The 115,343-nt window shown below is 67.6% G+C and carries 97 protein-coding genes and 3 tRNA genes (1 of these 100 running past the window's edge); 37 read left to right on the top strand and 63 right to left on the bottom strand.

Annotated elements, in window-relative coordinates; all coding sequences use genetic code 11:
• From atpD to argS, 19 genes are all read right to left on the bottom strand, one after another.
• Nucleotides 1–410: the beginning of a F0F1 ATP synthase subunit beta gene (atpD, locus tag DQ353_RS06255; protein WP_113761917.1), read on the bottom strand. It extends 1,048 nt beyond the left edge of the window; 410 of the gene's 1,458 nt are visible here — the first part of the coding sequence; it begins with the start codon at nt 408–410; its stop codon lies beyond the left edge, outside the window.
• A gap of 57 nt (nt 411–467) precedes the next feature.
• Nucleotides 468–1,361, bottom strand: coding sequence for a F0F1 ATP synthase subunit gamma (locus tag DQ353_RS06250; RefSeq protein ID WP_113761916.1), 894 nt, complete (start codon nt 1,359–1,361; stop codon nt 468–470).
• 78 nt (nt 1,362–1,439) lie between these two features.
• Nucleotides 1,440–3,077 (bottom strand): F0F1 ATP synthase subunit alpha, encoded by a 1,638-nt coding sequence (gene atpA / locus DQ353_RS06245; protein ID WP_113761915.1) that lies wholly within the window; start codon nt 3,075–3,077, stop codon nt 1,440–1,442.
• Nucleotides 3,078–3,198: 121 nt separating this feature from the next.
• Entirely contained in the window at nt 3,199–4,011 is an 813-nt protein-coding gene (locus DQ353_RS06240; protein ID WP_113761914.1) for a F0F1 ATP synthase subunit delta, read from the bottom strand.
• Nucleotides 4,011–4,565, bottom strand: a complete 555-nt coding sequence (locus DQ353_RS06235; protein ID WP_113761913.1) for a F0F1 ATP synthase subunit B — start codon at nt 4,563–4,565, stop codon at nt 4,011–4,013. Before DQ353_RS06235 ends, DQ353_RS06240 begins: the two co-directional genes overlap by 1 nt.
• 74 nt (nt 4,566–4,639) lie before the next feature.
• Nucleotides 4,640–4,855: an ATP synthase subunit C-like protein gene (locus tag DQ353_RS06230; RefSeq protein WP_071213157.1), complete on the bottom strand. Its 216-nt coding sequence runs from the start codon at nt 4,853–4,855 to the stop codon at nt 4,640–4,642.
• A 94-nt stretch (nt 4,856–4,949) separates the two neighbouring features.
• On the bottom strand, nt 4,950–5,756 hold the full coding sequence (atpB, locus tag DQ353_RS06225) for a F0F1 ATP synthase subunit A (protein ID WP_071213156.1): 807 nt from the start codon (nt 5,754–5,756) through the stop codon (nt 4,950–4,952).
• Between the two features lie 78 nt (nt 5,757–5,834).
• Nucleotides 5,835–6,083: a hypothetical protein gene (locus DQ353_RS06220; RefSeq protein ID WP_113761912.1), complete on the bottom strand. Its 249-nt coding sequence runs from the start codon at nt 6,081–6,083 to the stop codon at nt 5,835–5,837.
• Nucleotides 6,070–6,567 (bottom strand): hypothetical protein, encoded by a 498-nt coding sequence (locus DQ353_RS06215; protein ID WP_113761911.1) that lies wholly within the window; start codon nt 6,565–6,567, stop codon nt 6,070–6,072. Before DQ353_RS06215 ends, DQ353_RS06220 begins: the two co-directional genes overlap by 14 nt.
• A gap of 167 nt (nt 6,568–6,734) precedes the next feature.
• Nucleotides 6,735–7,853, bottom strand: coding sequence for an MraY family glycosyltransferase (locus tag DQ353_RS06210; RefSeq protein WP_113761910.1), 1,119 nt, complete (start codon nt 7,851–7,853; stop codon nt 6,735–6,737).
• Complete coding sequence (locus DQ353_RS06205; protein WP_113761909.1) at nt 7,850–8,836, bottom strand: L-threonylcarbamoyladenylate synthase; 987 nt, start codon at nt 8,834–8,836, stop codon at nt 7,850–7,852. Before DQ353_RS06205 ends, DQ353_RS06210 begins: the two co-directional genes overlap by 4 nt.
• Nucleotides 8,837–8,857: 21 nt before the next feature.
• On the bottom strand, nt 8,858–9,727 hold the full coding sequence (gene prmC / locus DQ353_RS06200) for a peptide chain release factor N(5)-glutamine methyltransferase (protein WP_113761908.1): 870 nt from the start codon (nt 9,725–9,727) through the stop codon (nt 8,858–8,860).
• A gap of 9 nt (nt 9,728–9,736) precedes the next feature.
• A complete protein-coding gene (prfA, locus tag DQ353_RS06195) occupies nt 9,737–10,819 on the bottom strand; it encodes a peptide chain release factor 1 (RefSeq protein ID WP_113761907.1) in 1,083 nt (360 codons plus the stop codon).
• Nucleotides 10,820–10,967: 148 nt separating this feature from the next.
• Nucleotides 10,968–13,229, bottom strand: a complete 2,262-nt coding sequence (rho, locus tag DQ353_RS06190) for a transcription termination factor Rho (RefSeq protein WP_113761906.1) — start codon at nt 13,227–13,229, stop codon at nt 10,968–10,970.
• Between the two features lie 345 nt (nt 13,230–13,574).
• On the bottom strand, nt 13,575–14,510 hold the full coding sequence (thrB, locus tag DQ353_RS06185; protein ID WP_113761905.1) for a homoserine kinase: 936 nt from the start codon (nt 14,508–14,510) through the stop codon (nt 13,575–13,577).
• Between the two features lie 35 nt (nt 14,511–14,545).
• Nucleotides 14,546–15,646 (bottom strand): threonine synthase, encoded by a 1,101-nt coding sequence (gene thrC, locus DQ353_RS06180; protein WP_113761904.1) that lies wholly within the window; start codon nt 15,644–15,646, stop codon nt 14,546–14,548.
• A complete protein-coding gene (locus tag DQ353_RS06175; RefSeq protein ID WP_113761903.1) occupies nt 15,647–16,933 on the bottom strand; it encodes a homoserine dehydrogenase in 1,287 nt (428 codons plus the stop codon). It lies immediately after the preceding gene.
• Nucleotides 16,934–16,937: 4 nt separating this feature from the next.
• Complete coding sequence (lysA, locus tag DQ353_RS06170) at nt 16,938–18,362, bottom strand: diaminopimelate decarboxylase (RefSeq protein WP_113761902.1); 1,425 nt, start codon at nt 18,360–18,362, stop codon at nt 16,938–16,940.
• An 11-nt stretch (nt 18,363–18,373) separates the two neighbouring features.
• The gene (argS, locus tag DQ353_RS06165) at nt 18,374–20,014 is read right to left on the bottom strand and encodes an arginine--tRNA ligase (RefSeq protein ID WP_113761901.1); all 1,641 of its coding nucleotides are present in this window, start codon (nt 20,012–20,014) and stop codon (nt 18,374–18,376) included.
• 195 nt (nt 20,015–20,209) lie between these two features.
• On the opposite strand from argS, the gene DQ353_RS06160 reads away from it, so the two are divergent.
• Nucleotides 20,210–20,285, top strand: a tRNA-Arg gene (locus tag DQ353_RS06160).
• A gap of 294 nt (nt 20,286–20,579) precedes the next feature.
• Here DQ353_RS06160 and DQ353_RS06155 read toward each other — a convergent pair.
• Nucleotides 20,580–21,257: a response regulator gene (locus DQ353_RS06155; RefSeq protein ID WP_113761900.1), complete on the bottom strand. Its 678-nt coding sequence runs from the start codon at nt 21,255–21,257 to the stop codon at nt 20,580–20,582.
• Entirely contained in the window at nt 21,242–22,618 is a 1,377-nt protein-coding gene (locus DQ353_RS06150) for a sensor histidine kinase (protein ID WP_113761899.1), read from the bottom strand. The genes DQ353_RS06155 and DQ353_RS06150 overlap by 16 nt, the downstream gene beginning before the upstream one ends.
• A 220-nt stretch (nt 22,619–22,838) precedes the next feature.
• Here DQ353_RS06150 and DQ353_RS06145 point away from each other — a divergent pair, with 220 nt between their 5' ends.
• The 3 genes from DQ353_RS06145 (at nt 22,839) to cls (ending at nt 27,159) form a co-directional block, all read left to right on the top strand.
• Entirely contained in the window at nt 22,839–23,423 is a 585-nt protein-coding gene (locus DQ353_RS06145; RefSeq protein ID WP_113761898.1) for a M15 family metallopeptidase, read from the top strand.
• 576 nt (nt 23,424–23,999) lie between these two features.
• The gene (locus tag DQ353_RS06135; RefSeq protein ID WP_113762013.1) at nt 24,000–25,466 is read left to right on the top strand and encodes a carboxylesterase/lipase family protein; all 1,467 of its coding nucleotides are present in this window, start codon (nt 24,000–24,002) and stop codon (nt 25,464–25,466) included.
• A gap of 184 nt (nt 25,467–25,650) precedes the next feature.
• Nucleotides 25,651–27,159: a cardiolipin synthase gene (cls, locus tag DQ353_RS06130; protein WP_113761896.1), complete on the top strand. Its 1,509-nt coding sequence runs from the start codon at nt 25,651–25,653 to the stop codon at nt 27,157–27,159.
• A 202-nt stretch (nt 27,160–27,361) separates the two neighbouring features.
• Here cls and DQ353_RS06125 read toward each other — a convergent pair whose 3' ends face one another.
• The 3 genes from DQ353_RS06125 to DQ353_RS06115 form a co-directional block, all read right to left on the bottom strand.
• Nucleotides 27,362–28,153 carry an ABC transporter ATP-binding protein gene (locus tag DQ353_RS06125; RefSeq protein WP_113761895.1) on the bottom strand — a complete coding sequence of 264 codons (792 nt, stop codon included), beginning with the start codon at nt 28,151–28,153 and terminating at the stop codon, nt 27,362–27,364.
• Nucleotides 28,146–29,072: an ABC transporter permease gene (locus DQ353_RS06120; RefSeq protein ID WP_113761894.1), complete on the bottom strand. Its 927-nt coding sequence runs from the start codon at nt 29,070–29,072 to the stop codon at nt 28,146–28,148. Before DQ353_RS06120 ends, DQ353_RS06125 begins: the two co-directional genes overlap by 8 nt.
• A gap of 96 nt (nt 29,073–29,168) precedes the next feature.
• Nucleotides 29,169–30,176 carry an ABC transporter substrate-binding protein gene (locus DQ353_RS06115; RefSeq protein ID WP_113761893.1) on the bottom strand — a complete coding sequence of 336 codons (1,008 nt, stop codon included), beginning with the start codon at nt 30,174–30,176 and terminating at the stop codon, nt 29,169–29,171.
• 416 nt (nt 30,177–30,592) lie between these two features.
• Here DQ353_RS06115 and hrpA point away from each other — a divergent pair, with 416 nt between their 5' ends.
• Complete coding sequence (gene hrpA / locus DQ353_RS06110; protein ID WP_113761892.1) at nt 30,593–34,603, top strand: ATP-dependent RNA helicase HrpA; 4,011 nt, start codon at nt 30,593–30,595, stop codon at nt 34,601–34,603.
• A gap of 153 nt (nt 34,604–34,756) precedes the next feature.
• Here the strand turns inward: hrpA and DQ353_RS06105 are convergent, their stop codons facing one another.
• The 3 genes from DQ353_RS06105 to DQ353_RS06095 all read right to left on the bottom strand — a co-directional run bounded on the left by DQ353_RS06105 (nt 34,757) and on the right by DQ353_RS06095 (nt 37,266).
• On the bottom strand, nt 34,757–35,185 hold the full coding sequence (locus DQ353_RS06105) for an HIT family protein (RefSeq protein WP_113761891.1): 429 nt from the start codon (nt 35,183–35,185) through the stop codon (nt 34,757–34,759).
• A complete protein-coding gene (locus tag DQ353_RS06100; RefSeq protein ID WP_502696379.1) occupies nt 35,182–36,342 on the bottom strand; it encodes an NAD(P)-dependent alcohol dehydrogenase in 1,161 nt (386 codons plus the stop codon). The genes DQ353_RS06105 and DQ353_RS06100 overlap by 4 nt, the downstream gene beginning before the upstream one ends.
• Nucleotides 36,343–36,408: 66 nt before the next feature.
• The gene (locus DQ353_RS06095; protein WP_113761890.1) at nt 36,409–37,266 is read right to left on the bottom strand and encodes a sulfurtransferase; all 858 of its coding nucleotides are present in this window, start codon (nt 37,264–37,266) and stop codon (nt 36,409–36,411) included.
• A gap of 240 nt (nt 37,267–37,506) precedes the next feature.
• Between DQ353_RS06095 and DQ353_RS06090 the strand changes: the two genes are divergently transcribed.
• Nucleotides 37,507–38,529, top strand: a complete 1,023-nt coding sequence (locus DQ353_RS06090; RefSeq protein ID WP_353616667.1) for a PLP-dependent cysteine synthase family protein — start codon at nt 37,507–37,509, stop codon at nt 38,527–38,529.
• A 35-nt stretch (nt 38,530–38,564) separates the two neighbouring features.
• On the opposite strand, the gene DQ353_RS06085 is transcribed toward DQ353_RS06090, so the two are convergent.
• Nucleotides 38,565–39,245, bottom strand: a complete 681-nt coding sequence (locus tag DQ353_RS06085) for an MBL fold metallo-hydrolase (RefSeq protein ID WP_113761889.1) — start codon at nt 39,243–39,245, stop codon at nt 38,565–38,567.
• Between the two features lie 226 nt (nt 39,246–39,471).
• On the opposite strand from DQ353_RS06085, the gene DQ353_RS06080 reads away from it, so the two are divergent.
• On the top strand, nt 39,472–39,909 hold the full coding sequence (locus DQ353_RS06080) for a Fur family transcriptional regulator (protein WP_113761888.1): 438 nt from the start codon (nt 39,472–39,474) through the stop codon (nt 39,907–39,909).
• 81 nt (nt 39,910–39,990) lie between these two features.
• Here the strand turns inward: DQ353_RS06080 and DQ353_RS06075 are convergent, their stop codons facing one another.
• The 6 genes from DQ353_RS06075 to DQ353_RS06050 form a co-directional block, all read right to left on the bottom strand.
• Nucleotides 39,991–40,494, bottom strand: a complete 504-nt coding sequence (locus tag DQ353_RS06075) for a cupin domain-containing protein (protein WP_113762010.1) — start codon at nt 40,492–40,494, stop codon at nt 39,991–39,993.
• 228 nt (nt 40,495–40,722) lie between these two features.
• The gene (locus DQ353_RS06070; protein ID WP_113761887.1) at nt 40,723–41,601 is read right to left on the bottom strand and encodes a metal ABC transporter permease; all 879 of its coding nucleotides are present in this window, start codon (nt 41,599–41,601) and stop codon (nt 40,723–40,725) included.
• 2 nt (nt 41,602–41,603) lie between these two features.
• The gene (locus tag DQ353_RS06065; protein WP_286166650.1) at nt 41,604–42,449 is read right to left on the bottom strand and encodes a metal ABC transporter ATP-binding protein; all 846 of its coding nucleotides are present in this window, start codon (nt 42,447–42,449) and stop codon (nt 41,604–41,606) included.
• Entirely contained in the window at nt 42,439–43,401 is a 963-nt protein-coding gene (locus DQ353_RS06060) for a metal ABC transporter solute-binding protein, Zn/Mn family (protein WP_113761886.1), read from the bottom strand. Before DQ353_RS06060 ends, DQ353_RS06065 begins: the two co-directional genes overlap by 11 nt.
• Nucleotides 43,402–43,472: 71 nt before the next feature.
• Entirely contained in the window at nt 43,473–44,540 is a 1,068-nt protein-coding gene (locus tag DQ353_RS06055; RefSeq protein WP_113761885.1) for a hemolysin family protein, read from the bottom strand.
• Complete coding sequence (locus tag DQ353_RS06050; RefSeq protein ID WP_286166649.1) at nt 44,537–45,889, bottom strand: hemolysin family protein; 1,353 nt, start codon at nt 45,887–45,889, stop codon at nt 44,537–44,539. The genes DQ353_RS06055 and DQ353_RS06050 overlap by 4 nt, the downstream gene beginning before the upstream one ends.
• Nucleotides 45,890–46,367: 478 nt before the next feature.
• On the opposite strand from DQ353_RS06050, the gene DQ353_RS06045 reads away from it, so the two are divergent.
• From DQ353_RS06045 to DQ353_RS22700, 3 genes are all read left to right on the top strand, one after another.
• Entirely contained in the window at nt 46,368–50,153 is a 3,786-nt protein-coding gene (locus DQ353_RS06045; RefSeq protein ID WP_113761884.1) for a multifunctional oxoglutarate decarboxylase/oxoglutarate dehydrogenase thiamine pyrophosphate-binding subunit/dihydrolipoyllysine-residue succinyltransferase subunit, read from the top strand.
• Between the two features lie 143 nt (nt 50,154–50,296).
• A complete protein-coding gene (locus tag DQ353_RS06040; protein ID WP_071213123.1) occupies nt 50,297–50,902 on the top strand; it encodes a GDSL-type esterase/lipase family protein in 606 nt (201 codons plus the stop codon).
• Nucleotides 50,903–51,006: 104 nt separating this feature from the next.
• Nucleotides 51,007–51,081 carry a 50S ribosomal protein bL37 gene (locus tag DQ353_RS22700; protein WP_372342882.1) on the top strand — a complete coding sequence of 25 codons (75 nt, stop codon included), beginning with the start codon at nt 51,007–51,009 and terminating at the stop codon, nt 51,079–51,081.
• Between the two features lie 156 nt (nt 51,082–51,237).
• On the opposite strand, the gene rsrA is transcribed toward DQ353_RS22700, so the two are convergent.
• Both rsrA and DQ353_RS06030 read right to left on the bottom strand, forming a co-directional pair.
• A complete protein-coding gene (gene rsrA, locus DQ353_RS06035) occupies nt 51,238–51,504 on the bottom strand; it encodes a mycothiol system anti-sigma-R factor (protein ID WP_071213122.1) in 267 nt (88 codons plus the stop codon).
• Nucleotides 51,504–52,157, bottom strand: coding sequence for a sigma-70 family RNA polymerase sigma factor (locus DQ353_RS06030; protein ID WP_181578273.1), 654 nt, complete (start codon nt 52,155–52,157; stop codon nt 51,504–51,506). Before DQ353_RS06030 ends, rsrA begins: the two co-directional genes overlap by 1 nt.
• A gap of 434 nt (nt 52,158–52,591) precedes the next feature.
• Between DQ353_RS06030 and aroA the strand changes: the two genes are divergently transcribed.
• The 6 genes from aroA to DQ353_RS06000 all read left to right on the top strand — a co-directional run bounded on the left by aroA (nt 52,592) and on the right by DQ353_RS06000 (nt 57,604).
• Nucleotides 52,592–53,917, top strand: a complete 1,326-nt coding sequence (gene aroA, locus DQ353_RS06025) for a 3-phosphoshikimate 1-carboxyvinyltransferase (RefSeq protein ID WP_286166648.1) — start codon at nt 52,592–52,594, stop codon at nt 53,915–53,917.
• 4 nt (nt 53,918–53,921) lie between these two features.
• Entirely contained in the window at nt 53,922–55,025 is a 1,104-nt protein-coding gene (rsgA, locus tag DQ353_RS06020) for a ribosome small subunit-dependent GTPase A (protein WP_113761881.1), read from the top strand.
• A 117-nt stretch (nt 55,026–55,142) separates the two neighbouring features.
• Nucleotides 55,143–55,943, top strand: a complete 801-nt coding sequence (gene hisN / locus DQ353_RS06015) for a histidinol-phosphatase (RefSeq protein ID WP_113761880.1) — start codon at nt 55,143–55,145, stop codon at nt 55,941–55,943.
• Nucleotides 55,943–56,584 carry a metal-dependent transcriptional regulator gene (locus DQ353_RS06010; protein WP_113761879.1) on the top strand — a complete coding sequence of 214 codons (642 nt, stop codon included), beginning with the start codon at nt 55,943–55,945 and terminating at the stop codon, nt 56,582–56,584. Before hisN ends, DQ353_RS06010 begins: the two co-directional genes overlap by 1 nt.
• A gap of 22 nt (nt 56,585–56,606) precedes the next feature.
• The gene (locus tag DQ353_RS06005; protein ID WP_286166646.1) at nt 56,607–57,167 is read left to right on the top strand and encodes a fluoride efflux transporter FluC; all 561 of its coding nucleotides are present in this window, start codon (nt 56,607–56,609) and stop codon (nt 57,165–57,167) included.
• Nucleotides 57,164–57,604 (top strand): fluoride efflux transporter FluC, encoded by a 441-nt coding sequence (locus tag DQ353_RS06000; RefSeq protein ID WP_113761878.1) that lies wholly within the window; start codon nt 57,164–57,166, stop codon nt 57,602–57,604. The genes DQ353_RS06005 and DQ353_RS06000 overlap by 4 nt, the downstream gene beginning before the upstream one ends.
• 82 nt (nt 57,605–57,686) lie before the next feature.
• Here the strand turns inward: DQ353_RS06000 and DQ353_RS21575 are convergent, their stop codons facing one another.
• Nucleotides 57,687–58,643 carry a YrdB family protein gene (locus DQ353_RS21575; RefSeq protein ID WP_181578272.1) on the bottom strand — a complete coding sequence of 319 codons (957 nt, stop codon included), beginning with the start codon at nt 58,641–58,643 and terminating at the stop codon, nt 57,687–57,689.
• 343 nt (nt 58,644–58,986) lie between these two features.
• On the opposite strand from DQ353_RS21575, the gene DQ353_RS21570 reads away from it, so the two are divergent.
• Nucleotides 58,987–59,334: a hypothetical protein gene (locus DQ353_RS21570; RefSeq protein ID WP_181578271.1), complete on the top strand. Its 348-nt coding sequence runs from the start codon at nt 58,987–58,989 to the stop codon at nt 59,332–59,334.
• 208 nt (nt 59,335–59,542) lie between these two features.
• Here DQ353_RS21570 and DQ353_RS05990 read toward each other — a convergent pair.
• The 4 genes from DQ353_RS05990 to DQ353_RS05975 all read right to left on the bottom strand — a co-directional run bounded on the left by DQ353_RS05990 (nt 59,543) and on the right by DQ353_RS05975 (nt 64,433).
• A tRNA-Met gene (locus DQ353_RS05990) sits at nt 59,543–59,616 on the bottom strand.
• A gap of 249 nt (nt 59,617–59,865) precedes the next feature.
• Nucleotides 59,866–59,939, bottom strand: a tRNA-Met gene (locus DQ353_RS05985).
• Between the two features lie 108 nt (nt 59,940–60,047).
• Nucleotides 60,048–62,963, bottom strand: coding sequence for a UPF0182 family membrane protein (locus DQ353_RS05980; protein WP_113761876.1), 2,916 nt, complete (start codon nt 62,961–62,963; stop codon nt 60,048–60,050).
• A 282-nt stretch (nt 62,964–63,245) separates the two neighbouring features.
• Nucleotides 63,246–64,433: a YlbL family protein gene (locus DQ353_RS05975; protein WP_113761875.1), complete on the bottom strand. Its 1,188-nt coding sequence runs from the start codon at nt 64,431–64,433 to the stop codon at nt 63,246–63,248.
• Between the two features lie 195 nt (nt 64,434–64,628).
• Between DQ353_RS05975 and DQ353_RS05970 the strand changes: the two genes are divergently transcribed.
• The gene (locus DQ353_RS05970; protein WP_113761874.1) at nt 64,629–66,101 is read left to right on the top strand and encodes a zinc-dependent metalloprotease; all 1,473 of its coding nucleotides are present in this window, start codon (nt 64,629–64,631) and stop codon (nt 66,099–66,101) included.
• A gap of 100 nt (nt 66,102–66,201) precedes the next feature.
• Here DQ353_RS05970 and DQ353_RS05965 read toward each other — a convergent pair whose 3' ends face one another.
• Entirely contained in the window at nt 66,202–66,909 is a 708-nt protein-coding gene (locus DQ353_RS05965; protein ID WP_181578269.1) for a M48 metallopeptidase family protein, read from the bottom strand.
• 221 nt (nt 66,910–67,130) lie between these two features.
• On the opposite strand from DQ353_RS05965, the gene DQ353_RS05960 reads away from it, so the two are divergent.
• Complete coding sequence (locus tag DQ353_RS05960) at nt 67,131–68,177, top strand: ThiF family adenylyltransferase (RefSeq protein WP_181578268.1); 1,047 nt, start codon at nt 67,131–67,133, stop codon at nt 68,175–68,177.
• Between the two features lie 60 nt (nt 68,178–68,237).
• Here DQ353_RS05960 and DQ353_RS05955 read toward each other — a convergent pair whose 3' ends face one another.
• Nucleotides 68,238–70,385, bottom strand: a complete 2,148-nt coding sequence (locus DQ353_RS05955; RefSeq protein ID WP_113761873.1) for an ATP-dependent DNA helicase UvrD2 — start codon at nt 70,383–70,385, stop codon at nt 68,238–68,240.
• A 3-nt stretch (nt 70,386–70,388) separates the two neighbouring features.
• Nucleotides 70,389–71,354, bottom strand: a complete 966-nt coding sequence (gene nudC, locus DQ353_RS05950) for an NAD(+) diphosphatase (RefSeq protein ID WP_113761872.1) — start codon at nt 71,352–71,354, stop codon at nt 70,389–70,391.
• Between the two features lie 210 nt (nt 71,355–71,564).
• Between nudC and DQ353_RS05945 the strand changes: the two genes are divergently transcribed.
• A complete protein-coding gene (locus tag DQ353_RS05945; RefSeq protein ID WP_286166642.1) occupies nt 71,565–73,031 on the top strand; it encodes a macrolide 2'-phosphotransferase in 1,467 nt (488 codons plus the stop codon).
• Nucleotides 73,032–73,141: 110 nt separating this feature from the next.
• Here the strand turns inward: DQ353_RS05945 and DQ353_RS05940 are convergent, their stop codons facing one another.
• The 3 genes from DQ353_RS05940 to DQ353_RS05930 are packed head-to-tail and all read right to left on the bottom strand — an operon-like array spanning nt 73,142 to nt 80,633.
• Nucleotides 73,142–76,687, bottom strand: a complete 3,546-nt coding sequence (locus DQ353_RS05940; protein ID WP_286166641.1) for an ATP-dependent helicase — start codon at nt 76,685–76,687, stop codon at nt 73,142–73,144.
• Nucleotides 76,684–80,181, bottom strand: coding sequence for an ATP-dependent helicase (locus DQ353_RS05935; RefSeq protein ID WP_286166639.1), 3,498 nt, complete (start codon nt 80,179–80,181; stop codon nt 76,684–76,686). The genes DQ353_RS05940 and DQ353_RS05935 overlap by 4 nt, the downstream gene beginning before the upstream one ends.
• Nucleotides 80,182–80,189: 8 nt before the next feature.
• A complete protein-coding gene (locus DQ353_RS05930; protein ID WP_353616664.1) occupies nt 80,190–80,633 on the bottom strand; it encodes an MGMT family protein in 444 nt (147 codons plus the stop codon).
• Between the two features lie 118 nt (nt 80,634–80,751).
• On the opposite strand from DQ353_RS05930, the gene DQ353_RS05925 reads away from it, so the two are divergent.
• The 8 genes from DQ353_RS05925 to DQ353_RS05895 all read left to right on the top strand — a co-directional run bounded on the left by DQ353_RS05925 (nt 80,752) and on the right by DQ353_RS05895 (nt 88,282).
• Nucleotides 80,752–81,432 (top strand): 3'-5' exonuclease, encoded by a 681-nt coding sequence (locus tag DQ353_RS05925; RefSeq protein ID WP_113761868.1) that lies wholly within the window; start codon nt 80,752–80,754, stop codon nt 81,430–81,432.
• Nucleotides 81,433–81,844: 412 nt separating this feature from the next.
• Nucleotides 81,845–82,837, top strand: coding sequence for a methionine ABC transporter ATP-binding protein (locus DQ353_RS05920; RefSeq protein WP_113761867.1), 993 nt, complete (start codon nt 81,845–81,847; stop codon nt 82,835–82,837).
• A gap of 3 nt (nt 82,838–82,840) precedes the next feature.
• Nucleotides 82,841–83,521 (top strand): methionine ABC transporter permease, encoded by a 681-nt coding sequence (locus DQ353_RS05915; protein WP_113761866.1) that lies wholly within the window; start codon nt 82,841–82,843, stop codon nt 83,519–83,521.
• A gap of 132 nt (nt 83,522–83,653) precedes the next feature.
• On the top strand, nt 83,654–84,505 hold the full coding sequence (locus tag DQ353_RS05910) for a MetQ/NlpA family ABC transporter substrate-binding protein (RefSeq protein ID WP_113761865.1): 852 nt from the start codon (nt 83,654–83,656) through the stop codon (nt 84,503–84,505).
• A gap of 261 nt (nt 84,506–84,766) precedes the next feature.
• A complete protein-coding gene (locus tag DQ353_RS22170) occupies nt 84,767–85,003 on the top strand; it encodes a hypothetical protein (RefSeq protein ID WP_286166638.1) in 237 nt (78 codons plus the stop codon).
• A gap of 193 nt (nt 85,004–85,196) precedes the next feature.
• A complete protein-coding gene (locus DQ353_RS22165; RefSeq protein WP_286166637.1) occupies nt 85,197–85,658 on the top strand; it encodes a MetQ/NlpA family ABC transporter substrate-binding protein in 462 nt (153 codons plus the stop codon).
• Between the two features lie 197 nt (nt 85,659–85,855).
• The gene (locus tag DQ353_RS05900) at nt 85,856–87,754 is read left to right on the top strand and encodes an HNH endonuclease signature motif containing protein (RefSeq protein WP_286166636.1); all 1,899 of its coding nucleotides are present in this window, start codon (nt 85,856–85,858) and stop codon (nt 87,752–87,754) included.
• Between the two features lie 105 nt (nt 87,755–87,859).
• Nucleotides 87,860–88,282 (top strand): GNAT family N-acetyltransferase, encoded by a 423-nt coding sequence (locus DQ353_RS05895; protein ID WP_113761864.1) that lies wholly within the window; start codon nt 87,860–87,862, stop codon nt 88,280–88,282.
• Nucleotides 88,283–88,482: 200 nt separating this feature from the next.
• On the opposite strand, the gene DQ353_RS05890 is transcribed toward DQ353_RS05895, so the two are convergent.
• From DQ353_RS05890 to hemE, 9 genes are all read right to left on the bottom strand, one after another.
• Nucleotides 88,483–90,009: an amino acid permease gene (locus DQ353_RS05890; RefSeq protein WP_113761863.1), complete on the bottom strand. Its 1,527-nt coding sequence runs from the start codon at nt 90,007–90,009 to the stop codon at nt 88,483–88,485.
• Nucleotides 90,010–90,389: 380 nt separating this feature from the next.
• Nucleotides 90,390–91,703, bottom strand: a complete 1,314-nt coding sequence (hemL, locus tag DQ353_RS05885) for a glutamate-1-semialdehyde 2,1-aminomutase (protein WP_113761862.1) — start codon at nt 91,701–91,703, stop codon at nt 90,390–90,392.
• Nucleotides 91,703–92,686 carry a porphobilinogen synthase gene (gene hemB, locus DQ353_RS05880; protein ID WP_113761861.1) on the bottom strand — a complete coding sequence of 328 codons (984 nt, stop codon included), beginning with the start codon at nt 92,684–92,686 and terminating at the stop codon, nt 91,703–91,705. The genes hemL and hemB overlap by 1 nt, the downstream gene beginning before the upstream one ends.
• Before the next feature lie 40 nt (nt 92,687–92,726).
• Complete coding sequence (locus tag DQ353_RS05875) at nt 92,727–93,632, bottom strand: uroporphyrinogen-III synthase (protein ID WP_113761860.1); 906 nt, start codon at nt 93,630–93,632, stop codon at nt 92,727–92,729.
• Between the two features lie 5 nt (nt 93,633–93,637).
• Nucleotides 93,638–94,612 (bottom strand): hydroxymethylbilane synthase, encoded by a 975-nt coding sequence (hemC, locus tag DQ353_RS05870; protein ID WP_113761859.1) that lies wholly within the window; start codon nt 94,610–94,612, stop codon nt 93,638–93,640.
• Nucleotides 94,609–95,814: a ferrochelatase gene (locus tag DQ353_RS05865; protein WP_113761858.1), complete on the bottom strand. Its 1,206-nt coding sequence runs from the start codon at nt 95,812–95,814 to the stop codon at nt 94,609–94,611. The genes hemC and DQ353_RS05865 overlap by 4 nt, the downstream gene beginning before the upstream one ends.
• On the bottom strand, nt 95,811–96,524 hold the full coding sequence (hemQ, locus tag DQ353_RS05860) for a hydrogen peroxide-dependent heme synthase (protein WP_502696378.1): 714 nt from the start codon (nt 96,522–96,524) through the stop codon (nt 95,811–95,813). The genes DQ353_RS05865 and hemQ overlap by 4 nt, the downstream gene beginning before the upstream one ends.
• Nucleotides 96,525–96,649: 125 nt before the next feature.
• Nucleotides 96,650–98,464, bottom strand: a complete 1,815-nt coding sequence (locus tag DQ353_RS05855; RefSeq protein ID WP_353616663.1) for a protoporphyrinogen/coproporphyrinogen oxidase — start codon at nt 98,462–98,464, stop codon at nt 96,650–96,652.
• 128 nt (nt 98,465–98,592) lie between these two features.
• The gene (hemE, locus tag DQ353_RS05850) at nt 98,593–99,663 is read right to left on the bottom strand and encodes a uroporphyrinogen decarboxylase (protein ID WP_113761857.1); all 1,071 of its coding nucleotides are present in this window, start codon (nt 99,661–99,663) and stop codon (nt 98,593–98,595) included.
• Between the two features lie 134 nt (nt 99,664–99,797).
• Here hemE and DQ353_RS05845 point away from each other — a divergent pair, with 134 nt between their 5' ends.
• Nucleotides 99,798–101,156: a glutamyl-tRNA reductase gene (locus DQ353_RS05845; protein ID WP_113762003.1), complete on the top strand. Its 1,359-nt coding sequence runs from the start codon at nt 99,798–99,800 to the stop codon at nt 101,154–101,156.
• Between the two features lie 180 nt (nt 101,157–101,336).
• Here the strand turns inward: DQ353_RS05845 and DQ353_RS05840 are convergent, their stop codons facing one another.
• Together DQ353_RS05840 and moeB are read right to left on the bottom strand one after the other, a co-directional pair.
• A complete protein-coding gene (locus DQ353_RS05840) occupies nt 101,337–102,401 on the bottom strand; it encodes an SH3 domain-containing protein (RefSeq protein WP_113761856.1) in 1,065 nt (354 codons plus the stop codon).
• 156 nt (nt 102,402–102,557) lie between these two features.
• Complete coding sequence (gene moeB, locus DQ353_RS05835) at nt 102,558–103,781, bottom strand: molybdopterin-synthase adenylyltransferase MoeB (protein ID WP_113762002.1); 1,224 nt, start codon at nt 103,779–103,781, stop codon at nt 102,558–102,560.
• Nucleotides 103,782–103,946: 165 nt separating this feature from the next.
• Between moeB and DQ353_RS05830 the strand changes: the two genes are divergently transcribed.
• Complete coding sequence (locus DQ353_RS05830) at nt 103,947–104,528, top strand: TetR/AcrR family transcriptional regulator (protein ID WP_113761855.1); 582 nt, start codon at nt 103,947–103,949, stop codon at nt 104,526–104,528.
• Between the two features lie 71 nt (nt 104,529–104,599).
• Nucleotides 104,600–104,821, top strand: coding sequence for a DUF3107 domain-containing protein (locus tag DQ353_RS05825; RefSeq protein ID WP_071213255.1), 222 nt, complete (start codon nt 104,600–104,602; stop codon nt 104,819–104,821).
• Nucleotides 104,822–104,895: 74 nt separating this feature from the next.
• Here the strand turns inward: DQ353_RS05825 and DQ353_RS05820 are convergent, their stop codons facing one another.
• Together DQ353_RS05820 and DQ353_RS05815 are read right to left on the bottom strand one after the other, a co-directional pair.
• Nucleotides 104,896–105,612, bottom strand: coding sequence for a 4a-hydroxytetrahydrobiopterin dehydratase (locus DQ353_RS05820; RefSeq protein ID WP_113761854.1), 717 nt, complete (start codon nt 105,610–105,612; stop codon nt 104,896–104,898).
• Nucleotides 105,613–105,652: 40 nt separating this feature from the next.
• Entirely contained in the window at nt 105,653–106,333 is a 681-nt protein-coding gene (locus DQ353_RS05815; protein ID WP_286166635.1) for a ferritin-like fold-containing protein, read from the bottom strand.
• A 76-nt stretch (nt 106,334–106,409) separates the two neighbouring features.
• Here DQ353_RS05815 and DQ353_RS05810 point away from each other — a divergent pair, with 76 nt between their 5' ends.
• The 6 genes from DQ353_RS05810 to DQ353_RS05790 all read left to right on the top strand — a co-directional run bounded on the left by DQ353_RS05810 (nt 106,410) and on the right by DQ353_RS05790 (nt 112,787).
• Nucleotides 106,410–107,861, top strand: a complete 1,452-nt coding sequence (locus DQ353_RS05810; RefSeq protein ID WP_286166634.1) for an RNB domain-containing ribonuclease — start codon at nt 106,410–106,412, stop codon at nt 107,859–107,861.
• 304 nt (nt 107,862–108,165) lie between these two features.
• The gene (locus DQ353_RS05805; RefSeq protein WP_286166633.1) at nt 108,166–109,830 is read left to right on the top strand and encodes a DEAD/DEAH box helicase; all 1,665 of its coding nucleotides are present in this window, start codon (nt 108,166–108,168) and stop codon (nt 109,828–109,830) included.
• A 19-nt stretch (nt 109,831–109,849) separates the two neighbouring features.
• Nucleotides 109,850–110,791 carry a DNA-methyltransferase gene (locus DQ353_RS05800; RefSeq protein ID WP_286166632.1) on the top strand — a complete coding sequence of 314 codons (942 nt, stop codon included), beginning with the start codon at nt 109,850–109,852 and terminating at the stop codon, nt 110,789–110,791.
• A 138-nt stretch (nt 110,792–110,929) separates the two neighbouring features.
• On the top strand, nt 110,930–111,097 hold the full coding sequence (locus DQ353_RS21565; protein ID WP_181578267.1) for a hypothetical protein: 168 nt from the start codon (nt 110,930–110,932) through the stop codon (nt 111,095–111,097).
• A gap of 96 nt (nt 111,098–111,193) precedes the next feature.
• Nucleotides 111,194–111,850, top strand: a complete 657-nt coding sequence (locus DQ353_RS21280) for a DUF6318 family protein (protein ID WP_146755209.1) — start codon at nt 111,194–111,196, stop codon at nt 111,848–111,850.
• A 445-nt stretch (nt 111,851–112,295) separates the two neighbouring features.
• Nucleotides 112,296–112,787 carry a hypothetical protein gene (locus DQ353_RS05790; RefSeq protein ID WP_113761850.1) on the top strand — a complete coding sequence of 164 codons (492 nt, stop codon included), beginning with the start codon at nt 112,296–112,298 and terminating at the stop codon, nt 112,785–112,787.
• A 482-nt stretch (nt 112,788–113,269) separates the two neighbouring features.
• On the opposite strand, the gene DQ353_RS21980 is transcribed toward DQ353_RS05790, so the two are convergent.
• The 3 genes from DQ353_RS21980 to DQ353_RS05780 form a co-directional block, all read right to left on the bottom strand.
• The gene (locus DQ353_RS21980) at nt 113,270–113,401 is read right to left on the bottom strand and encodes a putative transporter small subunit (RefSeq protein ID WP_220093978.1); all 132 of its coding nucleotides are present in this window, start codon (nt 113,399–113,401) and stop codon (nt 113,270–113,272) included.
• Between the two features lie 23 nt (nt 113,402–113,424).
• Entirely contained in the window at nt 113,425–115,107 is a 1,683-nt protein-coding gene (locus tag DQ353_RS05785; protein WP_113761849.1) for a sodium:solute symporter family protein, read from the bottom strand.
• 82 nt (nt 115,108–115,189) lie between these two features.
• The coding region (locus DQ353_RS05780; RefSeq protein WP_181578266.1) for a transposase at nt 115,190–115,343 on the bottom strand (154 nt) is incomplete at its 5' end.

Raw genomic sequence — 115,343 nt, 5'->3', positions numbered from 1 at the left:
GCGAAGCTCGGAGCCTTGCGGTGGATCGGCCAGCGCTCGGTGATTTCGAGTTCCGAGGCTTCCACGTCGAGGGGCTCGCCCAGGACGTTGAAGATGTGACCCTTGACGACATCGCCAACGGGTACGGAAATCGGGGCACCCGAGTCGACCACCGAGGTACCGCGGACAAGTCCGTCGGTTGCCTGCAGTGCGATAGCGCGAACCATTGAGTCACCGAGGTGCTGGCTGGTTTCGAAGGTGATGGTTTTGGTCTCGCCGTTGAGGGTAATCTCAGCGGAAAGAGCGTTGTAAATTGCAGGCAAGGAGTCGGCGGGGAATTCAACGTCGACAACCGGGCCGATAACGCGTGCGATACGACCGGTTGCACCGGTCGAAGCAGCGGTACCCTGCTCGTTAAGTTGGGCAGTCATCTCTCTCACTTCACTTGTGTAGATGGCGTGGATGTAAGTGTTGGTAGGAAAGTCCCGTTAGCCGTTCAGCGCGTCAGCGCCGGCAACAATTTCGGAAAGTTCCTGGGTAACCTCGGCCTGGCGGGCGTTGTTACGAAGACGCGTGTACTTCTTGATCAGTTCGTTGGCGTTGTCGCCAGCGGACTTCATGGCACGTTGGCGTGCTGCCAGCTCGGAAGCGGCTGCCTGCAACATGGCGTTGAAGATACGTGACTCGATGTAGCGCGGGAGCAGTGCGTCCAGCACCTGCTCCGGTTCCGGCTCGTATTCGTAGAGCGGCAGCAGCTCGTCGGCGGGAGTCTCGGACTCCTCCTCGACGACCTCAAGCGGCAGCAAACGAATGACCGTCGGCTCCTGAACGACCATCGACTTGAACTGGGTGAAAACAACGTGGATCTCGTCCACGCCACCAGCTTCAAACTCGTCGGCGAAGTCCTTCAGCAGGACCTCGCGCAGTTCGCGTGCGGTTTCAAACTCCGGAGCGTCGGTTCCACCGGTCCACACCTTCGCGTATTTCCGTCCACGGAAGTCGAAGTACGCCTGGCCCTTGCGGCCGACCAGATAGGTCTTGACGTCCTTGCCTTCTGAATGGAGCAGTTCAACGAGGTGCTCTGCCTGCTTCAAGACGCTGGCGGAGTAGGACCCGGCGAGTCCGCGGTCCGAAGTCATGACCAAGACCGCCGCGCGACGGATTGACTCCGGCTCGGTGGTCAGTGGGTGCTCGACCTCGGACTGTGACGCGACGGCAGTAACAGCACGGGTAATCGCATTGGCGTACGGCAGCGATGCCGAGACGCGCGCACGTGCCTTGCCAATACGGGAAGAGGCGATCAGTTCCATCGCCTTGAAGATCTTGCCCATCGACGTCGTCGATGCAATCTTCTGGCGGTAGACCCGAATCTGGGCTCCCATGTTTGTCCTTTCCTTATCCCTTTGCAGGGGTTGCCGCGCCACACGTGGTGACGCGGCAAACCCTACTCAAAGGTGATGTCAGCGCTTTTGCTTGACGATCTTTTCCTGGTCGACGGATCCCTCGGCCAAGGCGTCGAATTCTTCGCTGCCAGCGGCGACAAGCTTGTCGTCGCCCTGGCCAAAGAAGCCGGCCTTGAAGTCGATGATGTTCGACTTGAGCGTCTCGACCGTCTCGTCCTCGAGCTTGCCGGTTTCGGCAATCACGGTCAACGCATTGGCGCGGTGACGCAGGTGGGCGAGGAATTCGGTCTCGAAGCGGCGAACGTCTTCAACCGGGACATCGTCCAGGTAGCCGTTGGTGCCCATCCAGATGGAAACAACCTGGTCCTCGACCGCGAACGGTGCGTACTGGCCCTGCTTGAGCAGTTCCATCAAACGCGCGCCACGGGTCAGCTGCTGCTTGGAAGCGGCATCCAGGTCCGAGGCAAACATGGCGAAGGCCTGCATGTCGCGGTACTGGGCCAATTCCAGCTTCAACGTACCGGAAACCTTCTTCATGGCCTTGACCTGGGCCGAGCCACCCACGCGGGAAACCGAAACACCCACGTCGACGGCCGGACGCTGGTTGGCGTTGAAGAGGTCCGACTGCAGGAAGATCTGGCCATCGGTGATCGAGATGACGTTGGTCGGGATGAATGCCGAAACGTCGTTTGCCTTGGTCTCGATGATCGGCAGGCCGGTCATCGAACCGGCACCGAGCGCGTCGGAGAGCTTGGCACAACGCTCGAGCAGACGGGAGTGCAGGTAGAACACGTCACCCGGGTAGGCCTCGCGTCCTGGCGGACGGCGCAGCAACAGGGAAACGGCACGGTAGGCTTCGGCCTGCTTGGACAGATCATCAAAGACGATCAGAACGTGCTTGCCGTCGTACATCCACTGCTGGCCAATGGCCGAGCCTGCGTACGGTGCCAGGTACTTGAAACCGGCCGGGTCGGATGCCGGGGAGGCCACGATGGTCGTGTACTCCAAGGCGCCGTTGTCCGCAAGGGTCTGGCGCACTGCGGCAATGGTCGAAGCCTTCTGACCAATTGCCACGTAGATGCAGCGGACCTGCTTGTTGGTGTCACCCGAAGCCCAGTTGGCCTTCTGGTTGATGATGGCGTCCACGGCCAGGGCCGTCTTGCCGGTCTGGCGGTCACCAATGATCAGCTGGCGCTGGCCACGGCCGATCGGGATCATCGCGTCGATGGCCTTCATGCCGGTCTGCAGCGGTTCGTGAACCGACTTGCGCTGCGTGACGCCGGGTGCCTGGGTTTCCAGGGCACGACGGCCGGAGGCCGCGATCGGTCCCAGGTCATCGATCGGCTCGCCCAGTGGGTCGACCACGCGGCCCAGGAAGGCGTCGCCAACCGGAACCGAAAGGATCTCGCCGGTGCGCTCAACGCGCTGGCCTTCGGCAATGCCGGTGAAGTCGCCAAGGACAACAACACCGATATCGCGGGTATCAAGGTTCTGGGCCAGGCCCAGAGTGCCGTCTTCGAAGCGAAGCAACTCATTGGCCATGACGGAGGGAAGACCCTCCACCTTGGCGATGCCGTCACTTGCCGTGGTTACGCGGCCGACCTCGGTGCGCTCAGCTTTGCCCGGTTCGTAGGACGCTGCGAACTCATTCAAGGCATTGCGGACGTCGTCGGCGTTGATGGTCAATTCGGCCATCTGCAGTCCCTGCTCTCCTAAGTTGTGATTGCCGCGTTGGATCCTTGCGGCAACCGAAATTTGATTCAGTCTATGGTGACTGGCCTGCAAGGCAGGCCCCCCGTTGTGGTGGGGGGGCTGCCTAGCTTGCCAACTGGCGGCGAAGATCCGCGACGCGGGTGGCGATGGTTGCGTCAACAACCTCGTCACCCACCTTGATGCGGATGCCGCCAACTAGTGCCGGGTCGATCTCGACATTGATCTTCAAGTCCCGGCCGTAAAGGTTGTTCAGGCCTGCCTGCAGGCGCGCTGTTTGCTCGCTCGTGAGATCACGGGTGACGCTCACTTGGGCAATCCAGCGGTCCTGGCGTTTAGCCACCAATTCCACGAAGCGCTCCAGAAGTGCAACGGGCTTGAGCCCGCGCGGCGAAGCGACGGCCTGGCGGATCAGCAGTGCCGATGCGTCCGAGGCGTTCGGAACCAGCTTGAGCGCCAGGGCGCTCTTGGCTTCGTCCGGTGCCTTGGAATCATCGAGTGCACGCTGCAGATCATGACTGGACCCAACCACACGGATGAACGCGAAGAGGTCTTCTTCGAGCCTCTCCAGTCCCGCGGAACCGTCCTGACGTTCGGTCACCACGATGGCGACAGTTGCCGCCAGGGTTTCCAATGCATCGCCAATGTCTCGTGCCGAGCTCCAACGCGAGGATGCCAGAGACGCGACGGTGGCTTCGGCTTCCGCCGACACCTTCCCGTGCAACAGCTTGGCCACGAGGCCAGCCTTGTCCGAGGCCCCACGGGCCGGATCAGTCAGTGCGCGACGCAGGCCTGCGTTGCCATCCAGAACGTCAACCGTTCCAAATAGCTCGGCGGACAATTCCAAGGACGCGTGTGCAAGCTTGGTTTCCAACGACGCCAGCGCCGCGGACAGTGACTCGCTCGATACACCTGCCATTAGTTCGATGCACCTGCGTTCTGCTGGTTTTCCAGGTCTGCCAGGAACTTGTCGACCACGCGGGAAGCGCGGTCATCGTTCTCAAGAGCGTCGTCGACGATCTTGCTGGCCAAAGAAGTTGCCAGGGTTCCGACCTCGGCACGCAGCGAGGTAACCGCTGCGACGCGCTCGGATTCGATCTGGCGATGTGCCTGCTCGGTGATACGAGCGGACTCCTCGGCGGCCTTGGTCTTGAGCTCCGCGAGGATCTGTGCACCTTCTTCGCGCGCTTCCTCACGGATGCGGTTGGCTACGGTGCGTGCTTCCAGCAGCTGTGCCTTGTACTGCTCCAGGGTGGCGTTGGCTTCGGCCTGTGCGGCCTCTGCCTTCTCAAGTCCACCCTCGATGGCCGTGACACGGTCCTGGTAGGACTTCTCGAATGCCGGGGCAATGTACTTGACCACGATGAACAACAGGACAGCGAAGCCTGCGGCAGTGACAAGAATTTCCCACGGGTTCGGAAGCAGCGGGTTTGCGCCCGCACCTGCAGCGAGGATCAATTCGTTGCTGATCATTCTCACTCTTCCTTATCTCTTAAGTTCCAATTGCAATGGCGCCTGCGACAGTGGCAGGGCCACTACGAGGGGAACTAGGCGCCGACGACGAAGGCGAAGACCAAGCCCAGGATGGCAAGTGCTTCTGCAAGGGCGAAGCCCAGCATGGCGATGGGCTGCAGGATGCGCTGTGCTTCCGGCTGACGAGCTACGCCGTTGATGTAGGCAGCGAAGATCATGCCCACGCCAATGGCCGAGCCGATTGCAGCCAGGCCGTAGCCGATCATGTTAAGGGAGCCGTGGAGTTCCATTTCGTTCCTTTCAAGATACCGACACTTTGTCGGCAGGTTGTGAGGTCATTCCCTGTTGAAGGGGAAAACTATTTTTTGTTGGTGCGAGCCCGAACTAGTGGGCGTCTGCATCCAGGGCACCCTGGATGTAGATGGCGGTCAGCAGGGCGAAGACAAACGCCTGCAGGACCATGATCAGGAGTTCGAGGAAGTACATTGCCACCGAGCCTGCGATGACGGCAACGCCGATGGCGTTCATGGCCAGGGACTCCTGGACCATGATCAGGTGGCGTGCGCCGGTTGCTGCCAGCATCACGATCATGTGGCCGGCCAGCATGGTGGCCATCAGACGCAAGGAGTGGGTCAACGGGCGGACGATGAAGTTGGAAATGATTTCCAGCGGCACCATCAGCGGCATGATCCAGCCCGGGACGCCCGAGGGAACGACAGCCAGCTTGAAGTAGCGGATGCCGTGGTTCTTCACGCCGACAGCGATCCAGGTGCCATAGATGATGATGGCCATGGCGTACGCTGCACCGGCGTGGGAGAAGGACGGGAGCTGAAGGAACGGGATGGCCCCGAACAGGTTGTTCAGCAAGACGAAGAAGAAGGTCGCAAACAACAGCGGGACCCACTGGGCGAAGTTCTTTTCGCCGATGATGTCGCGGCCAATGCCGTTACGGACGAAGCCGTAGGCGCTTTCAGCCAGGAACTGTACCTTGCCTGGAACGAGCTTCGGATTCTTGATGGCCGACTTGAAGAACCACACGATCAAGATGATCGAGAGGATGATCATGACCATCTGCTTGCCGAAACCGGTCCCGTACTCGGCTAACCATGGCAGCACCTCGGGAAGGTGGGTGTCGGAAATCGACGGCGGGACATAAGGTTCAGTGGCCGTCGGAAGCGCAAACGCGGTCAACGCGCTGTCCTCTCTGCAGTTTCGGTCGTGGGGCAATATCGGTGATTCGGCGCAAGGCGCCGCCCACCGTGTGAAGTTCTATTGGTCGATCTCATCGTCTGGTGAAAACCCGCGGCGTCGATGCCGCAAATGGTGGCGAGCCAGAAACATTCCTGCGGTTGCGCCAAGCAGCGCACCGAGGAAAACAATCCAGCGGGTGTCCAGCAAAAGATCCAAACCCCAGCCTATCAAACCCCACGCGATGAGCCCGCCAACAATGTAGTTGACGTACTCGCGGACGCGGGGCTGTTTCGGCCCTTGAACGGAATTGGTTTCAGGGTTGTCCATGATCCCCTCCTGCGGAAGGGGAGGGCGATGGATCGTCGGAATTGAAAATGGGAAGTCGTGCCCGGGAGAAGGCTCGGATCTCGCCAAACTGCCACAGCACCAGGGAACCAAGGGCTCCCCACATGAAGTAGGGCGCAAGCACCCAATCGGGCAGCCCGGTGAAAAGCACCAGAAATCCCATTCCCAGGATCTTGGCGATGTACATGAACAAGAATGCCGGCAGCGCCCAGGTGCTGCGATAGCGCCCGGCCCATTCGGCGACAAGCAGGCTGACGCCGAAGAACACAACGATCAACGCGCAACCGAAGGCCAGGGAGCCGGCCTCGCGTGCGCCAAGGATCGGCCATGCGGCGAGGGAGGCAAGGGTGCCGACACCAACGGTGTAGGCAACACAGGTCTTCAGGATCCCCAGCCAGGGGGAACGCGGAGCCGACGATGCAACCAATGCACCGCTGGCCTTGGAACCGCGTTCCGGCTTGATCATGTATTTTCAGTTCCCTTGTATACAGAAGGGCCCGCTTGCTGCGGGCGCCTGCCTGGTATCGAGGCCTGCTGGGGGGATGTCACCGGTGAAGGCGACCCTTGAATTCTACACGAGATAGAACGGGGGCTCGACCCGGCTGCCGGAGGTCCTGCGCAAGCCGTGTGCCGCTAGTTTCTGCCGGGCGTCGGGGCCCTGCCCCGGGCGCGCTTGAGCAGTGGCCACCAGGTGACCAAGGTCACGAAAACAAAGGCCGCAACATAGAGGGGAATTGCGATTTCCCGGTTGGTCAGTGAGATGACCACGACGCCGGAAGCGACCAGGGACGCCCACAGGTAAAGGATGATGACCACGGCGCGGGGGCTGTGCCCCAGATCGACCAGGCGGTGGTGGATATGCCCGCGGTCAGCGCTGAAGGGTGACCTGCGATTGGCGGTTCGCCGGATCACCGAAAGCAGCAGGTCGACGTACGGCAGCACGATCACCGCCACCGGAAGTATCACCGGCATGAAGGCCGGGACATTGCGGAAACGGAAGGCATCCTCCCCCAGCACATCCCCGGTGACCGCCAGCGTGGCCACCGCAAAAAGCATCCCGATGGCCAACACCCCGGTCTCCCCCATGAAGATGGAGGCAGGCTGGAAATTGTGCGGCAGGAAGCCCAGCGTCGCCCCGAGCAGCACGGCACAAAGCAGGGCGGAGAAGTTGGCGTAGTCCTCGGCGCTGACGCGTGTGGCCAGCAGGTAGCTGTATACAAAGAAGGTCGCCGCACCAATGGCGGAGATGCCGGCAGCCAGTCCGTCCAAGCCGTCGACGAAGTTGATCGCGTTCATCGTGCCCACGATGATCAGCACAGTGACCACGATCTGCACTATCGGGGACTCGATTTGCAGGGAACCCACCGGCAGGGCCTTGAGCAGGATCCCGTGATTGACGATGACCAGGCCCACCGCGATCTGCCCGATGAGCTTGATCCACCAGCGCAGGTCCAACAGGTCGTCAAGCACCCCCATGACCAAGATGATCCCCAGGGCGATCATCACGCCCTGGACGGGTTCGGGCGACCGGAAGATCCCGGCAAAGAACGGAATTTGCGAGGCCACCAGGATCCCGAGGTAGAGGCCGCCGATGATGGCGACCCCGCCGAGCTTGGGGGTGGGCTTTTCGTGGAAGTCGCGGTCGCGCACCGGGGACTTGGGCATGAAGCGCACGCCCACGACACGGAGCACCGGGGTAAGCAGATACGAGGTCATGAAGGTGATCCCGATCAGCAAGAGATAGATTCTCATGACGAGCGGGCGGACTCCCCTGCCGCGTCCTCGCCCTGGGGTGGCGACTGCTTCGATGTCGCGTCCTGGGATGCACCGGGATCTGCCGGTGCTTCGGATTCGGCTGCCGGGGACGTCTCGGCCTGATCGGCATCGTGGTTGTCGGAGGCGTCGGCCGTTTCCTCGGGGACTCTGGCAACTTCCGCAGCGGTTTGGGTGGAGGCGTCGGTTGCCGCGGATGCGTCGACTTCACCGTCAGCGGATTCGGCTGCGTCGGGCGCTTCCGCGGTGCCGGCCTCGGGGGCCTCGGATTCGTTGGCGGTCGCCGGATCCGGCCGACCGTCGGCGTCCAGGAGCTCCGGGACGACCCCGCGCAGCAGCTCGAGCGACAGCGCTCCGGCGCGCACCACCCGCGGCGGGGTGAGCGTGCAATCGATGATGGTGGAACCCAGCGCGTCGCCGGAAACCGGGCGAGGCCCGGCTTCGAGGTACACCTCGACGGTTTCGCCGAGCTGGTCGAAGGCTGCTTCGGCGGTGTCCGCGGCGGGCCGGCCGGTGCGGTTGGCCGAGGAGACGGCCAGCGGGCCGGTGAGCTTGAGCAGGTCGCGGGCGATCTCGTCGTCGGGCACCCGAAGGGCCACGGTTCCCCGGGTCTCCCCCAAGTCCCAGGTCAGCGACGGCTGGGCATGCAGGATCAGGGTCAGCGCGCCGGGCCAGAACCGCGCCGCCAGCTCGCGGGCGAAGTCCGGGATGTCGGCGGCCAATCCGTCCAGCGTTGCGGCCTGCGGGATCAGCACCGGTGGCGGCATGCTGCGTCCGCGGCCCTTGGCGGCCAGCAGGGTGGCCACCGCCTGGGCGGAGAAGGCGTCGGCGGCAATGCCGTAGACGGTGTCGGTGGGCATCACGATGCACCGGTTTTCGGCCAGTGCGGCGCGTGCGGCCTCGAGTCCAGTCTCTAGTTCCTGGCTGTCGCGGGCATCAAAACGTGAAGTCACGTGATTCATTCTTCCATGTTTCGGTCTGTCCTAGCGGCGGATGCCGCTGGTGGCCCGGTCCCTGCCGGTCAGATCCAGGTGGGTCTCGATCTTCTTCCAGTGCCCGGAGGCGGCAAACATGGCCGCCATGGCCCCGGCCTGGACCTCTGCATGCTCCATGACGAAGAAGCCGCCGGGGCGCAGCAAGCGTGCGGCGGAGGCCTCGGCGGCCCGCGGCAGGACCATGCCGTCCTCCCCGCCACCGTACAGCGCCATGGCCGGGTCGTGGTCCCGGGCCTCGGGCTCGCGCGGGACCGCGTTGGCCGGGATGTAGGGCGGGTTGGACGCGACCACGTCGCAGGTGCCGTCGAGCTCGGGCAACGCGTCGGCCAGGTCCCCCTTGACCAGGTGCACGCCCAGCGGCTCGAGGTTCCGCGATGCGTAGCCGAACGCGTCGTCGGACAGCTCCACGGCATGCACGCGGGCGCCGGGCAGCTCGTGGGCCAGCGACCCGGCGATGGCCCCGGAGCCGGTGCCCAGGTCCACCAGCAGCGGGTGGACCAGGTCGGAGGCGAAGTCGATGGCCAACTGGACCACCGACTCGGTCTCGGGGCGCGGGACGAACACCCCCGGGCCCACCGCCAGGTCCAGGTAGCGGAAGTGGGCGAGCCCGGTGAGGTGCTGCAGCGGGATGCGGGTGGCGCGCTTGGAGACCAGGCGCGCGTACGCCTCGGCATCCCCGGCGGTGAAGCACTCCCCCATCATCACCATCGAGGCGAGCCTGCCACGGGAAATCCCCAGCACGTGCGCGGCCAACAGCTCGGCGTCCACCCGCGGCGAGGGGACTTTCGCCGCCTCGAGGACGGCGGCGGCATCGCCGAGCACCTGCGCCAGCGGCCTGCCGAAACCCGGTTCACTCACGTGCCGCGCCTAGCCCTTGTCCCCGCCGATGGCGTCAAGGCGCTGCTGCTCGTCCATCTCGATGCAGGAGTTGATCAGCGGTTCGAGCTCGCCGTTCATCACGTGGTCGAGGTTGTACGCCTTGTAGCCGGTGCGGTGGTCCGCGATCCGGTTTTCCGGGTAGTTGTAGGTGCGGATGCGCTCGGAGCGGTCCATGGTGCGCACCTGGGACTTGCGGATGTCGGAGTTCTCCGCGTCGATGATGGCCTGCTGGTGGGCCAGCAGGCGCGAACGCAGCACGCGCATCGCGGCCTCGCGGTTCTGGATCTGCGACTTCTCGTTCTGCATGGCCACCACGATGCCGGTGGGGATGTGGGTCAGGCGCACCGCGGAGTCGGTGGTGTTCACCGACTGGCCGCCGGGTCCCGAGGAGCGGTACACATCGACCTTCAGGTCGTTCGGGTGGATGTCCACCTCTTCGGGCTCGTCGACCTCGGGCAGGATCAGTACGCCGGCGGCGGAGGTGTGGATGCGGCCCTGGGACTCGGTCTGCGGCACGCGCTGGACGCGGTGCACCCCGCCCTCGAACTTCAGGTGCGCGTAGACGCCTTCGGCTGGATCGTTCGACTTGCCCTTGATCGCCATCTGGGCGTCCTTGTAGCCGCCGAGGTCCGACTCGTTGAAGGAAATCAGCTCGGTCTTCCAGCCCATGTTCTCGGCGTAGCGGGTGTACATGCGCAGCAGGTCCGCGGCGAAAAGTGCCGCCTCGTCGCCGCCTTCCCCGCCCTTGACCTCGAGGATCACGTCGCGTGCGTCGTTGGGGTCGCGCGGGATGAGCAGCCGGCGCAGCTTCTCCTCGAGCACGGGCAGCTTCACCTCGAGCTCGGCAACCTCGGCGGCGAAGTCCGGGTCCTCGTCGGCCATCTCGCGGGCAGCCTCCAGGTCCTCGGTGGCCTGCTTCCAGCGCTTGTGCGCCTCGACGATGCCGTTGAGTTCGGCCGAGCGGCGACCGAGCTTGCGGGCCATCGCCTGGTCCTGGTAGACGGCGGGATCCGAGAGCTGCGCCTGGAGGGCTGCGTGCTCATCGAGAAGGCCCTGTACGGACTCAAACATGTTTCAACTTCTTTCACTGCGACTGGTTCCCAGTGTAGGGAACGAAAGAGGATCTTGGGGGTGCGGATGCGGTGCCGGTGTTAACGACCAACGCCCAGCTTCACCGGCACCGGAAATCCGGGCACGGTGAAACTGGGCGTGTAGGCAGCTAGGCGTCGTTCTTGGAGCCCAGCGTGGTCTTGTTGATCAGCATCAGGAACTCGGCGTTCGAGGAGGTCTCGCGGATCTTGCCCGTGAGGGTCTCCAGCGCCTGCTGGGTGTCCAGGCCCGAGAGCACGCGGCGCAGGCGCCACATGATGCGAACCTCGTCCGGCGAGAGCAGCTTCTCCTCGCGGCGGGTGCCCGATTCGTTGACGTCGACGGCCGGGAAGATGCGCTTGTCCGCGAGCTTGCGGCTCAGGCGCAGCTCCATGTTGCCGGTGCCCTTGAACTCCTCGAAGATGACCTCGTCCATCTTGGACCCGGTCTCCACCAGCGCGGTGGCCAGGATGGTCAGCGAGCCGCCGTTCTCGATGTTGCGTGCGGCACCGAAGAAGCGCTTGGGCGGGTACAGCGCCGAGGAATCGACACCGCCGGAGAGGATGCGCCCGGAGGCCGGGGCGGCCAGGTTGTAGGCACGGCCCAGACGGGTCATCGAGTCCAGCAGGACCACGACGTCCATGCCCATTTCCACCAGGCGCTTGGCGCGCTCGATGGCCAGCTCGGCCACGGTGGTGTGGTCGTCCGCCGGGCGGTCGAAGGTCGAGGCGATGACCTCGCCCTTGACGGTGCGCTGCATGTCGGTGACTTCTTCGGGACGCTCGTCAACCAACACCATCATGAGGTGGACCTCTGGGTTGTTGATGGTGATGGCGTTCGCGATGGACTGCAGGATCAGCGTCTTGCCGGCCTTCGGCGGCGAGACGATCAGGCCGCGCTGGCCCTTGCCGATCGGGGCGACCAGGTCGATGACGCGCGGGCCGACCAGCTTCGGGTCGGTCTCCAGGCGCAGGCGCTCGGTCGGGTACAGCGGGGTCAGCTTGGAGAAGTCGACGCGATTGGTGTTCTCCTCCGGGGCCTTGCCGTTGATCGCGGTGAGCTTGACCAGTGCGTTGAACTTGGCGCGCGAGTTGGCGTTCTCGTTCTCGCGGGGGGCGCGGATGGCGCCAACCACTGCATCGCCCTTGCGCAGGTTGTACTTCTTGACCTGGTTCAGGGTGACGTAGACGTCCGACGGGCCGGCGAGGTAGCCGGAGGTGCGGATGAACGCGTAGTTGTCCAGCACGTCCAGGATGCCGGCCACCGGAAGCAGCACGTCCGAGTCGCTGAACTCGGTGTCATCGACATCGGGCTGGTTGCGGTTGCGGCCGCGGCGGTTGTTGCGGTCCGTACGGTCATTGCGATCGTTCCGGTCGTTGCCGCGATCCTGGCGGTCGTTGCCTCGATCCTGGCGGTCGTTCCGATCGCGGTTGCGGTCGCGGTTGCGCTCGTTGCGCTCGCGGTTGCGTTCGCGGCGGTTGGCGGCACGGTCCTCGGAGCCCTCGCGGACCCGGTCCTCGGAGCGGTCGGCCGACTTCGTGTCGTTGACGCGGTCGTTGGCGCGGTCGTTGGAGCGAACCTCGGCCGGCTTCTCCTCGTGGGCCTCGGCGTTGTCGCCGTGCTCGGAGGAATCGTTGTTGTTGCTCTCGCGGCGGTTGCGGTTGCGGTCGCGGCGGTTGCGGTTGCGCTCGTGGCGGTCGCCGCGCTCGTTGCGTGGCTCGTTGTTGTCCTGGTTCGACTCGGAGGAGTCGGTGGACTCGGCCGATGCCTGCTCGGGCGCAGCGGTTGCCTCGGCCGGAGCCTCGGCGGCTGCGGTTCCGGTCGATTCGGCCCGGCGGTTGCGGGTGTTGCGGCGCGGTGCGCGCTCTTCGCTGGCCGGTGCCTCGGTGGCCTTGACCTCGGGAGCCGGAGTCTCGGCGGCCTTCGGTTCGGTGGCGACCGGTGCGGTTTCCGCGGCCGCGGCCGCGGTTCCGGAGGAATCGGCGCGGCGGCTGCGGGTGCGGCGGGCCGGGGCTTCGGCCTTGGCCTCGGCGGCCGGGGCTGCGGCGGTCTCGGTTTCGGCGGGCTTGCTTGCCGTCTTGGCGGCGCTCTTGGCCGGGGCCTTCGCGGCAGCCTTGGCGGGTGCCTTCGACTCTGCCTTGGCGGGGGCCTCGGTCTTGGCGTCGGCCTTGGGCTCTGCCTTGGCCTTGGCGTCACGGTCGGCCACGGAACCGCCACGTTGGTGGTTCGAGATCGCGGTGACAAGATCGTTCTTGCGCATCCGCGAACCGCCGGTGATGCCCAGCTGGGACGCAAGCACCTGCAATTGTGCAAGTTTCAGGCCGGCAAGTCCGCCGCCCTTGGATGCGTTGTTTTCTTCCACGCCTGCAGTAAGGCTGGTGGTTTCGGTCACGAAGGTTCCTTCCCCCTCGTCGGGCGGATTTCATCAGAGAGATCCGCAGCTATTGACTACCCCTTGTTCCCGCGTCAGATGCGGGAAAAGGTTCGGCCGGGCACCGCCCCGCAAGAGCGGGGCATGTGCGTCGGTCGATCGTAAGACACACCAAGGGATCGAATCACCAACATGGTTGACGGTTTCAATCGGATGGTGTGGGTGTGCCTGCTCGCCTCGGCGAAAATGGTTTGTGATGATCGAATTCCCCAAGATCCGCCCGCCGCGGCGGGGGAAGGAATTGATGGCTGCACGAAACGCAATGAATCATCCACTGGAATCCGGATGTTTCTTTTCAGGCGGGTGCTAAAGCACTTCCACTCTAACACCCGTTGGGGGTACGGACTCAATCCGGACACGCCAAGTCGTTTCGCCGTGGCTTTCCGCGAATGCGGAAACGGCCGCGGCGGCCTCCTGCGCCTGGTCCTGCCCGGCGCACAACACCAGCACCGTGGGTCCGGCGCCGGAGACCACGGCCGCATGCCCCGCGGCCCGCAGCCGGGCAATCAGCGCGGCGCTGGGCTCCATGGCCGGCGCCCGGAAGCCCTGGTGCAGGAAGTCCTCGGTACCGACCAGCAGCACCGACGGGTCGTGGGCCAGGGCGTGGATGAGCAGGCCCACCCGTCCCCCGTTGGCGGCGGCCACCGCATGCGGCACGGTCGCCGGCAGCAGCCCGCGCGCCGTTGCGGTTGACAGTTCGACATCGGGAATCGCAATGACCGGGACGATGTCCTCGTGCAGCTTCCCTTGCACCGTGCCGAATCCGGCCTCGGTGCTCCAGGACAGCGTCAGCCCGCCGTAGACGGCCGGTGCGACGTTGTCCGGGTGCCCCTCCCAGCGCGAGGCGGCCTGGAAGACCTCGTCCAGTCCGACCTGAGACGCGGCGGGGAGCAGCGCGTTGGCGGCGGCAAGCGCGCTGACCATGGCCGCGGCGCTGGATCCCATGCCGCGGCCGTGCGGGATGTTGTTGGTCGCCTCGATGCGCAGGCCGGCCGGCTCGAAGCCCAGTTCCGCCCAGCGCTCCAGGATGGTCCGGGCGATCAGGTGGGTCTCGTCGGTGGGCAGCGTGTCGGCGCCCTCCCCGGTGACTTCCACGCTGACGCCGGGCTCGGCGAGGGTGTGCACCACCAGGGTGTCGTACACGCCCAGCGCCAGGCCCAGCACGTCGAAGCCGGGTCCCAGGTTCGCGCTCGTGGCCGGCACGTGGACGGCAATGGTTTGTCCGGCTTGGATCTGCGCCATCTTGTGCTTGTTTTCCCTACTCTGGATTGCTTGGCCTAGGCCAGGCCAAGGGCCGAGGCCACCGAGACAACGTCGAAGTCGACCTTGGTCGGGGTGACGGGCGATCCGTCGGCGGTCTTCAGGGCCCAGTCCGGGTCCTTCAGTCCGTGCCCGGTCACCGTGATCACGATGGTCTTGCCGCTCGGGACGTTGCCGGCGGCATGGTGCTTGATGATGCCGGCCACGCCCGCGGCGGAGCCCGGCTCCACGAAGACGCCCTCGCGGGAGGACAGCCAGCGGTGCGCGGCGAGGATCTCCTCGTCGGTCACCGAGTCGATGATTCCGCCGGATTCGTCGCGGGCCTCTTCGGCCTGCTTCCAGGATGCGGGGTTGCCGATGCGGATGGCGGTGGCGATGGTGTCCGGCTCGGTCACCGGGTGGCCCAGCACGATGGGGGCTGCGCCGGCTGCCTGGAAGCCCCACATGATGGGGGTCTTGGTGGATACCGGGGCCAGCACCTCGCCGGCCTGGTTGGTGTACTCGGAGCAGTACTCCTTGTAGCCCTTCCAGTAGGCGGTGATGTTGCCCGCGTTGCCCACCGGCAGCACGTGGTAGTCCGGGGCGTCGCCCAGGGAGTCGACGACCTCGAAGGCGCCGGTCTTCTGCCCCTCGATGCGGGCGGGGTTCACCGAGTTCACCAGGAACACCGGGTAGTTTTCGCTCAGCTTGCGGGCGACCTCGAGGCAGTTGTCGAAGTTGCCGTCGATCTGGATGATGTCGGCGCCGTGCGCGATCGCCTGGGACATCTTGCCCATGGAGATCTTGCCGTCCGGGACCAGCACCGCGCACTTGAGCCCGGCCTGGGTGGCGTAGGCGGCGGCGGAGGCGGAGGTGTTGCCCGTGGAGGCGCACACCACGGCCTTGGCGCCGGCGGCGACAGCGGCGGTCATCGCCATGGTCATCCCGCGGTCCTTGAAGGAGCCGGTCGGGTTCATGCCCTCGACCTTGAGGTAGACCTCGGAGCCGGTGAGCGCGCTCAGTGCGGGGGCGAACACCAAGGGCGTGCCGCCCTCGCCCAGGGTGATGACCCTGGTGCTTTCGTCAACGGGCAGGCGTTCGGCATATTCGCGGATGACTCCGCGCCACTGGTGGGCCACTTAGTTTCCTTCAACTCGCAGGACAGAGGTTACTTCTTGGACGGCGGCCAGCGCGGAGACGGCGGCCACGGTGGCGGCAAGCGCCGATTCGGTGGAGCGGTGGGTGACGATGCGCAGGTCGGCGACCCCGCCGTTGGTTTCCGGCTTCACGGTCTGGCGCAGCGTCTCGATGGAGACCCCGTGCCGGGCAAAGATCGCGGCGATGGCGGCCAGCACGCCGGGCTCGTCGGTGACGCGCAGCCCGATCCAGTAGCTGGTGGCGATGTCGGCGAAGTCCATGACCTGCACCTTTTGCTGCGCGGCGATGGCCGGCAGAGGGCCTCCGGAGACCACGCGGCGGGCCACCGCGACGGTGTCGCCCAGCACGGCCGAGGCGGTCGGGGCTCCCCCGGCGCCGGCGCCGTAGAACATCAGTTCCCCGGCGTTTTCGGCCTCGACGAAGACCGCGTTGAACGCGCCGTGGACGGCGGCCAGCGGGTGATTGCGGCGCAGCAGCGTCGGGTGCACGCGCACCCCGATGCCCTTGGCACCGCGTTCGGCGATGGCCAGCAGCTTGATGACCATGCCCGCGTCCTTGGCCGCCGCGACGTCGGCCGCGGTGACCTTGGTGATGCCCTCGCAGTGCACGTCTTCGAGCGAAAAGTCGGTGTGGAAGGCCAGCGAGGCGAGGATCGCTGCCTTGGCGGCGGCGTCGTGGCCCTCGACGTCGGCGGTCGGGTCGGCCTCGGCGTAGCCCAGGTCCTGGGCCTGGCCCAGCACGTCCTCGAACGCGGCACCGGTGGTGTCCATGGCGTCGAGGATGAAGTTGGTGGTGCCGTTGACGATGCCCATGACCTTGGTGATCCGGTCCCCGGAGAGGGAATCGGAGATCGGGCGCAGGATCGGGATGGCGCCGGCGACGGCTGCCTCGTAGCGCAGCTGGGCGCCGGATTCGAAGGCCAGCGCGTTCAGTTCCGCGCCTTGGGCCGCGAGCAGCGCCTTGTTGCCGGTGACCACCGAGGCACCGCGGGACAGCGCCCGGCGGATCAGGGAACCGGCCGGTTCCAGGCCGCCGAGCAGCTCGATGACGATGTCGGCGCCGTCGACCAGCGCCTCGGCGTCGGTGGTGAACAGGTCCGCGGGGAGATCCACGTCCCGCTTGGCGGCGGTGTTGCGCACGGCAATGCCCGCCAGTTCAAGGTTCGCGCCGGCACGGTCGGCCAGCACCGCCGCATCCTGTGTCAGGATGCGGGCAACCTGGGATCCCACGTTGCCGCAGCCCAGCAGGGCCACCTTCAATGTCTTCACGTTTTTACTTTGCTCCCAAGTCGCGGGCCAACAGGTCGGCTTCGGTTTCCCTGCGGATGATGGCGCGGGCCGCGCCGTTGCGCACCGCCACCACGGCGGGGCGTCCCAGGTAGTTGTAGTTGCTGGCCAATGCCCAGCAGTAGGCCCCGGTGCCGGGCACCGCGAGCAGGTCGCCTGCGGCAACATCCTCGGGCAGGTAAACATCCCGTACGACTATGTCACCGGATTCGCAGTGTTTGCCAACCACGCGGGAAACAATCGGGTCGCTTTCCGTCACACGGGAGGCGAGCACCGCGGTGTAGTCCGCGTCGTAGAGCACCGGGCGGGCGTTGTCGCTCATCCCGCCGTCCACCGAGACGTAGCGGCGCGGCACCAGGGTGCCGTCGGCGGTTTCCACCTGGACGGACTTGCGCACGCCGGCCTCGTAGAGGGTGAAGGTGGAGCTTCCGGCGATGGCGCGGCCCGGTTCGATGGAGATCCGCGGGACCGCCAGGCCCAGCTGGGCTGCGGTGTCGCCCACGACCTTGGCCATCGCGGCGGCCAGCACGGCCGGTGGGCTGGGGGTGTCGACCTCGGTGTAGGCGATGCCGTAGCCGCCGCCCAAATCCAGCTCGGGCAGCTCGACGCCGTGGTCCTTCTTGACCTGTGCCAGGAAGCCGAGCATCTTCTGCGCGGCCAGGGCGAAGCCCTCGGACTCGAAGATCTGCGAGCCGATGTGCGCGTGCAGGCCCAGCAGGTTCAGCTCCTGGTGCTCCAGCGCGAAGCGCACGGCGGCGGCGGCCGGGGAAACGTCGTCGCCCACCGGAATCATCGAGAGCCCGAATTTCTGGTCCTCGTGGGCGGTGGCGATGAATTCGTGGGTGCTGGCGTGCACGCCCGGGGTCAGGCGCAGCATCACGTTGGCGCGCTTGCCGGTTTCCCTGGCCAGGTCCGCGACGCGCTCGAGCTCGTCGAGCGAGTCCACGACGATGCGGCCCAGGTCCGCCTCCAGGGCGGTGCGGATCTCGGTGACGGACTTGTTGTTCCCGTGCAGCGAGAGGTTCGCGGCGGGCACGCCGGCAACCCGGGCCACGGCCATTTCCCCGCCGGAGCAGGTGTCCAGGCGCAGGCCCTCGGCGGTGACCCAGCGGGCAACCTCGATGCTCAAGAACGCCTTGCCGGCGTAGTAGACATCCACCCCGCCGCACAGGTCCTTGAACGCCTCATCGAAGGCCTGCTTGAAGCCGGAGGCGCGGGCCCGGAAGTCGTCCTCGTCCAGCACGAACAACGGGGTGCCGAACTCGCGGGCCAGCTCGGCGACGCCGATGCCCTGGACGGCCAGTTCGCCGTCCTCGGACCGGGCCACGCCGGCGGCCCACTCGATGGGGCGCAGCGCATTGGCGTCCTGCGGGAAGGACAACCAGGAAGGTGCAAGTGGTGAAATGGCCATGGGGAGGGTCCTTACATCTTTTCCGGTGCGGACACGCCCAACAGGTCAAGCCCGTTGGCCAGGACCTGGGTGGTGGCGTCGTTGAGCCAGAGGCGGGTGCGGTGGATGGGCTCGACGGTGCCCTCGCCCACGGGGGTCACGCGGCAGGCGGCGTACCAGGAGTGGTACGCGCCGGCGAGCAGCTCGATGTGGCGGGCCACGCGGTGCGGTTCGCGGTGCGTGGCTGCCTGGGCGACGACCGAGGGGAACTGCCCCAGGGCCGCGAGCAGGTCGTTCTCGGTTTCGTGGGTCAGCAGCGTGGCGTCGAAGTCGGTGCGCTCAACGCCCTTCTCCACGGCGTTGCGGCTGGCGGCCCGCGAACGGGCGTGGGCGTACTGCACGTAGAACACCGGGTTGTCGTTGGTGTTCTTCTTGAGCTGCTCCGGGTCGATGGTCATCGGCGAATCGGCCGGGTAGCGGCCCAGCGAGTAGCGCAGCGCGTCGGCGCCGAGCCAGTTGATCAAGTCGCGCAGCTCGATGATGTTGCCGGCGCGCTTGGACAGGCGGGCACCGTTCACGGAGATCAGCTGGCCGATCAGCACCTCGATGTTGACCTTGGGATCGTCCCCGGCGGCGGCCGCGATGGCCTTGAGGCGGTTGACGTAGCCGTGGTGGTCGGCGCCGAGCAGGTAGATCTTCTCGGTGAAGCCGCGGTCCTTCTTGGACAGGTAGTAGGCGGCGTCGGCGGCGAAGTAGGTCGGCTCCCCGTTGGCGCGGATCAGCACGCGGTCCTTGTCGTCGCCGAAGTCGGTGGTGCGCAGCCACACCGCGCCGTCGGTGTCGTCGATGTGGCCCTGCTCGCGCAGGCGCGCCACGGCGTCCTCGACCGCTCCGCCGGCGTGCAGTTCCTGCTCGGAGAAGAACACGTCGAACTCGACGCCGAAGTCGTTGAGGGTCTCCTTGATGTCGGCCATCTGCGCCACGTAGGCGGCTTGGCGGACGATCGGCAACGCCGCTTCGGCGGTCAGGTTGCGGATGTCCGGGTGCGCGTCGGCCACCGCATCGGCAAGTTCCTTGATGTACCCGCCCGGGTAGCCGCCCTCGGGCACGGGCAGCCCGTGCAGGCGGTTGTAGACGGACAGGGCAAAGATGTTCATCTGGTTGCCGGCGTCGTTGATGTAGTACTCGGAGGTGACGGTCGCGCCGCTGGCCTTGAGCACGCGGGCGATCGAGTCGCCCAGGGCCGCCCAGCGGGTGTGGCCGATGTGCAGCGGGCCGGTGGGGTTCGCGGAGACGAACTCCATGTTGATCTCGTGGCCGACCAGCGCCTCGTTGGTGCCGTAGGCGGCGCCGGCCTCGACGATTGAGCGGGCCAGTTCGCCGGCGGCGCCGGCCTCGAGGGTGATGTTCAAGAAGCCCGGTCCGGCGATCTCGACCTTGGCGACTCCGTCGGCATCGGCCAAGCGGGTGGCCAGGACCTGGGCGAAGTCGCGCGGGTTCATGCCGGCCTTCTTGCCCAGCTGCAGGGCGATGTTGGTGGCCCAGTCCCCGTGGTCGCGGCTCTTGGGTCGCTCCACTCGCACGCTCTCGGGTACGTCGACGGAAATCTGGCCGGCGGCGACGGCATCGCGGAGGCAAGCGGAAATGGCTGTGGAGAGTTCTTCAGGAGTCACCACTCAAGGATAACCGGGCGCGCGGGCCGCTGCCGCCGATGTGACGGAGCGACGTCGCACACATCAGGTGCTCATTTGGGCACCGCCGGAGTGGGGCGCGAAGCCCGATTTGTCATTCCCCGCCTGGCACCTGCTAAGCTCGTCTACGTTCCCAGCCGGAATTCGTTTTGCGAGCACGTTTCGCACTCCGGCATTGCCCTCGTAGCTCAGGGGATAGAGCGTCCGCCTCCGGAGCGGAAGGTCGAAGGTTCGAATCCTTTCGAGGGCACCACGAAAAGCTCCCGTTTGCCAGGTCATCCTGGTGGACGGGAGCTTTTTTCATGCCCGGGCCCGGTCCCGCGAGGCGGAAATGCGGACCGGAAGTTAAATTAAGCGGCCCCCGCGGTGACGGCGAATCTCCACGGGGGCCTAACCGCCGCTCCTTTGAGAAAAGGTGCATTGGCTACGGATGAGACTACAGCCAATGGTGCCGCGGCCGCCAATTGGCGGCACGTGTCTTGCCCCACAGGCCGCAACCGGCGCATGCAGAAAGCGGGCCCGACGCACATCGGGAACGCGCGCGGTGCTAGCGGCCGATGCCGTTCTCGTAGGAGTACACCACGATCTGCACCCTGTCGCGCAGGGCCAGCTTGCGCAGGATCGCCCCGATGTGGGTCTTGACCGTCGATTCGCTCAGGAACAGGCGCCCGGAGATCTCCTGGTTGGTCAGCCCCAGCGCCACGGCGTTGAAGACCTCCCGTTCCCGCTCGGTCAGCTCCAGGTAGGGCACCGGGACCGCCGGCACCGGGAGGGGCTCGTCGCGCAGCAGCGAGGCCAGGGACTGCGGGGCGATCACCGCGGAACCCCCGTGCACCGCACGGATCGATTCGCAGACGAACTCCGGGGTGCTGTCCTTGAGGAGGAACCCGCTGGCGCCGTGGCGGACCGCGGTGGCGGCGTGTTCGTCCCAGTCGAAGGTGGTGAGCATGATGACCTTCGGGGGCCTGCCGAAGCGCCCGGTGGTGTCCTCGAAGATCTTGCGGGTGGCTTCGACCCCGTCCATCGGCGACATCTGCACGTCCATCAGCACCACGTCCGGGCCGTGGGCGGCGATCTCCCCCAGCGCCTCGGTGCCGTCGGCGGCCTGGGCCACCACGGCCATGTCGGGCTGGGCGCCGATGATCACGGCCAGGCCGGAGCGGAAGAGCTGCTGGTCGTCGACCAGGGCCACGCGGATCTTGGGGTGGGTCAACGTCTCATCCATTCGGTGTTGATCGGGAAGGTCGCGGCGATCGTGAACAGGTCGGGGGCGCCGGCCACCCCGTCCCCGGTGTCGATGCTCAGGGTTCCGCAGAGGCTGGCCAGGCGCTGGCGCATGCCCGCGATCCCGGTACCGGTGCGCGTCGAGGCGGCGGAGGACTCAAAGTAGTTTGTCACGCTCAGCGTGTAACTGGTGGCACCCCAGTAGTGCCGCACGTAGATCGGGGTGGTGGAGCAGCCGTGGTGCAGCGCGTTGGCGAGCATCTCCTGGATGATCCGCCGGGTGGCCGGAACGATGTCCGCCGGCAACGGCACCGGCTCCCCCAGGGTTTCCTCGCTGACCTCGTACCCGGTGCCGCGCACGTTCTCCAGGATGGCGGAGATCTCCGAGGTCCGCGGGGCCAGCAACCCCATTTGCGCGGTCGCCAGCGCCAGGCTGCGCGTCGCCGGGTGCCCGGGGCGAGCGGCCGCCGTCCTTGCATCGGCAGGCGGAATTTGCGTCGGGCGGGTGTCCGCGGGCCTGGTTTCGGCCGTTTGCGAGAGCACCTGTCGCACCTCGCCCAGAGAGCGGCGGGCCGCGTCGGCAATGGTGCCGGTGGTCTCGCGGATGCGGGCGACGTCGTGGTCCGGGATGAAACGGATCGAGTCGGCCTGCGCGATGATCACGGCCAGGGAGTGGCCCACCACGTCGTGCACGTCGCGGGCCAGGGCCGCGTTCTCGGCCCGCAGCCGGGCGAGTTCCAGGGCGCTGTCGGCTTCCTCGCGGGCCTGGGCGGAGCCGCGTTCGGCGGTTTGCTTGCCGGCGAACAGCCGCACCAGCAACCCCAGCAGCCACGGCAGCGTCATCACCGAGGCAACCACCACGAAGATCGCGACGACCTGGTTGCGGGCGGGCCAGGCATTGGAATCCATGGCGGCAAAGAGCGGCCCGGAGACCCAGGAGCCGACGTGCGCGATGTAGAAGGTGCCCAGCACCGAGCCCACCGCGATCGAGGCCCCGGCCAGGAACACCCAGAGCCGGGTGCCGAAGCGGGCCACCATCCCCACCACGTACAGCGCGGCCAGCTGGGCGAGGTCGACGTCGAATCCGCCGAGCATCTGCAGCAGCGTGCCCACCCAGATGAGGGACAGCGCCACCCCGGGCAGCACCCGCGCGCAGCCGATGGCCACGGCCGCAGCCAGCACGAAGAGCACGATGTCCGCCAGGTAGCTGCCCGATATCTGCGCCATGAAGAGGAATTCGTGGCAGAGCACCACCAGCGCCAGGAACATGAACGCCGCCGTGACATCGGAGCGCCATCCCCACCGCCCGCGCCAGCGGATCGGTTCGTAGTCCGCTGCGGGTGCCTCCACCGGCGCGCTCACCGGGCGTCCTCCGGCGCGCTCAGGGAGCGGGCTCCCGCCGAGGCAGCTGCCGCCGGGCGACGGGAAACGCAATTGTGCATGGTCACTACGTTAGACGTCCCCGCGCGGCTGCGGGTCACCCGCAGGTACCGCACGGCTCGGACGCAGGTACCGCATCGCCGCGCAAAGGTTCGGCCCGCGGCCCGATGCGCACGGCCCCGGATCCGCGAAGACTGGTGTCATGATGAGTCTTCCCTCCCAGCTTCCGCCATCGCCGAGGGTCCGGGCCCTGCGCCTGGCCGCCGTTCTCACCGCGCTCGCCATGCTCACCGCCTCGGTCCTCGGGATCGCCTACGCCCTGAAACCCTCCGCGGAGCCGGCACCGGAAGCGGGGTTCGCTGCCGGGTCCGCGCTGCGGCACGGTTCTTCGTCCGCGGAAGGCAAAAGCCTCGGGGACACATACGGCAACGGCAAGATCCCGCTCGATGAACTGGTGCGCATCGGACCGGGCCGCTACCTGGCACCGGAGGCAGCGGCCGCGTTCACGTTGCTGGCAGCGGGGCTGCGCGAGGCAGGGTACGCGGTGAAGGTGAATTCGGCCTACCGGAGCCTGGCCGATCAGGAGGGCCTGGCCAAGCGCTACGGGTTGCTCTCCGAGGGCGGCACGGCCGCGGTGGGCACCAGTGAGCACGGGCTGGGCATCAGCGTGGACATGCCTCTTTCCGGGGAGGCACTGCGTTGGATGGAATCGCATGCCGCACGCCACGGATTCGGCAACACCGTGGCCGGCGAACCCTGGCACTGGACCTTTGTGGGGGCGCGCTAGGAGATCCACGACACCCGGTGCTCCAGGTACCCGGCGGCCCGTGCGGCGGAAACGCGCTTGATGAGCCCGATCGGCAGCGGCGCGTCGTGCGGCAGCTGGATCGCGCCTTGCCCGTGTCGTGGCCGGACAGTTCCCCGGCGAGCGCCTCACGGGAGCTCGGCGTGGTGTAGAGGTTGATGTGCTTGGCGAACACGGCGTAGGAGACAAGGATGGTGCCGTCCACGAATCCCGGCTGCCCCCATGTGATCTGCACCTGCGCCTGCGGCAGCGCTTGGGCCAGGGCCCGGTGCAGCTCCTTGACCCTGGCGATGGGTTCGGCCGGAACGTTCGCGAAGTGCTCCTCGGGCGTGGCGCCCCTGGTCTTGGCCATGGTGCTCCTTGCGGCGCGGGTTGCGGCGGACGGGCCTCGGCGTTCCTCGACCATGCAGCACCCGGGCGATGCCCGCCGGCCCCTGGCACCCATTGTGCCCCCTGGCCCGGGGCCGCCGCCGGAGAACCAACGCTCCCCTGCCATTGGAGCCCTCGCGCCGCTAATCTGGTTCATAGCGGTGGTGGCGCGAGAATGAGGTGGAATCCATGGGTGCCGGCAATGATCCGCACGGTCTCTCCCTGATCCGTGGCACACCCAGCGGCCCGGTGGAGGGAATGCAGGTCGGTGGCGTGCAACGGTTCCTGGGCATCCCCTATGCCGCAGCGCCCGTCGGGGTCAACCGCTTCGCCCTTCCCACGTTGCCGGAGCCGTGGACCGATCCCCTGCCCGCGACCGCCCACGGGCCCACCGCCTGGCAACTCCCGTACACCGGGGCCTTGGCCCGGCTGCTGCCCACGAAGGACATTCCCGGGGACGGGTGCCTGAACGTGAACGTGTACGCCCCGGACAAGCATTCCCCGGTGCCGCGCCCGGTGCTGGTGTGGATCCACGGCGGGTCGCTGCAGCACGGCGCCAACTCCCTGGAGGGCTACGACGGCACGGCCTTCGCGCGCGATGCGGTGGTCTTCGTCGCGGCCAACTATCGGCTGGGCGCCGAGGGGTTCTCGGTACTGGAGGATGCCCCGCTGAACCTGGGGCTGGCCGATGTCATTGCCGCCCTGGAGTGGGTCAAGGCCAACATCGCATCCTTCGGCGGGGACCCCGGACAGGTCACGGTCATGGGGCATTCGGCCGGCGGCTCCCTGGTGGCCGCGCTGCTGGCCCACCCCCGGGCGGCGTCGCTGGTCTCACGGGCCATCATCCAAAGTGCCCCGTTGTCGGCCCAGCCGGTGAACCGGGCCCGGCGGATGACGCAGAAGATCGCCACGGACCTGGGCATCGGGGCAACCCGGGAGGAATTCGCTGCCCGCACCCCGGCCGAACTGCTGGCCTCCCTCCAGCGGGTGTCCACCGGGGCCGGCCCGCTGGAGGGCGGGTCTTCCCATGCGCTGGCGATCGATGGGCAGCTTGTCCCCGAGGACCCCTTGGCGGCGATGCTCGCCGGTGCCGGGAAACAGGTCCCGCTGCTGATCGGCACCACCAGCGAGGAGGCCCGGCTGTGGCTGGTGCCTTCGGGCCGCGCGGAAAAGATCACCAAGGTCCACCTGGCCCTGGCCCGGCGCAAGGCCAGGATCCCGCACGCGGCGCAAAAGCTCTTCGCGCGCAACCGCCCCGGTGCGGGCCCGGGCGAGCTGCTCGGCGCACTGGCCACCGACAAGCTCCTGCGGGTGCCGATGTACAAGCTCGCCGATACCCGGCACTACGCCGGGGCGCAGACCCAGGTGTACGAGTTTGCGTGGCACAGCCCCGTGGAGGAGCTGGGCGCGGCGCACGGCACCGAGCTGCCCTTCGTCTTTGACAACCTGGCCACGGCCGATGCCATCGGGCTGGTGGGGACTGCGGCGCCGCAGTCGCTGGCCAGCGCCATGCACGAGGCGTGGGTGTGCTTTGCCACCATGGGCATCGCCGAGTGGCCGACCTGGGACATGCGCCGCCCGGTGAAGACCTTCAACGGGCTGGCCAACAAGGTGGTGCTCTCCCCGCGGGAGGACGAGGCCGATTCCCTGGGCTGAGGCCCCGATCCGGGTCTCCGGTGGCCCCGCCGCACGGTGCACCGGGGGCGTCTGTTCCGCCCTCCGAGCGCCACGCGCGGCCGATTCCGGGCCGGGGGGACGCCGATGGAACCGAGGATCGGCTAGCGTACCTAGTGGAACGCACGGTTCGGACACCCGGTTCGGATGCGGGAAAGTTGCAGACATGTTTACTGGTGCCTGGTGGTGGGCGACAGCGCTGGTGGCCATCGATTTGGCCATTCGCGTCCTGGCGATCATCTTCGTGCCGCGGAACCGGCGTCCGACCGCCGGGATGGCGTGGCTGCTGGCGATCTTCCTGATCCCCTACTTCGGGGTCATCGCCTTCCTGCTGATCGGCTCCCCCAAGCTGCCGCGCAAGCGCCGCGAGGTGCAAGACGAGATCAACACGTTCATGCGCGCCGTCAGCGCGGAGGAGCGCCTCGAGGACACCCATGGAAACAACCCGGCGTGGTTCAACTCGCTGGTCCGGATGAACGCCACCTACGGGGGCCTGCCGCTGCTGGCGGGCAATTCCGGGATGCTGCTGAGCGACTACGAGCAGACCATCCGGGCCATGGCCGACGCCGTCGACGGCGCCACCGCGTACGTGCACGTGCAGTTCTACATCCTGAGCGTCGATGCGACCACCGCCGGCTTCTTCGACGCGCTGGAGCGGGCCATCGCGCGCGGGGTGACGGTGAACGTGATGCTCGACCACTGGGCCTCTCGCGGCAAGAAGGACTACGCGGCCACCAAGGCCCGGCTGGATGCGATGGGCGCGAACTGGACCTTGATGCTCCCGCTGCAGCCGCTGCAGGGCAAGTTCCAGCGCCCCGACCTGCGCAACCACCGCAAGATCCTGGTCATCGACGGAACTGTGGGCTACATGGGCTCGCTGAACATGATCTCCCGGGACTACAACGTCAAGAAGAACATCAAGCGCGGGCTGAAGTGGAAGGAACTGGTCGTGGAGCTGCGCGGCCCGGGCGTCTCGACGCTGGACGCGGTGTTCATTTCCGACTGGTACTCCGAGACCGGCGAGGTCATCATCCAGGGCGTGCGCCGGGCCGAGCTGGTGTCCGGCGGCGAAAACCTCTCGCGGCTGAGCAGCGCGCTGATCGACCACCGTGCCGATGCCGGGACCATGCTCATCCAGGTGGTGCCCTCGGGCCCGGGGTTCGAGCGCGAGAACAACCTGCGGCTCTTCCTGGGGCTGATCCACGCGGCCCAGCGGCGCATCGTGATCACCTCCCCGTACTTCGTGCCCGACGAGTCGCTGCTGTATGCGATCAGCTCCGCGGTGGCCCGCGGGATCCCGGTGGACTTGTTCGTTTCCGAGATCGGCGACCAGGCGCTGGTCCACCACGCGCAACGGTCCTACTACGAGCAGCTGCTGCGCGCCGGGGTGAGCATCTTCCTTTATCCCGCCCCGTACATCCTGCACGCCAAGCACTTCACCATCGACGACGAGGTGGCGATGATCGGATCAAGCAACATGGATATGCGGTCCTTCAGCCTGAACATGGAAGTCTCGATGCTGGTGCGCGATGCCGAATTTGTGGCGCGGATGCGCGCGGTCGAGGACGAATACCGCGAGGTCAGCCGGTTGCTGACGCTTGAGGAATGGATGCGCCAGCCGCTGCGCTCCACGATTCTGGACAACCTGGCGCGGCTCACCTCCGCCTTGCAGTAGCCCCGGCACCCGGAGCCCTGCGCCCTGCCTCCACTGCCGGCGCACCGCCGGGGAGCCGGGGAACAGGCACCTCGGCATGATGCGCAACATGCCACCGCTGCGGGCCACCCGGGCACGCGGGACGAGGAAGGAGCCGCACTCCCCCTTCAGGGCGTGCGGCTCCTTCGTTGCCTGTGTCCAACCAAACCGGTGCGGCGGCCTGCTACTGCAGCATGGTCCGGTCGTCGAGCTGGGCACCCTTGATCTTCTCGAACTCGTGCAGCAGGTCTGGAACGGTCATCTTCGCCTTCTGCTCCGAGTCCAGGTCCAGGATGATCTGCCCGTCATGCATCATGATCAGCCGGCTGCCCAGGCGCAGGGCCTGTTCCATGTTGTGCGTGACCATCAAGGTGGTCAGCTTGTGGCGTTCGACGATTTCCTCGGTCAACCGGGCCACCAGGGCGGCACGCTGCGGGTCAAGGGCAGCGGTGTGCTCGTCGAGCAGCAGGATCTGGGGTCCGGAGAACGTGGCCATCAGCAGGCTCAGCGCCTGGCGCTGGCCGCCGGAAAGCAGCCCGACCTTGGCCTTGAGCCGGTTCTCCAGCCCGAGCTCCAGGGAACGCAGCTCCTCGACGAACTGCTCGCGCTTGCGCTTGTTCACCCCGGGGTTCAGCCCGCGGAACTTCCCCCGCCCCAGGGCCAGGGCCATGTTCTCCTCGATGGACATGTTCGGCGCGGTGCCGGCCATCGGATCCTGGAAGACCCGCCCGATGTACTTGGCGCGCGCGTGGTCCGGAAGCCGGGTGACTTCCTTGCCGCCGATGCGCACGGTCCCGGAGTCCGGCTGCAGCTTGCCGCCGACCATGTTCAGCACGGTCGACTTGCCCGCGCCGTTGGAGCCGATCACCGTGACAAACTCGCCCGAGGTCAGTTCCAGATTGATGTCGCGCAACGCCTTGCGCTCGTTGACGGTGCCCGGGAAGAAGGTCTTGTTCAGGTTGCTGATCTCAAGCATTGGTTCCCACCTCTTCCTTCACGCCGTTGGGCTGAACCGCCTTGCCGCGGATGCGGATGCGGTTGGCGAACTTTCCGAATCCCTTCCATTGCGGAAGGATCAGCGCAACGACCACCAGCACCGCGGAGATCAGCTTCATGTCGTTGACCTCCAGGCCGGCGTTCAGTGCCAGCTGGATGACCAGGCGGTAGACGACCGAGCCGAAGACGACGGCCAGGGCCGCGATCCAGATGAACTTCTGCCCGAAGATGGCCTGGCCAACGATGACCGAGGCCAACCCGATGAGGATCACGCCGATGCCCATGCCGATGTCGGCGAAGCCCTGGAACTGGGCGATGATGGCGCCGGCGAAGCCGACCAGGCCATTGGAAAGCGCCAGCCCAAGGATCTTCTGGTTGTCGGTGCTCACCCCGAAGGACCGGATCATTTCCTCGTTGTCGCCGGTGGCACGCATGGCCAGCCCGACATCGGTGCGCAGGAACCACACGATGATCGCCACGGCGACCAGGCAGCCGGCGAACATCAGGCCCACGGAGGTCCAGGTGCCCAGCAGCTGGTTTTCGCGCATGAAGGACAAGACCGTCTTCTCGCCCAACAGCGGGGTGTTGGCCTTGCCCATGATGCGCAGGTTGATCGAATACAGGGCGATCATGGTCAGGATGCCGGCCAACAGCCCATCGATCTTGCCCTTGGTGTGCAGCAGACCGGTGATGACACCGGCGAGGGCGCCGATGAAGAAGGCGAAGATCGTGGCAATGAACGGGTTGATGCCATTGACGATCGATATGGACGCGACTGCCGCGCCGGTGGTGAAGCTTCCGTCGACGGTCAGGTCGGGGAAGTCGAGTATGCGGAAGGTCAGGTAGACCCCGAGTGCCATGATCGCGTAGATCAGGCCTAGTTCAACCGCGGTGATCATGGGTGGATCCTTGCGTTTCGAGTGTTGGGCTAATGGCGGTGGCCGGTCGGAGTAGACCGACCGGCCACCGGGGTTTGGACCGTGTTGCGGTCGTGTTTACTTGTAGGTTTCCGCGGCTTCGGAGAGCAGGTCTGCCGGGAAGGTCAGGCCGATCTTCTCCGCCGCGGTGGTGTTCAGGTAGAGCTCGACCTTGGTGATGGTCTCAACCGGCATGGTTTCCGGCTTGGCCTCGCCCTTGAGCAGCTTCACTGCCATGGCTGCGGTCTGCTCGCCGAGCTTCTCGTAGTTCAGGCCGTAGGTGGCGGTCGCGCCGCGCTTGACGGACTCGCCGTCGGCGGAGATTACCGGGATCTTCTTGTCCTGAGCGGTCTGCAGCAGGCCTTCGAGCGCCGAAACCACGGCGTTGTCGGTCGGGACGTAGAACGCGTCGACGTCCAGGCCCGAGGCTGCCTGCTGGACCTCGGAGGAAGCCGAGATGGCCTTCTCCTCGATGGTCAGGCCCAATTCCGCTGCGGCATCCTTGGCCCACTGGACCTGGACGCCGGAGTTGACCTCGCCCGAGGAGTAGACGATGCCCACGGTCTTGGCGTCCGGCTTGATCTTCTTGAGCAGTTCGAGCTGTTCCTTGACCGGGTTCTTGTCCGAGGTGCCGGTGACGTTGGCGCCGGGTGCCTCGAGGCTGGAGACCAACTTGGCTTCCATCGGGTCGGTGACCGCGGAGAAGAGCACGGGGATCTTGGTGATCGACTGGGCGGCGGCCTGGGCCGTCGGGGTGGCGATGGCCAGGACCAGGTCCATGTCCTTGTCGGAAGCGAACTTGCCCACGATCGAGGTGTTGGTGGCCTGGTCGGCCTGGGCGTTGGCGAAGTCGTACTTGACCTTGTCGTCGCCCGAGTAGCCGGCGTCCGCCATGCCCTTCTTGAAGCCTGTGACCACGGCGTCAAGCGACGGGTGGGACACGTACTGGGCAATGCCGATCGTCACCGGGCCGGCGGCCTCGGAGGAGCCGGTGGCCTCGGGGGTGGTGGATCCACCGCATGCGGTGAGCACCAATGCGGTGGCAGCGACCCCGGCTGCGATCTGTACGGACTTGATGAATTTCATTGTGTTCCTTTCACGACGTGCGAGTGTCATTCCCGGTGCGCCGCCAAGGCCGCACAAGGGCGTTTTCAGGATTAGCCCAACCTCGGCCGATCGGCAGGAAGTTCTCCTCATGAATTCCCTTGATACTACATGTGAACCTACTCACATTTCTTCCATCTGGTATGAAATACAAGACAAACCATCGAACATTCATCTTGCCATCGTGCATCTTTCATGAAGAATTCCCGCAAATCAGACAATTGGTATCCCTGCGTCTCGAGAATCAGACGGTACCGTGGACAAAGCCGTGTTTTGACTCTTTCTACCCCCGGGAGCGGGCCCGCGGACCCGGCAATTGCGGCACCCCGCGCGCGCCGCGGGCACCGGGGCTGCGGCCGGAGGATTCGCGGGTGGCACTGGCATAGACTTGAGTCATCATGGCCCTGACGATTTCCTATCCCGAAGCCCTGCCCGTTTCCGCCCGACGCGACGACATCAAAAAAGCCATCAAGGACAACCAGGTGGTCATCGTCGCCGGCGAAACCGGCTCCGGCAAGACCACGCAGCTGCCCAAGATGCTCCTGGAGCTGGGTCTGGGCGAACGCGGCATGATCGGTCACACCCAGCCGCGCCGCCTGGCCGCCCGAACCGTGGCCGAACGCATCGCGGAGGAACTCGGCACCACCATCGGAGCCGAGGTCGGCTTCCACGTCCGCTTCACCGGCGAGGTCTCGCGCGCCACGAAGGTCAAGGTGATGACCGACGGCATCCTGCTGGCAGAGATCCAGCGCGACAAGCTGCTCAAGAAGTACAACGCGATCATCATCGACGAGGCCCACGAACGCAGCCTCAACATCGACTTCCTGCTGGGCTACCTGCGTCGGATCCTGCCCAAGCGCCCGGATTTGAAGATCGTCATCACTTCCGCCACCATTGATCCGCAGCGCTTCGCCGAGCACTTCGCCGCACCCGGCATCCAGGGCGAAGAGCCCGTTCCGGCACCCATCATCGAGGTCTCCGGGCGCACCTTCCCCGTCGAAACGCGCTACCGTCCGCTGAACCCTGCCGACGGAATGGACGAAGACGAGCTGGACCCCGACGCCCAGGTGGAGGACCGCGACCCGCTGGACGCGATCGCCGAGGCCGTGGACGAACTGGCCAAGGAGGCACCCGGGGACATCCTGATCTTCTTCCCCGGCGAGCGCGAGATCCGCGACGCCGCCGAGGTGCTGCGGGCCCGTGTGCAGACCAACAAGCGCCTGGCCGGCACCGAGATCCTGCCCCTGTTTGCCCGGCTCTCGCTGGCCGAACAGCACCAGGTGTTCAAGCCGGGGCGGAACCGGCGCATCGTGCTGGCCACCAACGTCGCGGAGACCTCGCTGACGGTGCCGGGCATCAAGTACGTCATCGACACCGGCACCGCCCGCATCTCGCGCTACTCGCACCGCACCAAGGTCCAGCGCCTGCCCATCGAACGGGTCTCGCAGGCCAGCGCCAACCAGCGCTCGGGCCGTTGCGGGCGGGTGTCCGACGGCATTGCCATCCGCCTGTACTCGCAGGAGGACTTCGAGACCCGCCCCGAGTTCACCGACCCGGAGATCCTGCGCACCAACCTGGCCGCGGTGATCCTGCAGATGAGCTCGATGGGCGTGGTGCGTACCGCGCACGACGTCGCGGACTTCCCCTTCGTCCAGCCGCCGGATGCCAAGTCGATCAACGACGGCGTGGCGCTGCTGCGCGAGCTCGGCGCCCTGGACACCGGCACCGAGGCCACCATCACCACCATCGGCAAGTCGCTGGCGCAGCTGCCGGTCGACGTGCGCCTGGGCCGGATGATCGTGGAGGCGGGGAACCGGGGATGCGCCAAGGAGGTCATGGTGCTCGCCGCCGCCTTGTCCATCCAGGACCCGCGCGAGCGCCCCAGCGAGGAAACCGGCAAGCGGGAACGCGCCGCGGAGATGCACAAGCGCTTCACCGACGCGAAGTCGGACTTCTCCTCGCTGCTGAACCTCTGGCGCTATCTGGCCGACAAGCAGAGGGAGCTCTCCTCCTCGGCCTTCCGCCGACTGTGCAAGAACGAATACATCAACTACCTGCGTGTGCGCGAATGGCAGGACCTGTTCACCCAGCTGCGCCAGCTCGCCAAGCCGCTGGGCATCACCATCTCCCCGGATCCGGTGGACGCCGCCGCCAACGAGGACGCCATCCACATCTCACTGCTCTCCGGGCTGCTGGGCCACGTGGGCTCCTGGGACGAACGCAAGCGCGAATACGTCGGCGCCCGCGGCACGCGCTTTTCGGTCTTCCCCGGCTCGGCGCTCTCGCGCAAGAACACCGAGTGGGTCATGGCCGCCGAGCTGGTGGAAACCTCCCGGCTCTGGGCCCGCACCGTGGCGCGCCTGGATCCCAAGTGGGTCGAGGAGGTCGCCGGGGAGCTGCTCAAGCGCAGCTACTCCGAGCCGCACTGGTCCCGGAACTCCGGAGCCGTCATGAGCTATGAGAAGCTCACGCTCTTCGGACTGACCATCGTGCCGCGGCGCCGCATCCAGTACTCGCGCGTTGACCCGGAGCTCTGCCGCGAGCTGTTCATCCGCCATGCGCTGGTGGAGGGCGATTGGAAGACCCACCACAAGTTCTTCGCCCGCAACCGCCGGGTGCTCGAGGACATCGAGGAGCTCGAGACCCGGATGCGCCGCCGCGATTTGCGCGTGAGCGACGAGGACCTCTTCGAGTTCTACGATGCGCGCCTGGGACCCGAGGTGCTCTCCGAACGGCACTTCGACAGGTGGTGGAAGGCCGCCCGGCACGAGGACCCGACGCTGCTGGACTTCAACCCGGAGGACATGCTGGCCGCCGATCCCACCGAGCTGGACACCGACGCCTACCCGCGCACCTGGCGCCACGGCACCCTGGACCTGGATTTGGTCTACGAGTACAACCCTGCCGCCCGCGCCGGGGAATCCGACGGCGTCTCGGTGCGCGTCCCGGTGCTCTTCCTGAACCAGCTGGACCCGGTGCGTTTCCGCTGGCTGATCCCGGGGCTGCGGGTCGAGCTGGTGACCGCGTTGATCAAGTCGCTGCCCAAGGCCATCCGGAAGAACTTCGTCCCCGCCCCCGACGTGGCCCGGACCGCCGTGGCCGCACTGGAGTCCGACTTCAACCCGGAGACCGACGACCTGGCTGCCTCCCTGGAGCTGGTGCTGCGCCGGCTCAAGGGCGTGGTGATTCCGCCCGGTTCCTGGAACTGGGACGCGCTGCCGCCGCACCTGCGCTTCACCTTCACCGTCATCGACGCCGAGGCGAAGATCCTGGACGAGTCCCAGGAGCTGGCCGTGCTGCAGCAGACGCTGGCCGCCGCCAACCGCTCGGCCCTGGCACGCTCGCTGGGCATCAAGCCCGGCGCCGCGCTGCCCTCCGCGGCCGCCTCCGGCAACGCATCGGGCCGGGCCCCGGGCGCTGCATCGGGCCAGACACGGGGCCCGGCAGAGAACACGAAGGGCCGCGGGCAGAAGTCCGCTTCACGGCCCGGCGGCGCGACGGCCGTGGCCACCACGGTGTGGGAACGCACCGGGCTGGGGGACTGGGACACCGGGCTCGGCCTGGCCGGGTCGATCACCGAAAAGGTCGTCACCGAGGTCGCCGGGCAACAGGTCACCGCCTATCCGGCGCTGCTGGATACGGGCACCGACGTGCGCCTGACGGTCTTCCGCAACCCGGCCGAGCAAATGGCCGCCCACCGCACCGGAGTCATCCGGCTGCTGCTGCTCAAGGTCCCCTCGCCCTCCCGGTACGTCCTTGACCACCTGAACAACACCGAAAAGCTGGTCTTCACGCAGAATCCGCACGGAAGCGTCGAGGCACTGATCCGCGACTGCACCATGGCCGCGGTGGACAAGCTGGTCCCGGCCGCCCTGCCCTTCACCAAGGCGGCGTTCGACGCCCTGTACGAGAAGGTGCGCGCGGAGCTGATCGACACGGTCTTCACCGTGACCGCGATCGTGGAGAAGGTGCTTTCCGGGACCCGGCGGATCCAGAAGGACATCAAGTCGGCGTCCTCGCTGGCGCTGGTCAACGCCTTGAACGACGTGAAGTCCCAGCTCGAGCAGCTGGTCTACCCGGGGTTCGTGGCCAAGACCGGCTACGCGCAGCTGGCCCAGCTGCCGCGCTACATCACCGCCATCGAGAAGCGGCTGGAAAAGCTCGGCACCGGGAACCTGGCGCGCGACAACGCCGCAACCCTGGACATCCAGTCGCTGGAGGACGAGTACGATGCCGCGCTCGGCCAGCTGGTCCCCGGGATGCGCACCCCGGCACAGCTGGCTGCGGTGAAGTGGATGCTGGAGGAATACCGGGTTTCGCTCTTTGCCCAGGAACTGGGCACCGCCTACTCGGTGTCCGCCAAGCGCATCCGCACGGCCATGCGCGAGGGGCTGGCCGCGGCCAGGTAGCCCTTGGATGGCAAACCGCGGACGACAAACCACGGAAGACAAAGGCTGCCCGGTTCAACCACGTGGTCGAACCGGGCAGCCTCGTCTGCGTTGCGGGTACCGGCCGCAGGAATCAGCACCGGGCACCGGTCCCCGGGTATCGGGCCTCAGGCCTCAGGCCTCGGGAACCAGGTCCCCGTGGCCGTCCTCGCGCAGCGCCGCCCGCAGCTTGGCCGCGTTGGCGTCCATCGTGGCAGGATCCGGGTCGGTGTCGGCCCGCGCCAAGTCGAAGTCGGCCAGCGAGTTGGTCGGCCACACGTGCACATGCAGGTGCGGGACCTCGAACCCGGCAATCATCAGCCCCGCACGCGCGGAGGCGAACGCGCGGACCTGGGCGCGGCCGATCTTGCCCGCCACATCGATCAGGTGTGTCATCAAATCGGCCGGGGCCTCGGTCCACTTGTCGAGTTCCACGCGCGGCACCACCAGGGTGTGACCGTGCGTGATCGGCCCGATGGTCAGGAACGCGACGCAGTGCTCGTCCTTCCAGATGAAGCGCCCGGGGATCTGGCCGTCGATGATCTTGGTAAACAGCGTGCTCATGCACCCTCCATGTGGTCGGTGCCGCGCAAGGTGGCGGCATCCAGGACAAACCTGTATTTCACGTCGGCGGCGACCATCCGGTCCCACGCCTCGTTGATGTGCTTCGCCCCGGTCAACTCGATCTCGCACGCCACCTGGTGTTCGGCGCAGAAGTCGAGCATTTCCTGGGTCTGCGCGATCGAGCCTATCAACGACCCGGTGTAGCTTAGCCGCTTGTGGACCAGCTCCCGGGTGTCGAACCCCGGCATCGGGCCATCGGGCAGCGAAAGCTGGACCAGTGCGCCGTCGCGGCGCAGGGCCTTGAGGTAGGGCCCCACGTCGTGCGGGGCCGAGACCGTGTCGATGAGAAGGTCCAGGGAGTCGCGGCTCCCCCGCATCGCGGCCGCATCCAGCGTGTCGATGACCGTGCGCGCGCCCAGGGCCAGCGCCGAGTCGTGCTTGGCGTTCCCGCGGGTCAGCACGGTGACCTGCGCGCCCATCGCGACGGCCAGCTTCACGGCCATGTGCCCCAGCCCGCCCAGGCCCAGGACCCCCACGCGGCTGCCGGGCCCCACGTTGTGGTGGCGCAGCGGCGAGTAGGTGGTGATCCCGGCGCACAGCAGCGGGGCGGCCGCGGCCGGATCCAGCGCCGCGGGGATCCGCAGCACGTAGCCGGCATCCACCACGATGCGCGTGGAGTAGCCGCCCTGGGTGTATTCGCCGGTGCGGGCGTCGTGCCCGCCGTAGGTCGCCACCGATTTGGTGCAGAACTGCTCCAGGCCGGCGCGGCATTCGGCGCATTCGCGGCAGGAATCCACCAGGCAGCCGACCCCCACCCGGGTGCCGACCTCCAGGTCCGTCACCGCGTCGCCGGCCTGCGAGACGATGCCGACCATTTCGTGCCCGAGGACCAGCGGCAGCCGCTTGGCGCCCCATTCCCCGCGCCCGGTGTGCACGTCGGAATGGCACAGCCCGCAGAATTCGATCTCGATGACCACGTCGCGCGGGCCCGGTTCGCGGCGGTGGATCAGCATCGGCACCACCGGCCCTCCGGCCCGTGCGATGCCCAGCGCCGGCACCGCCTCCGGGGCCATGGCCGCGGCCGGGCCCCGGGTGCGTTCGCGCTCGTGCAGCCTGGCGGCGGTGTCAAGGGGCGGGGGTTTCGGTCGACCAATCATGCTTCGAACCTACCTCTGCCCCGGGCCCGGAGCCAGCGGCCGCGCCTCACGCCGGGATCCGGCCGCTCACGGGGTGGGTCCGGTGGCGGCGGGCCGGGCGGCATCGGAACCGTATTGCGACCAGGACCCGGGGTACAGCGCGGCATGCACCCCGATGGTTTCCAGCGCGAGGACCTGGTGCGCGGCGGTGACACCCGAGCCGCAATAGGCCGCGACCTCGTGCGCCCCGGCGCCGGGCCGCACGCCAAGCTCCGCAAAGGCCGCGGCCAGCAGCTCCGGTGCCAGCAGGTGCCCGTCGGCGTCCAGGTTCTCGGTGGTGGGGCGGTTGCGTGCCCCGGGGATGTGCCCGGCACGCGGGTCGATCGGCTCGACCTCGCCCCGGTAGCGCTCCGCGGCGCGGGAATCGAGCAGGATCCCGTGTCCCGGGAACGCGGCGGCAGCATCGATGTCGATCACCGGCATGTGCCCCCAGCCCAGGCGGACGTTGCCCGGGGCCACGGTGTTGGTCCCGGTTTCCAGCACGTGCCCGGCGGCCTTCCAGCCCTGCAGTCCCCCGTCCAGCACCCGGACGTCGGCGGCGCCGGCGTGGCGCAGCAGCCACCAGCCGCGGGCCGCTGCCAACCCGCCGGTTCCGTCGTAGAGCACGACCGTCGAGTCCCCGTTGATGCCCCAGCGGCGGGCCGTGGCGGCAAGGTCGTGCGCCTCGGGAAGCGGGTGGCGGCCGGCCTGCGGGGTCGGAGTTGCCGAGAGCTCGGTTTCCATGTCGACGAAGAGCGCCCCGGGGACATGCCCGGCCTCGTAGTGGTCCCGGCCGTGTGCATCCCCCAGCGCCCAGCGCACATCCAGCAGCACGGTATCCGGATTGGACTCCAGCAGTGCGGCCAGCTCCCCGGCCTGGATCAATGTCTTTCGTTCCTCGCCCATGTGCGGCGGCGTCCCTTCACTCGCGACCTCGGCCCGCGGGCCCCTTGATGGGCTCCAGCCTAGTTCCCCGCCCGCCGTCCACCACCCGGCGCCCACTGCCCGCCGCGCGTCGGGCCTCGCGCCGCACTGCGGTTCGGTAGGCTTGCTCGGGTGGATACAACACCCCTGGTTTCGCTGCCCCGTCCCTCCTCCTCCCGCTCGTGGGTCGATGCGGCGGTGCGCACCATCGAGGCCGAGTCGATGCGCTCGGCCGACACCCACCTGCACAAGCTCGAGCTGCCCCGCGCGTGGGGCATCGAGATGTACCTGAAGGACGAGTCGACGCACCGCACCGGCAGCCTCAAACACCGGCTGGCGCGCTCCTTGTTCCTTTACGGCCTGGTCAACGGCTGGATCACCGAGGGAACCACGATCGTGGAGGCCTCTTCCGGCTCCACCGCGGTTTCCGAGGCGTACTACGCCAAGCTCCTGGGCCTGCCGTTCATCGCGGTGATGGCCGCGGGGACCTCCCCGGAGAAGATCGCGCTGATCGAGGCCACGGGAGGGACCTGCCACCTGGTCGATGACCCCTCGAGCGTGTATGCGGAGTCCGAGCGGCTGGCCGCGGCCACCGGCGGGCACTACATGGACCAGTTCACCTACGCCGAGCGGGCCACCGACTGGCGCGGGAACAACAACATCGCCGAGTCGATCTTCCAGCAGCTGGCCATGGAGGAGCACCCGGTGCCGTCCTGGATCGTGGTGGGCGCCGGAACCGGCGGCACCTCGGCAACCATCGGCCGCTACGCCCGCTACCACCGCCATTCCACGCGCCTGGCCGTCGCGGACCCCGAGGGCTCGGCGTTCCTGCCGGCCTGGCAGGCAGCGGTTTCCGGGGGCGACGCGGGTGCCGCCACCGGGACGGCCAGCCGCATCGAGGGCATCGGCCGGGCACGCCCGGAACCGAGCTTCGTGCCGGGGGTCATCGACTTCATGGCCACGGTGCCCGATGCCGCCTCGGTGGCGGCGATGCGCCACCTGCAGGACTTCGCGCACCTGTGCGCCGGGCCCTCGACCGGGACCAACCTCTGGCTGGCCTGGCAGGTCGTGGCGAACATGCTCGCCGCGGGCGAGAAGGGGTCGGTCGTCTCGCTGTTGTGCGACAACGGGGAGCGCTACGCGACCTCCTACTACGACGCCGGCTGGCTCAAGGCCGCCGGGCTGGACCCGGAACCCTACGCCGGCCGGATCGAACGCCTGCTGGAAACCGGCCGCTGGGAGTAGCCGCCCGGGACTCCGGGACTCCGGGGTTTCGCGGGTCAGCGCTCCCCCAGCACCACCGGGGTCCCGTTGGGGATCCTGCGGTAGCCCAACCCGTGCTCCGCGGCGACCCTGCCCAGGTGCCCGTCCACCAGGGACAGGCCACGGGCGTTGAGCAGCCCGTCGTGGATCGGGATGTTGTCCGCCGCGTTGACCATGGACAGGAACTCGATGGTCTCCCCGATCTTCGCCCACGGGGCATGGGCCGGAACCAGCAGCGTTTCCACCTCGATCCCCTCGGGCACCTGGTAGCTGTCGCCCGGGTGGTACAGCGTCCGGTCCACGAAGTAGCCGATGTTGGCCACGACCGGCAGCGAATGGTGGATCACCGCGTGCATCCCGCCGTGCGTGGAGATTTCCATCCCCGCGGCCTCGAAGTGCTCGCCCGGCCCGGTGCCGTGGATCCGCGCCGCGGCATCGGCGACCCCCGCCTCGGTGGCGGCGGCCAGCAAGGACGCGGCAAGGGCCGCCGGTCCGTGGAAGGCCAGCTGCTTCTCGCGCCCCATGGCCGCCACCACGGCGTCCAGGTCCAGGTGGTCGGCGTGCACGTGGGTGGCCAGGATGGCCTCGGCACCCTGGAGCGCAAGCTCCAGCGGTGAGAAGGTTCCCGGGTCGATGACCAGCGACCGTCCCCCGGAGCTGACGCGGATGCATGAATGGTTGAACTTGGTGATCTCCATGGCCCCAGCCTAGGCAGGGGGCGCGGGTGCTGCATAGGGGGCGGGCCCCCTGCCCGGCTCCTGCCCGTCCGCCCCGCGGTGCCGGGCGCGGAACCGCCCGCCGCGGGGGCCCGCTGGTAAACTCAAGGTGTCCGCCCGAGGCGTGCCCCTGACGCTGTTCTTCAGCCGGCCCCAAGGTGCGCAGCGTGTGGACGCAGTGCCGATCTTTCAAGGAGTGCTCCAACACATGACGAATCCTGCGACCACGCGGCGAGGAACCGAACAGCGGGTGACCAAGCAGCGCCTGGCAGTGAATGCCGCGCTGGGCCAGGTCGATGACTTCGTGACGGCACAGGAACTGCACCGCTGGCTGCTCGGCGAGGGCGACAAGGTCTCCCTCGCCACGGTCTATCGGCTATTGCTGTCCATGGCCGAGGACGGGTTGGTGGATGTGCTGCGCAACAACGAGGGCGAGGCCATGTATCGCCAGTGCGTCATCGAGCACCATCACCACCACCTGGTGTGCCGGACCTGCGGCAAGGCCGTCGAGGTCGAGGCCCCCGCGGTGGAAAAGTGGGCGGCCCGGGTCGCCGAGGAAAACGGCTTCACCGAACCCACCCACACCGTGGAGATCTACGGGCTCTGCCCGGCCTGCTCGGCAAGCCAGGCGGCCGGGACCAGCTAGACGGCCACCTGCCGTCCCGGCACCACCGGACTTTCCCCGCCGTCGCGCCGGTTCCAGCAAGCCGGGAAACCCGGATCCCGATCAGGCCTCCGGGGCGGCAAACGGGGAGGGACCGAGGATCTCGATGCCCCCGTTGCGCCGTGCCGATTCCATCACCCGGCCGAAATCGACTTCTCCGGTACCCGGATCGCCGTCTTGAAGCGGCACGCTGGCCTCCAGGTAGAACGCCTGGCAGACCCCGGGGGTGTGCAGGCACAGCACGCGCGTTCCGTCCTCGGTCACCTTGAACGCATGGGGCATCCCCCGCGGCGCCATCGCCAGGCCGCCGGCACCGATCCTCGATTCCCGGCCGTCCAGGTGCATCACGATCTCGCCGCTGAGCACGATCATCGTTTCGTCCGACTCCGGATGCGTGTGCAGGGGCGTGTCCTTGCCCTTCTGAAGCCGGTCCTCAAAGAGCAGGAAGGCACCGGCGGTCTGCTCCTCGGTGGCCTTCCAGATGTGCACCCCGCCGCCGAAGAACCAGCGCCGTTCCCCTTCCCCGGGCTGGCGGATGATGGCTTGCAATTCCTTGTTCGTGTCCACGGGACTCGCCTCGTTCACTGATGTGGCACCGGATCCGGAACCCGAATCCCACGACAAGACTGGGGCGATCCTGCCACGGAGTCAACCCCTCGTTTTCGGCCCCCCGGGCGGCTACCCCGTTACCGCTGGCACCGGATACGGCGAAGGCGTGCGCCCGGGCCCCGCAACGGGGAACCGGGCACACGCCTTCGCCTGGTGGTTCGACGGGCCGGCGGACCGACGCGGGCCTCAGGCGGCCACGGCCGCCATCTTCTCGGAGTGCCGCACCCGGTCCCGGCGCCAGGCGATGAGCCGGCACACCACATAGATGAGGAACGAGATCGTGGTGACGTAGGGGCTGATCGGCAGCGACCCGGCCAGCGCCAGCAGGATGCCGCCCACCACCGACGTCATGGCGAAGGCCACCGAGAGGCTGACGGTGAGCACGGGGTTGGAGGTCACCCGGATGGCCGCCGCGGCCGGGGTGATCAGCAGGGCCAGGACCAGCAGCGCGCCGACCACCTGGATCGACAGCGCCACGGCCAGCCCGAGCACCACCATGAACGCGACCGAGAGCCGGCCGGCGGGCACGCCGCGGGCCGCGGCCACGGCCGGGTCCACGGAAATGAAGGTCAGCGGGCGCCACATGGCCAGCAGCGCGACCATCACGATGAGGGAGCACACCGCCAGCAATCCCAGCTGGACCGTGTCCACGGCGACGATCTGCCCGGTGAGCAGGCCGAACTTGTTGGCGCTGCGGCCCTGGTAGAGCGCCAGGAACAAGATCCCCAGGCCCAGCCCGAAGGGCATCAGCACCCCGATGATGGAGTTGCGGTCCTTGGCGGCGGCGCCCATCAGGCCCAGCACCAGCGAGGCCAGCACCGATCCGATCAGGGAGCCGACGACCACGTTGGCCCCGATGAGCAGCGCAAACGCGGCCCCGGCGAAGGAGAGCTCGGCGATGCCGTGCACGGCGAAGGCCATGTCGCGGAGCATCACGAAGATGCCGATCATCCCGCCGACCAGGCCCAGCAGGGCCCCGGCGATCAGCGAATTGGACACCAGCGGCAGGATCTCCGCGTAGTCCTGGAAGCTGAAGACGGTGCTCCAGATCTCTGTCAGGTCCATGCTCAGGCTCCTTGGTGCGGGTGGGCGTGGTTCACGGTCTCGGGCATCCCGACCACCACGATGCGGCCGTTGGACTCGAAGACCTCGATGGGGCTGCCGTAGAGCTCGGAGAGCACCTCGCTTCTCATGACCTCCTCGGGGGTCCCGACGTGGAAGCGCCCGCCGGCCAGGTACAGCACCCGGTCGACGTATTGCAGGATCGGATTGATCTCGTGGGTCACGAAGACCACCGCCGCCCCGTGGTCGCAGGCCTGGCGGTGGATCAGCGAGGAGACCGCCTGCTGGTGGTGCAAATCCAGGGAGAGCAGCGGTTCGTCGCACAACAGCAGCCGCGGGTCGTCGGCCAGCGCCTGGGCCGCGCGCAGCCGCTGCTGCTCGCCGCCGGAGAGGACCCCGACGGGGCGGTCGGCGTAGGCGGTGGCCCCGACCAGTTCCAACAGCTCGTCCACGCGCTTGCGCATCTTCGCCCGGCCCAGCCGGATCCCCCACTTGTGTCCGTCGATGCCCAGGGCCACCAGGTCGCGGGCGCGCAGCGGGGTGTTGTCGTCGAAGGAGCGCTGCTGCGGGATGGTGCCGACCTGGCGGGAGCCGCGGGTCGCGGGCCGCCCGGCAACCTCGACGGTGCCGGAGGACAGTTCCTGCAGGCCCATCAGGGTGCGCAGCATGGTGGTCTTGCCGGACCCGTTGGGGCCCAGCACGGCCAGGAATTCGCCCGGGGCGATGTCCAGGTCCAGTCCGTCCCAGAGCAGGCGGTCGCCGAAGCGCAGCGACGCGCCGCGCAGGCGCACCACCGGTTCGGGTGCGGGGTTTACCGGGGTGCCCGGCACGGGGCTGGGGCTAGCGGCCAAGGGCCACCTCGAGTTGCTGCACGTTCGATTCCATCCAGGTGATGTAATCCTGCCCCTCGGGCAGGGTTTCGGTCAGGTCCAGCACCGGGACCCCGGCGGATACGGCCAGCGCGCCGACCTTCTCGGTCTGCGGCCCGGAGGTCTGGGTGTTCAGCGCCAGCACCGCGAACTCGTGCGATTCGAGCCCTTCGGCCAGCTTCTTGAGCAGCAGCGGAGGCACGTCCTCGCCGGCTTCCATCGCGGCACTGACGCCGGCGGGGGTTCCGTCGACCATCCCGGCATCGCTGAGCAGGTAGTAGGCCAGCGGTTCGGTCATCGCGAACTTCTTGCCTTCCGCGGTGGCCCGCAACGCGTCGATGCGCCCGGCCAGCTCATCGATGCGCTTGTCGAAGGCGTCGGCCGCGGCCGTGAAAGCCGCGGACTTGCCGGGCATGAGCTTGGAGTACTCGGCGGCCAGGCCGCGGGCCAGCGCTCCGACGGTGTGCACGTCGTACCAGACGTGTTCGTTGCCCTCCGCGTGGTCGTGCCCGGTGTGGTCCTGCGCTGCGGCTTCGGTCGCACCGGCGGCGTCGCCGTGCCCGGCCTGGAAGTCCGCCGCGTGGATCATCGCGCCGTCGGGCAGCGAAAGGCCCTGGGCCAGCGCGTCCATGAACGGGTCGTATCCCCCGCCGTTGGCGATGACGACATCGGCCTTGGAGACCGCAAGCTTGTCGCGCGCGGTGGCCTCGTAGGAGTGCGGGTCCTGGGAGGTCTTGTCCACGATCGCGCGCACGCTCACCGCCGACCCGCCTACCGCCCGGGCCACGTCGGCATACACCGAGGTCGATGCCACCACCTCGAGCACCGGGCCGGCACCGCCGGGTTGTGCGTCTTGGCCCGCCGGCGCGGTGGCGCAGGCGGAGAGCAACAGGAGGCAGGCGGCGGCCGCGAGGGCGCGAAGTGGTTTGTTCATGCGGTGCGTACGGGACCTTTCGGGGGGAAAACCAACAGACCCCAGACTATCTCAATTGCGAGTCATTCGCATTATTGGGCGCTGCGGTTTTCCCGGCGGATGCCGCGCTTTTGGTTCTGGTCGTCGATTTCGCCGACCAGCTGCTCCAGCACGTCCTCCAGGAACAGGATCCCCAGGGTGGCGCCGGTTTCGTCGACGACGCGGGCCAGGTGCTTGCCGTCGGCACGCATCTGCTCCATCGCATCCTCGATCTCCGCATCACCGGCCACCACGCCCATGGGGCGCAGCTCGATGTCGGTGACCGGTTCGCGGTACCGCTCGTCGGGCAGCGCCATGACGTCCTTCATGTGCCAGTAGCCCACGAATTCCCCGTCCCGGGCGATGACGATGCGCGAGAAGCCGGTCCGGCCCACGGTGCGCTCGAACTCCTGCACCGTGGTGCCCTGTTCCAGGGCGACGACCTGGTCGCGGCCGACCATGGTGGCGGCGGCGGTGAGGTCGGAGAACTCCAGCGCCTTGCGCAGCATGATCGCGTCGTCGGCCTCCAGCGTGCCGTAGCGCGCCGAGGAAGCGATGATCGAGGCCACCTCGGCGGCGGTGAATGCGGAGTTCACCTCGTTCTTGGGCTCGATCCCCATCAGGTGCAGGAAGCGGTTGGCGATCCAGTTCAGCGAAACCACGATCGGGTGCACGCCCACCGAGAGCCACAACAGCGGCCCGGCCAGCAACAGCACCGCCTTGTCGGCCATCGACACCGAGATGTTCTTCGGCACCATCTCGCCGAAGGTCACGTGCAGGAAGGTGACGATCAGCAGCGCCAGCAGGAACGCGATGGACCCGGCCAGCGCCTCGGTCAGGCCCAGGAACTGCAGCGGCACCACGAAGAGGTGGTGGATGGCCGGTTCGGCGACGTTCAGGATCAGCAGCGAGCACACGGTGATGCCCAGCTGGCAGACCGCGAGCATGATGGAGACCGACTCCATGGCCTTCAGCGCGCGGATCGCACGCTTGTCCCCCGCGTCGGCCAGCGGTTCGATCTGGGAGCGGCGGGCGGACATCACGGCGAATTCCGCCGCGACGAAGAACGCGTTGCCCAGCAACAGGACAATCAGCCAAAGCAGGCCGGAAAAGTCGTTCATGCCCGTCCCTCCGCCGCTTCGTCCGGGCTGGCGGCCGAGGACGCGCTGGACACCGTCGGCGGGCGCGGCACGAAGTGCAGTTCCGCGACGCGGCGCTTGTCCAGCGCGGTGACGGTGAACGCACCGCCCTCGGTGTCGACCTCGTCGCCGAGGAACGGGATCCGGCCCAGTTCGGCCATCACGAACCCGCCCACGGTTTCGTAGGCGGCATCGTCGGGGATCTCGACCTCGCCGATGAGCTCGTTGAGCTGGTCCGGGCGGAACATGCCCGGGATCATCCAGGAGCCGTCGGGCAGTTGGCGCACCTCGGGCCCCGCGGAGTCGTGCTCGTCGGCGACTTCGCCGACGATTTCCTCAATCAGGTCTTCCAAGGTGACCATTCCGGCTGTTCCGCCATATTCGTCAAGCACGATCGCCATCTGCAGGTTTGCGCCGCGCAGCTGCACCAACAACGTGTCCAGGTGCACGGTTTCCGGGACGAAGATCACCGGGGTCTTGTTCTCGCCGACCTCCTTGCCTGCCCGCTTGTCGCGCGGGATGGCAATGATGGTCTTGACGTGGCACACGCCCTTGATCTCGTCGGAGGAGCCGTCGGTGACGGGGAAGCGGGAGTACCCGGTCTTCTTCGCCAGCTCGATGACCTCCTGGACGTGGGCGGTGTGCTCGATGGTCTGCATCCGGGTGCGCGGGGTCATCACGTCGGCGGCCGAACGCTCGGAGAAGCGCACGGTGCGGTCAACGAAGAGCGCCGCGTCCTTGTCCAGGGTGCCCATTGCCGCGCTGCGGCGAACCAGCGAGACCAGCTCGGCCGGGGAACGCGCCCCGGAGATCTCTTCCTTGACCTCGAGCCCGAACAGGTGCAAGACCTTGTTGGAGAAGCCGTTGAGCAGGACGATGGCCGGCTTGAAGATGGCGGTGAAGATCAATTGCGGCCGGGCGAGCGCGCGGCCGATGTCGAAGGCCTTGGCGATGGCCAGGTTCTTCGGGACCAGTTCGCCGATGACCATCGACAGCAGCGTGGCCAGCAGCATCGCCACGACCAGGGACACCGGAACGGCGGAGTCCCCGAGCCCGAGGGCCAGCAGCGGGCCCTGGAGCAGCTTGCCCACCGAGGGTTCGATGACGTAGCCGGTCAGCAGCGTCGTCAGGGTGATGCCCAGCTGGCAGGAGGATAGTTGGGTGGAGAGGGACTTGAGGCAGTGCAGCAAGGCGATGGCCTTGGTGTCCCCCGCATCGACGGCTTCCTGCACGTTGGCCTGGTCGAGGGCGACGAGGGAAAATTCGACGGCGACGAAGAAACCGGTGCCCAGGATCAGCAGCAGGCCAACGGCCAGCAGCAACCATTCCATCTAGTGTTTCACCGCCCCGGCGGCGGGGACTCGGGTGGCGGAAAAGCCGAGGCCCGGAAATCTAGGGTGTGTGCGCCGGCAACAAGAAGGCTCCGATGGGGAGACCGAACTGGGCGAGCAATGACATGTGTGGCCGGCACCGCGTGATTTCACGACTGGCCGGCACAGAGAGTGGCTGTCCATAACAATGCCAGTGTATCTGAACCGCGACTTGAGGACATGCTCCGCGCCCCGGGCCGGGCACCGCCGCAAGCGGTCCCCCCGCGACCCGAATAATGCACCGGCGGCGCAGGGTGTGAGGCCGGTCGCTTGAATCGCCGCTCGACGCGCCACGCATGTGATAACCGGCTCATTGGTTCCCATCCGGCGGAGATTTGTCACTAGACTACTTAGCAGGTCTAGAACTATGCCCTCGTGACGGGTTTCCGCTCGAAGGCGCTTAGACAAACGGAAATACAGGGAGAAGAGGCGTAATACCGTGCCAGATCAATCGCACCACCGACTCACCGAAGAGTTCGGCGGGAACGAATGGCTAGTCGATGAGCTGTACCAACAGTTCCTCAAGGACAAGAACTCGGTAGACAAGAAATGGTGGGACATCTTCGCGTCCCTCAATTCGGACCAGGCCGCCGCACCCCCGGCAGCGGAGGTTCCGGTCGCGGCAACCCCGGCCCCGGCACCGGCTGCCCCTCCTGCCGCACCGCGCGCCGCAACACAGGCCCGCGTCGTTGACGTCACCGGGACCACCCCCAGCGCCTCCGCGGAATCCTCCACCGCAGGTTCCGCCGCTGCAGCCGCACCGCGCGTCCCGGCCGACCCGGCACCGGCCACCAAGTCCCAGCCGATCCCGGCGCAGCTGCCCAAGGGCACCGGCAGCTCGGCATCGGGCGAGGAAAAGCGCACCCAACTGCGCGGCCCGGCCAAGGCCATCGCCACCAACATGGAGCAGTCGCTGACCGTTCCGACGGCCACCACGGTGCGTGCGGTCCCGGCCAAGGCCCTGATCGACAACCGCGTGGTCATCAACAACCACCTCAAGCGCGCCCGTGGCGGAAAGATCTCCTTCACGCACATCATCGGCTTCGCCGTGATCCGTGCCCTGAAGCTCTTCCCCTCGCAGAACGTCACCTACGCCGAGATCGACGGCAAGCCGATGGCGATCCAGCCGGCCCACGTGAACTTCGGCATCGCCATCGACATGCCCAAGCCCGACGGCTCGCGCATGCTTGCGGTTCCCAACATCAAGGCAGCGGAAACCCTGTCCTTCTCCGAATTCTGGGAGACCTACGAAGGCCTGATCAAGCGCGCCCGCGCCAACAAGCTCACCGCCGACGACTACGCCGGCACCACGGTCTCGCTGACCAACCCCGGCGGCATCGGCACCGTGCACTCGGTGCCGCGCCTGTCCAAGGGCCAGGCCACCATCGTGGGCGTCGGCGCCCTCGAGTACCCGGCCGCCTTCCGCGGCGCCGCCGAGTCGACCGTTGCCCTGCAGGGCGTGGGCAAGGTCATCACGCTGACCTCGACCTACGACCACCGCGTCATCCAGGGCGCCGGCTCCGGCGAGTTCCTCAAGCTCGTCGAGTCGCTGCTGCTGGGCGAGCAGGGCTTCTACGACGAGATCTTCGAAGCGCTGCGCATCCCCTACGAGCCGGTCCGCTGGGCGGTCGACAACCAGGTCGACGTCGAGCTGCAGGTCAACAAGATCGCCCGCATCCAGCAGCTGATCCACTCCTACCGCGTGCGCGGCCACCTGATGGCCGACACCAACCCGCTCGAGTACGTCCAGCGCCGCCACCCGGACCTGGACATCCAGACCTACGGCCTGACGTTGTGGGACCTGGACCGCGAATGGGTCACCGGCGGCTTCGGCGGGGCCGACCGCCTGTTGCTGCGCGACATCCTCGGGGTGCTGCGCGACGCCTACTGCCGCACCATCGGCATCGAGTACATGCACATCCAGGATCCGGTGGAACGCAAGTGGTTCCAGGACGAACTGGAGCACCCGTACACCAAGCCGACCCGCGAAGAGCAGCTGCGCATCCTGGCCAAGCTGAACTCCGCGGAGGCCTTCGAGACCTTCCTGCAGACCAAGTTCGTCGGCCAGAAGCGCTTCTCCCTGGAGGGCGGCGAATCCCTGATTCCGCTGCTTGACGGCATCCTGTCCGACGCCGCCGACGCCGGCATGGAAGAGGTCGCCATCGGCATGGCCCACCGCGGCCGCCTGAACGTGCTGACCAACATCGCCGGCAAGACCTACGCACAGGTCTTCCGCGAATTCGAGGGCACCGCGACCCCGGGCTCGGTCCAGGGCTCGGGCGACGTGAAGTACCACCTGGGCACCGAGGGTTCCTTCACCTCGGACCAGGGCAACCAGACCAAGGTCTACCTGGCAGCCAACCCCTCGCACCTCGAAGCCGTGAACCCGGTCCTCGAGGGCATCGTGCGCGCCAAGCAGGACCGCGCCGGATCCAAGGACTTCAACGTCCTGCCGATCCTCGTGCACGGCGATGCAGCATTCGCGGGCCAGGGCGTGGTCGGCGAGACCCTGACGCTCTCCCAGCTCGAGGGCTACAAGACCGGCGGCACGATCCACGTGATCGTGAACAACCAGGTCGGCTTCACCACCGCCCCGACCGACTCGCGCTCCAGCGTGTACGCCACGGACGTGGCCAAGCAGGTCCAGGCACCGGTGTTCCACGTCAACGGCGACGAGCCGGAGTCCGTGGTCCACGTGGCCCAGCTGGCCTTCGCCTACCGCCAGCGCTTCAACAAGGACGTCGTCATCGACATGGTGTGCTACCGCCGCCGTGGCCACAACGAGGGCGACGACCCGTCGATGACCCAGCCGATGATGTACAACCTCATCGAGGCCAAGCGCTCGACCCGCAAGCTGTACACCGAGGCCCTCGTCGGCCGCGGCGACATCACGCAGGACGAGGCCGACCAGGCGTTGCGCGACTACCAGCAGCGGTTGGAGCGCGTCTTCGCCGAGACCCACGCGGCGCAGACCTCCCCGATCCCGGTGATCACCCCGGGCACCTCGGCCATCCACGATCTGGAGCTGCCCGCGGCCCAGCGCGAGGACGAGGCAGCCTCGATCGACGCCAAGGCCACGGCCATCACCGCCGAGACCCTGGCGCACATCGGCGCCGCCCACCTGGCCATCCCGGAGGACTTCACCGTCCACCCGAAACTCAAGGTGCTCCTGGAGCGCCGCGAGAAGATGAGCCGCGAGGGCGGGATCGACTGGGGCATGGCGGAAATCGCCGCCTTCGGCACCCTGTCCATGGAAGGCGTGCCGGTCCGCCTGGCGGGCCAGGACTCGCGACGCGGCACCTTCGTGCAGCGCCACGCGGTCTTCCACGACCGCCTCAACGGAGACGAGTGGTACCCGCTGCTGAACCTGGCCGAAGACCAGGCGAAGCTGTGGATCTACGACTCGCTGTTGAGCGAATACGCGGCCCTGGGCTTCGAATACGGTTACTCGGTCGAGCGCCCTGACGCCCTGGTGCTCTGGGAGGCCCAGTTCGGCGACTTCGTCAACGGCGCCCAGACCGTCATCGACGAGTTCATCTCCTCCGCCGAGCAGAAGTGGGGCCAGCGCTCCTCGCTGGTCATGATGCTTCCGCACGGCTACGAGGGACAGGGCCCGGACCACTCCTCGGCCCGCATCGAGCGCTTCTTGCAGATGTGCGCGGAGAACAACATGGTCGTGGCCCAGCCGTCCACCGGCGCCAACCACTTCCACCTGCTGCGCCGCCAGGCCTACGCCCGTCCGCGCAAGCCCTTGGTGATTTTCACCCCGAAGCAGCTGCTGCGCCTGAAGGCAGCGGCCTCGTCGGTGGAGGACTTCACCACGGGCACCTTCCAGGAGGTCATCCCCGACACGGCCAACCTGAACCCGGCCGACGTCGATCGCGTGCTGCTGGTTTCCGGGCGCCTGTACTACGATCTGGAAACGGCCCGCACCAAGGCCAACGACACCAAGACCGCAATCGTGCGCGTCGAGCAGCTCTACCCGCTGCCCGCCGAGGCGATCGCGGCCGAGGCGGCCAAGTACCCGAACGCCGAGCTCGTCTGGGCACAGGACGAGCCCGCCAACCAGGGTCCGTGGCCGTTCGTCGGCCTGAACCTGCCGGCCGAGCTGGGCAAGGCCGTGCGCCTGGTCTCGCGCAAGGCATCGGCGGCGACCTCCACCGGCACGCACAAGCGCCACGAGGACCAGCAGGCGCGCCTGATCACCGAGGCGTTCACCCGCTAGGGTCCGATGCCGGGCGGTCCGCACCCACGAGGTGATGTGACCGCGGAAATTGCCCTCGGGGCGGGACATCGACGGTGTCCCGCCCCGAGGTCGCTTAACCGACTGCTAATGTTGGTGCGTACGCGCCCTGAGAAAGGTCTTTCGTGGAATACCGCACTATTCGACTTACCGCCATCGGCGACGAGCTCCTGGCCGGTCACGGGGATCCGCGGGCACTGGGCTGGTACGGACGGGTGTTGGCACGCACCTCCAACACCGAGGTCCGCATCGAAAGCTACACGCTGGCCGCACCCGGGGAAGGCACCGAGGCCCTGAGCACCCGCTGGTTCGACGAGGCTTCCCGCCGCTTCGGCGAGAACGTCGACAACCGCCTGGTCATCGCGCTTTCGGACCGCGACCTGGACCTGGGCCTGTCCACCGCCCGCTCCCGGCTGAACCTGGCCAACATCCTGGACTCCGCCTCGCAGATGAGCATCAAGGCCCTGGTCGTGGGCCCGGCCCCCGGGCTTGACCCGGAACGCAATGCGCGCCTGGCCGAGCTCTCCCACGTCTACGCGGATGTGGCCACGCGCCGCAAGCACCACTACGTGGACACCTTCACCCCGCTGCAGAACCACGCCCAGTGGCGCAACGACCTCTCGGTCAACGGCGGGCTGCCCGGGCAGGCCGGCTACGGGCTGATGGCCTGGCTGGTGCTGCACCGCGGCTGGTACTCGTGGCTGGGGCTGCCCGAGCCCGGGGCCGGCTGACACGTTTTTCTCGCGGCGTACTTGTATTCTTGGGCCCGGCCGTGTGTTTATGACAGACTGGGGAAAGTCCAACTTGGGACCAGGAATTGCAAAGGAGTCCTCACATGAGCAAACGTTCACGTAAGCGTAAGGATCGCAAGCGCGGCGGAGCCAACCACGGCAAGCGCCCCAACACCTAGCCCGGACGCGGCGGTGTTCCGGCGGGCACAGACCGCAGGAACGCCTCACCCGGAAGACCAGAGGGCCGGAGCCCGTTGATCGTCAGCTGACGATGAAACGGACTCCGGCCCTCTTGCGTGCCTGGTGGCGGGCGTGGATTGATGTCGCCGACGTGTCTAGGCGTGGCCCGATTCGACGCGGATCTCGGAAATGCGGGTGATGATCTTCGACTTCAGCGTGTCCGGCGCGATCTCCTGGCAGCTGCGTCGCACGACGGAGCGGATGATGCACTCCAGGTCGTATTCCTCGGTGCACTCGGCACAGTGCTCCAAGTGGGCCTTGACCTCCGAGAGGTCCTGCAGCGACAATGCTCCGTCAAGGTACTCGTACAGACGCACGATCCGTTTGTCGTCGCAGTCTCCCAATGACTGGCAGTCCCCCATTATTTCTTCTCCGCTCCGGGCGTGGGTGCCCCTTGGGTCCTTTGTGCCACACCGATCCCGCGCTCATGCGCATAGTCGGCGAGCAATTCTCGCAATTGTTTTCGTCCCCGGTGCAACCGCGACATCACCGTGCCGATCGGCACACCGAGGATCTCCGCGGCATCCTTGTAGGGGAAGCCCTCGACGTCCACGAAGTACACCGCCAACCGGAACTCCTCGGCAATGGACTGCAGCGCGTTTTTCACGTCCGAGTCCGGCAGGTGGTCCAGGGCCTCGACCTCGGCCGAGCGCAGCCCTGCGGGCGTGTGCTCCGCGGCCTTGGCCATCTGCCAGTCCTCGACGGTGTCCGTCCCGGTGCGCAGCGGCTCGCGCTGTCGCTTGCGGTAGAGGTTGATGTAGGTGTTGGTCAGGATCCGGTACAGCCAGGCCTTCAGGTTGGTCCCGGGCTTGTACTGGTGGAAGGCCGAATACGCCTTGGTGTAGGCCTCCTGGACCAGGTCCTCGGCATCCGCGGGGTTGCGCGCCATGCGCATGGCCGCGGAATAGAGCTGGTCGACATATTGCAGTGCGTCGCGCTCGAAGCGCTCGCGGCGTTGTGCTTCGGTCTCATCGGCTACCGGTACAGTGTCGGTGCCCTGTATATTCTCGGTCATCACGGCCCAGTCTACGCGTAGCCGCGACGCACTCGGGGCCGGGGCTTCGAGCTGCAATACTCCCATATGTCCTCCGCCTCTTGCCTTGGAATCATTGTTCGACGATGGCGCAGCTGCCCGCGCCAGCGGTTGTTGCGCGTTGCGCGGTTCACGCCATACAGGAGGTAACACGCAAGCCCGCGACTCTATTCCACGCCCGGGCCCCGCCTGCGGCTAGAATTGGGGCCACGAGGGGACACCGATCGCCGGCCCACGGGCCCGGCCCCCAGCGGCACCGGCTCCAGGTGTTCCCCCTTCGCAGGTGGTTTTGCGCATCAGGCGCGAATCCACCGCCGGCGGCAACGGCGCCGCCACCGCCCATGACCCCCATTCCCGATCCCCATCCCCCGCCGCGGGCCAAATCCCGCGGCACACCCGAGACCCGGAGGCAGCCGTTGAGCACCCAAGACACCCTGGACACCGCGTGGGACGCCCCGCACCCAGAACTCCCCGTTGACGGAACCGTCATCGTTCCGGCGTCCAAGTCGTTGACCAACCGGTATCTTCTGCTCGCCGCCCTGGCCGACGGCCCCTCGCGCATCTCCAACGCGCTGGCCTCGCGCGACTCCGACCTGATGATCGGCGCCCTGCGTGCCCTGGGCACCGGCATCGAAACCCGCCAGGTGGCGGACGGAACCCTGGAGCTGCTCATCACCCCCATGGACCTGGGCACCGACATGGGTCGGGTCGACATCGACTGCGGGCTGGCCGGGACCGTCATGCGCTTCGTTCCCCCGCTGGCGGCCCTGGCCCGCGGTTCCTTCACCTTCGACGGCGACCCGCACGCCCGGCTGCGCCCCATGGCCCCGGTGCTCAACGCGCTGTCCGACCTCGGCGTCCCGCTGGCCGGGCACGGCGAACCGGGCCTGCTGCCTGCCACCGTCACCGGCACCGGGTCCCTGGCCGGGGGCCGGATCACGGTCGACGCCTCGGGTTCCTCGCAGTTCGTCAGCGCCCTGCTGCTGGTGGCGGCGCGCACCGAGCACGGCCTGGAAATCACCGCAGCCGCCGGCCGCATTGCCAGCCCCGACCACATCGAGATGACCGTGGCGACGCTGCGCGAGCTCGGCGTGGTGGTCACCCGCCCCGACGAGCGCAGCTGGAAGGTCGAGCCCGGGTCCATCAGCGCGTTCGAACGCACCATGGAACCGGATTTGTCCAACGCCGGTCCCTTCCTGGCCGCGGCCATGGTCACCGGCGGAACGGTCCGCGTCCCGCAGTGGCCCGCCTCCACCACCCAGGTCGGTGACCAGTGGCGCACCATCCTCACCCGCATGGGCGCAAGCATCACGCACCACGCGGACGGCACCTTGGAGCTCACCGGCCCGGCGGAGATCTCCGGCATCGACTATGCGGATGCCTCCGAGCTCGCCCCGACGCTGGCGGCCATCTGTGCCCTGGCCAGCGGCCCCTCCCGGCTCACCGGCATCGCGCACCTGCGCGGGCACGAGACCGACCGGCTTGCCGCGCTCGTGACCGAGATCAACAAGCTCGGCGGCAGCGCCACCGAGCTGGCGGACGGGCTGCTGATCGAACCGGCACCGCTGCACGGCGGGGCGTTCGCGACCTACGCCGACCACCGCATGGCAACCGCCGGGGCCATCATCGGCCTGGCCGTGCCCGGGGTGAAGGTCCTGGACATCGGAACCACCGCCAAGACCATGCCCGACTTCCCCGAACTTTGGACCACGCTGGCCGCCAGCGGAAAGGCCGCACACTAAGCACATGACACGCAGCACACGGGATTGGGACGAATCGGATGTCCGCATCCGCCCCAACAAAAAAGGCTCACGACCGCGCACCAAGGACCGCCCCGCCTACGAGGACGCGCTGATCGGACGCATCATCACGGTGGACCGCGGCCGCTACCGCGCAATCCTCGACGAGGACACCGAGCAGGAGCGGATCGTGATCGCCGCCCGCGCCCGCGAGCTGCGCCGCAACCCGGTGGTGCCCGGGGACTTCGTGGCACTGGTGGGAGACACCTCCGGGGAACCGGACACCCTGGCCCGCCTGGTGCGTATCCAGGACCGCTCCACCTTGCTGCGCCGCAGCGCGGATGACACCGATCCTGTCGAGCGCGTCGTGGTGGCCAACGTGGACCAGCTGGTGATCGTGGTGGCAGCGGCCAACCCGGAGCCGCGCACCGGGTTCATCGACCGGGCCATCGTCGCGGCCTTCGACGCGGGCATCGCTCCGCTGCTGTGCATCACCAAGGCCGATGTGCGCGACCCGGAGCCGTTCCTGGAAAACTACCGGCACCTGGACATCGACATCGTCGTCTCGCGCACCACCGACGAGTCCGCCACCGGCATCGACGCGCGGTCCGCCGACGGGCTTTCGGCCCGGCTGGCCGGAACCCCGGTGGAGGAGCTGCGCGAGATGCTCGCCTCCAAGGTCTCGGTGGTCATCGGGCACTCCGGCGTCGGCAAGTCCACGCTGGTCAACGCGCTCACCGGCGCCCAGCGGGCCACCGGCAACGTCAACGCCGTCACCGGGCGCGGGCGCCACACCTCCTCCTCGGCCCTGGCGCTGCGCATCGACGATGCCCCGGCCGGCTCATGGATCATCGACACCCCCGGCATCCGCTCCTTCGGGCTGGCCTTGGTGGACCCGGAGAACATCCTCAACGCCTTCGACGACCTGGTTCCGGTCGCCAACCGGTGCGCCCGCGGCTGCACGCACAAGGCCACCGAGCCCAAGTGCGCGCTGGATGCATGGGTGGCATCCGGCGAGGCCGGCCCGGTGGGCATCGCCCGGCTGGATTCCTACCGCCGGCTGCTGGGCCAGGACGAAACCACCGAGGCCAAGGAGCTCGGGGCACCCTGAGCATGCGCCGCCCGGGCGGGCCTCCGGGCCCGGCCATGCGGCCGTTCGCCGCTTTCACTGCTGCCCCCGGTGGCATCCTGCGAGGTTGGCGGGGCGCGGTGGGATAGGTTTAAGCACATGAACACCGATGTGATGACCTATAACGATGACCTGCGCCTGGCCCACGTCATCGCCGACTCGGTCGATGCCCTGACCCTCTCGCGCTTCAACGCCGTCGACCTGGTCGTGGAGACCAAGCCGGATTTGACCCCGGTCTCGGACGCCGACAAGGCGGCCGAGGAAGCCATCCGCTCACACATCTCCCGCGCCCGGCCCCGCGATGCGATCACCGGCGAGGAATTCGGCACCACCGGCAAGTCCAGCCGGCACTGGGTGATCGACCCGATCGACGGGACCAAGAACTTTGTGCGCGGAGTCCCGGTCTGGGCCACGCTGATCGCGCTGATCGACGACGGGGAGCCGGTGGTCGGCCTGGTATCCGCCCCCGCACTGAATCGCCGCTGGTGGGCCGCGAAGGACATGGGCGCCTACACCGGCCGCTCCATGGCGAGTGCCCACAAGCTGCAGGTGTCTTCGGTGGCCAAGCTCGAGGACGCCTCGATGTCCTACTCCTCGCTCACCGGGTGGAAGGAACGCGGGCAGCGCGAGAACTTCATCGAGTTGACCGACTCGCTGTGGCGCACCCGCGCCTACGGGGACTTCTGGTCCTACTGCATGGTCGCCGAGGGCGCCGTGGACCTGGCCGCCGAGCCGGAACTGAACCTCTACGACATGGCGGCCCTGGTGCCGATCGTGCGCGAGGCCGGAGGGCGCTTCACCTCGGTGGAGGGCGTTGATGGCTGCAACGGCGGCAACGCCGTGGCCAGCAACTCCCTGGTGCACGACGCCGCACTGGAAATCCTGAACGCCGGCCGCTAATGCATCCGGCACCGCTGACCAGCAGCGAGGAAAACTACCTCAAGGCGCTCTACGCGCTGACCGAATGGGAGAACGACCCGGTCACCACCGGGAACATCGCCGCGCAGCTGGGCGTGGCCCCGGCCTCTGCGACCTCGATGGTCTCCAAGCTGGCCGGCAAGGACCTTTTGGTCCACCCGCCCTACGGGGCCATCACGTTCACCGAGGCCGGACGCCTGGCCGCGCTGTCCGTGGTGCGCCGCCACCGGCTCATCGAGACCTTCCTGCTCAAGGAGCTCGGCTACGCCTGGGACGAGGTGCACGAGGAGGCCGAGCAGCTCGAGCACACCGTCTCCACCCGCTTCATCGAGGCGCTGGCCGCACGCCTGGGCCACCCGGCCGCCGACCCGCACGGGGACCCGATCCCCGGGCCCGACGGCGCCCTGGCGATCCCCCCGGCGATCAGGCTTGACCGCTTCCAACTGGCCGGCGCGGCCACCGCCGCTGTCGTGTCCCGGATCAGCGACGAGGATCCCGCGTTCCTGCGCCTGTGCACGGAACTTGGCATCTCCCCCGGGGCCACCATCAAACTGCCGCATCCGCGGATCAGCGACATCGACGCGACGATGCTGTGGGTGCTTCCCGTGCCCACCGGCGCCTAGGCGCCGGAACCGGGTGCCGGGAATGGACGAGCCGAAGACACCGGGCGGGCAGGGAACCCCGGGCAGCGCAAAGCCGTCCCGCGACGTGACCTCAAACGCCACGTCACCCACCATGTCCCGGCCAACGCCGGCACAGCAGATCACCGGCCGGAATCTCGCCGCAGTTGCGGTGGGAGGCCTGTGCGGTGCCGGCCTGCGTGTCGGCCTGGGCCTGTGGTTCCCCGACGGCCCAGGTTTCCCCGCCGCCACCTTGGCCATCAATGTCGCAGGCACCGCCGCCCTGGGCGCGCTGACCAGCTACTGGCAGGTGACCCATCGCGGGCCGGGATGGCTGCGCGCCGGCATCGGCACCGGCTTCCTGGGCGCCTTCACCACGTTTTCCGCCCTGGTCCTCTTCGCCCTCGGCGCGGCCCCGGGTGCCGCCGTGCTGGACCTGGCGATCTCGCTGGTGCTGTGCGTGGCGGCGGCCTGGGCTGCCATGGCCGTGGTTGAACGGGTGCTGGCCCGCAGGGCAAACGCGAACCCGGCACTCCCGGATGGCAGGCAGCATCCCGGTACCCCGGACGCGGGCGGGACCGCATGAACGCACTTGGCCCCGCCGGCTTCCTGCTCATTGCCCTGGCCGGGGCGTTCGGGGCCTTGCTGCGCTATCTGCTCGATGTCGTGCTCTCCGCCGCGCAGCACCGGCGTGGTGCCCCGGGCGCCCGGATCTTTCCGCTGGGCATCCTTCTGGCAAACACCCTGGCCTGCCTGCTGGTCGGCGCGGGCGCAGCGTGGGCCGCGCGACACGGATTCGCCTGGCACCCAGGAGGCCTGGATTCCTGGCCGGGACTGCTTGTCCTGGCCCTGGTCCTGGGCGTCGGCGGGGGGCTGAGCACCATGAGCACCTTCGTCGTGGCGGCCGTGTCCCTCTGGCGCTCCGGGGCCCGGGCGATGGCGGCGTCCTACACCGTGCTGACCATTGGCGCCGGACTGGCGGCCGGGCTTCTCGGCGGCCTGCTGGCGTCCCTGCTGCCCTAGCCACCACGCGGGGGGCCGCCCTTTCCCGCTGGCGGTTCGCACCGGCTCAGGCACCGCTGGGGGGGCGTCGTCGTGCGGAGTCCTAGCGCGCGGCGCGGCGCCCGGTGGCCTTCTTGCCGCCGGCCACGTGCTGGCCACGGACGGCTACGGTCAGCGCCAGGCTGACGGCTGTCAGCACGCCCATGCACACCGCCAGGATCGGTTGCCCGGCGATGGCCAGCAATCCTGCACCGGTGGCAAACAGCAAGTGTGCCAAGACCGCATGGTAGGGCTGGGGCAATCGCAGGCTCGCCTTGGGCGACATGAAAATGCCCCAGAAGACCAGCAACGGCACGACGGTGACGATGAGCGACATCGCGGGGCCCAGGGGCAGCGTCACCAGGCCCCAAATTCCCAGCGCACCGAGCAGTGCAACTTCGAGGACGAACGACACGACCATCAGTGCAACCACGATGCCACGGGGGGCGCCGCCCTGTGGCACTTCAGCAGCCTGGGCAGGCGCTGCACCGTCCCGGGCAACAGCCGTTGGCTGCTCCCCCGATGGTTGCTCGGCAGCCGGGGTTTCGGTTTTCGGCATTTCCCTGTCCGTTGCCGTGGTTTCCCGGTTCCGGGGAAGGACCGTGGCATCGGGTGCGGTCACGGTTGTGGCAACGCCCTCCGGTTCCGCCGCGGCTGCCTCCGGTTCCTGGGCCGGGCCTGGTACTGGCGTTGCGGCTGCCTCCGGTTCCTGGGCCGAGCCTGGTACTGGCGTTGCGGCGTCGTCCGAGGCGGCTGTGGTTGCCGGTTCCGGCGCAGCGGCCTTGGATTTCACCGGGGCCGGCTTGATCTCGGAGTCCTTGGCCTGCCGCGTGGCCGCAGCCGTGCGCGATGCCGCCTCGGTCGAGGACGATGCGTTGGCCTGCAACGGGCTCTTTGCCTGATCCTCGCCAGCTGCCGGATTCTTCACCGAATTTTCGATGGCCCCCGGCTGTGCCGTTTCATCCTGCTTCTTGCCTGTGGCGGGCCGGGCCGCCGGGGCCGCAGCCTGCTTGGTTGCCACACCCCCGGGCTTGCCCTGCGCGGGGGAGGTAACCGGACCTGGGGCGGCGGCCTTGGCACCCTGCTTTGGAGCATGACGCTTGGGGCCCGGGCCGCTCTTGGTCGAGGGCACGTTTGCCACCGGTGCGGGCGCCGGAGTCCTGTTGCCCTTCTCCGTCTGGGCGAGGGCAATCGGTCCGGGCTTGGGTGCCGGGAAGGTGCCGGGCGATGGCGTCTTTGCGGCCTGTGGTGCGGTGGCCGGGTTCCGGTAGCCAGGATTCGTCGCCGGGGCTGCCTTTTCCGGCTTTGGTTTGGCGGCAACGGGAGTTCCCGGTTTCGGGGGCTTCGCCACAAAGCCGGCAGGTTTGCCGACGGTTGCCGGGCTCGGCTTCGTTTTCGTCTCCACCGCGGGCGTCTGGGCCGTTGCGTTCGTCGAAGATGGCGACGTGGGTGCGGTGTTCACGGGAGAAACGGGCTTGGTGGTTCCAGCAGGTGGCGATGACTTCCCGGCCATCGGTCCGTTTGCCGCAGGAGCGGCCTTGGCAGGCGTTGGGCGCACGGTGTCGGAGGGAACGGCGTTCTTCGCCGGAACACCGTTTTTCGATGCTGGCTGCTTCGGCATGTTGGCTTTACCTCGTATGGACTCGACAATGCTCGACATGTGCCAAGCCGACAACTTACCGATCAAGTCTATGACCCCAGCCCGGATGTAGGGCAAAACATCAGGTCAGTTGGCATTTCACCGCTTTTCAAAGGCCCGGCGAAGCTCCCCGGACGATTGGCCGCCCCCGCACCCGCCCACGCCCGGTGGCATATCCGGCGCATACCCGCTTATGTCCCGCGGGCCGCGCCAGGGCCGGCCGTGTGCAGTTAAGACAAATGATCCGCGGCCCTGGAAAAGGACCGCGGATCATTTTTTTGTGGCGGGGACAGGATTTGAACCTGTGACCTCCGGGTTATGAGCCCGGCGAGCTACCGAACTGCTCCACCCCGCGTCGGTAAATACAACAGTACCAGCGCCCCTGCCCCACGCCTAATCGGCCCGTGGTTTCGTCGATCTTTCATGGTTTCCCGGCGAATGCCACCGAGAAGCACGCCAACCTCAATGGATTGCTGCATCGAAAGCCGACTTCAGCGAAATTTGCCAAGGTGACGCCGCCCACCTCCCCGGCAGGGCCCGCGGACCCTGGGCGCGGACAAGGAAAGACCCCGACCCGGTTTCCCCGGTCGGGGTCTTTCTTTCGTGGCGGGGACAGGATTTGAACCTGTGACCTCCGGGTTATGAGCCCGGCGAGCTACCGAACTGCTCCACCCCGCGGCGATATATCAATCATCGCGCACGGGGCCGGCCCGAAGCAAATCCTGGCGGTGTCGCCCTGCTCACATGTCGAGCGGGGCGACACCGGATTGCTCCGTTACCGGTGCCTTACGGAGCCGGGGACTCGGACGGTGCCGGGGCTTCCGACGGTGCAGGAGTCTCGGTGGAAGCCGGGGCGCCGGTCAACTTGTCCTGCGCTTCGGTGGCGCGTTCCAGTGCGTCTTGCAGCTTGGTCTGCTCCGCGCCGTACTTGGCGAAGTCACCCTCGGCCAGTGCGGCCTGTCCGGCCTTGATCGCGGCGTTGGCGTCGCCCAGGGCATCGGTTAGCTGCTGCTCGGCGGTCTGCGTGGACGGAGGGGTTCCGGGTTTCTCGCTGCCGCTGCCGGTTCCGGTTTCGCTGGTGACCGCGCCGCTGGTTCCCTGGAACACCTGGTCCAGGGCCTCGGCGAGCGTGTCCGCGAATCCGACCTTGTCACCGAAGGCAACAAGCACCTTGCGCAGGGTCGGATACGAGGTCTGGCCGGAGGACTGCACGTAGACCGGCTGGACGTAGAGGATGCCGCCGCCCACGGGTAGCGAGAGCAGGTTGCCGTTCTTCACTTCCGAGGCGCCCTGGCGCAGCAGGTTCAACGCCTGCGAGACCGTGGCGTTGGAGTCGAAGTTCTGCTGTGCCTGGCCGGGGCCGGGCACGGAGAGTTCACGCGGGATGGCCAGCAGCCGGAGCTTGCCGTAGCCCTCGGCCTTCACGCCGGCCTTGCTGCCGGCATCGGCCTCCGCAGCCAGGAAGCCGAACAGCACGTTGCGCTGCTGTCCTCCGGGAGCGGTCTGCGGGATGAACGTCGAGGTCAGCGAGAAGGCTTCCTTCTCCTGCTTCGGCATCTTCAGCGACAGGTAGTACGGGGGCTGCTTGATGCTCGCGTTGGACTGCGTCGGGTCACCGGGAACCGACCAAGCATCGTTGGCGTCATAGAAGCCACCGGGATCGGTCACGTGGTAGGTGGCCAAAAGCTCCCGCTGGACCTTGAACAGGTCCTCCGGGTAGCGCACGTGGCTCATCAGCTCCGCGGACATGTCCTTGTAGGACTTGATGTTCGTCGGGAAGACCTTCTGCCAGGCCTGCAGCAGCGGCTCCTCCGGTTCCCATGCGTAGAGGGTGACCGAACCGTCGTAGGCATCCACCGTGGCCTTGACCGAGTTGCGGATGTAGTTGATCTGCCCCGTCTGGGCCACCGCGCGGGTGCCGCCGGTCAGCGAGTCGGTGACCGCCGAATCCAGTGCCTGCTGCTTGGAGTACGGGTAGTTCTTCGAGGTGGTGTAGGCATCGACGATCCACTGCACACGCCCATCGACAATCGCCGGGTAGGCATTGGAATCGATGGTCAGGTACGGTGCGACCTTCTCGACGCGCTCCTTGGGGCTGCGGTCGTAGAGGATCTGCGACTCGGAGTTGATGGCGTCCGAGAGCAGAAGGTCCGTGGAGGCGAACTTCAGGGAGTAGACCAGGCGGTTGAAGAAGTTGCCCACCGAGGGCCCGCCGTCACCGGAGAAGGTGTTGCGGGTGTCCTCGCTGCCCGAACCCGAGGCCGGACGGTCCAACTCACGTGGGTCCCAGCCTTCCGGTCCGCCGACAATCGAGTAGTCAGGCGAGAGCTCACCGAAGTAGATGCGCGGTTCGTAGGTCTTGTCATTGCCCAGCACACCGGTGGTCGGGATGCCGGACAGCATGAAGTCCGGGCGGCCGCCGGCTGCCACGCGGTTGCCATAGGCGGCGACCACGCCGTAGCCGTGGGTGTAGGTGATGTGCTGGTTGACCCAGGTGTCCCCCGGGTCGACATTCAGCTCGCGCACGCCGATGACGGTGTCTTCGGTCTTGCCGTCGATGACGTAGCGGTCCACGTTCAAGGTATTGGTGAACTTGTAGTAGGTACGGAACTGCTGCAGCTGGTCAAACGCGGCGGAAACCAGGTTCGGGTCCAGCAGGCGGATGTTGGTGGTGGTCGCCGAGTCCTTGGCCAACGCGTTCTTCTGCGGGTTCAGCTGGACGTCGTAGTTGGTTTCCTCGACCGCATCCAGCCCGTAGGCCTGGCGCGTCATCTCGATGTTCTTCTGGATGAATTCGCGTTCCAGCGTCTTCTCCGAGGGGACGACCTGGTACTGCTGCACGATGAACGGGTAGATGCCCCCGGCGACGATGACCGTCACCAGCAGCATCGCGGTGCCGATGATCGGCAGGCGCCAGCGGCCCATGACGGCCCCGACGATGAAGGTCACCGCGACCAACACGGCGGCAATCGCCAGGATGGTCTTGGTCGGGATCACTGCGTGGACGTCGGTGTACAGGGCGCCGGCCACGCGGCCGTTTTGCGACAGCAGCGTCGAGTAGCGGTCGACCCAGAAGTTCACGGCCTGCAGCAGCAGGAAGCCCACGGCGAAGACCGCGATGTGGATGCGGGCGGGCTTGCCGATGACAACGCCGCCGCGCTCCTCGATGCGGATGCCTCCGTAGAGGTAGTGGGTCAACAGGCCGGCGATCCCGGCAATGAGCACCACGGAGATCAGGTACCCGGTCAGCAGGCCGATGAACGGCAGCGAGAACATGTAGAAGGCCAGGTCCATGCCGAACTGCGGATCGGTCTCACCGAAGTCGACCTGGTTGAAGAAGAGCAGCACTTCCTTCCACTGGGAGGTGACCGCGGTGGCGGCAAAGATGCCGATCACCACCGGCACGCCGATCATCAGCAGGCGGCGCATCGGCTCGAGCTGCGACTGGTACTTGGACATGTTGTCCTGGCGCTGCCCGTCCGGGGCGTAGACCGGCCGCGAACGGTAGGCCAGGCGCAGGGAGATCCAGGTTGCCGCGCCCATGAGGAGGAAGGCGACCACGAAGATCGCTGCCTTGGACAGGTACTCGGTCCAGAACACGCGTTCGAAGCCGAGCTGGTTGTACCACAGCACATCCGCGTAAACGCTGGAGACGAACACGAAAACGGCGACCAGGATGCCGATCACGATGATCGTGGGCATCAGCGGGGATGGGCGTCGCTGGTGCGGCTGCGGGTCGGGACGTCCTTCGGGACCCCGCGGGGGCCCTCCGAAGGGACTGCCGGTGCCAAAACTCAATTTATACCTCTACCGTTGGAACGATTGGCGCGCACAATACGCACCGGAAGTGTGTCTTTGTTCTCTATTCTGCCTTGCTTGGACGCCCGGCGGGGCACCCCAAAGGATGATGTCGCACAAATGTGAGCCGATTGTGATCCGGCCCCCGTTTTCGCCCCCATCCCCGCACGGGGGGAACCGCCGGTGCTAGCCGCAGCCGGGGAAGGATGCCGGGTCCTTGCCCGCACCGATCCCCTCGACCGCCGCGCGCGCCTCGGAGAGCGTGGCCACCTTGATGACATCGAGCCCCGCGGGGATCCTGCCCACCACGTCGGGGCAGTTCTCCGCCGGGGCCAAGAAGTACGCCGCTCCCTGGTCCCGGGCGCCGACGAGTTTCTGCGCGATGCCGCCGATCGGCTCGACCTTGCCGTCGGCGGTGATGGCGCCGGTCCCGGCAAAGTGCTTGCCCCCGGTCATCTCGCCCGGGGTGAGCTGGTCGACGATCGCCAGGGCAAACATCATCCCGGCGCTGGGCCCGCCGACGTTCTCCAGCCCGAAAGTGGCCTGCAGCGGGAAGTCGAAGCTGCCCGAGAGCAGGATTCCCAGCTGGCGCTGGCCTCCGGCTCCCTCGGTGGTGGACACCGTGACCGTCTGCGGCTTTCCGTCGCGCACGATCCCCAGCTCGCTGGGCTTCGCGCCGGCGGCATCGAGCTGCTTCTTGAGCGTTTCCAGGTCGGCGATCTTGTGTCCGTTGATGGTTTCGAGCCGGTCGGAGATCTTCAGCACGCCGGAATTCTGCTGGGTCGCGAATCCCACGACGCCCAGGTGGCTGGAGAAGGGGATCTCCAGCTCGTGTAGGGCGGCGGCGGTGGAGAGCTGCTGCGAGTCGTCCATCATCACGGTGTTCTGTTCGCTCTGCTCGGAGGTGGTGGTCCCCCGCGGCAGCACCATTTCCTCGGGCACCACGTCCTGGCGCGGATCGATCCAGCCCCACAGCACGTTGAAGAAAGGCAGCCGCGCCTGGCCCCCGCCCTGGACATACACCGTGGTCATGTCCAGCTCGCCGGAGGTCGGGTAGGTCGTCTTGCCGGTGATGCTCAGGAGTTTGGTCCCCTCGACGGACCCGACGGTGTTCAGTGCCGGGCCGGCGGATTCGACCACGAAGTGGGTCGGCAGCAGCGTCGCGGCCGCGATCAGCACCATCGTGATCCAGCCGGCAACCGCGCGGTTGCGCCGCATCCGTGCCGTCCCGGGGTCCGGTTCGGGCCACCGGCGCAGCAACGGGGAGTGGTCGGCGCCGTCCGGTCCAGGGTGCGTTCCTTCGGTCCCCCCGGCGTTCCGGCCGGCCCGGTCCCCGGCTCCTTCATGCACTGCTGGCACGATTCCCTCTTTCATGGCTGGTCTCTCGAACCCGCGGAGCGAGGCGTGCGCCGCGCGCCACGAGCAGCCTCAAGCCTACAAGCCCGTGCCGCTGCGGCCGCCTGCGGCACGGGTGCGGAGCGCGGCTTCACAGCAGTTTCCGATGTGCCCACAGCGAACTGCCAACCCGGATCTTGGGCCGATCCCCGGACCCGGGGGTACCGTTGAACCATGGCTGAGAATCCCCCTTCAAACCGACCCGACGACTCCGGCAACGACGACGAGAACCCGAAGGATCCGTTCTCCGAGATGTTCGGCTCGCTCTTTGGCGGCGCCGGCGGATTCGACCCGAAGAACCTTCCCGAGGGCCTGGGCGAGGCCATGGGCCTGTCCAACAACCCCGAGGCCATGGCGCAGATGATGGCGCAGGCCCAGGCCATGATGGCCGCCATGTCCCAGGGCGGCTCCGGTCCGGTGAACTGGAAGATGGCCACCGACGCGGCGCGCCAGGCCATCGCCAAGGACGACCCGTCGATTTCCGCCTCCCGCGCCGCCGCGGTGGCATCCGCCGCCCGGCTGGCCGAGATGTGGCTCGATGCCGCCACCGTGTTCGAGGCCGACGGCAGCGAGTGCCGCGCCTTCTCCCGCTCCGAGTGGGTCGAGAAGACCATGCCGGTGTGGAAGTCGCTGACCACACCGGTCGCCGAGTCCGTCGGCAAGGCCATCACCTCCGCACTGTCCGAGCAGATCCCCGAGCAGATGCGCCCCATGATGGGCGGGGCACAGGGCATGCTCCAGTCCCTGGGGGGAACCATGTTCGGCATGCAGCTGGGCACGGCCGTCGGCGGTCTGGCCAAGGACGTGCTGGGCGCCACCGACATCGGGCTTCCGCTGGCCGGCTCGACCCCCGCGCTGGTGCCGGCCAACCTCGCGGCGTTCGGCGAGGGCTTGGAGGTTCCCGAGCAGGAGATCCTGCTTTTTGCCGCGCTGCGCGAATGCGCCCACGCCCGCTTGTTCAACCGCGTGCCGTGGCTGCGCTCCACGGTGATTTCCGCCGTGGAGGCCTACGCCCGCGGCATCCACATCGACATGTCGCGCATCGAGGAAGCCGTGCGGGACATCGACCCGAGCAATCCCGAGTCCTTCCAGTCCCTGATGGGCGAGGGGCTCTTCATGCCCAAGCGCACCGACGCGCAGGAAACCGCGCTGGCCAAGCTCGAGCTGGTGCTTGCACTGATCGAGGGCTGGGTCGACGAGGTCGTCGCGGCCGCCGCGGTGAACCTGCCCCAGGCAACCCGGCTGCGCGAAACCATCCGGCGCCGCCGGGCCACCGGTGGACCGGCGGAAAACGCGTTCGCCTCGCTGGTGGGACTGGAATTGCGTCCGCGGCGCCTGCGCGAAGCGGCGGCCCTCTGGGCGCACCTTTTGACCGAGCGCGGCCAGGAGGGGCGCGACGCCGTGTGGGCGCACCCCGATCTGCTGCCGACCGAAGAGGACCTGGTGGACCCGACGGGATTCACTTCACGCCGGGAGTTGGCCGCGGCCGACATGGATGACATCGACGCCGCGCTGAGCAAGCTGCTCGACGGCGGGTTCGACGAGCCCGCGGCGGGCGGGGACGGCACCGGCGATCCCGACGGAACCGACAAGGGTCCAGAAGCGGACAACCCCACGGACCCCACGGACAGCTCCACGGACAAGTAGTCCGCCGGCGGTCGCTCCACCGGTTTTGGGCAAAGGGTGCCGGCGCTTTGAGCGCCGGCACCCTTTCGCGTTTCCCGGTGGAACCGGCCACCGGGTCGAATCAGCCGAACAACCGGTACGGATCCTCCGCTTCCCCGCCGCGGACACCCCCGTTGGAACCGTCCGGGGCTCCGGGGCCACCGAGCTCGTCCAGGTCCCCGAAATCGTCGAAATCGTCTTCCGCGTCCAACAGCTGTGCCGGTTGCGCCGCGGCATTCTTGGCCGTGTGGAAGCCGTGGCTGGCCCCGGACAGGAAGATGTTGGCATCGTGCACCCGCGGGTAGCGCGACAAGGCGGCCTTGAACCGCGGGCCGTGGCCGTCGCGCGGCTCCACCAGGTGGGCCAGTTCGTGGGCCAGCACGTAGTCCTGCACCCACTGCGGCATCGACCTGAGCCTGTCCGAGAGCCGGATCCGCCGGGTCAGGAGGCTGGCCGAACCCCAGCGCGAGTTCTGGTTCGAGACCCAGCGCACCGACGCCGGTGCGGCCAGGCGTCCGAAAAGCGCTGCATCCATGGCATGCGCCCGGGCCAGCAGCACGGCGTCGGGGTCCGCCCCGGTGCCGCGGACGACCTTGCGCATGACCTTCTTGACCATGTCCGCCACCAGCATGCGCTCGGCGTGCTCGGTGAGGCCCGCGGGCACGGAGACCACCATGGTGTCCTGCTTCCATGCCCCGGAGATCGTCTTCTTGCGCCGGGCCGAACGCACCACGCGAATGGGGGTGCCTGTCTCGTCCACGTATTCGATGGTGGATGGTTGGGTGCGCATGTTGGTGTCCTTTCCGCCGCGCATTTGCTGCCGTTTTCCTGTCGTCCGCGGCCCTTGCCCGGTGCAGCTGCGCCCGTGCCTGCGCCGCGGCCGCACCGCTTTCCCGCTCCGGGGTGTGGATAACCGCGGCGGCGTTCGCGGCCCGGTGCCACGATGGGTTCATGCAGGGCACCGGCCACGAGGATTCGCGCCGGGGCCGCCGTTCCCGAAGGAGCAACATCATGAGGATCAACCCGGGCTTGCAGGTACTCAGCCTAATGGAGGGCGTGGTGCAAATCGGCACCGGGCAGCGCGCCCGGTGGATAACCGGCCTGAGCGCGGCCGAAAAGCGGTTTGTGCTCTCCCTGTGCACCGACGGGCAAGGCCCTGCGGCACCCCCGGACCAGGCGAAGGAGCGGCCGAAGGAGCAGGTGCCCGATGCCACCCGGCGCAGCGAGATCCTGGCGATGCTGGCCCCGGTGCTGTTGGATACCCCCACCCGGAACTCGCCCGGCGCCCGGCCGGGATCCGGCCACGGACTCGGCGCGCGGCTGGTGCCCGATGTGCGGCAGTGGAGCGCTGCGTACCAGATGGACGCGGCCGAGGTGCTCGAACGCCGGGCCGGGGCCCGGGTCGCGCTGCAGGGATGCGGGAGGATGGGCCAGCTGTTGGCGCACATCCTGGCCGCGGCGGGCGTCGGTTCCCTGATGCTCAGCGACGCGGCGGCGATGGATGCCGGGGATCTGGGCGCCGGGACCACCGGCATCGGCAGCGTCGGCACCTCGCGGGCCCGCGCCACGGCCCGTGCGCTGGCGCCCCTGTACCCGCACCTGGTGGTGGCCGAGACCGGGCATCGGAGCCCGGATGCCCCTCCGCTGGACATGGCGGTGGTGATCTCCGGCGGCATGCTCCCGCCGTTGGGATCGCTGGCCACGGATGCCGCGGTGCTGCCGGTGCTGTTCACCGATTCGGGGATGAACCTCGGCCCGCTGTGCCTTCCGGGATTGACCATGTGCGAGCGCTGCGTGTGGGAACAGTGCGACCCGACGCTGCGGCTGCTCGCCGATGCCGGGGTGGGCGCGCGGGCCCCGGGGCTGCGCCCGGAGGCGTCGCTGGCCGCCGTCGCCGCGGGGATGGCCGCGATGCAGGTGCTGATGGTGCTGGACCGCATCAACATCCCCTCCGCCGCAGGCTCGATGCTCGTGTGCGACCTGCCCACCGGGTCCACCACCATGGTTCCGGCCAAGACCCGGCCGCACTGCAACTGCCTGGATTCGCTGGCCGCCTGAGCACACGCCGCCGTGCGAGGGCCGGATGGAAGTTCGCTCCGCCGGGCGCGTGGGTGCCGGTCAGTCCGGCGTTTCCCCGCCCAGGATCGCCAGCACCGCCTCGCCGTAGCGCTCCAGCTTGCCCTTGCCGACCCCCGAAACCCGGCCCAGGTCCGAGAGCCCGGAAGGCTTCGCCTCGGCGATCGCCATCAGCGTCGCATCGGTGAAGACCACGAAGGCCGGCAGCGAGTTGGCTTGGGCCACCGACAGCCGCCAGGCGCGCAGGGATTCGAACACGGCCTCGTCGTATCCGGCGGGGCAGTTCCCGCAGCGGCCCAGCTTCCGCTCGGTGGCGGAAGTCAGCAGCGTGCCGCAGACCCGGCACATCGGCGGGCCGGCCGGGGCCCGTCGCCGGCTGGCCCGCGGGGCCGAAGCCACCGAAGAGGTTCCCGCCGGGCGCAGCCCGTCCAGGAAGCGCGAGGGCCGCCGGTTGGCCCGTCCCCCGGGGGTGCGGGCCAGGGACCAGGACAGGCCCAGGTGCATGCGGGCGCGGGTGATGCCCACGTAGAGCAGCCGGCGTTCCTCGTCGTACCCGGCCTGGTCATCGGCGAAGGAGATCGGCATCAGGCCCTCGGAGAGACCGACCAGGAACACCGCGTCCCATTCCAGGCCCTTGGCCGCGTGCAGCGAGGCCAGCGTGACGCCCTGCAGCGTGGGCGCGTGCTGGCTGGCGGCGCGCTCCTCGAGCTCGGCGACGAAGAGCCCCAGGGTGAACGGGGTCTCGGCCCCGGCGCGCGCCTCGGCCATCTCGTCGGCGAGCGCCACCAGGGCGGAGAGCGACTCCCACTTCTCGCGCACCGCGCCGGAGGCGGCCGGGGCCGTGGCGCTGTAGCCCAGGGACACCAGGATGTCGCGGGTCAGCTTCGGGACCGAGTCGCCGTCGGCCTCGGTGGTGGCGTGGCGGGCGGCGGAGCGCAATTGCAGCATCGCGTCGCGGACCTCGCGCCGGGCGAAGAAGCGTTCCCCGCCGCGCAGCAGGTAGCCGACACCGGCGGCGGCCAGTGCCTGCTCGTAGGCGGCGGACTGGCCGTTGGTCCGGTACAGGATCGCGATTTCCGCAGCCGGTGTCCCGGCACTGATGAGCTTCTTGATGCGTGCGGCGATCTCCGCGGCCTCGGCCTCGTCGTCCTTCGCCTCGAAGAAGCTCGGTTCCGGGCCGTTCTCGCGCTGGGCGATCAGTTCCAGCGGCGTGGGCCAGGGGTGGTCGCGGTCCGGGACCCCGGGCTCGGGGCGGCGGGCGGCCAGCACCCGGTTGGCCAGGTGCACCACCTGCGGGGTGGAACGGTAGTCGCGCACCAGCCTGACCACCGGGGCGTGCTCGTAGCGCGCGGTGAAGTCCAAAAGGTGCCGCGGGGTGGCGCCGGTGAAGGAGTAGATGGTCTGGGAGGCGTCTCCCACCACGCACAGCTCGTCGCGCCCGCCGAGCCACAAATCCAGCAGGCGCTGCTGCAGCGGGGAAACGTCCTGGTACTCGTCGACCACGAAATGCCGGTATTGTTCGCGCACCGAGGCCGCGACCCGCTCGTCGTCCTCCAGGATCGCGACGGTGAGCAGCAAAACGTCCTCGAAGTCGATGTACTGCCGGTCGGTCTTCACGTCCTCGTAGGACTGGAAGATCCGCGCGACGGTGGTCGGGTCCAGCCCGCCGGGTTCACCTCGGTCGGCCACCGCGGCGGCGGCAACGTAGGACTCGGGGGTCAGCATCGAGACCTTCGCCCATTCGATCTCGCTGGCCAGGTCGCGCACCGTGGCGCGGTCGGCGTTGGTGCGCAGGCGGCGTGCCGCCTCGGTGATCAGTGGCGCCTTGTAGTCGACGATGTTGGGCAGGTTCCCGCCGATGGCCTGCGGCCAGAAGTATTGCAGCTGGCGCAGCGCGGCGGCGTGGAAGGTGCGGGTCTGCACGGCCCCGGCGCCCAGTTCCCGCAGCCGGGAGCGCATTTCCGCAGCGGCCCGGGCGGTGAAGGTCACCGCGAGCATGGAGGAGGGCTTGTACACCCCGGTGTGCACGCCGTAGGCGATGCGGTGGGTGATGGCGCGGGTCTTGCCGGTGCCGGCCCCGGCCAGCACGCACAGCGGTCCGCGCAGCGTCGTGGCGACCATGCGCTGTTCATCGTCAAGCCCGCCGAGGATCCGGTCCTCCAGGGCGCTGGTTCCGGTTGCTTCGCCCATGTCCTAGTTTTCCAGGCGTTCGGGTTCGGGCAGCACGCCGCCGAACCAGTGCTCGATCAGTGCGCTGGCGATCGAGGCGCCCGAGGGCACCGCGATGGCGCCGGAGCGGACCTCGGCGGCCAGCTGTTCACGGGTGAACCAACGCAGGTCGATGATTTCCACCCCGTCGGGCAAAAGCTCGGTGCCCACCGCGGTGGCGGTGAACCCGAGCATCAGCGAGCGCGGGAAGGGCCAGGGCTGCGAACCCATGTAGCGGGGGTTGTGCACGATGACCCCGGATTCCTCGGCGACCTCGCGGATGACCGCGGATTCCAGGGATTCCCCGGGCTCGACGAACCCGGCCAGGGTGGAGAAGCGGGTGCCGCCCCAGGCCTTGTTGGCGCCAAGCAGCAGCCGGTCGTCCTCGTCGGTGATGGCCACGATGACGGCAGGGTCGGTTCGCGGGAAGTGCTCGAGGTCTTCCGCGGGACAGTGCTTGACCCAGCCGGAGTCGCGCAAGTCCAGCTTCCCGCCGCAGCCCGGGCAGAAGTTCATCGTGTGGTTCCAGTTGGCGATGGCCACCGCTTCGACGAAGAGGCCGGCATCGCGCGCGCCCAGCCCGGCGGCGACATCGCGCAGGCCCAGCCACTGCTCCGGATGGGTGGCGGCCGTGCCCGCCGCGCCGTCGGCCGAGGCCGGGGCTTCTGCGAAGGAATGCAGCACGATTTCGGTGCTGCCGTCCGAGCCCAGGTAGATCTCGGTCCCGCCGGCCGGCACCTGCGTGCCTTGAAGCAGCACCAGTTCCCCGTCGAGGACCCGGGCGCGGCCACCGATCATCAAGAGGTACCGGGTTTCGGGATCCGCGCGCAGCCCATCGAGCCAGCCGGGCTGGATCCGTCGTTCGCAGCCGCGGTCGATGGCGGTGCGGGCCAGGGGCAGGACCCCTAGCTCGGGGTGGCTGGTCACGGGTTGCTGCACGGTATCGCTCATAGCATCAACCGTACTGACCTCCGCGCCCCAACGCATACTCCGGGGCCCCGGTTGTGGCTATCGGCGCATCCGCCGCGGCGCGGGTCCGGCCGCCGGGCCGGGCCGCGGGAGTGCGCGAAAGCCGGCGGCGGGCGGGGAATGGACGCAAATCATGCGACTCGCCGCCGCACGGCAGGACTCGAACAGCCCTCGCGGTCTACGGTGGAGGATGTGAAACGCTCTCCCATGGAACTCGCTGCCATCGCCACCGCTGCGGTCCCCGGCTTGGCGCCCACGGGCGTGGCCTCGTTGCCGGACGACGGCAATGATTTCGACTCGGTGCTCATCGTCGACGCCGCCAAGAATCGCTGGCGCGTGCGCTCCCCCCGCCACGAGGAAGCGTCCATGCGCCTGGAATCGGAACTGGCCGCGCTGCGCGCCTTCTCCGCCGGCATCCGCGCCTCGCTGCCCTTCCAGCTGCCTTCCGTCGCCGGAACCGTGAGGCAGGGTCCGCTGCGCACCTTCGTCTACAACCACCTGCCCGGCAAGCAGTTCTCCCTGGAGGACCTCGTGTCGCAGGGTTCGCGCTGCGCCCGGGACCTCGGCGCCGTGATGGCCGCGATCCACTCGATGCCGGCCTCCGCCATCGACCGCGCGGATCTGCCGTCCTACACCGCCGAACAGGTGCGCCAGCGCCGGCTCAACGAGCTCGACGCCGCGGCCACCACCGGCATGATTCCCTCGCGGCTGCTCCGGCGCTGGGAACACGCGCTGGAGGACGTGGCGCTGTGGCGCTTCAACGCCACCGTGATCCACGGGGACCTGCACGAGGACCAGCTCCTGGTCCAGGATGCCAAGGTCGTGGCGGTCACCGGCTGGACGGACCTGCAGGTCGGGGACCCGGCCGACGACTTCGCCTGGCTCGCGGCGGTGCACGAGCAGTCCTTCGCCGAGGCCGCCTTTGAAAGCTACGTCGCGGTGCGCGGGGACCGCGCCGATCCGCACATCATGCGCCGTGCCGCGCTGGCTGCCGAGTTCGCCCTGGCCCAGTGGCTGGTCAAGGCCATTGCCGGGGGCGACGCCGAGCGCATCGCCGAGGCCAAGGTCATGCTCGAGGAGCTCGACCACGACATCGCCGAGTACGGCGGCCAGCCCATCTCCGTGGTGGAGCCGCCGCGCGCGGCCCGCCCCGAGCCCGCGAACGCACCGCCCGAACCGCTTCCCTCCGCCGAACGCGTCACCGTCACCGGCATCGAAACCGCCGACGCCGCAGCATCCGACAGCGCAACATTCGACGACGGTCCCGCGGCAAACCCCGCCGAGCCGGAAACCTCCGCCATCCGGATCCTGCCGTCCCCCGTGAGCGCCGCGCCGGCCCCTCCGGCTTCCCCGCCGGTCCCGGCCGCCGCCCCGGTGCAGCCGGCCAGCGTCCCGGTGGCTTCCAGGGAACCCGTGCCCGGGCCCGTTGCCGCCACGGGACCCGGGGCTTCGGCACCCGTTGCCGCGAACTCCGATGGCCCGAAGGCACCCGTTGCCGCGGACCCGTCGGACCGCAAGGATGGCAAAGAAGACGGTCGCAAGGAACACCCGGACAGGGACGCGGCAGGAACGGACACGGAAGATGTCCCGGCATCCGGAGGGCCGGCAGCGGAACCCGAAACCTCCGCGATCCCGATCCAGAAGCTCAAAAAGCAGTAGCGGCAGCAGCCCGGCACCTTCCAAGGCGCCGGACTCCCCCGCGGCTTCGGCTTGACACATGGCAAGGCGCCGATCCCCGTGCGGGGTCGGCGCCTTGCCGTTTGCCGTGCCTAGCCCCCGGTGGCCGGGACCCGCCCCAGCTGGGCCATGGACGCGGTGATCAGCTCCTCGAGCTCGGCCTCGGAAGCCAGGTCGTGCGGCCTGATGGTGGTGCCGGTTCCCACGTAGTAGAACGCCGCGCGGACCTGGGAGGCATCGATGCCCCGCAAGCGCGCCCAGCCCAGCCGGTACACCGCCAGCTGCAGCGCCTTGATCCGCAGTTCCTCCCCGCGCGGCACCCGCCCGGTCTTCCAGTCCACCAGCAGCCAGGCCCCGTCGGGCTCCTTGAAGATCGCATCGATGCGCCCGCGCACCGACACCGGGCCGATCCGGGTCTCGATGGCTGCCTCCACGAACGCCGGCTGCCGGTTGGCCCACTCGGAGTCCAGGAACGCGCTCTTCATCTCCTCCAGGTCCAGTGCGTCGTCGATGTACGCGTCGGCGGCCTCCAGGTAGTCGCCCAGTTCCAGCATCCCGGTGGAGTCGAAGTACTCCTCCAGCCAGGCGTGGAAGGCGGTTCCGCGGCGGGCGGCGGTGCCCGGGCGGCGGGGCACCGGGCGGCGCAGCTCTGCCAGCACCTCGGCGGCATCGGTGGCCAGGTCCACGAAGACCGAGGCACGCACGTGCTTCGGGATCGCCGTGGTCCGCTCCTCGGCGGCTTCCCGGGCCTTGCGGGCCAGCAGCAGCTCCGCCTCGTGGAACCAGGCCTTGCCGGTCGGGGTCAACCAGGGTTCCTGCGTCGCGGGCTCTTCCCCGTTTGCTGCCCGATCCCCTTGCCCGTCGCCGGAACCGGCGCGGGATTCTTCCCTGGCCCGCGCTGCGGCTTCAAGCACCGCCGCGGCCGAGGCCTCCAGCTTCGCACGGCGGCCGGCCGGGCGGGGACGGACCACCCCGGCGCCGGAGACGACCGGGCCTTCGAGCGGGTCGTACGGCCAGCGGGCCTCCAGCGGCGCCTCGCGGAACGGGTTGGCCTCCGGGGCATCCTCGTCGGCCACCCACAAGGTGGTCGTCGCCGACGGTGCCTGCCCCTCGGCAAGGGGCAGCATATCCAGCAGGAAGCTGGAGGGTTCTGTCAGCTTGGTGCGCGTGCCGGTCCAGGCGGTCGCCGAGGCGATCAGCAGCGACTTGGCGCGGGTCAGTGCGACATAGGCCAGGCGCCGCTCCTCCAACTCGGCGTGCGCGAGCACCTCGGACTTGAACATCGCCTCGGCCTTGACCACGTCGAAGAGGGATTCCTGGTCGGTGTCCCATTGCGGCAGGTCGTGCTTGTCCCCGCGCAGCGGCCAGGGCAGCGCCGCGTCCCCGCTGGTCCAGCGCGAATCGTTGGCGCCGGGGAAGATCCCCTCGTTCATCCCGGTCACCGCAACCACGTCCCATTCCAGGCCCTTGGAGGCGTGGATGGTCAGCAGCTGCACCGCATCCGGGTTCAGTTCCCCGGGCACGATCGCCAGCCCGCCTTCCTTCTCGGCCGCGGCCTCCAGCCAGGTCAGGAACCCGGCCAGGTCCACCCGGGTCGAGGTGGACGCGTAGTCCTGGGCGATGTCGGCGAAGGCGTCCAGGTGGCGCCGGGCCTCGTGGATGCCGACCCCGGGCTTGGCCGCGACCTCGATGTCCAGGCCCATGGCGCGTTCGGTCTCGCGCAGCAGCGTCTCCAGGTCGTCGTCGATGAACCCGCGCAGGTAGCGCAGTTCGTCGCGCAACCTCCGCAGCCGGCCCAGCGCCTCGGCTCCCAGCGCGCGCCCGTCACCGGAGACCCAGTCGGGGTGCGGCAGGTAGTCCAGCGCCTCGATCAGGCTCGCGGCGTCGTTCAGCTCGGCCCGGGCCTCGCCGCGGGTGATTTCCTCGGCACTTTCGGGGGCGTCGAGGTTTTCGCGCCCGCCGTCCTTGAGCGCGAATTCGCGGCGTCGGGCCAGGAAACGCGACCAGTCGGCGAAGGCCATCAGGTCCGCCGGGCCGATGCGCCAGCGTGCCCCGGCCAGCAGCCGCAGCAGGTGGTCGGAGCGGTTCGGGTCCACCAGCACGTTGAGCGTGGCGACGATGTCGGCGACCTCGGGCATGCCCAGCAGCCCGCCCAGGCCCAGGATCTCGTACGGGATGCCCGCGTCCTCGAGCCCGCGGGCGATGGGCATCAGCGCCGAACGGGTGCGGCAGAGCACCGCCATCGTCGGGTTCCGGCCGTGCGCGGCGGCAAACGCGTGGCGTTCGGCACCGAAGCGGGCCGCCAGGGCGGCGGCCTCCTGGGAGCCGGTGGCGTAGCGGGCCAGTTCCACGACGCCGGTCCCGGCGAAGGCGCTGGGCTTGAGCGAGGGCACCGAGATGCCCAAGGGTGCGACCGAGTTCAGCTTCGCGGACACCGCGTTGGCGGCCGCCAGCACGTTGATCGAGTTGCGCCAGGCGGTGCTGAGGTAGGCCACCGAGGCCGGACGCAACCGACCGGGGTTGGTGGAGCTCTCTGCCGCGTCCGTGGAGCCGGGGCCCGCAGCGCCATCGAGGCGCGCCGGGAACTCGGTCGGGAAGCGGAAGAGCTGCCCGGCGCTGGCCCCGCGGAAACCGTAGATGGACTGGTTGGGGTCCCCGACGGCGGTCAGCGCATGCCCGTCGCCGAAGATGCAGGAAAAGAGCACCATCTGGGCGTGCGAGGTGTCCTGGAATTCGTCGAGCAGCACCACCTTGAACTTCGCCCGTTCGCTGTGCGCGGCCTCCGGTATTTCCCGGGCGATGCGCGCGGCCAGCGCCACCAGGTCCCCGTAGTCCAGGGCACCCCGGGCGGCCTTGGCCCGCGCGTAGTCCACCGCGAGCTCGGCGATGGTGGCGCGGGTGCGCAGCCTGTCCAACAGCTTGCGGGCATCGAGCGAGGGCGCGGCCTGCTTGTCCAACCGATAGGGCAGCGCCTCGAGCCGGCCAACCAGTTCGTCGATCCATTCCTTGGCGTACACCGGGTCCACCAGGTGCTCGGCGCATTCCCCGGCGAAGGTCACCACGGCGTCGATGAGCGTGTTCTTGGAGGAGGCCAGGTGCTCGTAGTCCCCCGCATAGCCCTCGACGACCGCGGCGGCGACCTGCCAGGCCTGGGCGGTGCCCAGCAGCGCGGTGTCGGATTCCACGCCGATGCGCAGCCCGTGTTCCTTCACCAGCGTGTTGGCGTAGGAGTGGTAGGTGGACACCGAGGGATCCAGCAGCCCCTCGTCGTCAAGCTCCAGCAGCCCGGAGCGGGCAAGCTTCTCCAGCTGCCCGCGGATGCGCTGGGCCAGCTCGCCTGCGGCCTTGCGCGTGAAGGTCACGCCGAGGATCTCCTCGGGGCGCACCTTCTGGTTGGCCACCAGCCAGATGACCCGGTCGGCCATGGTGGCGGTCTTGCCCGACCCGGCACCGGCGATGACCAGCAGCGGTTCCAGCGGGGAGGAGATGATCGCCGACTGCTCTTCCGTGGGCTGGTGCTGGCCCAGGATCCCGGCCAGTTCCTCGGGCGAATACACCCGCGTAGGTTCTCCGGTGTGGGTGTCGGTGCCCGGCACGGGCATGGCCCCGGCGTGGCCGGCTTCTTGGGTGTGGCTCATGGCTCGGTGACCTGCCTTCCTTCGGAACATAGTGGACAGATTCCCGGCAGCCGGCAATTGCTGCCGCTGCGCCCGCCGCGGGCCGGGTCGTGGCGCGAGAGGAAATCCGCGTCGCCCATCAATTGCGCGGCGGCCAGCACCATGGGTGTGGCCCAGTCCTCGGTGGTGATGGCCGGTTGGGCCTGTTCGCGCGGGGTCTTGGTACTGGTGCCCAGCTGCACCAGCGATGCGCCGGCGGGCACTGTCGTGAGCTCCTGCCCGGTCTTCCCGGCCAATGCCCCGTTGATGATGGCGGCCTGGTAGGCGCCCAGCTGCGGGTGGCGTTCGACGTCCTTGCCGCTGGGCTGGGATTTGCCGGTCTTCAGGTCCACGACCCACGGGTTGCCCGCCGCATCGGCCTCCACCCGGTCAACGACACCGCGCAGCAAGGCGGCACGCGGCGCCCGCGGATCGGTCGGTGTGTCCTGCACGTCCACGGCGTCCGTTGCATCGGGGCCGGACACCGCATCGGAGCCGGATCCGGACCCCGGCACAGCGCCGGCCCCGGGTGGGTGGATGAGAACCTCGAAGGGGATTTCCCGGCCGATGAGGCGCCGCTGCTCGGTGCGCATCATCACGTTGTACTGGGCCAGTTTCTTGAGCATCGACTCGGCCCGCTCGCGGTCCCGGGCGCCCTCCCAGTTCTGCGGCATTTCCAGCTCGCCCCAGCGTTCCTCGAGCACCTGCTGGTACTCCCCTCCGCCGGCCTCGGGGTGTTCCTCGGCGATCGAGTGGACCAAGGTGCCCAGGGAACGGGCGAAGTCGGTGGCGGCTTCTCCGCCGGCGGCCTGGACAAACCAGTTCAGCGGGGAGTTCATCACGGATTCGACCTTCGAGGGCGAGACCTTCACCGGTTCCCCGGGCGGAACCACCGGCCCGTGCGAGGTGGACTCGGCCAGCCCCCACCAGCTTGCCGGATGCGCCCCGCGGATCGGGTGCGGCGCGGCCACCAGGGCGCCGAGCACCGCGGTGGCGTCGCGGTGCAAAGGCCCGCGGGCCTCGTCCAGCGCCGTGGCCTCGGCGGCCTGGCGCAGCTCCGCCACCAGCGCGCTGAGCGTTCGTGGCCGGGGGACGAAGGCGGCGGCACGGCCCTGGACCGCACCGACGGGGTCCACAATGTCCAGGAAGGAAGAGGGTGCGGTGTCTTCGGAGGCCACCGCGATGGCGATGACCCTGTCCCGGGCGCGGGAGATCGCGTTGGCGAAGGTGCGCAGCTCGTCGGCCCGGGTCTCTCGGATCAGCGAGGCGATGTTGCGCACCCGCAGGATCTCGGGGCCGTGCTCGATGACGTCGCTCAGCTCGCCGCCGCCGAGCAGCTCGCCGCGCAGCTTGGTGTTGGGCCAGATGCCTTCCTGCATCCCGGGCACCAGCACCAGGTCCCATTCGCGCCCGGCGGCCGCCGCGGTGGTGAGCACCTGGACGGAGGCCGCGGACCCGCCGCGGCTGGCCAGGGTGTCCATGGGCAGTTCCTGGCCCAGCACGTGCTCGACGAACTGGCCGACGGAAGACCCTGGAAGCTGGTCCACGAAGCGTTCGGCGGACTGGAAGATCGCCAGCATCGCGTCCAGGTCGTGGTCCGCACGGGTGCCCAGGATGCCGCCGGCGAGCGCGGCCTGGCTCCATTTCTCCCCCATGCCGCTGGCGGCCCACAGCGCCCACAGCGCGGTTTCGGCATTCACGTTGCCACCGGCGAGCTCCTGGCGCAGCGCGCGGTGCATGCGGGCCAGACGCCGGGCACCGGCGGCTTCCCGTCCCATGGTTTCGAGCAGTTCCAGCTCGTCAAGCATCCCGGCGAGCAGCTCGGCGCTGGAGCGGTTCCCTCCCTGGGCGACCTCGTGGCGGCGCAACCCCTGGCGCAGCCGGCGCACATCCAGTGCCGAGGCGTTGGCGTAGCGGGACATCAACAGTTCCTGGAGCAGCAGCGGGTCGGCCGGTGCCCCGGGCGCCAGCGCCAGCGACATGAGATCCAGCAACGGGCGCACCGCGGGTTCCTCGCGCAGCGGGGTTTCGGCCGGCGGGGTGTTCACCGCGATTCCGGCCCCGGCGAGGTACTTGGCCATGGACCGGACCTGGGCCCCGTTGCGCAGGATCACCGCCATGGACTCCAGCGGGCGGTGGTTGATCAGGTGTTCCTCGAGCAGTCGCTGGGCCACCAGGCGTTCCTCGTGGATCGGCGAATCGACCAGCAGCACCTCCAGGCGTCCGGGTGCAGGGGTGCCCGGTTCGTCGTTTCCGGGGTCCTGCCCCCCGGGCTCGGTTCCTTCGGGTTCGGTTCCTTGGGCCGGTGCCCGGCCGGGCACCGGCTGTTGCCCGGTGGGCCCGGTGGCCCCCTGGACGACGGCGTCATCCTCCGCAGCGGTGGCTGTACCCGTGTCATCAGCGGTCGCCGAAGTGTCGGGTAACTCCAGTTTCCGTCCGGCGCCACCTGCGGCAACGGGGATGCGCCTGGCGACCTTGCCCCAGGCCGTGGCCAGTTCCGGGTTCAACCGGTAGGAGGTGCGCAGTTCCACGATGCGGGCCTGCGTGTCCCCTGTGCCCAGACGCGCCTCGAACTCGCCGAGCATGTCGGGACGGGCACCGCGGAAACCCTGCACCACGTTGTCCGGCACCGCGAAGGCCACCAGGTCCCGGCCCCGGGCGAGCAGCGAGAGCAGGTGGTGCTGCGCGGGGTTCGCTTCCTGCAGGTCATCGACCATCACCAGGTGCAGGCGCTCGTGTTCGGCTTCCAGGAACTCCGGATTCTCCTCCAGGATGTTTGCGGCGGCCGCCAGCAGCCCCGCCGGGTCGAACGCCTCGGCGCTGCCCAGATCCAGGAGGTCCCGGTATTCCTGGTAGAACCGTGCCGCGGCCACCCATTCGGGACGGCGCAGCGACTCCCCCAGGTCCTGCAGCGCACCGGCCTCCAGCCCATGCTCGGAGATGCGGTCGAAGAGTTCGCGCAACTCCTTGCGGAAGCCACGGGTGCCGATGGCTTCCCCCAGCGACTCGGGCCACTCCGGTCCCGGGGTGATCCCCAGGGCATGGCCCTCGAGCAGGTGCCCGATCAGCGTGTCCTGCTCCGGCCCCGAGAGCAGCCGCGGCGGCCGCTGCAGCGCCGGCAGCAGCCCGTCAAGCCGGGCCCTGCGGATCAGGTCGAACGCGTAGGCCGACCAGGTGCGCACAGCGGGCTCGGAGAACGTCTTCTCGGTGCCGGCGGACAGGTCGTCGCGCAACGTGGCCGCGGCGGCACGCGTGGGGGAAAGCACCAGCACGTGCTGCGGGTCGAGCCCGGCATCCAGGCGGTGAGTGAGCACGCGCAGCAGCGTGGTCGTCTTCCCGGTGCCCGGACCGCCCAGGACCAGCACCGGTCCGTGGCCGGGTGCCAGCTCCAGGAGTTCTTGCTGGGCCGGATCGGCGGCCGGGGAGGCACCGGGGGCAGTTGCCACGGTCTCCGGGGTGGATGCGAGGGTGTCCATGTGCTCCATCAGATCATTCGGGGGTGACGTTTTGGAATCGGCAGCGCTTCGGCCACCCGGTCTATGCGCGAATGGTCTTCCTCGGTTGGCACCCAGCGTGCACGTTTCATCTGCACCCGTTCCTCGGTGCACGGGGTCGCCTCCCGCGCCCAGTGCCCGGCCGCGACCGGATGCAGGGCCGCCGGCAGGGTTCCGTTGGAGCGGATGACCCTCCACCAGGTGACCGCCGATCCTCCGCGGCCCATCACCTTGCCCACCTGTCGCGGCCCACCGGAGCCCAGGAGTTCGGCGATGTCGCCGTAGGACAGGACCTTGCCCGCGGGGATCATGGCGACCACGGCGAACACCGCTTCGTCGTACTCCAGCCCCGCCTCGCCCGCAGCTCCGGCCTCCACCCGGGGATCCGTTTCTCCTCCGGCATCCGGAACCGGTGTCCGTTCTGACTGGTCCAAAGTTCTCTCCTCAACGCCGTGCCCATCCACACCCATTATCGGGGGTCGGGCCCGGTGATCATCCACAAGCGCGCTGCGGATCGCCAAAGTGTCTCCGGTTCCCGGTAGCGTTGATGCCATGACTTCCTGGCATACTCTCCCCCGCGCCGCATTCGACCTCGAAACCACCGGCCGCGACCCGCTCGATGCACGCATCGTCACCGCTTCCGTTGTCGTGGTCAACGGGCGCTCAGAAATCCTGCAGACCAGGGAATGGCTCGTCGACCCCGGCGTGGCCATCCCGGAAGAGGCCTCGGCCATCCACGGCATTTCCACCGCCAAGGCGCAGGCCGACGGGATGGATGCGGCCACCGCCGTCGCCGAAATCTCGGCGTTCCTGGCCGACTTGTTCCTCACCATGCCGGTCATGGCCTTCAATGCCGCCTACGACTTCACGGTGCTCGACCGCGAAGCCAAGCGCCACGGCCTGGCCCCGATCGCCCCGGCGCCGGTCATCGACCCCTACGTCCTGGACAAGCAGGTCGACAAGTACCGCCGCGGCAAGCGCAACCTTTCGGTGATGAGCGAGTTCTACGGCGTACAGCTGCTCAACGCCCACACCTCCGAGGCCGATGCCGCCGCCACCATCGGCATTGCCGACGCGCAGGCCGCGAAGTACCCCCAGCTCCGGGCCGACCCCGCCGAACTGCATGCGCAGCAGATCAAGTGGGCCGCGGAGCAAGCCGCAAGCCTCCAGGAATACTTCCGCCGCAAGAACCCCGATGCCGTTGTCGACGGGCAGTGGCCGGTCAAGTCCTAGCCAGGCACCGCACGCAACATTTCGAAGGGATCCCGGATGGGGTCCCTTCGGTGTTTCCGGGACGCCGCACCGCCCTGCGGGCATCTGGCCGCAGGGGAACCTCGACCAGGCATTTGCGGCGTCACGCCCGGAGGCAGCGGCGCAACATGGAGCAACATTTCCCCTCCGCTGGCACCAGGTGGGCCAGTTCACGCTACGCGTCGGTAACCCCGAGCCCCGTTTTGCGCATGCCACGCCATCGGATTATTCGAAAAAACCTCCGGCCACCCAAGGAAACAGCAGCCAAACCCGGTGCCGTCGAGAGCCGTTGCGAAGAAAGTCGAGAAACGGCCACGATTGCGCTGCAATCGTTCGACAGTGATTCAATGTCTGGTACCCCCTTTACTTTTTGATTGCTAAGGACATCCCCCTTTTGATCACAGTCACTGACCTGCGCAAGGTCTACCAGCAGGGCGACCGCACCGTCGTCGCCTTGGATGGCGTCTCCTTGCACGTCGATGCCGGCCAAATCCACGGCATCATCGGCCACTCCGGCGCCGGCAAGTCAACACTTGTCCGTTGCCTGACCTTGCTTGACCGCCCGACCTCCGGGTCCGTGGCCGTGAACAACCAGGAACTGGCCAATGTCTCCGACTCCGACCTGCGTACCGCACGCCGTCGCATCGGCATGGTCTTCCAGCACGCCAACCTGATGGACTCGCGCACCACCGCGCAGAACGTGGCCTTCCCGTTGGAACTCATCGGCACCCCCAAGGCAAAGATCGCCGAAAAGGTCAACGCACTGCTGGAATTGGTCGGACTGACCCAGTTCGCCGATGCGTACCCGGCCCAGCTTTCCGGAGGACAGCGCCAGCGCGTCGGCATTGCCCGCGCCCTGTCTTCGGATCCCGATGTGCTGCTGTGCGACGAACCCACCAGCGCGCTGGATCCCAAGACCACCGATGAGATCCTCGAACTCATCAAGTCCGTGCGTGACCGGCTGAACCTCACGGTGCTGATCATCACCCACGAAATGAACGTCGTGAAGCAGGCCTGCGATTCGGTGTCGCTGCTCGAAGCCGGACGCATCGTCGAACACGGTGCCATTGCCACGGTCGTGGCCGACCCGGCCGGTCGCCTTTCCCAGGCCCTGCTGCCGATGCCCGGCAAGCTTCCGGTGGATCTTCCCGCCGGCGTCGTGCTGGATCTGCTCTACTCCGGTTCCCAGGCCACCGAGCCGGTGATCTCGTCGATCGCCCGCACCTTCGATGTGGACGTGAACGTGCTTGCGGGTTCCGTCGAGAACCTGGGAGAACACCAGTTCGCGCACCTGCGCATCCAGCTTCCCGAGGGCTCGGACATCACCGCCATCACCAACCACCTGCTCGCCAACGGTGTTGCCGTGACGCCCAAGGAGGCCAAGTAGTCCATGGACTTCTTCAACGATCTAGTCACCAACCCCGGCATCACCAGGGCCATGTGGCCGGCGTTCCTCGAGACCCTGCAAATGACCGGGATCTCCGGCTTCTTCACGGTCCTGGTTGGACTGCCGCTGGGCGTCCTCCTGCTCAACACCGCCAAGGGCGGGTTGACCCCGATCCCCTGGCTGAACCTGGTGCTTTCGGGCGTCATCACCAACATCACCCGTTCCATCCCCTTCGCCATCCTGATGCTGTCGCTGATCCCGTTTGCCACCCTGCTCGTGGGCGTCTCACTGGGCCCGGTCGCTGCCTCGGTGTCGCTGACGATCGGCACCATCCCGTTCTTCGCGCGCTTGGTGGAATCCGCGCTGCGTGACGTCTCCACCGGGAAGATCGATGCGGCCCTCGTCATGGGCTCAACGAAGATGCAGGTCACGCGCAAGGTCCTGGTCCCCGAAGCACTGCCGGGCATCATCGCGGCAACCACCACGACCGTCGTCACGCTCATCGGCTACTCCGCGATGGCGGGACTTGTCGGCGGCGGCGGGTTGGGCCGTCTGGCCTACAACTACGGTTTCCAGCGCTATGACGGCACCGTGATGATCGTGACCATCGTGATCATGGTTCTCCTGGTCCAGCTGGTCCAGCTCCTGGGCGATTGGCTGGCCCGCCTGGTGGACCACCGCTAAACCGCCCGGGCCCTGCCCCGGAACCAAAGAATTCCGGCGGTTCATCCCGCCGGCGCGCAGCCAGTAGCCGCTAGCTGCGTTTGTTATCCGCTGTCGCCGACACCGGAACTTGATGAAAAGGAAGCGCATCACATGCGTAAGAAACTCGCACTTGCCCTGACAGGTGTCGCCACGCTGTTCGCACTGACGGCTTGCGGAGGCGGCACTGCCACCACCCCCAGCGCGGAAGCATCCCTCGACCCGGCCAACCCGACCGTCGTGAAGGTCGGTTCCAGCCCGATCCCGCATGCCCAGATCCTCCAGTACATCGATGAGAACCTGGCCAAGGATGCGGGCATCGACCTGGAAATCACCGAGATCGACGACTACCAGACGCCGAACATCGCGCTGGCCGACAAGACCCTGGATGCCAACTACTTCCAGACCGAGGCGTACCTCGCCGACCAGGTCAAGTCCAAGGGTTACAAGTTCGAGCACGGCGCGGGCATCCACGTCGAGCCGTTGACCGTCTTCTCCAAGAAGTTCAAGGACATCGCCGACGTCACCGAGGGTTCCGTTGTGCTGCTGAACAACGACCCGGTGAACCAGCTGCGCGGCCTGCGCGTCTTGGAGACCGCTGGCTTGCTCAAGGGCCTCGAGGACAGCGACTCGGCACTGACCCTTGAGGGCGACGATGCCAAGAACCCGAAGAAGCTGACCTTCAAGGAAGTCAACTCCGAGCAGGTTCCGAAGTTCTACGCCGAGGATCCGACCATCGGCCTGTCCATCATCAACGGCAACTACATCGCCCAGGCCAAGCTGGATCTGGACGAGGTCGTGGCCCAGGAATCGGCCGTCAACAACCCGAACGCCAACTTCCTCACCTGGCGTGAAGGCGAAAAGACCCCGGCCATCGCCAAGCTCGAAGAGCTTCTTCACTCCCCCGAAGTTGGAGACTACATCAAGAAGACCTGGACCGACGGAAGCGTCATCCCCGCCTTCTAATCCAGCACCGCCGGGCTGCCATCGGCTCGCCCGGCAATTTTTCCGTTAGCGCGGAGCACCGACGCGGTGCGTGGTCCAACCCGGATTTCCCGGTGGGGCCACGCACCGCGTTTTCGCTGGAAGGCGGAGCGGGCCCGCACCGATTGGCGGGCTTCTGGTTTTCCGGCCGCAGATCCCGCCACGGCCGCAGCCAATGGCCGCTAGCCGCAGTTGTTGCCCGATGACCGCTTCGTTGGTTTTGAAGACAAGGAAGCGCAGCCCATGCGCCAGAAACCCGCATTTGCCCCTACGGGCGCCGCCGCGCCGTTCGCCCCGACCGCCTGCCGCGGAGGCACGGCCACCGCACCCAACGCCCGGGTCACCCTGGACCCGGCCAATCCGGTCGTCGTCGCGGTCGGCGCCAGCGCCATCATGCACGCAATGATCCCGGAATTCGACGACGAACACCTGGCCCTGAATCCCGGCGTCGACCTGGAGACCACCGAAATCGACGACTAGCAGACCCCGGACATCGCCCTGAGCGACGACGCGATCGACGCCAACGACTTCCCGACCCCGGAGTACCCCAGGGCCCGGATCAAGGCCAAGGGTACAAGTTCGAGCATGGCGCGGGCATCCACCGGGAGCCGTTGACGGCGTCTCCAAGAAGTACAGGGACGCCGCATCGGTCGAGGATGGATCCGTCGTTGTCGTGGGCAACGATCCGGCAAACCAGCTGCGTGGCCAGCGCGTGATTGAGTCCGCCGGCCTGCTCTCGGGGTTGGCCGACGGCGACCCCGCCCTGGCCACCCAGGACGACGAGGCCAAGAACCCGGAGCATCTGAAGTTCGAGGACGTGAATCAGGAGCAGGTGCCGAAGTCCTATCAGATGGACCCCACGGTGGGTATTGCCGTGGTGAACGGCAACTACATTGTCCAGGCCAAGTTGAACACGGACGGGATCCTCGTCCAGGAACCGGCCAAGGACAACCCCGACTCCAACCTGATCGCATGGCGTGCCGGTGGGAAAACCGCTGTCATCGCCAAGCTCGACGAGTTGCCGCACTGCGACGAGGTGCGCAAGTACATCGGTACACCTGGACCGACGGAAGCGTCATCCCCGCATTCGAGGTTCGATCCTCCACTCCAGGCGGCGATCCCGCCCGGTCAGTGAACCCAATACTGCATCCCACCTTCCCACCCACCGCAGGCCTGGCGCCTCCTGCTTGTTGCCCGACACCGGCCCGCCCACGCGCTGCCTCTCCTCCATGCCCGCCGCCGACCACGCCCCCAGCCGAGTTCACCTGGCACTTTTCCACATTCCCGCCAGCCATCACCCACCCGCATTGCCCCGGGCGCATCATGGGAGACATGAGCACAACCACCGGCATCATTGATGCGGCGCTGACCGCACTCAACGGAGCGTTGGGAACCGGGGCCACCGGCCCAACCCCGGAGGCCGGCGCGCCCATCGACCCGTTGCGGACCCTCGCCGCCCTCGAACTCCTGCTGCGCCGCACCGTTGATTCCGTGGATCGTTCGATCGGCGACTCCCCGGTCCGCGCCGCGGCCTTTGCACGACTTTCCGAGCGCTTCGCCCACGCCGGCAGCCACGCGCAAATCGTCGCCGCGGGCTCTTGCGAGCGGACCGAGGTCAATACGTTGACCGACGGCGCGCTTGCCGGGCTCAACGCCGTGATGGCCGCCCCCGAGGTCTTTGCCCGCGGCGAGGCGCAGCTTCCCGTCGATGCCGTCAGCGCCGCCGACCGCAAGCCGCTGCACAAGGGAACCCCCGAGTTCCTCGAGTCCCAGTTCAATCTCGACTACTTCCAGGCCGAGCACCGCGTGAAATCCCACGAAAGGCTGCTGCCGCACCTTGACGCCGACGGACGTCTGGCACCGGCCCGGTACCCGCAGCTGGGCAGGATCCTGGTGTCGGGCGCGGCCGACCCGCGCACCATTGCCAGCGCCGCGGCCAAGCTCGCTGCACTCGAGCCCTCCATCGAAGCCCAACCGGATCCCGTCGATGTTCGCACCAAGCTCGAGGGCCTGGTCGCCGGCACCTTGGTCACCGCCGGACAGAAGACCGTGGAAAAGCTGATCAAGAAGGCATCCGTGGACCTTGACCGCAGTGTTCTTGACCGCGACGAGGCCAACATGGAGAGCAACCTCGGCCTGGACTTCAAGGGCAAACTGCCCACCGGCTATGTCTGGGAGTTGACCACCGATGCCGTGGGCCATGAGCTGCTGATGAGCTTGGCCGACGACCTGAACAACCCCCGCACCACTTCCGGCCAGCTCCCGTTCCCCGGCGTTCTTGGCGATGGCGAGGACCCCGGCGACGGCAACACCAAGGAGCACGCGCCCGATACCGCCGAAGCCGATGGCACAGTTTGCCCCGCGGACGACGCCGACTGCACCGGTTCCCCGGCAGACGTCGCGGATGCATCCACCGACGACGAGACGGCCACCACCGGTGTCCCATTCGCCGGATCCGGCATTCCCGGCACGCTCGGCACCCCCTTCGACGACGATTTCCCCCCCATCCCCGAATGGGCGGCAAACCCGGACACGCCCGTGGACCAACGCCCACGTGCCGGCTTCAACGACGTTGGCCGACCGCTTGCCACCACCCCCGAGGAAGCACCGCGCCCCGGGGAAACCGCCAAGGAAACAAACGCCAGGTTGCGCGCGCGCCGGCTGCACCAATTGGTGTTCGACGCCGTCACCAGGCTGGTTGACCCGCAAACGCCCGCGGACGTGTGGATGCCGATGTGCTCGCGCATCGACATCCTTGTGACGATCACCTACGAGGCCCTTGCCGGGATCACCGACGAACCCGGCTTCACCCAGCACGGCGAACTCATTTCCGCAGCCACCGCACGCCGGCTGGCCTGCAACGCAGGGATCCTGCCGCTGGTCATGGGCGGCAAGAGCCAGCCACTGGATCTGGGCAGGAAGGTTCGCTACTTCACCAAGGCGCAGAAGCGGGCCATCGCCGCCCGCGACCGCGGCTGTGCGAACCCGGGCTGTTCGATGCCGGTGCACCGCACCGAGGTCCACCACATCAAGTCGTTTTCCGAGGGCGGGAAGACCAACGTATCCAATGGGCTGCTCCTATGCATCCGCTGCCACACCGCCTACCACGCGGGCCATTTCGACATCGTCGTGATCGACCGAATCCCCCACGTGGTGCTCCCTGCATCGCGGGATCCGCTGCGATTACCCAGGCGTAATTGGGTTTTCCATCCGGAATCCGCAGCCGCCTGATTTTTCTCCATTCATCCCGTGGGTCAGCCTGGTCCGCTGTCCCACTCGCGGCCCCCGTCCGGCGCCTCCCCACTCTCATCTGCGCCGCGTGATAGAACTACGGGAATGGAGAACATCGAGTATTCACTCACGAAGCAGATCGAGACCGTCGAGCTGATCGGCCTGTACGACGCGGTCGGCTGGAGCGCCTACACGAACTTCCCCGAGACACTGCTGGCCGCGATCCAGGGGTCGCACACTGTAGCTGTTGCCCGTTCCGGCAACCAGCTGGTCGGTCTGGCCCGAAGCATTTCCGATGGCGCTTCGATCTGCTACCTGCAGGACATACTCGTCCACCCGGAGCACCACCGGGCAGGGATTGGCCGAGGGCTTGCCGAGCTGGTCTTCGCGCAGTGCCCGGGTGTGCGGCAGAAGGTCTTGTTGACCGACAACGAACCCGGGCAGAAGGCCTTCTACGAGTCCCTCGGCATGACACAGGCCAGCGAGTACCCCTCCGGTGAAATGCGTGCCTTCGTCAAATTCGACTAAATCTATCTCGACCACGTTGAATGCCGGTGCCCCAACCGATTTGGGTCCCGGTGCCCAACCGCACGGGCTGCCCGCGGATACGCAAAAGCGCCGATGCCTGCCGCCGAACCACAGAGACCTCTTGGCACGGGCGCTTGCCGCGTGTTGACCCTGGCAACTGGCTACCAAGACGTCCTGCCACGCACATCAACGATGAAGGACTACTTGTTGGCAAGCTCCGGCTCTGCGATCTTGGCCATCGCCGCCATCTGATCCGTGTACTTCTGGTTCAGGCGAGAGTGGCTGCGTCCGTAGCCGAAGTAGATCAGCACGCCGAGAACCAGCCACACCACGAAGTAGATCCACGTCTCGACGGCGAGGTTGAGCATCAGGTAGGTGCACAGCAGGGCGGAGACAATCGGGATGACCGGACCGAACGGGACCCGGAAGGCGGGCTTGAGGTCCGGGCGCTTGCGGCGCAGCACGATGATGCCCAGGCTGACCATCACGAAGGCCGACAGCGTTCCGATGTTGATCATTTCCTCGAGCACATCCACGCGGGTGAAGCCGGCCACCAGGGCGACCAGCGATCCGCAGATGATGGTGATGCGCACCGGGGTGCCGCGCTTGGCGCTGGTCTTGGACAGCGCGTGCGGCAGCAGCCCGTCGCGGCTGATGGCAAGCACGACTCGTGAGAGCCCCATGAGCAGCACCATGACCACCGTGGTCAGGCCGATGAGTGAGCCGACGGCAATGACCGAGGCTGCCCCTTCGTTGCCCACCAGCGAGAACGCGGTGGCCAGTGTCGGGGTTTCCACAGCTGCCAGGTCCTTGTAGGAGACCATGCCGGTCAGCGCGAACGAAACACCGACGTAGAGCAACGTGGTCAGGGCAAGGCCGGCGAAGATGCCGCGGGGCAGCGTCTTGTTCGGGTTCTTGACCTCTTCGGCGCTGGTGGCCACGACGTCGAAGCCGACGAACGCAAAGAAGACCAGTGCGGCGCCGGCAAGCACGCCCATCATGCCGTACTGGGCCGGTGCGGCGCCGGTGGCAAACGCGAACAGCGACTGCTTGAGCACCTCGGCGGTGCCGTCCCCCGTGGCCGGAACCGCTTCAGGGATGAACGGAGAGAAGTTCTCCGCCTTGATGTAGAACAGGCCGGCGACGATGACAAAGAGCACGACGGCGATCTTGATGATGGTGAACACACTCCCGACCGTGGCTGACAGCTTGGTGCCCATGACGAGCAGCAGCGTGAACAGCGCAACGATCAGCAATGGTCCCCAGCTCATGGTGACGATGCCTAGGTCAATGGTGGGTGAGAGGTGTACTCCCACGAGCTGGAAAACTTCGGTGAGGTAGATACCCCAATACTTGGCGATCACCGCTGCCGCGGTGAAGAGTTCGAGGATCAGGTTCCAACCGATGATCCACGCAATGAACTCGCCCATGGTGGCGTAGGAAAACACATACGCCGAGCCTGCGACGGGGATCGCCGTCGCGAATTCCGCGTAGCACATGATGGCCATGGCGCAGGTAAGCGCGGCGATCACGAATGACAGCGTGACTGCGGGGCCGGAGAAGTCTGCTGCTGCCCGCGCGCCCACGGAGAAGATTCCGGCACCCACCGATACGGCAACGCCCATGATCATCAGATCCCAGGTGTTCAGGGTCCGCTTGAGCTGGCGGCCGGGTTCCGCGGCGTCGGCCAGGAAACTCTCCACGGGTTTGGTACGAAAAAGGCTCACTGATTTCCTCGGCGGCAATGAAACGCGAAAACTAACCGGACAAGCCTAGCCGCGTTGCCCATGCGCCCTGGTGAACCGTTTACCCCCGGATGCGTCCCGGCGCCGGGAATCCTTGCACCTGCCCCCACACCCGAACTTGCCGACCAATCAATATCTGACGTGGCCTTTTATCGTCTCCCGCGTTGCCCAAACGCGTCGGCGCCGCTTTCCCCCACGGGTCTCGGACAGACAGATGCACCGGACGGAAAAGTGGTCTAGACCTCACCGAATTTCATCTTCGAGGCGGCGCGAGCCACCCAGACACATGAAAATACCCCCGAAAACTGCTGCATCAAGCGATTGACGCGGCAGCTTCCGGGGGTACCCACAACCCTGTGGGGCTAGACGACGGGAACAGCCGAAGCCGCTGCGCGAGCCGCGGCCGGGAGCGCGTCGAAGATCTTGTTCATCGCATCGTCGTCGTGGGCCGAGGAGAGGAACCAAGCCTCGAAGACGCTCGGCGGCAGGTAGACGCCCGACTCGAGCATCGAGTGGAAGAACGGCGCGTAGCGGTAGGCTTCCTGCGCTTGGGCCTGCGCGTAGTTGTGCACGCCGTGCTCCGAGGTGCCGAAGGCGACCGAGAACAGGTTCCCCGCCCGCTGGATCGAATGGTCGACGCCCGCGACGGCGAGCGCCCCGGCAAGTGCGCCCTGCAGCTCGAGGGACTTCGCGTCGATGTGCGCGTAGACCTCGGGGGTTGCATGGGTCAGCTGGGCGATGCCCGCTGCCATGGCAACCGGGTTGCCCGAGAGCGTGCCGGCCTGGTAGACCGGGCCCAGCGGCGCCAGGTGGTCCATGACCTCGGCGCGTCCACCCAGGGCCGCGGCGGGCAGGCCGCCGCCGATGACCTTGCCGAAGGTGTAGAGGTCCGGGGTCCAGCCCTCGGTGCGGCCGGTCAAGCCCCAGTACCCTGCGTCCGAGGCGCGGAACCCGGTGAGCACCTCGTCCAGGATCAGCAGCGCGCCGTTGGCGGTGGTGGTCTGCGCCAGGAACTTGTTGAAGCCCTCTTCCGGGGTCACGACGCCCATGTTGCACGGTGCCGATTCGGTGATGACCGCGGCGATGTTGGCGCCGTGCTCGGCGAATGCCGCGGTGATGGCCTCGCGGTCGTTGTACGGCAGCACCAGGGTCTCGGCTGCGGTGGCCGCGGTGACGCCGGCGGAGCCGGGCAGCGCCAGGGTGGCCAGGCCGGAGCCGGCGGCGGCCAACAAACCGTCGAGGTGGCCGTGGTAGCAGCCGGCGAACTTCACGATCAGGTCGCGTCCGGTGTAGCCGCGGGCCAGGCGCACCGCGGTCATGGTGGCCTCGGTGCCGGTGGAGACCATGCGCATGCGCTCCACGCCGCCGAAGCGGTCCATCACCAGGCGGGCCAGCTTGCCCTCGTCGGGCGTCGAGGCGCCGAAGGACAGGCCGCGGTCAACCGCCGCGTGCACGGCATCCTGGATGGCCGGGTGCGCGTGGCCCAGCAACGCCGGACCCCACGAGCAGACCAGGTCGACGTACGAGTTCCCGTCGGCGTCGGCCAAATAGGCACCCTTGGCACCGACCATGAACGGGGGCACCCCGCCGACCGAGCCGAAGGCGCGCACCGGGGAGTTCACCCCGCCGGGCATGAGCTTCCGGGCGGTGGCAAAGAGTTCAGCTGAGCTGGTCATCATTTTCCTTCTTTCAGCCACTGGGCGATTTCACTGGCCCAGTAGGTCAACACGGTGTCGGCGCCGGCGCGGCGGATGCCCAGCACGGATTCGAGGATCGCGGCGCGGCGGTCGATCCAGCCGTTGGCTGCGGCGGCCTCGATCATCGCGTACTCGCCGGAGATCTGGTAGGCGGAGACCGGCACCGGGGACATCGCGGCAACGTCGGCCAGCACGTCGAGGTAGCTCATGGCGGGCTTGACCATGACCATGTCGGCGCCCTCGGCCAGGTCGAGCTCGACCTCGATCATGGCCTCGCGGCGGTTGGCCGCATCCATCTGGTAGGTGCGGCGGTCCCCGGTCAGCTGGGAATCCACCGCTTCGCGGAACGGGCCGTAGAACGCCGAGGCATACTTGGCGGCGTAGGCAAGGATGGAAACGTCCTGGTGGCCGGCCTGATCCAGGGCCTGGCGGATGATCCCGACCTGGCCGTCCATCATGCCCGAGGGTGCGACGATGTGCGCACCGGCATTGGCCTGGGCCACTGCCAGCTGGCCATAGATCTCCAGGGTCGCGTCGTTGTCCACGTTGCCCCGCGCATCGAGCACGCCGCAGTGGCCGTGGTCGGTGAATTCATCCAGGCAGACATCGGACATGATGACCAGCTCGTCGCCGACCTCCGCGCGCACCGCCTCGATGCCCAGGTTCAGGATGCCGGCCGGGTCAAGGCCGGCGCTACCGGTGGCGTCGCGGGTTTCCGGGATGCCGAAGAGCATGATGCCGCCCAGTCCCAGCTCGACGGCCTCGGAGGCTGCTGCCTTGAGGCTGTCCATGGTGTGCTGCACGACCCCGGGCATCGAGGTGATCGGGTTGGGTTCGGTGAGCCCCTCGCGGACGAACGCGGGCAGGATCAGTTGTTGCGGGGCCAGGACCAGCTCGGCGGTGAGCCGGCGCATGGCGGGGGTGGTGCGCAGGCGGCGGGGCCTGCGGGCGGGGAATGACATTCTTCGCTCCTTGTGAAGCTGGTGTGGTGGTAGCCAAGTCTTAGGTGGCTGGATCGGTGGAGGCTGCAAGCGTGGAAGCCGGGTGGCGGGAGGTTGCAACGGCGGCTTCCCACGCGTCGGCAAGCCCCTCGGGGGTGGGCAGGGCAGCAATGCCCGCCGGTTCCATCCCGTGTTCGCGCAGCCGGGCGGCGGTGCTGTCCCCGATGGCGATCAGCGCTTGGCCCCCGGTCGGGTGCGCAGCGGGGTCCGGGAGCAGCGCCAGGAACTTGTCGACGATGCTCGGCGAGGAGAACATGACCGCATCGATCCCGGCCAGCGCGGCGGGAAGTTGTGAAACCTCCAGCAGGTAGCCGCCCTCGGGCAGCGCGGGCGTATGCCCGGTCCCCGGAGCATGCAGCGCACGTGCCGGATCCGCAGGGGCGGCCACGGTGTTGTAGGCGATGACGATGTCCGCCTCCCAGCCGTGCGCCGCGAATCCGTCGCGCAGCGTGGCCGAGGCGATGTCCGCCTGCGGGGCGAACACCCGGGCGGCCGAGGTGCGCAGATCCTGCCAGTCGGCGAGCATGCCGCGGGCCGAGTGGTCGGTGGCGGGCATGAAGTCGATGTGCGCGCCGAGGGCCCGCACGGCCTGCGCGGTGGCCTCGCCGACCACCGCGACCCGGGTGCCGGAGGGGATGCGCAATTCCACGCCCAACGCCGCGGCCCGGGAGCCCAGCGCGCTGAGCGTGTTGACGGACGTGAACACGCACCAGTCGTAGTGCCCGGAAAGCATCCGCCGCAGGTGCGCATCGAGTTCCGCGGTGTCGGCGGGCAGCTCGAAGTCGATGAGCCGGCACACGGCGGTGCGTGCGCCGCGTGCCGCGAGGACCTTCACGGTCGCCGCGGCACGGTCGGCGCTGCGCAGCAGCAGGGCGGTGCGCCCCGCCAACACCCCGGGATTCGGCATGGTTCCTACAGTCCCGCCAGCTCGGCCGCGCCCTCGCGCAGCAATTGCCCGGCCAACGCGACGCCCAGGGCGTAGGCGCCGTCGACCGTCAGCGTCGAGGTCCGCGCCGAACGGCGCATGGTGTCGGACCCGTCGACCTTGCAGGCCACCGAGTCGAGCACCAATTCGTCCCCGCGGACGGTGGCCAGGGCACCGATGGGCGCGGCGCAGCCGGCCTCGAGGCGAGCCAGCAGCGCGCGTTCGGCGGTGATGGCCAGGCGCGTGTCGCCGTCGTCCATGGTTTCCAGCGCGGCATCGACAGCCGCGTGGCCGCTGCCGCCGGTCCGGACCTCGACGGCCAGCGAGCCCTGCCCGGGTGCCGGGAGCATGATGTCCGGGTCCAGGTACTCGGTGATGTGCGCATCCAGGCCCAGACGCTCCAGGCCGGCGGCGGCCAGGACCACCGCGTCCAGGTCGCCCTGCGCGGTGCGCCCCACTCCCCCGTCGTCCTTTTGCACCGGCGAGCCGATGACCCGGCCCAGCCGGGTGCCGACGTTGCCGCGGATGTCCACGATCTTCAGGTCGGGCCGGAAGGCCAGCAGCTGCGCGGCGCGCCGAGGGGAACCGGTGCCCACGGTGGCGCCCTCGGGCAGCTCGGCCAGGAACAGCCCGTCGCGGGCGCACAGCGCGTCGCGCACATCCGCGCGCTTCGGGGTCGCGGCGATGACCAGGCCCGCCGGCTGCGTGGTGGGCAGGTCCTTCAGGGAGTGCACGGCCAAATCGCAGGTACCGTCGTACAGCGCCTGGCGCAGGGCTGCGGCGAACACGCCGGTGCCGCCGAGCTGCGAGAGCGGACCGGTGGTCACATCGCCCTCGGTCTTGACCAGCACGGTGTCGTAGTCGACGCCGGCCAGCCGGTTCAGCTCCACGGCCACGTGCCCGGTCTGGGTCGTGGCCAGCGCGGAACCGCGGGTGCCGATGGTGAAGCGCGAGACGCTCATGGTGCCGGCACCCCGACCTCCGAGTCGACGGCGGCGATGGTGGGCTTGACGGTGCCGTCGCGCATCACCTTGGCGCAGCAGTTGGGGCGGCAGACGTCGAACCACGGGCCGAGTTCGGCGACCGAGGCGCGGCCCGGCTTCAGCGCGGCACCGTCGGGTCCGGCCAGACGCTCGGAGACCAGGTCGACCATGCCGGAAACGAACTCGGCGTGGGTGCCGGGGGTCGGGGCGCGGTGGAAGGCCAGGCCGAGTTCGGCGCAGGTTTCCTTCGCCTCGGTGTCCAGGTCCCAGAGGACCTCCATGTGGTCCGAGACGAAGCCGATGGGCATCACCACGACCCCGGCGGTGCCGGCGGCTTTGTACTCGGTGAGCGCGTCGTTGATGTCCGGTTCCAGCCACGGCACGTGCGGGGCCCCGGAGCGGGACTGGAAGACCAGGGAGTGCTGAAGGCCGGCGGCCTCGGGCACCCCGGCCAGGATCGCGTCGGCCACCGCGAGGTGCTGGGCCGAGTACAGGTCGGTGTCCAGCTCCGCGACCAGGTCGCGCGGGCCGGCGGCCTGCGCGTCGGACGACGGGATCGAGTGCGTCACGAAGACGATCTTGATCTCCCCGCCGGGGTTCCCGGCCGCGGCCAGCTGCTCCCGGACCTCGGCCAGCGAATCGCGCAGCCCGCCCATGAACGGGGTGACGAATCCGGGGGTGTCGAAGTACTGGCGCACCTTGTCGACCTCGAGCTTTCCCTCCAGGCCGGTCTCGCGCAGGGCGACGCCCAGGTCCTCGCGGTATTGGCGGCAGGAGGAGTAGCCGGAGTACGCGCTGGTGGACAGCATCAGCACCCGGCGGTGGCCCGCGGCGTGGATCTGCTCAATGGTCTCGGCGACATAGGGCGCCCAGTTGCGGTTGCCCCAGTAGACCGGCACCTCGATGTCCCGGGCGGCGAGCTCGGCCTCGAGGGCCGCCTTCAGCGCCCGGTTCTGCGCGTTGATCGGGGACACCCCGCCGTTGGCGCGGTAGTGGGTGGCCACCTCCTCGAGGCGCTCGTCGGGGATGCCGCGGCCGGCGGTGACGTTGCGCAGGAACGGGATCACGTCCTCCTGCCCCTCCGGTCCGCCGAAGGAGGCCAGCAGGATCGCGTCGTACGCCTTGGGGGCCATCACCCCGTTGTCGTCGTACCCGGTGCGGGGATCGAAGCCCTGGCTCATCGCAGGACCTCGGCGACCTCGGCGGTGGAGATGCGGCGGCCGGTGTAGAACGGGGTTTCCTCGCGCACGTGGTTGCGGGCCTCGGTGTAGCGCAGGTGGCGCATCATGTCGACCAGGTCGATCATGTCCGGGGCCTCGAGGCAGATCTGCCATTCGAAGTCGGAAAAGGCGAAGGCCGCCACGGTGTTGGCCAGCACGCCGGGGAAGTCGCGGCCCAGGATGCCGTGGTCGCGCAGCATCTTGCCGCGCTCCTTCGGGTCAAGCAGGTACCAGTCGGTGGAGCGCACGAACGGGTAGACGGTCATCCAGGCCTCGGGGGCCACGCCGCGGGCGAAGGCCGGCGAGTGGTCCTTGGAGAACTCCGCCTCGCGGTGCACGGCCATGGTCGAGTAGACGATGGTGGTCTCGGCGAAGAGGTAGGAGCGGCGGATCTTGCGCACCGCGGCCTGCAGCGCCTCGGGGGTCGGGCCGTGCACCCAGGTCATCACGTCGGCGTCCTCGCGCATTGCCGAAACGTCGTAGGTGCCGCGCAGGGTCACGCCCTCGGCGGCCAGCTCGGCCACAAGCGCGTCGAACGCCTCGACGCCCTCGGACCGGTCCAGGTCCGAGTCGCGCTTGAAGACGGTCCACAGGGTGTAGTACATGGTCGCGTCGGCACCCGCCGCTTCGCGGTCGCGGATGACGGGTGAATTGGATTCCACTGCACTCATGGGTTGGTTCTCCTGCTTTCTTTGCGGTACTTCGCCTGCCGGCGAAGTGGTTCTCGTACGTGTTGTGAAAGTCTGGGGTGCTTCACCCGTCCGGCGCCGGTGCGGCGCCGGACGGGAAGGACGGGTCAGCTGGCGGTGATGCGCAGCCGCTTGCGGGTGTCGTTGACAACGGCTGCCAGCCCGGTGCCCGCCAGCCAGGCGCCGACCACTTCGAGGCCCGGGTGCGCGGAGGCGATCTCGCGGATCGCCGCCACCCTCCGGGCGTGCCCGGTGGTGGCGAAGGGCAGCGCGCCGGAATAGCGCACGACGTCGAAGCCCAGCACGTCCCCGGCGGTGATCGGTTGGCCCAGCAGCGCCGAGGCATCGACCAGGGCCGCGTTGCGCAGCGAGGCGTCGTCGGCGTTCACCAGCGCGGAGGCCACGTCGTTGAGCCGGCCGTAGGACAGGCGCAAGACGTGCGAGCCGGGGCCCGATTCGTCACCCAGCCACTGCCATTTGGCGGTCGCGTGGGTCAGCGCCTTGGCCCCGACGTTGTCCGCGGTGGGGGCGACCAGCAGGCCGGTCCCGCGCGGGGCGTCGTCGAGCTCCGGCTTGTCGATGACCAGGGTGACCAGGGAAATGCCGGCGCCGGCTGCCGGGCGGTGGGTGGCGAAGGCCGTGTCGATGCCGACCAGCAGGTCGACGGCGACCGTCCCGCCGGTGGCCACCACGACACGTTCGGCCAGCACCTCGCGGGGCGCGGGCGGGACCTCGGGGACGGGAGCCGCCTCGGCCGGGGGCTTGCCCGCCCGCCCGGGACGTACGTGCTTCGCGGCGGCCGGGGCCGGGGCGTCGGCCAGCAGAACGCGGAAGCCGGAGGTGCCCTCGCGGGGTTCGAGCGCCACCACGGCGCTGTTGGCGTGCAATTCGACGCCCGCGGACTTCAGGTCGGCCAGCAGGGCGGTGGTGAGCTGGTTCATGCCCCCGACCACCGAGGCGACGGCGGAACCGGCCGGGGCCGCGGCACGCATGGCCGCCACGGCCCGGGCCAGCGAGCCGTGCTTGAGCACCGCGGCACGCAGCCCGGGCGCAATGGCGTCAACGTCAAGGGTGTCGGGATCGGCGGAATACACGCCCGAGACCACGGGGGTCACCAGGTTTTCCAGCACCGCCGAGCCCATCCGGGAACGGACCAGCGCGCCGAGGGACATTTGGCCCCCGGTGATCTTCTTCGAGACCGGGGTGATCAGGTCGGCGGCGGCGCGCAGGGCCCCGGCACGTCCCACGGCGCTGCGCACCTCTTCGGCCCACGGATCCCCGGGGATGCCCAGGATGCCGGTGGCCGGCAGCGGCTGGGCGACCGACTCATGCCCGCGCTTCAAATACAGCCAGGCGCCCCCGGGTTCCGGGGTGACGATGTCATCGCCCAGGCCCAGTTCTCCCAGAAGGTCGGCGACGGCGGTGGATCGGGTGGCGAAGGATTCTGCGCCGGCATCGAGCCTGAGCCCGGCGACCTCGTGGACGCCCACGCAGCCGCCGAAGGCCGCCGAGGCTTCGTGGACCTGGACGCGGTGTCCGCTGATGGCCAGTTCGCGGGCGGCCACCAGCCCGGAGATGCCGCCGCCGATGACCACCGCGAGCGGGCCGCCGGGGCCGGGGGTTGCGGCTTCGGTGCCGCGGGCCCGGGCCAGCAGGCGCATGGCGTGGGCCGCGGCATTGGAGGCGACCGGGCTGCGCCGGGCCTTGGCCGGTGCCTTCTCGGCGGCAGCTGCCGCCGGTGTCGCCGTGCCAGGCGTTGCGGTATCCGCGGTGCCAGCGGCGTCGTCGGCCCTAGGTGTGTTGGTCACCGGCGCGGTCCCGGAAGTCCCCTCGTCGAGGTCCGCCGCGGCGCCCGGGACGCGCCGGGCAGTTCCGGCTTCATTGGCCGAGCCGCGGCGTGGCTGCTCTTCGACGTTTGGCACCATCAACTCTTTTCAGGGAAACGAATGTGTATCTTCGAAGGCGCCGGACACGATGCGCGGCGTCCGCGCGGCGCTGGGCCGTGCGGCCGGCGCACCGTGTCCTGCACCCGGTACTGCGTTCTTCTAGCTTAACGCCCAGCCACGGGGATCGAGTGGATGAGTTCAACCACACGCGTGAGGGTTTCCGGGTTGGTCTCCGGCGGCACGCCGTGGCCCAGGTTCGCCACGTGCGACACGGCAGTGTCACCTGCGGCGAGCACCTCGCGCACGTGGGCCTCGAGGATCTCCCAGGGGGCCGAAAGCAGCGCCGGGTCGATGTTGCCCTGCAGCGGGATGTCCCCGCCGAGGCGGCGGTTGGCCTCGTCCAGCGGCAGGCGGTAGTCCACGCCCATGACGTCGACGCCGACGTTGCGCATGGCGCCCAGCAGCTCGCCGGTGCCGGTGCCGAAGTGCACCAGCGGGACGCCGGTGTCGCGCACGTGGTCCAGGGCGCGGGCCGAGGCCGGGGCCACGTGGTTGGTGTAGTCGGCCAGCGAGAGCGATCCGGCCCAGGAGTCGAAGAGCTGTCCGGCGGAGGCGCCGGCCTCGATCTGGGCGCGCAGGAACGCGCCCGAGGCGTCGGCTGCCCAATTGGCCAGTTCTTCCCAGACGCCGGGCTCGGCGTGCATCATGGTGCGCGGGCCCATGTGGTCGCGGGACGGACGCCCCTCGACCATGTAGGCGGCGACGGTGAACGGGGCGCCGGCGAAGCCGATCAACGGGGTGTTGCCCAGCTGCTCGACGGTCATCGCGACGGCCTCGCGGATCGGGTCCAGCGAGGCGTCGGTCATCTTCGGCAGCGCACGCACGTCGGCGGCGGTGCGCACCGGGGTGCCGAGCACCGGGCCGACGCCCGGGACGATGTCGACGTCGATGCCCGCGAGCTTCAGCGGGATGACGATGTCGGAGAAGAAGATCCCGGCGTCCACGCCGTGCCGGCGCACCGGCTGCAAGGTGATTTCCGAGGCCATCTCGGGGCGCAGGCACGATTCGAGCATCTCGGTGCCCTCGCGCAGCTTGCGGTATTCGGGCAGCGAACGGCCTGCCTGGCGCATGAACCACACGGGTCTGCGGCTTGGCTTCTGGCCGCGGTAGGCGGTAATCAACGGGGAATTGGCGGTACGACCGTCCATCAGCGGGTGGTTCTGGCTCAACGTCATGCTATTGATTCTGCCAACATATCGGCCCGAACCGTAATCCACACGCCCCCAGCGAACGCACGCTGCATGGTTTTGGGCGACCTCGTCACACCCGATGCTCTACAACCAGTAGAAGCGCTATCATGGGAGGCACTGTGGTTTTACTATCTCTCGTTGCCTCTCATTCAGACATCGACCTCGAGACCGTGGCAAAGATCAGTGCCGACGCCTCCCAGGTCGCTTCCGTCGTGCTCGCTTCGGCCAGCCCTGTTGCCGGCGCCATCACCCTGGCCACCTGCAACCGCTACGAAATCTATTGCGAAGTGCCGCAATCAGGGGACGTACCTGCCGCGCGCTCGGAGGTGATCACCCAGATCGCCGCCAGCACCGGGCTTTCCGAGGCCACCATCTCCACCGCGCTGGTCTCCAAGACCGAGACCGAAGTCATCGAGCACCTCTTTTCCGTCGGCGCCGGACTCGATTCCGCCGTCATCGGGGAGCGCGAGATCGCCGGCCAGGTGCGCCGCGCCCTGAACGAGGCGCAGGCCGCCGGAACCGCCACCGGTTCCCTGGTCCGGCTCTTCCAGGCCGCCTCGCGGACCGCCAAGGACGTCGGCTCGCGGACCTCGCTGGGATCGCGCGGCCTCTCGGTCGTCTCCGTGGCGCTGGATTTGGCCACCGATCTGAGCCGCGAGCCGGACTGGGGCTCCAAGAACATCGTCATCTTCGGCACCGGCGCCTACGCCGGGGCCACCATGTCCCTTTTGCGCGAGCGCGCGGCCCACAATGTCTCGGTGTTCTCCGCCTCGGGCCGTTCCGAGGCTTTCGTCGCCACCCGCGGGGGCACCGCGCTGGACGAGTCCACGCTCGAGGCCGCCCTCGAGGCCGCCGATGTCATCATCGGGTGCAGTGGTTCCGACCACCGCCTGATGGCCGCCGACATCGCGACACTGGACCGCGGTTCCCGCCCGTTGATCGCCATCGACCTGGCCCTGACCCACGACTTCGACCCGGAGCTCGGCTCGCTGCGGAACGTGGAGCTGATCAACCTGGAGTCGGTGCGCATGGCCGCCCCCGAGGAGCAGGCGCAGTCGCTGCGCCAGGCCCGCGGCATCGTGCTCGACGCGGCCGAGGCCTTCGCCGCCGAACAGCGCGAGCGTGCCGCGGATGCAGCCATCGTGGCCCTGCGCCGGCACACCCAAAAGGTCCTGGAGGCCGAGGTCGAGAAGGTCCGCGCCCAGCACGGCTGCACAGCCGCTGCCGAGGAAGTCGAATTCGCGATGCGCCGGATGATGCGCCAGCTGCTGCACGTACCCACGGTCCGTGCCCGCGAGCTGGCCGCGGCCGGGCGTGCCGGGGATTACATCGACGCCCTGGAGACGCTGTACGGCCTTGAGGTCGAGATGCCGGTGGCACCCTCGATGAAGAAATCGGGCGCCTGCCCGGTGACCGGCATCCAGGGCACCGATGCCGGGAACCTCGCCGGGGCCGCTTCCATCCGGCAGGTCGGCTAGCCAACTCCGCCACACCGGTCGGGCCGGGCACCAGACACCATTCAAAGGGCACCGCGGGAAACTTCTTCCGGCGGTGCCCTTTGCCGTCCACGGCGTGCCCGTGCCGGCCCTGGACATCCCCTCATGTACAGGTCTCCCCCGTTCGGGGGGTCCGGGTGCCTCCTCAGGCAGCGGTGTCGATCAGGCCGGTCGCTTGCCGGCAATCAACTGGGCCGCCGACCGCTTCTGCGCGCTGCTGCACTTGCCGTGGTATCCGGTGTAGTAGGTGCTGCCGTTGGCCAGGCGTCCGCTGCGCTTGGCGCCCATCGAATCGGACATGCAATCGGCCAGGTGCTCGATCCCGTATCCGTCACGGCGCGGGTTGATCTTCTCCGCATGGCGAACCAGCTTCGAGAAGCCCTTGGGGTACGCCTTGAACTGCATGATGTGCGCGCATTCATGCAGGGCCACGGCCTTGACCGGTGCCGCGTTCGGGTCCGGGTGGCCCACCCGGCTCAGGGTGATGCTCCGTGGACCGGACTGCGCGTAGTACTCGTTCTTGCGGTGGCTCACGCGCACGGTGGTCCGCGGGCAGTACCTGGAGATGTTCTTGGACACCGTCTTGGCCCATGCCGCGTCCGGGTACGTCCGGGTGCCCGGGCCCACGGTCTTGCCCGGCGAAGCCTTCTTCACGTGCTTCAGCGCGACCCAGCCGGTCTTTCCCTGGAACTGGACCCGGACCCGGGAACGCGACTTGTTCCGGGCGTTGTCCACGGTGCCGAGGGTGTGGTCCCGCCCGATGGTCGCAAGCTTCTTGCCGCCGTTGGCCTTCGAGCGCAGGACGGTCGAGTGCTTGGCGGTGTACTTGGCCACGACCAGGCGCTTGAGCTGGGTGGACCTGACCCAGCCGGTGCGACCCAGGAACCTGATCTGGGTGTAGCCCGTCGAGGTCTTCCCGGTGCCCCACACCTTGTACCCCCTGGTGGCCGACCCCAGCCGGGCACCCTTGCCCTTGCCGCTGCGCGGCTTGATGGTGGCGGTGGTGATGTAGTGCGGCTTTGAAGCGCCGACGGTGCTGGATCCGGCCAGCACGATCGGCTGGATGGATGCGTCCACTTGCATCGCCGTTGTCGGAGCAGCGGCCGGGGCCGCCAGTGGTTTCTCGAGGATGGTGGCCGTGCCCGGCCCTTCGTCGGCCGACGGTGCGGAGAGCAGGCCCTGCGTGAGGACCAATGCCCCAACGAGCGCAAACAGGAATGTTTTCATGTGGTGCCTTAAACCTCAGTGCCCTCCCCAACGAGCAACACTTCAGTGTGAACACTCACAGGGTAGTGGAACCCCGGGCGCACTTGGGCCACCACGACACGGCCAAATCGCCTTGGGAAATCCGCCGATCCACCGCTGACAAGCTGGTTCAATGCATTAGTAGGCAGGCGTGCGCGGATCGACATCACTGATCCAATCCAGGATTCCGCCCGCAACATGACGCACCCGCGCGTAGTCCCGGTCCAGCAGGAAGCGCAGCACCTCCCCGGAACGGCCCCCGGACTTGCAATGCAGGATGACTTCCCGGTCCCTGGGCAACTCGATTTCCCCGCCCAGGATCGCCCCGCGCGGGGCGAGGATCGCCCCGGGGATCGAGGCGATTTCGGCCTCGCCCGGCTCCCTGACATCGACCAGCAGGAAATCTTCCTTCCCCTCGGTGCGCAGGGCGAGCAGGCGCGCCAGCTCCCTGGCATCGATGCTGTGCGCGGCCATCTGTGCGAGCCCCTGTGCATCCAGCGCCGGGGCCGAGCAGAAGTCGTCGTAGCTCTCCAGCAGGCCGGTGATCGGCGGGACGTCGGGATCGGGCAGCAGGGTCACCTCGCGCCAGGTCATGTCCAGCGAGTCCAGGATGAGCAGCCGACCCAACAGCGAGCGGCCGACCCCGGTGATCAGCTTGATGGCCTCGGCCACCATCACCGAGCCGATCTGCGAGCACAGCACCCCGAAGACCCCGCCCTCGGCGCAGGAGGGCACGGTGCCCGCCGGCGGCGGGGTCGGATACAGGTCGCGGTAGTTCGGGCCGTGGGCGTCCCAGAAGACGGATACCTGGCCGTCGAAGCGCAGGATCGACCCCCAGACGTACGGGATGCCGGCGAGCGCGGCCGCATCGTTGACCAGGTAGCGGGTGGCGAAGTTGTCTGTCCCGTCCAGGACCAGGTCGTATTCGCCGAAGAGCTCCACCGCGTTGGAGGCATCCAGCCGGTGGTTGTGCACCCGCACGGTGACCAGCGGGTTCAGTTCCTTGATGCGCGCAGCCGCGGATTCGGTCTTCGGTTGGCCCACGGTGAGGGTGGAGTGGATGACCTGGCGCTGCAGGTTGCCCAGGTCCACCTCGTCGTCGTCGATGATGCCCAGGGTCCCGACCCCGGCCGCAGCCAGGTAGAGCAGCGCGGGGGCACCCAGCCCGCCGGCGCCGATGACCAGCACCCGGGCATTCCTCAGCCGGCGCTGCCCCGTCATCCCGATCTCCGGGATGATGATCTGGCGCGAGTAGCGCAGCAATTCCTCCGGCAGCAGTTCGTCCCCGGGCGGCACGAGGGCCGGCAGCCGGCCGGCGGCGGCGTTCTCGTAACGGGCGGCGGGGTTGTTGCGCTGGTTCATGTATTCACCATAATGCTTGTGCGGCGCGTTGGCGCCGGTCCGGCATCCGTCGTTACCCAAGAGTAGACTTGTGCGGAATGTCGCCCGTTTTCCATTCGGGCGGCGAGCTTTCGCGAAAGGGCCGATGTGACTACTCCCCCAAGCCGCGGCGGCCGGACGCAACGGATGCCGCGCGAGGCCCGTCGCCGCCAGCTGCTCAACGCGGCCCACCAGGTCTTTGTGGCCCACGGCTTCCATGGGGCCTCGATGGACGAGATCGCCGAGGTCGCCGAGGTGTCCAAGCCGGTGCTGTACCAGCACTTCCCGGGCAAGCGGGAGCTGTATGTCGCGCTGCTCGATGCGCACATGGATGAGTTCAGCTCGTTGCTGCAGCAGGCCATCAACTCCACCACCGACAACAAGTTGCGGGTGGGCGCCACGATTCGCGCCTACTACGAGTACATCTCCAGGGATTCGCAGGCGTTTCGGCTGATCTTCGAATCCGACCTGCTCAACGACGAGTTGATCGGCGGGCGCATCGAGGCGTTCAATGCGAAGTTTGCCGGCCGCATCGCCGACGTGGTGGCCGAGGACACCAGGCTTCCCCCGGCACAGGCCCTGCTGATGGGCCGGGCCATGGCCGGGATGGCCCAGGTCTCGGCACGCTACTGGGTGGATATGGCCGATGAGGTGTCCATGGAAGAGGCCAGCAATCTGGTCTCGCGTTTAGCTTGGCGCGGAATCGGTCGATTCCCCAAGGAATCCTGACGTAAATTCGACACTAGATGTTGGTCGGCGCCACCGGGCTCCGGCACATGCAACAAACCAGGAAGGCCACCATGGACGTTCGCATTGGAATTCAGAATGTTGCCCGCGAGATCGTGATCGAGTCCGCCGAGGATGCCGAGGAGTTGGCCAAGCGCGTTTCCGACGCACTGGCAGCAGGCGGGGAACTTCGCCTCACCGACTCCAAGGGCCGCCTCATGCTGGTGCCCGTCGCGGGCATCGCGTATGTCGAGATCGGTGTCGAGGAAGCACGCCGCGTGGGCTTCGCCCACTAGGCACTTTAGTCACCAGGCAGGTGGGGGAGGACCGGGCAACCGTCCCTCCCCCACTTGTTTAACCCGCCGTGCGGCTACTGGAACGCCGGAGGTTCGTCCCGCTGCTCGGTGTTCAGGCCCACCCGGTTGCCGTCGGCGTCCGTGTAGATGTTCAGGGCCGGTGCGTGGGTCCGGTCCCCGGCACCTGCGTGCGGCTCCAGTGCCTCCTGGAGCGCTTCGAGCCCGGAATGGGACATGAACTTCTCGACGTGGATGCGGTTGGCGCTTGGCGTTGCCGTGCCCTCGAGCCGGATCCGCGGGTTGCGTCCCTCGGGATCCACCAGGAACCCGTCGCGTCCCTTGCGGTAGCCCATGACACCGATCCAGAAGTCCTCCAGTTTGGCCGGATCCTGCGTCTCGATGCCGAGGTTGACGTCTTGGTGGCGATGGGGCACCGCGACGGCGCCCGAGTCGGTGGCGGCGAATTCCAGCAGCGATGCCAGGGCCACATCGCGCAGGGTGATCTCGTCGCCGACGTCGCGGGAGGTTGTACGCAGGAAGATGGTGCTCGCCCGCCAGTCGACATCGGGGTGGTGGCCTTGGTGCTCGGCGGCCTCGGCCACCAGTGCCAGGAAATCGACGGCTTCCCGGGAATCCGGGAACGTCCAGGCGCAGACCAGCGCTCCCTCCCGTTTCCTCCACGACGGCAGTTCCTTCAGCGCCCTGGCGATCTCGTAGTCGGTCAGGACGCGGGTGGGTGAGTCCTTGTCAAGGCCCATGGTGGTGGTTCTCGTTTCTTGTGGTGCTGTCATTGGTCGGTGTTTGCCCCGGTGCAACCCCGGGCGGGCAGGCTCAGGCGGTCATGCCCAGCTGGCGCATGCGCCGCGAGTGGTTCTCCACCAGCTGGGCAAAGAGCCGCGTCATTTCCTGTCCGCGGCCGTCGGGGCCCTCAAGCTGCAGGGCGCCCCAGTAGTCGTATTTCTCGCCGATCTCCCTGGCCTGGGTCAGCGCCTCGCCCAGCAGCCGCCGGCCCCAGAGCGCCAGGCGCGAGGCCCGCTCGGGCCGGTCGGTGATGGCCAGCTGCAGCCGCTCGCGCAACCATTCGGTGTTCGCCTGCGAGGTCTTGACCTCGTGCACCAAGGTGCGCACCTCCGGTTCCAGTCCGGAGGCAATCAGCGCGTAGAAATCGGCGGCGACCCCGTCGATCACATAGACCTTGGTCAGGGACTCGTACCAGTCCCCCGGCTTGGTCCGCCGATGCATTTCGTCCAGCGAGGCCATGAACGGCTCGATGACCTCCTGCGGGTCCAGTCCGCGCTCGGCAATGCGCTCGCGCACCATTTCGAAGTGCTCGAACTCCTTCACGGCGAAGCGGCCCAGGGTTTCACGGTCGACCAGGGTCGGCGACAGGCGCGCATCGGAGGACAGGTGTTCGAAGGCCGTGAGTTCCTGGTAGGCGATCAGCCCCATCAGGGCCAGCTCCGCGTCGTCGGCGGCGGCCGTCGAACCATAGGTCAAGGGTGTTTTGGTCATGGGTTCAGCGTACTCGGGGCCCAACACGCGCCGCACGTCGATGCCACGGCACCGGCCTGGTGGTTATGCTGGCGTTGTGAGCCACCAATACATCGCATTGACCCCCGAGGCCCGAAGCACCGCATTGGCCCAGGCCCTCAAGGCCCTGGAAACGGAGTTCGAGGTTCGTTCCGAATTCCCGGCCGAGGTGCTGGAGGAAGCCGAGCGCGCCATCGCGGACTTCGAGCTGCCGCCCATCGACAAGCGCGAGATCGAGCTGGTCACCATCGACCCGGCCAGCTCCACCGACCTGGACCAGGCCCTGCACCTGTCGCGCAGCGGCGACGGGTACCTGGTGCACTACGCGGTCGCCGATGTGCCCGGCTTCGTGGCCCTGGGCGGCATCCTCGATGTGGAGACCCGGCTGCGCGGCCAGACCGTGTACCTGCCGCACCGACGAATCTCGCTGCACCCCGAATCCATCAGCGAGGACGCCGGTTCGCTGCTGCCGAACCAGGACCGCAGCGCCTACCTGTGGACCTTCGCCCTCGATGCCGAAGGCGCTGTCACCGACACCGGCCTGCAGCGGGCCGTCGTCCGCAGCCGCGAGAAGCTCAGCTACGTCGGCGTGCAGGAGTCCCTCGACGCGGGCACGGCAACCGAGATGCTGCAGTTGCTGCGCGAGATCGGGCTCAAGCGCATCGGGCTGGAACGGGCCCGCGGAGGGGCCTCCCTGCGCATCCCCTCCCAGGAGGTCGAATGCATCGATGGCACCTACAAGATCGTCTCCGACGCCCCGCTGCCGGTGGAGGACTGGAACGCGCAGATCTCACTGATGACAGGCATGGAGGCGGCCCGCATCATGCTCGAGGCCAAGGTCGGGCTGCTGCGCACCATGCCCGCCCCTGCCCAGAAGGACATCAACGTCTTCCGGCTCCAGGCCAAGGCGCTGGGCACCACCTGGGAGCCGACCCAGCCCTATGGCGAGTTCCTGCGCTCGCTGGACCTGGCCGATCCGCGGCAGCTTGCCCTGATGCACCGGGCCACCAGCCTGTTTCGCGGGGCCACCTACACCGTGATCGACGGCGAACTGCCCCCGGACACCGTCCAGGCCGCCATCGCCGCTCCCTACGCGCACACCACGGCCCCGTTGCGCCGGCTGGTGGACCGCTTCGCGCTGCTGGTCTGCTCCTACGCGGTCACCGGCCAGGAAGTGCCCCGGGGACTGCGCGAGGTTCTGCCCACCCTGCCGGGTCTGATGAACGACTCGAACCGCGTCGTGAACAAGATCGAACGCGCTGCCATCGACACCGTGGAGGCCGCCACGCTGGCCCACCGCGTGGGCGAACGCTTCCGCGCGGTGACGCTGACCGGATCCGAGGAATCCTCCAACGGCAACCACCGCTCGCTGGGGACCCTGCAACTGGAATCCCCCGCCGTGATGGCTTCGTTCGAGGGCAGCGCGCAGGCCGGGGTGCACGTCGAGGTGGAACTGGTACATGCCGACCCGGCCAGCCGCAAGGTGCTCTTCCGCATCGTGGGCGCCTAGCTTCGCGGCCAAGGCCCGCCCATGCGGTCGGGGCGGGCAATACCGTAATTTCATCGGGTCCACGATATGCTTGAACGGTATACAAGGATGCCCGGTCGCGTACCTTGAAAAGAATTCATGCGGGATTACCCAGCGACTTCCGCGCCCCACGTGGTCAGATCCACTTGACCGCTAGCTAAGCCTGCGATCGGCTCCGCTGGAAGCACCCCGATAGTGGTGGACCTCCGACCCCTCTTCCCCGGCAATCACGGGGACGGTCGTCGAGCACCTCTGTCCTAAAGTGCCTAAACGAATGAGACCCCCTGTGTTGAATACAGAACACCAGCTCACCGCCGATTCGGCGTCTGAGGCAGTGGACATCGAAGAAACCCTGTCCACCGATGAAACCCCGCACGAAATCCCGCAGCTGACCTTCGCCGATTTCGGCGTGCGCGCCGACATCGTCGAGTCCCTGACGGACGCCGGGATCATCCATCCCTTCCCCATCCAGTCGATGACCCTCCCGGTTGCACTGGGCGGGCACGACATCATCGGCCAGGCCAAGACCGGCACCGGCAAGACCTTCGGCTTCGGCATTCCCGCGCTGCAGCGCGTGATCGGCCCCGATGACGAGGGCTACGACAAGCTCCCGGCCCCCGGCGCGCCGCAGGCCCTGATCGTTGCACCGACCCGCGAACTCGCGGTCCAGGTCGCCACCGACATCGCCAAGGCAGCCACCAAGCGCAACGCCCGCATCGCCACGATCTACGGCGGACGTGCCTACGAACCGCAGATCGAGCAGCTGAACAACGGCGTCGAGATCGTCGTCGGCACCCCCGGCCGCCTGATCGACCTGCACCGCCAGCGCCACCTGAACCTGAAGAACGTGCGCATCGTGATCCTCGACGAGGCCGACGAGATGCTTGACCTGGGCTTCCTGCCCGACGTCGAGACGCTGCTGGCAGCGACCCCGGCGATCCGCCAGACCATGCTCTTCTCGGCCACCATGCCCGGCCCCGTCATCGCGATGGCCCGCCGCTACATGACCAAGCCGACGCACATCCGCGCCGCGGACCCGGACGACGACTCGATCACCAAGAAGGACATCCGCCAGGTCGTCTACCGCGCCCACCAGCTGGACAAGGACGAGGTCGTCGCCCGCATCCTGCAGGCCGAGGGCCGCGGCCGGACCATCATCTTCACCAAGACCAAGCGTTCGGCGGCCAAGCTGACCGACGAGCTGATCGATCGCGGGTTCGCCGCCGGCGCCATGCACGGCGACCTGGGCCAGGGTGCCCGCGAGCAGGCGCTGCGCGCCTTCCGCAACAACAAGGTCGACGTCCTGGTCGCCACCGACGTCGCGGCCCGCGGCATCGACGTGGACGACGTCACCCACGTGATCAACCTGCAGTGCCCGGAAGACGAGAAGACCTACTTGCACCGCGTGGGCCGCACCGGCCGCGCCGGCAACAAGGGCACCGCCGTCACCTTCGTGGACTGGGAAGACGTCCCGCGCTGGGGCCTGATCAACAAGGCCCTGGGCCTGAACGTCACCGACCCGGTGGAAACCTATTCCTCCTCCCCACACCTCTACGCGGACCTGAACATCCCGGCCGGCACCAAGGGCCGGTTGCCGCGCCACGCGCGCAAGCTCGAGGGCCTGGCCGGCGAGAAGCTCGAGGACCTGGGCGAGACCGGCAAGAAGAACGCCCCGCGTTCCGGCGGCCGTTCCTCCGAGGGCGGACGACGCGGAGAGCGCTCGGACCGTCCGGAACGCAGCAACAGCGCTGAACGCGGCGGACGCCACGGCCATTCCCGCGGCCGTTCGGACCGCCCGGCCCGCGAGGGCGAGCGCCACCGCGAAACGGCCGTCGCCGCCGATGCCGGGGAGCAGTCCGCTGCCGCCGCCGATCGCCCGGCCCGCACCCGCAGCCGCACCCGCACCCGCCGCAGCGACGGCGAAGTCGTGACCAACAACGACGCCGAGTAGATTGACGCCCAGCCACTAGATGACGTTGACCAGCATTCCCGACGGGCCCATCGCCGATCCCACCCAGGAGACCGATGGGCCCGCCGCTGCATCCCCAGCCACTGCCTGGGATCCCGCGGGGCCCAACCTGATAGTCCATGCGGAAAACGCTGCGTTCCTACCGACGCTTCCAGACGAATCATTCACCTTGATCTACGTCGATCCCCCGTTCAACACCGGGCGTACGCAAAAGCGCCAGGTCACCACGGCGGTCCGCGCGGCCGCCGGCGAGGGCGACCGGGTCGGCTTCCAGGGCCGGAGCTACTCCACCCTGCGCGGGGACCTGCACAGCTACGACGACGCCTTCGACGACTACTGGTCTTTCCTGGAACCGCGCCTGCGCGAGGCCTGGCGGCTGCTGGCCGACGATGGCACCTTGTACGTGCACCTGGACTACCGCGAGGTGCACTACGCCAAGGTCATGCTTGATGCGATCTTCGGCCGGGAGTCGTTCCTGAACGAGATCATCTGGGCCTACGACTACGGGGCACGTGCCAAGTCCCGCTGGCCGGCCAAGCACGACAACATCCTGGTGTACGTGAAGAACCCGAAGACCTACCACTTCGATTCGGCGGAGGTCGACCGTGAGCCATACATGGCCCCCGGGCTGGTCACCGCCGAGAAGCGCGAGCGCGGAAAGCTGCCCACCGATGTCTGGTGGCACACCATCGTCTCGCCCACGGGCAAGGAAAAGACCGGTTACCCGACGCAGAAGCCCGAGGGCATCCTGCGCAGGATCATCAACGCGAGCTCGCGCGAGGGCGACTGGGTGCTTGACTTCTTCGCCGGCTCCGGCACCACCGGGGCCGTGTCCCAGGCGCTGGGCCGCCGCTTCGTCTGCGTGGACGAGAACCCGCAATCCATTGCGGTCATGACCAAGCGCATCCCGAAGGCCACGATCCTGGACACGTTCCAAGACTGAGCACCCGCGCGCAGGCTGCAACTGGTCGCCGGTCGGGAGACCGACATGTTCACCACTTGGATCTGCCGCTCCACTGAACCCCAAGCTGTCTCGAATCCCCGAGACGACTGGGGTTCAGTGTTTTCAGGAGTGATCGTCATGACCGATATGGATTCCCGTGCCCAGCTTGCGGCAATGCTTGCCGAACAAGCCCTCCAAGGTGCAACCAAACTCAAGCCCGGATCATGGGAGTCGGTGCAGGCGTTGTCCACGCTGTCCATCGCACAGAGCCTGCTGACCATGAACCAGCAACAGCAGAAGCCCTGACGGCTGGCCGGGCCCTGTGGACAAACCCTCCCAATGGTCTTGGAACGGGGTTAGGATGTCTGCTAATTGACTCCAACCGAATCGTAGGCCGCTGGCATGTTTGCGAAAACCAGAAAAGTCATCGTTGTCTTGAGTTCGGGTGCGCTCCTGCTGGCAGCGGCAGGATGCGGCGGTAACGCCGACCCAGTCGAGCCCACCGGCACGTCACCGACACCAACAACACTTGCAAGCAGTTCTCCCCCGACGTCGTCGCCCAGCCCGACCGCAAAACCCACTCCCACGCCGGTTCCGGCCAGCTCCAACGGGCCCGCAAAGAACTGGCCGGTCCCCAAGATGCCGGAAGCCGCAAAGAAGAAATCAGAGGTTGGCATTAAGGCATTTGCCGAGTACTACTACGCGCTCATTGAGTACACGATCCAAACAAACGATACGAAACCAATCAAACAAGTGACAAAACGTACTTGTGTCGAGTGTGGCAGCACCTACATCGATCCATTCGACAACAACAAGAAAGCTGGTTCTTGGCTTGCCGGAGCCAACATCAAGGCCGTGATCACCAAAACCATATTGCAACCGGATCAGGGTATTGCCTTGTACACCACAACCCAAGGTGAGATGTCTCTTTATATGAGCGATGGAACACTGCAGGGCGTATTTCCGGCAACGCCCACGCCCGCACCCATGATGATGCTGCTTAGATTTGAGAAGGGCTGGCTTGTTGAAAGCATGGAGTACTTGGATGAGAAATCATAGAAATCCATTTATGTTCGCCAGCCTTTTGGCAGTCGCACTGGTGGCACAACCATTCGTGGCCCCGTCGCCCGCTGTCGCCACAAAGGTTTGCACCAGCATGGAACGCATGGGCAACAGCTACATCGAAGTACGCGTGAAATGTCCAGAAGAAAGTGTCGAGAACTCCGCAAAGTTCGTGAACAATCCGAGGAAATCCAAGATCCTATCCAACGGGCCGAAACTTCGGTACGACGTACAGTACTTCAGCGAATGCACTCCCGATCTGTCACTCAGGCTCTCCTGCGAAGCCATCGCCGACCCGACATGTCCCGACGGTGGATACCGAGTAATTCGGACAATCCGCGCAATTAACGGACCAAGAAAGGGGCAAACGATATCGACAACGCAGTACTGCCAAACGGAGCCACCAACAACGATTCCCGGCGCGGAAGATGACATCGCCAAGGTGAGCCTCAGCGACTTCCGGAAGCTGCCGATCTTGGCTTCGAGCATCGTCAGCCAGCCCAAGAACTTCTCGCTGCGCAACGGACACGCCCACATGTACGCCGAATCCGAACTCCAGAACTTCAACATCACGCTGTTCGACCAGGATGTCCGGGTGCGGGCGATCCCCGTTTCCTACCTGTGGACATACGGCGACGGAACCTCGCGGACATTCCCATTCCCCGGCGGCCCCGTGGCCGAGCGCGGCTTCGACGAACCCACCAGCACCAGCCACGTCTACCAGGACACCGGCGACTTCAGGGTCGGCCTGACCACCCGGTTCCGCGGGGAGTACTCGACCGAGGGCGGCCCCTGGACCCCGATCCCGGGCGTCGCCAACGTGCCCAGCGAACAGGTCACGATGAGCGTGTGGCGGACCAAGAAAATCCTGGTAGCGGAGAACTGCACCAACGACCCGCATGCACCGGGCTGCGCGTCCCTGTTCGACAGGTAGCGCCCGAAGGGCCCCCTGAGCTGCCACACGGCGAACGGATCATCCGGCCATTCACACTTTAGTCATCATCTGTGCCAGCGCCATGTATAGACGGACATAGGCATACGTGGCTGGCGAGCGGACGCCCCGCGACCGGCCGGCTATGGTGCCGCCCCGACACGAAGTGGAAGTCTCCGTCCCGGGCACGAAGCGCCGAGCGACCATAAACATCCCTCCCAATCATTCGGCAATGGCGTTACGAAGAGCGTGTGCAGGTCGGCGAAGATCTTTATGGCCTAGAACTGCTATCAAAAACGGTGACGCTCCGAATATCACCTCATTCTTTGAGAAGAAGATTGACGATCGTCGCACACCTCCCAATAACCTCTGACGATGCGTAGTCGGCGATGAAGAAGCCCCGGAGCCCTTCCAACACGGGAAGAACACCGGGGCTTCAGCTACCGACATTGCGGTGTGGTCCCTACGGACCAACCGACCAGTGCCTAAACCAGGCTTCGACCCTCGGCGCGGGCCTGCTTCCATTCACGGAAGAATGCACGAGTGATCACGAAGAGGGTTCCGGCAACGACGACCGGCCAAATCAGGACGTATACGGTCAACCAAAAGATTTCCATTGTTGTCTCCTGCTTCCTTTTCTCTACTTGCTGGTGGCTACGGGGTTGGTATCGCGCTTGATCGTCTCGATGGGGTCGAAGTCACCAACGCGATCCTTGATCGTACTGAAGTCGAAGTTCTGCTTCGAGCGCACCGACATCGCGTAACAGATGATGGTCGAAACAGCATAGGCAACCAGTGATCCGCTGAGTACCGCGTACTCGTGCAGTGCACCCATTGCGAACGGCGTAGCCACGACCATGGCCACGATTCCCACAATGCGGGCTATCTTCAACCCGAAGAAGCCAAAGGTCATCAGGCCAAGGACGACGCCGACACCGACGATGCCGAGGGCATCCACCGCATATCCGGTGAATCCCGACATCGAGATCCATTCGAAGCGCACCGGCAAGAACAACGCCAGCGCCGCCAGGGTCGAGATGGTAAAGGCCTTGTTGGTGACCTTCTTCCAGTAGAAGCTTGCGATGACCGGGAAAACCAACGCTCCCCAGAGTGCACCTACGAACACCAACAGGTCCAGGATGTTCATTTGGCCGCTGGCGAAGAAGAGACCCGCAGCGGTGGCAAGGATCATTGTGATGCGTCCGACCAGCAACATGGTCTTCGGCTTGACGTTCTTCTTGCCAACCGTCTGGCCGTAAAGGTCCGTCATGGCGATGGAGGAGAGCGCTGCCAAGTCCGAGTCCGCCGTGGACGACAACGACCCAAGGATCATGATGAAGAAGACGCACAGCAGGACGGGGCCGAGGTACGTGACAGCCAACTGCGGAATCAGGTTGTTCGTATCCCCGTCCAGCGGGGTGATGCCTGCATACAGGGCAATGACACCGAGCATGCCGAATCCGATCACCGTGGCGCCATAGCCAATGGTCGCCGTAATGAAGGTCGGCTTGATCAGGTCCTCACGCACGGCAAAGAGCCGCTGGGCAATGGTCTGGTTGCCGATGGCATAGGCCAACACGGCCGCAATGTACGGGGCACCCTGGTTCAGGAATGCCTCGGACGAGAAGAAGTTGGCCTGCTGCACCGTCAGGTTCGAGGCGCCGGTTTCAAAGAGTCCGGGACCTCCAGCGGCGAAGAACACCACCGGGATTATGATGACCACTGCACCGAGCATCGCCACCACTTGCGCGAAGTCGGTCAACACCGACGCCCGGAATCCGGACCACAGCGTATAGAGCAAAATGCCTGCGGCAACTGCGATGATGCCTTGGCGGAAGCTGAACGGCGAGAGCAGCGCGATCAGCGCGCCACCTGCGATGAAGTTTGACGTCAGGGAAATGACGCTGCCCAGGATGTTGGAACCTGCCAGCATGAGCTGGCTGGACCGTCCGTGACGGGCGTACATGACCTCTGCCAAGGTGTGTGCCTTTGGCGCAACCGCACGGATTCTCCGGCCGAAGGGGTAGATGAATAGAATCATCAAGGCTCCCCAAAGGCCATAGTGAATCGGCCCGGAAATGCCATAGGTGTAGCCGGAAGTAGCCGAAGCATACATCGAGGCAGCCCAGATCCATGTCGCGGTCATGCTTGCCGCAGAGACACCGAAACCAATCTTGTTGCCGGCAGTCATATAACCATCGGCATTTTCTTTCTTTTTGCCAATAAACAGAGTCATCACGAATGTGCCCCCGTAAAAAAGCACCAACAGCCCCAGGACAACTGATCCCGCGAGAAGTTGATATTCTCCGCTTTGGAGATCCATATCTTTCCTCTCATCATAGGAATGCCGCCGGAAACAATTCCTATTATGGCTCTAATATTTCAAAATCGGTCATCCCCGCACCTCAGATTTTGTAATCAAACACCCGCGAACGAACATGCGCTTCAAACGAGGTCACCGTAGATTCAAAATCGTTACGCTGCACGTTACTGATCGCGTTCTTCGCATCATTCCAGACATGCTCGATCGGATTATGATCCGGCGCATAGGGCGGAAAA

This window comes from Arthrobacter sp. AQ5-05, assembly GCF_003287975.1.
Lineage (GTDB): Bacteria > Actinomycetota > Actinomycetes > Actinomycetales > Micrococcaceae > Paeniglutamicibacter.
The sequence above is the reverse complement of the archived record's forward strand: the minus strand, read 5'-3'. Positions and strand labels throughout refer to the sequence as shown.

Bases quoted from the DNA above. Each gene is read 5' to 3' on its own strand.
- thrB (WP_113761905.1), bottom strand. From the start codon at position 14,510: ATGGCGCAGATCCAAGCCGGACAAACCATTGCCGTCCACGTGCCGGCC.
- hemB (WP_113761861.1), bottom strand. From the start codon at position 92,686: ATGTCATTCCCCGCCCGCAGGCCCCGCCGCCTGCGCACCACCCCCGCC.
- DQ353_RS05820 (WP_113761854.1), bottom strand. From the start codon at position 105,612: ATGACAGCACCACAAGAAACGAGAACCACCACCATGGGCCTTGACAAG.
- DQ353_RS05815 (WP_286166635.1), bottom strand. From the start codon at position 106,333: ATGACCAAAACACCCTTGACCTATGGTTCGACGGCCGCCGCCGACGAC.
- DQ353_RS06005 (WP_286166646.1), top strand. From the start codon at position 56,607: ATGGACGAGCCGAAGACACCGGGCGGGCAGGGAACCCCGGGCAGCGCA.
- DQ353_RS06085 (WP_113761889.1), bottom strand. From the start codon at position 39,245: ATGGAGATCACCAAGTTCAACCATTCATGCATCCGCGTCAGCTCCGGG.
- DQ353_RS06210 (WP_113761910.1), bottom strand. From the start codon at position 7,853: ATGAGAATCTATCTCTTGCTGATCGGGATCACCTTCATGACCTCGTAT.
- prfA (WP_113761907.1), bottom strand. From the start codon at position 10,819: ATGTTTGAGTCCGTACAGGGCCTTCTCGATGAGCACGCAGCCCTCCAG.
- hemC (WP_113761859.1), bottom strand. From the start codon at position 94,612: ATGAGCGTCTCGCGCTTCACCATCGGCACCCGCGGTTCCGCGCTGGCC.
- hemL (WP_113761862.1), bottom strand. From the start codon at position 91,703: ATGACCAGCTCAGCTGAACTCTTTGCCACCGCCCGGAAGCTCATGCCC.
- DQ353_RS05865 (WP_113761858.1), bottom strand. From the start codon at position 95,814: ATGAGCCAGGGCTTCGATCCCCGCACCGGGTACGACGACAACGGGGTG.
- DQ353_RS21980 (WP_220093978.1), bottom strand. From the start codon at position 113,401: ATGGAAATCTTTTGGTTGACCGTATACGTCCTGATTTGGCCGGTCGTC.
- DQ353_RS06125 (WP_113761895.1), bottom strand. From the start codon at position 28,153: ATGCTTGAGATCAGCAACCTGAACAAGACCTTCTTCCCGGGCACCGTC.
- hemQ (WP_502696378.1), bottom strand. From the start codon at position 96,524: ATGAGTGCAGTGGAATCCAATTCACCCGTCATCCGCGACCGCGAAGCG.
- DQ353_RS05955 (WP_113761873.1), bottom strand. From the start codon at position 70,385: ATGGGCGAAGCAACCGGAACCAGCGCCCTGGAGGACCGGATCCTCGGC.
- DQ353_RS06010 (WP_113761879.1), top strand. From the start codon at position 55,943: ATGCATCCGGCACCGCTGACCAGCAGCGAGGAAAACTACCTCAAGGCG.
- hrpA (WP_113761892.1), top strand. From the start codon at position 30,593: ATGGCCCTGACGATTTCCTATCCCGAAGCCCTGCCCGTTTCCGCCCGA.
- rsrA (WP_071213122.1), bottom strand. From the start codon at position 51,504: ATGGGGGACTGCCAGTCATTGGGAGACTGCGACGACAAACGGATCGTG.
- DQ353_RS05875 (WP_113761860.1), bottom strand. From the start codon at position 93,632: ATGCCGAATCCCGGGGTGTTGGCGGGGCGCACCGCCCTGCTGCTGCGC.
- DQ353_RS05825 (WP_071213255.1), top strand. From the start codon at position 104,600: ATGGACGTTCGCATTGGAATTCAGAATGTTGCCCGCGAGATCGTGATC.
- DQ353_RS05840 (WP_113761856.1), bottom strand. From the start codon at position 102,401: ATGAAAACATTCCTGTTTGCGCTCGTTGGGGCATTGGTCCTCACGCAG.
- hemE (WP_113761857.1), bottom strand. From the start codon at position 99,663: ATGACGTTGAGCCAGAACCACCCGCTGATGGACGGTCGTACCGCCAAT.
- DQ353_RS06055 (WP_113761885.1), bottom strand. From the start codon at position 44,540: ATGAACGACTTTTCCGGCCTGCTTTGGCTGATTGTCCTGTTGCTGGGC.
- DQ353_RS05785 (WP_113761849.1), bottom strand. From the start codon at position 115,107: ATGGATCTCCAAAGCGGAGAATATCAACTTCTCGCGGGATCAGTTGTC.
- DQ353_RS05915 (WP_113761866.1), top strand. From the start codon at position 82,841: ATGGACTTCTTCAACGATCTAGTCACCAACCCCGGCATCACCAGGGCC.
- hisN (WP_113761880.1), top strand. From the start codon at position 55,143: ATGAACACCGATGTGATGACCTATAACGATGACCTGCGCCTGGCCCAC.
- lysA (WP_113761902.1), bottom strand. From the start codon at position 18,362: ATGGCCATTTCACCACTTGCACCTTCCTGGTTGTCCTTCCCGCAGGAC.
- DQ353_RS05975 (WP_113761875.1), bottom strand. From the start codon at position 64,433: ATGAAAGAGGGAATCGTGCCAGCAGTGCATGAAGGAGCCGGGGACCGG.
- DQ353_RS05935 (WP_286166639.1), bottom strand. From the start codon at position 80,181: ATGGACACCCTCGCATCCACCCCGGAGACCGTGGCAACTGCCCCCGGT.
- DQ353_RS06135 (WP_113762013.1), top strand. From the start codon at position 24,000: ATGGGTGCCGGCAATGATCCGCACGGTCTCTCCCTGATCCGTGGCACA.
- atpA (WP_113761915.1), bottom strand. From the start codon at position 3,077: ATGGCCGAATTGACCATCAACGCCGACGACGTCCGCAATGCCTTGAAT.
- DQ353_RS05965 (WP_181578269.1), bottom strand. From the start codon at position 66,909: ATGCGCACCCAACCATCCACCATCGAATACGTGGACGAGACAGGCACC.
- DQ353_RS06095 (WP_113761890.1), bottom strand. From the start codon at position 37,266: ATGGGCGAGGAACGAAAGACATTGATCCAGGCCGGGGAGCTGGCCGCA.
- cls (WP_113761896.1), top strand. From the start codon at position 25,651: ATGTTTACTGGTGCCTGGTGGTGGGCGACAGCGCTGGTGGCCATCGAT.
- DQ353_RS21565 (WP_181578267.1), top strand. From the start codon at position 110,930: ATGACCGATATGGATTCCCGTGCCCAGCTTGCGGCAATGCTTGCCGAA.
- DQ353_RS05830 (WP_113761855.1), top strand. From the start codon at position 103,947: ATGCCGCGCGAGGCCCGTCGCCGCCAGCTGCTCAACGCGGCCCACCAG.
- DQ353_RS06145 (WP_113761898.1), top strand. From the start codon at position 22,839: ATGATGAGTCTTCCCTCCCAGCTTCCGCCATCGCCGAGGGTCCGGGCC.
- DQ353_RS06115 (WP_113761893.1), bottom strand. From the start codon at position 30,176: ATGAAATTCATCAAGTCCGTACAGATCGCAGCCGGGGTCGCTGCCACC.
- DQ353_RS05910 (WP_113761865.1), top strand. From the start codon at position 83,654: ATGCGTAAGAAACTCGCACTTGCCCTGACAGGTGTCGCCACGCTGTTC.
- DQ353_RS06060 (WP_113761886.1), bottom strand. From the start codon at position 43,401: ATGAACAAACCACTTCGCGCCCTCGCGGCCGCCGCCTGCCTCCTGTTG.
- DQ353_RS05980 (WP_113761876.1), bottom strand. From the start codon at position 62,963: ATGCCCACGATCATCGTGATCGGCATCCTGGTCGCCGTTTTCGTGTTC.
- nudC (WP_113761872.1), bottom strand. From the start codon at position 71,354: ATGAGCGATACCGTGCAGCAACCCGTGACCAGCCACCCCGAGCTAGGG.
- DQ353_RS06100 (WP_502696379.1), bottom strand. From the start codon at position 36,342: ATGATTGGTCGACCGAAACCCCCGCCCCTTGACACCGCCGCCAGGCTG.
- DQ353_RS06050 (WP_286166649.1), bottom strand. From the start codon at position 45,889: ATGGAATGGTTGCTGCTGGCCGTTGGCCTGCTGCTGATCCTGGGCACC.
- DQ353_RS06215 (WP_113761911.1), bottom strand. From the start codon at position 6,567: ATGATCAAGCCGGAACGCGGTTCCAAGGCCAGCGGTGCATTGGTTGCA.
- DQ353_RS05895 (WP_113761864.1), top strand. From the start codon at position 87,860: ATGGAGAACATCGAGTATTCACTCACGAAGCAGATCGAGACCGTCGAG.
- DQ353_RS06070 (WP_113761887.1), bottom strand. From the start codon at position 41,601: ATGGACCTGACAGAGATCTGGAGCACCGTCTTCAGCTTCCAGGACTAC.
- DQ353_RS06090 (WP_353616667.1), top strand. From the start codon at position 37,507: ATGCGCTCGGCCGACACCCACCTGCACAAGCTCGAGCTGCCCCGCGCG.
- DQ353_RS06205 (WP_113761909.1), bottom strand. From the start codon at position 8,836: ATGAATCACGTGACTTCACGTTTTGATGCCCGCGACAGCCAGGAACTA.
- rsgA (WP_113761881.1), top strand. From the start codon at position 53,922: ATGACACGCAGCACACGGGATTGGGACGAATCGGATGTCCGCATCCGC.
- DQ353_RS06240 (WP_113761914.1), bottom strand. From the start codon at position 4,011: ATGGCAGGTGTATCGAGCGAGTCACTGTCCGCGGCGCTGGCGTCGTTG.
- DQ353_RS05900 (WP_286166636.1), top strand. From the start codon at position 85,856: ATGAGCACAACCACCGGCATCATTGATGCGGCGCTGACCGCACTCAAC.
- DQ353_RS06230 (WP_071213157.1), bottom strand. From the start codon at position 4,855: ATGGAACTCCACGGCTCCCTTAACATGATCGGCTACGGCCTGGCTGCA.
- DQ353_RS06250 (WP_113761916.1), bottom strand. From the start codon at position 1,361: ATGGGAGCCCAGATTCGGGTCTACCGCCAGAAGATTGCATCGACGACG.
- DQ353_RS22170 (WP_286166638.1), top strand. From the start codon at position 84,767: ATGCGCCAGAAACCCGCATTTGCCCCTACGGGCGCCGCCGCGCCGTTC.
- DQ353_RS06080 (WP_113761888.1), top strand. From the start codon at position 39,472: ATGACGAATCCTGCGACCACGCGGCGAGGAACCGAACAGCGGGTGACC.
- DQ353_RS05940 (WP_286166641.1), bottom strand. From the start codon at position 76,687: ATGAGCCACACCCAAGAAGCCGGCCACGCCGGGGCCATGCCCGTGCCG.
- DQ353_RS05800 (WP_286166632.1), top strand. From the start codon at position 109,850: ATGACGTTGACCAGCATTCCCGACGGGCCCATCGCCGATCCCACCCAG.
- DQ353_RS21280 (WP_146755209.1), top strand. From the start codon at position 111,194: ATGTTTGCGAAAACCAGAAAAGTCATCGTTGTCTTGAGTTCGGGTGCG.
- DQ353_RS05925 (WP_113761868.1), top strand. From the start codon at position 80,752: ATGACTTCCTGGCATACTCTCCCCCGCGCCGCATTCGACCTCGAAACC.
- DQ353_RS05960 (WP_181578268.1), top strand. From the start codon at position 67,131: ATGAGGATCAACCCGGGCTTGCAGGTACTCAGCCTAATGGAGGGCGTG.
- DQ353_RS06155 (WP_113761900.1), bottom strand. From the start codon at position 21,257: ATGGATGAGACGTTGACCCACCCCAAGATCCGCGTGGCCCTGGTCGAC.
- DQ353_RS06235 (WP_113761913.1), bottom strand. From the start codon at position 4,565: ATGATCAGCAACGAATTGATCCTCGCTGCAGGTGCGGGCGCAAACCCG.
- moeB (WP_113762002.1), bottom strand. From the start codon at position 103,781: ATGAACCAGCGCAACAACCCCGCCGCCCGTTACGAGAACGCCGCCGCC.
- DQ353_RS06105 (WP_113761891.1), bottom strand. From the start codon at position 35,185: ATGAGCACGCTGTTTACCAAGATCATCGACGGCCAGATCCCCGGGCGC.
- DQ353_RS06220 (WP_113761912.1), bottom strand. From the start codon at position 6,083: ATGGACAACCCTGAAACCAATTCCGTTCAAGGGCCGAAACAGCCCCGC.
- DQ353_RS06120 (WP_113761894.1), bottom strand. From the start codon at position 29,072: ATGATCACCGCGGTTGAACTAGGCCTGATCTACGCGATCATGGCACTC.
- DQ353_RS06000 (WP_113761878.1), top strand. From the start codon at position 57,164: ATGAACGCACTTGGCCCCGCCGGCTTCCTGCTCATTGCCCTGGCCGGG.
- DQ353_RS06030 (WP_181578273.1), bottom strand. From the start codon at position 52,157: ATGACCGAGAATATACAGGGCACCGACACTGTACCGGTAGCCGATGAG.
- DQ353_RS05970 (WP_113761874.1), top strand. From the start codon at position 64,629: ATGGCTGAGAATCCCCCTTCAAACCGACCCGACGACTCCGGCAACGAC.